At 59.5% G+C, this 115,343-nt stretch carries 106 protein-coding genes, 1 tRNA gene and 1 pseudogene (1 of these 108 only partly in view); 56 read left to right on the forward strand and 52 right to left on the reverse strand.

The genetic code is table 11. The features are described from left to right. Positions 1-59: 59 nt before the first annotated feature. The 3 genes from M5G20_RS19920 to M5G20_RS19930 are packed head-to-tail and all read left to right on the forward strand — an operon-like array spanning position 60 to position 1,673. On the forward strand, positions 60-728 hold the full coding sequence (locus M5G20_RS19920) for a class I SAM-dependent methyltransferase (protein ID WP_273920457.1): 669 nt from the start codon (positions 60-62) through the stop codon (positions 726-728). A 4-nt stretch (positions 729-732) separates the two neighbouring features. Then, positions 733-1,446 carry a lipopolysaccharide kinase InaA family protein gene (locus tag M5G20_RS19925; RefSeq protein ID WP_273920458.1) on the forward strand — a complete coding sequence of 238 codons (714 nt, stop codon included), beginning with the start codon at positions 733-735 and terminating at the stop codon, positions 1,444-1,446. Between the two features lie 2 nt (positions 1,447-1,448). After that, on the forward strand, positions 1,449-1,673 hold the full coding sequence (locus M5G20_RS19930; protein WP_273920459.1) for a hypothetical protein: 225 nt from the start codon (positions 1,449-1,451) through the stop codon (positions 1,671-1,673). 199 nt (positions 1,674-1,872) lie between these two features. Here M5G20_RS19930 and M5G20_RS19935 read toward each other — a convergent pair whose 3' ends face one another. The 10 genes from M5G20_RS19935 to M5G20_RS19980 all read right to left on the reverse strand — a co-directional run bounded on the left by M5G20_RS19935 (position 1,873) and on the right by M5G20_RS19980 (position 15,828). Further along, positions 1,873-4,914 carry a multidrug efflux RND transporter permease subunit gene (locus tag M5G20_RS19935; RefSeq protein ID WP_273920460.1) on the reverse strand — a complete coding sequence of 1,014 codons (3,042 nt, stop codon included), beginning with the start codon at positions 4,912-4,914 and terminating at the stop codon, positions 1,873-1,875. A gap of 14 nt (positions 4,915-4,928) precedes the next feature. Beyond that, positions 4,929-6,077, reverse strand: coding sequence for an efflux RND transporter periplasmic adaptor subunit (locus M5G20_RS19940; RefSeq protein ID WP_273920461.1), 1,149 nt, complete (start codon positions 6,075-6,077; stop codon positions 4,929-4,931). 119 nt (positions 6,078-6,196) lie between these two features. Continuing rightward, positions 6,197-7,294, reverse strand: coding sequence for a DUF1513 domain-containing protein (locus M5G20_RS19945; RefSeq protein ID WP_273920462.1), 1,098 nt, complete (start codon positions 7,292-7,294; stop codon positions 6,197-6,199). A gap of 14 nt (positions 7,295-7,308) precedes the next feature. After that, positions 7,309-8,373, reverse strand: a complete 1,065-nt coding sequence (locus M5G20_RS19950) for an imelysin family protein (protein ID WP_273920463.1) — start codon at positions 8,371-8,373, stop codon at positions 7,309-7,311. Positions 8,374-8,400: 27 nt separating this feature from the next. After that, positions 8,401-9,828, reverse strand: coding sequence for a di-heme oxidoreductase family protein (locus M5G20_RS19955; protein WP_273920464.1), 1,428 nt, complete (start codon positions 9,826-9,828; stop codon positions 8,401-8,403). 267 nt (positions 9,829-10,095) lie between these two features. Further along, the gene (locus M5G20_RS19960) at positions 10,096-11,451 is read right to left on the reverse strand and encodes an imelysin family protein (protein WP_273920465.1); all 1,356 of its coding nucleotides are present in this window, start codon (positions 11,449-11,451) and stop codon (positions 10,096-10,098) included. A gap of 166 nt (positions 11,452-11,617) precedes the next feature. Beyond that, positions 11,618-13,669: a putative bifunctional diguanylate cyclase/phosphodiesterase gene (locus tag M5G20_RS19965; RefSeq protein ID WP_273920466.1), complete on the reverse strand. Its 2,052-nt coding sequence runs from the start codon at positions 13,667-13,669 to the stop codon at positions 11,618-11,620. A 376-nt stretch (positions 13,670-14,045) separates the two neighbouring features. After that, positions 14,046-14,642 carry a superoxide dismutase gene (locus tag M5G20_RS19970; RefSeq protein ID WP_007918933.1) on the reverse strand — a complete coding sequence of 199 codons (597 nt, stop codon included), beginning with the start codon at positions 14,640-14,642 and terminating at the stop codon, positions 14,046-14,048. 176 nt (positions 14,643-14,818) lie between these two features. Next, complete coding sequence (locus tag M5G20_RS19975) at positions 14,819-15,421, reverse strand: LysE/ArgO family amino acid transporter (RefSeq protein ID WP_150733754.1); 603 nt, start codon at positions 15,419-15,421, stop codon at positions 14,819-14,821. Between the two features lie 5 nt (positions 15,422-15,426). After that, a complete protein-coding gene (locus M5G20_RS19980) occupies positions 15,427-15,828 on the reverse strand; it encodes an ACT domain-containing protein (RefSeq protein WP_150733753.1) in 402 nt (133 codons plus the stop codon). A gap of 95 nt (positions 15,829-15,923) precedes the next feature. On the opposite strand from M5G20_RS19980, the gene M5G20_RS19985 reads away from it, so the two are divergent. The 4 genes from M5G20_RS19985 (at position 15,924) to M5G20_RS20000 (ending at position 19,863) form a co-directional block, all read left to right on the forward strand. Continuing rightward, positions 15,924-16,823 carry a LysR family transcriptional regulator ArgP gene (locus M5G20_RS19985; protein ID WP_273920467.1) on the forward strand — a complete coding sequence of 300 codons (900 nt, stop codon included), beginning with the start codon at positions 15,924-15,926 and terminating at the stop codon, positions 16,821-16,823. Positions 16,824-16,919: 96 nt separating this feature from the next. After that, entirely contained in the window at positions 16,920-17,912 is a 993-nt protein-coding gene (locus M5G20_RS19990) for an NAD-dependent epimerase/dehydratase family protein (protein WP_212626674.1), read from the forward strand. Positions 17,913-18,018: 106 nt separating this feature from the next. After that, positions 18,019-18,891 carry an ATPase gene (locus M5G20_RS19995; RefSeq protein ID WP_273920468.1) on the forward strand — a complete coding sequence of 291 codons (873 nt, stop codon included), beginning with the start codon at positions 18,019-18,021 and terminating at the stop codon, positions 18,889-18,891. A gap of 123 nt (positions 18,892-19,014) precedes the next feature. Further along, positions 19,015-19,863 carry a cache domain-containing protein gene (locus M5G20_RS20000; RefSeq protein WP_273920469.1) on the forward strand — a complete coding sequence of 283 codons (849 nt, stop codon included), beginning with the start codon at positions 19,015-19,017 and terminating at the stop codon, positions 19,861-19,863. A gap of 135 nt (positions 19,864-19,998) precedes the next feature. Here the strand turns inward: M5G20_RS20000 and M5G20_RS20005 are convergent, their stop codons facing one another. Both M5G20_RS20005 and pobA read right to left on the reverse strand, forming a co-directional pair. Next, complete coding sequence (locus M5G20_RS20005; RefSeq protein ID WP_273920471.1) at positions 19,999-21,516, reverse strand: MDR family MFS transporter; 1,518 nt, start codon at positions 21,514-21,516, stop codon at positions 19,999-20,001. A gap of 79 nt (positions 21,517-21,595) precedes the next feature. Further along, entirely contained in the window at positions 21,596-22,780 is a 1,185-nt protein-coding gene (gene pobA, locus M5G20_RS20010) for a 4-hydroxybenzoate 3-monooxygenase (RefSeq protein ID WP_273920645.1), read from the reverse strand. 190 nt (positions 22,781-22,970) lie between these two features. Here pobA and M5G20_RS20015 point away from each other — a divergent pair, with 190 nt between their 5' ends. Continuing rightward, complete coding sequence (locus M5G20_RS20015) at positions 22,971-23,867, forward strand: helix-turn-helix domain-containing protein (protein WP_273920472.1); 897 nt, start codon at positions 22,971-22,973, stop codon at positions 23,865-23,867. Positions 23,868-23,875: 8 nt separating this feature from the next. Here the strand turns inward: M5G20_RS20015 and M5G20_RS20020 are convergent, their stop codons facing one another. Together M5G20_RS20020 and M5G20_RS20025 are read right to left on the reverse strand one after the other, a co-directional pair. Continuing rightward, entirely contained in the window at positions 23,876-24,052 is a 177-nt protein-coding gene (locus tag M5G20_RS20020) for a hypothetical protein (protein ID WP_172901564.1), read from the reverse strand. Positions 24,053-24,191: 139 nt separating this feature from the next. Continuing rightward, positions 24,192-25,097, reverse strand: a complete 906-nt coding sequence (locus M5G20_RS20025) for a LysR family transcriptional regulator (RefSeq protein WP_273920474.1) — start codon at positions 25,095-25,097, stop codon at positions 24,192-24,194. Positions 25,098-25,238: 141 nt separating this feature from the next. On the opposite strand from M5G20_RS20025, the gene M5G20_RS20030 reads away from it, so the two are divergent. Continuing rightward, positions 25,239-26,117 carry an MBL fold metallo-hydrolase gene (locus M5G20_RS20030; protein ID WP_273920475.1) on the forward strand — a complete coding sequence of 293 codons (879 nt, stop codon included), beginning with the start codon at positions 25,239-25,241 and terminating at the stop codon, positions 26,115-26,117. A 37-nt stretch (positions 26,118-26,154) separates the two neighbouring features. Here the strand turns inward: M5G20_RS20030 and M5G20_RS20035 are convergent, their stop codons facing one another. Then, positions 26,155-27,036, reverse strand: coding sequence for a LysR substrate-binding domain-containing protein (locus tag M5G20_RS20035; protein WP_273920476.1), 882 nt, complete (start codon positions 27,034-27,036; stop codon positions 26,155-26,157). Between the two features lie 161 nt (positions 27,037-27,197). Here M5G20_RS20035 and M5G20_RS20040 point away from each other — a divergent pair, with 161 nt between their 5' ends. The 6 genes from M5G20_RS20040 (at position 27,198) to M5G20_RS20065 (ending at position 34,622) form a co-directional block, all read left to right on the forward strand. Next, on the forward strand, positions 27,198-28,835 hold the full coding sequence (locus M5G20_RS20040; RefSeq protein ID WP_273920477.1) for a 5-guanidino-2-oxopentanoate decarboxylase: 1,638 nt from the start codon (positions 27,198-27,200) through the stop codon (positions 28,833-28,835). Further along, on the forward strand, positions 28,832-30,280 hold the full coding sequence (locus M5G20_RS20045; RefSeq protein ID WP_273920478.1) for an aldehyde dehydrogenase family protein: 1,449 nt from the start codon (positions 28,832-28,834) through the stop codon (positions 30,278-30,280). Before M5G20_RS20040 ends, M5G20_RS20045 begins: the two co-directional genes overlap by 4 nt. Positions 30,281-30,497: 217 nt before the next feature. After that, a complete protein-coding gene (locus tag M5G20_RS20050; protein ID WP_273920480.1) occupies positions 30,498-31,601 on the forward strand; it encodes an extracellular solute-binding protein in 1,104 nt (367 codons plus the stop codon). A 194-nt stretch (positions 31,602-31,795) separates the two neighbouring features. Next, positions 31,796-32,704, forward strand: a complete 909-nt coding sequence (locus tag M5G20_RS20055) for an ABC transporter permease (protein WP_273920481.1) — start codon at positions 31,796-31,798, stop codon at positions 32,702-32,704. After that, on the forward strand, positions 32,701-33,549 hold the full coding sequence (locus M5G20_RS20060) for an ABC transporter permease (protein ID WP_150733739.1): 849 nt from the start codon (positions 32,701-32,703) through the stop codon (positions 33,547-33,549). The genes M5G20_RS20055 and M5G20_RS20060 overlap by 4 nt, the downstream gene beginning before the upstream one ends. A 17-nt stretch (positions 33,550-33,566) precedes the next feature. Further along, a complete protein-coding gene (locus M5G20_RS20065; RefSeq protein ID WP_273920482.1) occupies positions 33,567-34,622 on the forward strand; it encodes an ABC transporter ATP-binding protein in 1,056 nt (351 codons plus the stop codon). Positions 34,623-34,774: 152 nt separating this feature from the next. Here the strand turns inward: M5G20_RS20065 and M5G20_RS20070 are convergent, their stop codons facing one another. Continuing rightward, positions 34,775-35,704, reverse strand: a complete 930-nt coding sequence (locus tag M5G20_RS20070; protein WP_273920483.1) for an AraC family transcriptional regulator — start codon at positions 35,702-35,704, stop codon at positions 34,775-34,777. A gap of 338 nt (positions 35,705-36,042) precedes the next feature. Between M5G20_RS20070 and M5G20_RS20075 the strand changes: the two genes are divergently transcribed. Both M5G20_RS20075 and M5G20_RS20080 read left to right on the forward strand, forming a co-directional pair. Continuing rightward, positions 36,043-36,396, forward strand: a complete 354-nt coding sequence (locus M5G20_RS20075; RefSeq protein WP_150703964.1) for a putative quinol monooxygenase — start codon at positions 36,043-36,045, stop codon at positions 36,394-36,396. Between the two features lie 41 nt (positions 36,397-36,437). Further along, complete coding sequence (locus M5G20_RS20080; protein WP_075945483.1) at positions 36,438-36,668, forward strand: hypothetical protein; 231 nt, start codon at positions 36,438-36,440, stop codon at positions 36,666-36,668. On the opposite strand, the gene M5G20_RS20085 is transcribed toward M5G20_RS20080, so the two are convergent. The 6 genes from M5G20_RS20085 to M5G20_RS20110 form a co-directional block, all read right to left on the reverse strand. Continuing rightward, the gene (locus tag M5G20_RS20085; RefSeq protein WP_150733736.1) at positions 36,669-37,298 is read right to left on the reverse strand and encodes a flavin reductase family protein; all 630 of its coding nucleotides are present in this window, start codon (positions 37,296-37,298) and stop codon (positions 36,669-36,671) included. 174 nt (positions 37,299-37,472) lie between these two features. Next, positions 37,473-37,805 carry a hypothetical protein gene (locus tag M5G20_RS20090; protein ID WP_273920484.1) on the reverse strand — a complete coding sequence of 111 codons (333 nt, stop codon included), beginning with the start codon at positions 37,803-37,805 and terminating at the stop codon, positions 37,473-37,475. Positions 37,806-38,126: 321 nt separating this feature from the next. Then, a complete protein-coding gene (locus tag M5G20_RS20095) occupies positions 38,127-39,446 on the reverse strand; it encodes an MFS transporter (RefSeq protein ID WP_273920485.1) in 1,320 nt (439 codons plus the stop codon). A 310-nt stretch (positions 39,447-39,756) separates the two neighbouring features. After that, complete coding sequence (locus M5G20_RS20100) at positions 39,757-41,082, reverse strand: sigma-54-dependent transcriptional regulator (RefSeq protein ID WP_273920486.1); 1,326 nt, start codon at positions 41,080-41,082, stop codon at positions 39,757-39,759. Continuing rightward, positions 41,076-42,842, reverse strand: a complete 1,767-nt coding sequence (locus tag M5G20_RS20105; protein WP_273920488.1) for a sensor histidine kinase — start codon at positions 42,840-42,842, stop codon at positions 41,076-41,078. Before M5G20_RS20105 ends, M5G20_RS20100 begins: the two co-directional genes overlap by 7 nt. 155 nt (positions 42,843-42,997) lie before the next feature. Next, a complete protein-coding gene (locus M5G20_RS20110) occupies positions 42,998-44,521 on the reverse strand; it encodes a fumarate hydratase (RefSeq protein ID WP_150733731.1) in 1,524 nt (507 codons plus the stop codon). 378 nt (positions 44,522-44,899) lie between these two features. Here M5G20_RS20110 and M5G20_RS20115 point away from each other — a divergent pair, with 378 nt between their 5' ends. The 3 genes from M5G20_RS20115 to M5G20_RS20125 are packed head-to-tail and all read left to right on the forward strand — an operon-like array spanning position 44,900 to position 47,712. Continuing rightward, on the forward strand, positions 44,900-46,006 hold the full coding sequence (locus M5G20_RS20115) for a GGDEF domain-containing protein (RefSeq protein WP_273920489.1): 1,107 nt from the start codon (positions 44,900-44,902) through the stop codon (positions 46,004-46,006). Further along, positions 45,999-46,934, forward strand: coding sequence for an iron-sulfur-binding ferredoxin reductase (locus M5G20_RS20120; RefSeq protein ID WP_273920490.1), 936 nt, complete (start codon positions 45,999-46,001; stop codon positions 46,932-46,934). Before M5G20_RS20115 ends, M5G20_RS20120 begins: the two co-directional genes overlap by 8 nt. Positions 46,935-46,962: 28 nt before the next feature. Next, on the forward strand, positions 46,963-47,712 hold the full coding sequence (locus tag M5G20_RS20125) for an enoyl-CoA hydratase-related protein (RefSeq protein ID WP_273920491.1): 750 nt from the start codon (positions 46,963-46,965) through the stop codon (positions 47,710-47,712). Positions 47,713-47,901: 189 nt separating this feature from the next. Here M5G20_RS20125 and pyk read toward each other — a convergent pair whose 3' ends face one another. Further along, a complete protein-coding gene (pyk, locus tag M5G20_RS20130; RefSeq protein WP_150733727.1) occupies positions 47,902-49,353 on the reverse strand; it encodes a pyruvate kinase in 1,452 nt (483 codons plus the stop codon). A gap of 171 nt (positions 49,354-49,524) precedes the next feature. Between pyk and M5G20_RS20135 the strand changes: the two genes are divergently transcribed. After that, a complete protein-coding gene (locus tag M5G20_RS20135) occupies positions 49,525-49,908 on the forward strand; it encodes a tetratricopeptide repeat protein (protein ID WP_273920492.1) in 384 nt (127 codons plus the stop codon). Positions 49,909-50,154: 246 nt separating this feature from the next. Next, entirely contained in the window at positions 50,155-50,514 is a 360-nt protein-coding gene (locus M5G20_RS20140; protein WP_150733725.1) for a PilZ domain-containing protein, read from the forward strand. Between the two features lie 20 nt (positions 50,515-50,534). Here M5G20_RS20140 and M5G20_RS20145 read toward each other — a convergent pair whose 3' ends face one another. Further along, the gene (locus M5G20_RS20145) at positions 50,535-51,866 is read right to left on the reverse strand and encodes a DUF58 domain-containing protein (protein ID WP_273920494.1); all 1,332 of its coding nucleotides are present in this window, start codon (positions 51,864-51,866) and stop codon (positions 50,535-50,537) included. After that, positions 51,863-52,864 (reverse strand): AAA family ATPase, encoded by a 1,002-nt coding sequence (locus M5G20_RS20150; RefSeq protein ID WP_273920495.1) that lies wholly within the window; start codon positions 52,862-52,864, stop codon positions 51,863-51,865. The genes M5G20_RS20145 and M5G20_RS20150 overlap by 4 nt, the downstream gene beginning before the upstream one ends. A 326-nt stretch (positions 52,865-53,190) precedes the next feature. On the opposite strand from M5G20_RS20150, the gene M5G20_RS20155 reads away from it, so the two are divergent. The 3 genes from M5G20_RS20155 (at position 53,191) to M5G20_RS20165 (ending at position 56,649) form a co-directional block, all read left to right on the forward strand. After that, a complete protein-coding gene (locus M5G20_RS20155) occupies positions 53,191-54,144 on the forward strand; it encodes a TAXI family TRAP transporter solute-binding subunit (protein WP_273920496.1) in 954 nt (317 codons plus the stop codon). Between the two features lie 82 nt (positions 54,145-54,226). Beyond that, positions 54,227-56,254, forward strand: coding sequence for a TRAP transporter permease (locus M5G20_RS20160; protein WP_273920497.1), 2,028 nt, complete (start codon positions 54,227-54,229; stop codon positions 56,252-56,254). Beyond that, entirely contained in the window at positions 56,251-56,649 is a 399-nt protein-coding gene (locus M5G20_RS20165) for a DUF1850 domain-containing protein (protein WP_273920498.1), read from the forward strand. Before M5G20_RS20160 ends, M5G20_RS20165 begins: the two co-directional genes overlap by 4 nt. Positions 56,650-56,716: 67 nt before the next feature. Here M5G20_RS20165 and dctM read toward each other — a convergent pair whose 3' ends face one another. The 7 genes from dctM to M5G20_RS20200 all read right to left on the reverse strand — a co-directional run bounded on the left by dctM (position 56,717) and on the right by M5G20_RS20200 (position 64,363). Continuing rightward, entirely contained in the window at positions 56,717-58,000 is a 1,284-nt protein-coding gene (dctM, locus tag M5G20_RS20170; RefSeq protein ID WP_273920499.1) for a C4-dicarboxylate TRAP transporter large permease protein DctM, read from the reverse strand. Further along, entirely contained in the window at positions 57,997-58,629 is a 633-nt protein-coding gene (locus M5G20_RS20175; protein WP_273920501.1) for a TRAP transporter small permease, read from the reverse strand. Before M5G20_RS20175 ends, dctM begins: the two co-directional genes overlap by 4 nt. 67 nt (positions 58,630-58,696) lie before the next feature. Continuing rightward, complete coding sequence (locus M5G20_RS20180; protein ID WP_273920503.1) at positions 58,697-59,692, reverse strand: TRAP transporter substrate-binding protein; 996 nt, start codon at positions 59,690-59,692, stop codon at positions 58,697-58,699. 277 nt (positions 59,693-59,969) lie between these two features. After that, entirely contained in the window at positions 59,970-61,115 is a 1,146-nt protein-coding gene (locus tag M5G20_RS20185) for a DUF4350 domain-containing protein (protein ID WP_443218315.1), read from the reverse strand. Between the two features lie 17 nt (positions 61,116-61,132). Next, positions 61,133-62,677, reverse strand: coding sequence for a DUF4129 domain-containing protein (locus M5G20_RS20190; protein WP_273920505.1), 1,545 nt, complete (start codon positions 62,675-62,677; stop codon positions 61,133-61,135). Beyond that, positions 62,664-63,641, reverse strand: a complete 978-nt coding sequence (locus M5G20_RS20195; protein ID WP_273920506.1) for a stage II sporulation protein M — start codon at positions 63,639-63,641, stop codon at positions 62,664-62,666. The genes M5G20_RS20190 and M5G20_RS20195 overlap by 14 nt, the downstream gene beginning before the upstream one ends. Further along, on the reverse strand, positions 63,638-64,363 hold the full coding sequence (locus M5G20_RS20200) for an RDD family protein (protein ID WP_150733713.1): 726 nt from the start codon (positions 64,361-64,363) through the stop codon (positions 63,638-63,640). The genes M5G20_RS20195 and M5G20_RS20200 overlap by 4 nt, the downstream gene beginning before the upstream one ends. Positions 64,364-64,548: 185 nt before the next feature. On the opposite strand from M5G20_RS20200, the gene sbcB reads away from it, so the two are divergent. Further along, positions 64,549-65,979, forward strand: coding sequence for an exodeoxyribonuclease I (gene sbcB, locus M5G20_RS20205; RefSeq protein WP_273920508.1), 1,431 nt, complete (start codon positions 64,549-64,551; stop codon positions 65,977-65,979). Between the two features lie 101 nt (positions 65,980-66,080). Here the strand turns inward: sbcB and mvaT are convergent, their stop codons facing one another. Next, positions 66,081-66,458, reverse strand: a complete 378-nt coding sequence (mvaT, locus tag M5G20_RS20210) for a histone-like nucleoid-structuring protein MvaT (protein WP_007933316.1) — start codon at positions 66,456-66,458, stop codon at positions 66,081-66,083. A gap of 338 nt (positions 66,459-66,796) precedes the next feature. Between mvaT and purU the strand changes: the two genes are divergently transcribed. Beyond that, a complete protein-coding gene (gene purU / locus M5G20_RS20215; protein ID WP_075945467.1) occupies positions 66,797-67,645 on the forward strand; it encodes a formyltetrahydrofolate deformylase in 849 nt (282 codons plus the stop codon). Positions 67,646-67,731: 86 nt separating this feature from the next. Next, positions 67,732-67,908, forward strand: a complete 177-nt coding sequence (locus M5G20_RS20220) for a hypothetical protein (protein ID WP_191635230.1) — start codon at positions 67,732-67,734, stop codon at positions 67,906-67,908. A gap of 4 nt (positions 67,909-67,912) precedes the next feature. Here M5G20_RS20220 and M5G20_RS20225 read toward each other — a convergent pair whose 3' ends face one another. The 5 genes and pseudogenes from M5G20_RS20225 to M5G20_RS30335 form a co-directional block, all read right to left on the reverse strand. Beyond that, positions 67,913-68,908: a lysylphosphatidylglycerol synthase transmembrane domain-containing protein gene (locus M5G20_RS20225; protein ID WP_273920509.1), complete on the reverse strand. Its 996-nt coding sequence runs from the start codon at positions 68,906-68,908 to the stop codon at positions 67,913-67,915. Then, positions 68,905-69,681, reverse strand: a complete 777-nt coding sequence (locus tag M5G20_RS20230) for a polysaccharide deacetylase family protein (RefSeq protein ID WP_273920510.1) — start codon at positions 69,679-69,681, stop codon at positions 68,905-68,907. The genes M5G20_RS20225 and M5G20_RS20230 overlap by 4 nt, the downstream gene beginning before the upstream one ends. Then, positions 69,674-70,795 (reverse strand): glycosyltransferase family 4 protein, encoded by a 1,122-nt coding sequence (locus tag M5G20_RS20235; protein ID WP_273920511.1) that lies wholly within the window; start codon positions 70,793-70,795, stop codon positions 69,674-69,676. Before M5G20_RS20235 ends, M5G20_RS20230 begins: the two co-directional genes overlap by 8 nt. A 203-nt stretch (positions 70,796-70,998) precedes the next feature. Further along, positions 70,999-71,763, reverse strand: coding sequence for a methyl-accepting chemotaxis protein (locus M5G20_RS30330; RefSeq protein WP_443218316.1), 765 nt, complete (start codon positions 71,761-71,763; stop codon positions 70,999-71,001). A 93-nt stretch (positions 71,764-71,856) separates the two neighbouring features. Next, a pseudogene (locus tag M5G20_RS30335) lies at positions 71,857-72,921 on the reverse strand (HAMP domain-containing protein); the annotation flags it as partial. Positions 72,922-73,062: 141 nt separating this feature from the next. Between M5G20_RS30335 and M5G20_RS20245 the strand changes: the two are divergent. Beyond that, positions 73,063-74,550: a helicase HerA-like domain-containing protein gene (locus tag M5G20_RS20245; protein ID WP_273920513.1), complete on the forward strand. Its 1,488-nt coding sequence runs from the start codon at positions 73,063-73,065 to the stop codon at positions 74,548-74,550. Between the two features lie 73 nt (positions 74,551-74,623). Here M5G20_RS20245 and M5G20_RS20250 read toward each other — a convergent pair whose 3' ends face one another. Continuing rightward, complete coding sequence (locus tag M5G20_RS20250) at positions 74,624-75,079, reverse strand: DUF721 domain-containing protein (protein ID WP_273920514.1); 456 nt, start codon at positions 75,077-75,079, stop codon at positions 74,624-74,626. A 307-nt stretch (positions 75,080-75,386) separates the two neighbouring features. On the opposite strand from M5G20_RS20250, the gene secA reads away from it, so the two are divergent. The 4 genes from secA (at position 75,387) to M5G20_RS20270 (ending at position 81,195) form a co-directional block, all read left to right on the forward strand. Beyond that, entirely contained in the window at positions 75,387-78,122 is a 2,736-nt protein-coding gene (gene secA / locus M5G20_RS20255) for a preprotein translocase subunit SecA (protein WP_273920515.1), read from the forward strand. Positions 78,123-78,242: 120 nt separating this feature from the next. Next, on the forward strand, positions 78,243-79,460 hold the full coding sequence (gene argJ, locus M5G20_RS20260) for a bifunctional glutamate N-acetyltransferase/amino-acid acetyltransferase ArgJ (RefSeq protein ID WP_273920516.1): 1,218 nt from the start codon (positions 78,243-78,245) through the stop codon (positions 79,458-79,460). Positions 79,461-79,621: 161 nt separating this feature from the next. Then, complete coding sequence (locus M5G20_RS20265; RefSeq protein WP_273920517.1) at positions 79,622-80,254, forward strand: glutathione S-transferase family protein; 633 nt, start codon at positions 79,622-79,624, stop codon at positions 80,252-80,254. Continuing rightward, positions 80,251-81,195: a Nudix family hydrolase gene (locus M5G20_RS20270; RefSeq protein WP_273920518.1), complete on the forward strand. Its 945-nt coding sequence runs from the start codon at positions 80,251-80,253 to the stop codon at positions 81,193-81,195. Before M5G20_RS20265 ends, M5G20_RS20270 begins: the two co-directional genes overlap by 4 nt. A gap of 133 nt (positions 81,196-81,328) precedes the next feature. On the opposite strand, the gene M5G20_RS20275 is transcribed toward M5G20_RS20270, so the two are convergent. From M5G20_RS20275 to M5G20_RS20285, 3 genes are read right to left on the reverse strand one after another with little or no spacing between them, the layout of a single operon-like run. Then, positions 81,329-81,910, reverse strand: a complete 582-nt coding sequence (locus M5G20_RS20275) for a cob(I)yrinic acid a,c-diamide adenosyltransferase (RefSeq protein ID WP_273920519.1) — start codon at positions 81,908-81,910, stop codon at positions 81,329-81,331. Positions 81,911-81,912: 2 nt separating this feature from the next. Continuing rightward, entirely contained in the window at positions 81,913-83,949 is a 2,037-nt protein-coding gene (locus M5G20_RS20280) for a sensor histidine kinase (RefSeq protein ID WP_273920520.1), read from the reverse strand. Positions 83,950-83,994: 45 nt separating this feature from the next. Further along, a complete protein-coding gene (locus M5G20_RS20285) occupies positions 83,995-84,912 on the reverse strand; it encodes a putative 2-dehydropantoate 2-reductase (RefSeq protein ID WP_273920521.1) in 918 nt (305 codons plus the stop codon). A 142-nt stretch (positions 84,913-85,054) separates the two neighbouring features. Between M5G20_RS20285 and M5G20_RS20290 the strand changes: the two genes are divergently transcribed. Continuing rightward, the gene (locus tag M5G20_RS20290; RefSeq protein ID WP_075945454.1) at positions 85,055-85,540 is read left to right on the forward strand and encodes a YajQ family cyclic di-GMP-binding protein; all 486 of its coding nucleotides are present in this window, start codon (positions 85,055-85,057) and stop codon (positions 85,538-85,540) included. A gap of 135 nt (positions 85,541-85,675) precedes the next feature. Next, on the forward strand, positions 85,676-86,518 hold the full coding sequence (locus tag M5G20_RS20295; RefSeq protein WP_273920523.1) for a mechanosensitive ion channel family protein: 843 nt from the start codon (positions 85,676-85,678) through the stop codon (positions 86,516-86,518). A gap of 208 nt (positions 86,519-86,726) precedes the next feature. Here M5G20_RS20295 and M5G20_RS20300 read toward each other — a convergent pair whose 3' ends face one another. Then, a complete protein-coding gene (locus tag M5G20_RS20300; RefSeq protein WP_273920524.1) occupies positions 86,727-88,028 on the reverse strand; it encodes an OprD family porin in 1,302 nt (433 codons plus the stop codon). A gap of 916 nt (positions 88,029-88,944) precedes the next feature. On the opposite strand from M5G20_RS20300, the gene M5G20_RS20305 reads away from it, so the two are divergent. After that, positions 88,945-89,370, forward strand: a complete 426-nt coding sequence (locus tag M5G20_RS20305; RefSeq protein WP_075945723.1) for an HIT domain-containing protein — start codon at positions 88,945-88,947, stop codon at positions 89,368-89,370. Positions 89,371-89,373: 3 nt separating this feature from the next. After that, the gene (locus M5G20_RS20310; RefSeq protein WP_075945450.1) at positions 89,374-89,580 is read left to right on the forward strand and encodes a SlyX family protein; all 207 of its coding nucleotides are present in this window, start codon (positions 89,374-89,376) and stop codon (positions 89,578-89,580) included. 60 nt (positions 89,581-89,640) lie between these two features. Here the strand turns inward: M5G20_RS20310 and M5G20_RS20315 are convergent, their stop codons facing one another. Further along, positions 89,641-90,243 (reverse strand): cold-shock protein, encoded by a 603-nt coding sequence (locus M5G20_RS20315; RefSeq protein ID WP_273920525.1) that lies wholly within the window; start codon positions 90,241-90,243, stop codon positions 89,641-89,643. A 308-nt stretch (positions 90,244-90,551) separates the two neighbouring features. On the opposite strand from M5G20_RS20315, the gene M5G20_RS20320 reads away from it, so the two are divergent. From M5G20_RS20320 to nadA, 19 genes are all read left to right on the forward strand, one after another. Continuing rightward, positions 90,552-91,022, forward strand: coding sequence for a Dps family protein (locus M5G20_RS20320; RefSeq protein WP_075945449.1), 471 nt, complete (start codon positions 90,552-90,554; stop codon positions 91,020-91,022). A gap of 265 nt (positions 91,023-91,287) precedes the next feature. Continuing rightward, positions 91,288-91,626 (forward strand): ribbon-helix-helix domain-containing protein, encoded by a 339-nt coding sequence (locus tag M5G20_RS20325; protein WP_273920526.1) that lies wholly within the window; start codon positions 91,288-91,290, stop codon positions 91,624-91,626. A 135-nt stretch (positions 91,627-91,761) separates the two neighbouring features. Beyond that, complete coding sequence (locus tag M5G20_RS20330) at positions 91,762-91,983, forward strand: FmdB family zinc ribbon protein (protein WP_075945722.1); 222 nt, start codon at positions 91,762-91,764, stop codon at positions 91,981-91,983. Positions 91,984-92,081: 98 nt separating this feature from the next. Further along, positions 92,082-93,857 carry an aspartate--tRNA ligase gene (gene aspS / locus M5G20_RS20335; protein WP_273920527.1) on the forward strand — a complete coding sequence of 592 codons (1,776 nt, stop codon included), beginning with the start codon at positions 92,082-92,084 and terminating at the stop codon, positions 93,855-93,857. 123 nt (positions 93,858-93,980) lie between these two features. Continuing rightward, a complete protein-coding gene (locus M5G20_RS20340; RefSeq protein WP_046042206.1) occupies positions 93,981-94,727 on the forward strand; it encodes a YebC/PmpR family DNA-binding transcriptional regulator in 747 nt (248 codons plus the stop codon). Positions 94,728-94,884: 157 nt separating this feature from the next. Continuing rightward, entirely contained in the window at positions 94,885-95,409 is a 525-nt protein-coding gene (gene ruvC, locus M5G20_RS20345; protein ID WP_075945445.1) for a crossover junction endodeoxyribonuclease RuvC, read from the forward strand. Positions 95,410-95,522: 113 nt separating this feature from the next. After that, on the forward strand, positions 95,523-96,131 hold the full coding sequence (gene ruvA / locus M5G20_RS20350) for a Holliday junction branch migration protein RuvA (RefSeq protein WP_273920528.1): 609 nt from the start codon (positions 95,523-95,525) through the stop codon (positions 96,129-96,131). Continuing rightward, positions 96,132-97,193: a Holliday junction branch migration DNA helicase RuvB gene (gene ruvB, locus M5G20_RS20355; RefSeq protein WP_056852660.1), complete on the forward strand. Its 1,062-nt coding sequence runs from the start codon at positions 96,132-96,134 to the stop codon at positions 97,191-97,193. It abuts the gene before it with no gap. 126 nt (positions 97,194-97,319) lie between these two features. Further along, entirely contained in the window at positions 97,320-97,787 is a 468-nt protein-coding gene (ybgC, locus tag M5G20_RS20360; protein ID WP_150733694.1) for a tol-pal system-associated acyl-CoA thioesterase, read from the forward strand. Beyond that, entirely contained in the window at positions 97,777-98,472 is a 696-nt protein-coding gene (gene tolQ / locus M5G20_RS20365; protein ID WP_075945442.1) for a protein TolQ, read from the forward strand. The genes ybgC and tolQ overlap by 11 nt, the downstream gene beginning before the upstream one ends. A 24-nt stretch (positions 98,473-98,496) precedes the next feature. Beyond that, positions 98,497-98,949, forward strand: a complete 453-nt coding sequence (gene tolR, locus M5G20_RS20370) for a protein TolR (RefSeq protein WP_162279067.1) — start codon at positions 98,497-98,499, stop codon at positions 98,947-98,949. Beyond that, a complete protein-coding gene (gene tolA / locus M5G20_RS20375) occupies positions 98,949-100,028 on the forward strand; it encodes a cell envelope integrity protein TolA (protein WP_273920529.1) in 1,080 nt (359 codons plus the stop codon). Before tolR ends, tolA begins: the two co-directional genes overlap by 1 nt. 17 nt (positions 100,029-100,045) lie before the next feature. Continuing rightward, positions 100,046-101,326: a Tol-Pal system beta propeller repeat protein TolB gene (gene tolB / locus M5G20_RS20380; protein ID WP_443218317.1), complete on the forward strand. Its 1,281-nt coding sequence runs from the start codon at positions 100,046-100,048 to the stop codon at positions 101,324-101,326. A 52-nt stretch (positions 101,327-101,378) separates the two neighbouring features. Beyond that, on the forward strand, positions 101,379-101,876 hold the full coding sequence (pal, locus tag M5G20_RS20385) for a peptidoglycan-associated lipoprotein Pal (RefSeq protein WP_003178634.1): 498 nt from the start codon (positions 101,379-101,381) through the stop codon (positions 101,874-101,876). A gap of 6 nt (positions 101,877-101,882) precedes the next feature. Further along, positions 101,883-102,716, forward strand: a complete 834-nt coding sequence (gene ybgF, locus M5G20_RS20390) for a tol-pal system protein YbgF (RefSeq protein ID WP_102670353.1) — start codon at positions 101,883-101,885, stop codon at positions 102,714-102,716. Between the two features lie 166 nt (positions 102,717-102,882). Beyond that, positions 102,883-103,530: a 7-carboxy-7-deazaguanine synthase QueE gene (gene queE, locus M5G20_RS20395; protein WP_056852655.1), complete on the forward strand. Its 648-nt coding sequence runs from the start codon at positions 102,883-102,885 to the stop codon at positions 103,528-103,530. A gap of 1 nt (position 103,531) precedes the next feature. After that, positions 103,532-104,224, forward strand: coding sequence for a 7-cyano-7-deazaguanine synthase QueC (gene queC, locus M5G20_RS20400; protein WP_273920532.1), 693 nt, complete (start codon positions 103,532-103,534; stop codon positions 104,222-104,224). Positions 104,225-104,287: 63 nt separating this feature from the next. Further along, positions 104,288-104,363 (forward strand) — tRNA-Lys (locus M5G20_RS20405). A 272-nt stretch (positions 104,364-104,635) separates the two neighbouring features. Next, positions 104,636-105,694 carry a quinolinate synthase NadA gene (gene nadA / locus M5G20_RS20410; RefSeq protein WP_273920533.1) on the forward strand — a complete coding sequence of 353 codons (1,059 nt, stop codon included), beginning with the start codon at positions 104,636-104,638 and terminating at the stop codon, positions 105,692-105,694. Between the two features lie 76 nt (positions 105,695-105,770). On the opposite strand, the gene M5G20_RS20415 is transcribed toward nadA, so the two are convergent. The 8 genes from M5G20_RS20415 to M5G20_RS20450 all read right to left on the reverse strand — a co-directional run. Continuing rightward, the gene (locus tag M5G20_RS20415) at positions 105,771-106,259 is read right to left on the reverse strand and encodes an RDD family protein (protein WP_273920535.1); all 489 of its coding nucleotides are present in this window, start codon (positions 106,257-106,259) and stop codon (positions 105,771-105,773) included. Positions 106,260-106,355: 96 nt separating this feature from the next. Continuing rightward, complete coding sequence (locus tag M5G20_RS20420) at positions 106,356-106,568, reverse strand: cold-shock protein (RefSeq protein WP_003175786.1); 213 nt, start codon at positions 106,566-106,568, stop codon at positions 106,356-106,358. Positions 106,569-106,971: 403 nt separating this feature from the next. Beyond that, positions 106,972-108,096, reverse strand: coding sequence for a glycine cleavage system aminomethyltransferase GcvT (gene gcvT, locus M5G20_RS20425; protein WP_273920537.1), 1,125 nt, complete (start codon positions 108,094-108,096; stop codon positions 106,972-106,974). 36 nt (positions 108,097-108,132) lie between these two features. After that, positions 108,133-109,509, reverse strand: coding sequence for an L-serine ammonia-lyase (locus M5G20_RS20430; protein ID WP_273920538.1), 1,377 nt, complete (start codon positions 109,507-109,509; stop codon positions 108,133-108,135). A gap of 196 nt (positions 109,510-109,705) precedes the next feature. Beyond that, positions 109,706-112,573 (reverse strand): aminomethyl-transferring glycine dehydrogenase, encoded by a 2,868-nt coding sequence (gcvP, locus tag M5G20_RS20435; RefSeq protein WP_273920539.1) that lies wholly within the window; start codon positions 112,571-112,573, stop codon positions 109,706-109,708. Positions 112,574-112,584: 11 nt separating this feature from the next. Next, entirely contained in the window at positions 112,585-112,968 is a 384-nt protein-coding gene (gene gcvH, locus M5G20_RS20440) for a glycine cleavage system protein GcvH (protein ID WP_273920540.1), read from the reverse strand. A 432-nt stretch (positions 112,969-113,400) separates the two neighbouring features. Further along, positions 113,401-114,909 carry a sigma-54-dependent transcriptional regulator gene (locus tag M5G20_RS20445; RefSeq protein ID WP_150733685.1) on the reverse strand — a complete coding sequence of 503 codons (1,509 nt, stop codon included), beginning with the start codon at positions 114,907-114,909 and terminating at the stop codon, positions 113,401-113,403. A gap of 163 nt (positions 114,910-115,072) precedes the next feature. After that, positions 115,073-115,343: the 3' portion of a DUF5064 family protein gene (locus M5G20_RS20450; RefSeq protein WP_150733684.1), read on the reverse strand. Its footprint extends 92 nt past the window's final position; the window shows 271 of its 363 coding nt (coding positions 93-363); its start codon lies off the right edge, out of view; its stop codon occupies positions 115,073-115,075.

Consider the following 115,343-nt stretch of genomic DNA (forward strand, 5'->3'; position numbering starts at 1 on the left):
TGACGCTGACACGGCGCTACTTAATGTAGGCGCCATCAGAAGTACAGGAAACCTCAATTATGGCCGGCCCGATCAAACTGGATTTTTCCGAAAAATACGACGACCAGCACGCGCAACAATACCTGCTTAAACATCAGGACGGCCTGAGTCGTAAATTATCCCACTGGCGGGATGAACAATTGGCGCGCAAGGCCCTGGCTGCGGTCGGTGAACCCGGCCTGGTCCTCGATTTGCCTTGTGGCGCGGGGCGTTTCTGGCCATTGCTGGCGGAGAAACCCAACCGCGTCATCATCGGCGCCGACAACTCTGAGTCAATGTTGAAGATCGCCACACAGGCACAACCGCCCGATGTGGTGAGTCGGGTACAACCCTTGCACACTTCTGCATTCGACATCGCCTTGCCTGATAACGCCGTCGACAGCATTTTCTGCATGCGTTTGCTCCATCACATCGGTGAGGCCGAGCATCGACTGGCCATTCTGCGCGAATTTGAACGCGTCACCCGTGACAGCGTCATCCTCTCATTGTGGGTGGACGGCAATTTCAAGGCCTGGAAACGCAAGCGCCTGGAGCGGACCCGTGAGCAGGAAAGTTACCAGAACCGATTTGTGTTACCGGCGGCCACGGTAGAAAAAGAATTTGAACAGGCGGGGTTCAGAATTCAGGAACGTCTGGACTTTTTACCGCTCTATGCCATGTGGCGAGTTTACGTATTACGCAAGAGGTAACAGGATGGCAGTGCAGTGTGCAGCAGGATCGGATGTTGTCTCCCAAGACCGTTTCGACTATTTCTGGAACCAGCACGGTGAATGGGTAGAAGAGCCCAATGTTCGCCGTGGTGGAGAAAGTGGTGTGCAGCGCGTCATGGGCAGTGATGATCAACTGCTCTACTTCAAACGCCAGACCGGGCATATCTACCGCAGCCTGCTGCACCCCTTTGGACGGCCGACCGTGCTGCGCGAGCGCGACGCACTCATCGGTGTTGGCCAGCTCGGCGTCCATGTTCCGCAAATCGTGTTCTGCGGCGCACAACGCGACCCCGTGCACAAATGGCGCGCCTTGCTGGTGACAAAGTCACTGGACGGGTTCGAGGAAATAGAACATTGGTACGCCGGGGGCGGTCGCGAGCGTCATGGTGAAGCCGTGCATGATCAGGTGCTGCAGGCCTTGGCAGAAAACCTCGCGCGCATGCACAAGGGGCGTTGGCAACACAGTTGCCTCTATATCAAGCACGTTTTCGTGCGAGTGACTGGCGAAGGCGAGTCGTCCAGGGTCGAGGTGGCGTTGATTGATCTGGAGAAGTGCCGACAGCGCCTCACTGCCCACCAGGCGGCCGCCCACGACATGAAGCAATTGCGCCGCCATTCGTCGTTCAGCCCTACGGACTGGGAGAAACTGGTCTATTTTTATGAGAGGGCGTTTGGCAGCGCTATCAAGGGTTTATAGCAATGAAGCTCGAAGTTGCGCGAGGTTTGTTTTTGATAGGAGCCTTGGCAGTCGCTTCGCTCGCAGTGGCTGCGTGGGAGCAGCCACGTACTCAAGTTCTCAGCTCAGCGAACGGCGAATATTGCCCCTTGCCACGAGTCGCCAAGACCTCCGTGGCCACCCAACCCGATCATGATTTGTTGCTGTTCATGTTCGGCCTTTCTCAAGGATTGAGGCCGCAAAGTTGAAAAGTCTGAAACCCGAATAAAAGGCCTCGCATAAGCGAGGCCTTTTATTCCCGCTTGTCCCGATATCGCACCTGCAAATTAGATCTTGCGTTACTTTCTGGTGTACGCGTTTCCCTTGTAGGAGCCGGCTTGCTGGCGATGGAATACGACGCGGTTCGTCGGGATAACCGCGCTGCCTGGATCGCCAGCAAGCCGGCTCCTACCCAGGGTTGGTGTTTGGTTCATCGGGTTTGGCCAACAGTGTGTAGACGCACGGCAGCACAAACAGGGTAAATAACGTCCCGATCGACATACCCGTGGCAATCACCGTCCCGATGTCGAACCGGCTCACCGCACCCGCGCCGGTGGCAATGATCAACGGCACCATGCCGAACACCATCGCGGCCGTGGTCATCAACACCGGGCGCAGACGAATGGACGCTGCTTCCTCCACGGCCTCGCGCGCTGACAGGCCCTTGTCCTTGCGCAACTGGTTGGCGAACTCGACAATCAGGATCCCGTGCTTGCTGATCAGCCCGATCAGCGTCACCAGTCCGACCTGGGTGTAGATGTTCATGCTCGACCAGCCGAGGAACAGCGGAATCAACGCACCGCAGATCGACAGGGGCACGGTCACCAGAATCACCAGCGGGTCGCGGAAGCTTTCGAATTGTGCGGCCAGCACCAGGAAAATGATCGCCAGTGCCAGGGCAAAGGTTACCCACAACGCACTGCCTTCTTGCACGTATTGCCGCGATGCACCGGCATAATCGATGGCGAACCCCGCTGGCGCTTCTTCTCGGGCGATTTGCCGTACGACCTCGATAGCCTCGCCCATGCTGACCAGCGGCACCCCGGACAGAATGGCCGAGTTGAGTTGCTGAAACTGGTTCAACTGCCGCGGTCGCGCGCGGTCGCTTACGGTGATCAGGGTCGACAGGGCCAGCAGCTCACCCTGGGTGTTTTTCACGTAATAGTTGTTCAGCCAGTCGGGGTTGTCCCGAAACGGTCGCTCAACCTGAGCGATGACTTTGTAGCTGCGTCCCTCGATGGTGAACCGGTTGATCTCCGCTTCACCGAGCAAGGTCGCCAGTGTTCCGCCCAGATCCTGCATCGACACACCCATCTGGGCCGCCTTGGCACGATCGATATCCACCACGACTTCCGGTTTGTCGAAGGCCAGGTCGACATCGACGAACGCGAACTTGCCGGATTCCATGGCGCGCTTTTTCACCCGGTCCATCACTTGCAACAGCAACTCGTAGTCGTTGGCCGTGTTAATCACGAACTGGAAGGGCAGCCCCTCGCCAGTGCCCGGCAGTGAGGGCAGGTTGAAGCCGAAAATCTGCAGTCCCGGGATGCTTTCGAGTTTTGCCTGAACATCGGGCAGGATCTGCATCTGCGTGCGGCTGCGCTCGTTCCAAGGTTTGAGCAGAAAGCCGCCGATTCCCGATTGCACGCCATTGAAACCGTTGATCTGGAATGACGAGTAGTACTCGGGGAACGCCTTGAAGATCGAAATGAATTCGTCAGTGTAGGTGTTCAGGTAATCGAGGTTGGTCGGTTGCGGGGCGTTGGCGATCATGAAAATGATGCCCTGGTCCTCGTCCGGTGCCAGTTCCGACTTGGTGAACTTGAGCAGCACCGGGATCAGGCATAACACAATGACCGCAAACGCCAGCACCACCGGCCGGGTGTTGAGCGTGCCGTGGAGCATGCGCTGGTACCGGCGCTTGAGGCTTTCGAAGATCCGGTCGAGGCGGTGGGCCAATCCGGTGGGGTTTTCATCGTGACGCAGTAAAAAGGCACACATCATCGGTGACAGGGTCAGGGCGACGACGCCGGAGATCACCACGGCGCCGGCCAGGGTCAGGGCAAATTCCTTGAACAGTGCACCCGTAAGCCCCGTCAGGAAGCCGATCGGCGCATACACTGCCGCCAGGGTGATGGTCATCGAGACCACCGGCATGGCGATTTCCCGGGCGCCCTCGATGGCGGCGTCCAGCGGTGTCTTGCCTTCCTCGATGTGGCGGTGGATGTTTTCCACCACGACGATGGCGTCATCCACCACCAGGCCGATGGCCAGCACCATGGCCAACAGGGTCAGCAGGTTGATCGAGTAACCCATCATCTGCATGAAGAACATCACGCCGATCATCGACAGCGGGATGGTGACCACCGGGATCACCACCGAACGCAAGGCACCGAGAAACAGGAACACCACGACGATCACGATCAGCACCGCTTCGAACAGCGTCTTCACCACTTCGTCGATCGAGGCCTGGATGAACAGCGTGGCGTCGTAGGCGATTTCTCCCTTGAGGTTCGGCGGCAGTTGGGCCTCAAGGTCCGGCATGATCTTGCGCACTTCCTTGATCACGTCCAGCGGGTTGGCACCGGGCGTGGCCTTGATGCCGATGTACACCGAGGGCGTACCGCCGAAGGAACTGATGGAGTCGTAATTCTCTGCACCCATTTCGACCCGGGCGACATCGCGTAGCAAAACGCGACTGTCACCATCGACCTTGAGCGGAATCGCGGCAAAGGCTTCGGCGGACTTGAGTTCGGTGCTGGCGTTGATGCTGGTGACCACGTACTCGCCCTTCACCTCGCCGGCGGCGGACAGGAAGTTGTACTGACGCACGGCGTTGGTCACATCGCTGGCACTGAGACCAAAACCGGCGAGTTTTACCGGATCGAGCCACAGGCGCATGGCGAACACCTGGTTGCCGAGAATCTCGGCTTCGGCCATGCCGGGCAGGGTCGCGAGTTTCGGCTGGATCACCCGTGACAGGTAGTCGGTGATCTGCGGGTTGCTCAATTCCTTACTGAAAAAACTGATGTACATCAGCGCCGAGGCGTCAGCGGCTTCCTTGCTCAGGACCGGGTCTTCGGCGTCCTGGGGCAATTGGTTCTTTACCTCGTTGGCCTTGGCCAGCAGTTCGGTGAACAGCCGGTCGCTGTTGGCGCCAATACGCGCATAGATCGAGATCACCGAAAAGTTCTGGCGACTGACCGAGGTCATGTAGTCGATACCCTCGGCGCTGGCCAGGCTTTGCTGCATCGGCTGCGTGATATAGCCCTGGATGGTTTCGGCGTTAGCCCCGGGGTACGCCGTGGTGACGGTGATCAGGGCGTTTTCCATTTGCGGGTACTGGCGCAGCGGCAACTTGCTCCAGGCCTGGAAGCCCAGCAGCACGATCAGCAGGCTGACCACGGTGGCGAGCACCGGGCGGCGGATGAACGGATCAGTAAAAGCCATTGGGGGTTCCTTGATCAGTCAGCGCGAGGCTGACTGTTCTTTTCGACCAGGGTCTTGTCGTCGCTGATGGCGATGTGGGCGCCATTGTCCAGTTTGATCTGGCCAGCCGTGACAACTGTTTCACCGTTCTGTACGCCTTTGGTGATGATCACCATGCCTTCGCGCCGTTCGCCGGTTTCGACAAAACGGCGCTCGGCGATCAGGACCGGCTGGCCCTTGTCGTCCTTTTCCACGCTGCCGTCTTCAGCCTTTTTCTGTGTGGCGACATAGACCGAGTTGCCATAGAGCGTGTAGGTGATCGCGCTTTCCGGCACGACGATGCGTGGCTGCGGGTTCGGCAACATGACCTGCAGATTGGCGAACATCCCCGGCAGCAGCTTGCCATCGGGATTGGCCAGGGTGGCACGGACCTGCATGTTGCGCGTGCTGTTCTCGAGTTTCGGATTGATTGCGCTGATGGTGCCGGGAAAGGTCAGGGTCGGGTAGGCGGCGACAATGATTTCAACCGGTTGACCAAGGGCGATCTTCGGCACCGATTGCTCGGGTACGAAAAAGTCGACATACAGACTGCTGAGATCCTGCAGCGTGGCAATCATGGTCCCGGTGGCCAGATAGTCGCCTATGTCCACCTGACGTATGCCGATGGTTCCGCTGAAGGGCGCCACAATGCTTTTTTTGCCCAGGGCAGCCTTGAGTTGATTGACCGTCGCCTTGCTCTTTTTCAGCACCGCCGACAGTCGGTCGAACTCGCCTTTGGAAATCGCCTGGCTGCCGACGAGTTGGCTACCACGACCGTAATCAAGCTGGGCCAACCCGAGGTCGGCGAGGGCGGTTTCGAGCAAGGCCGTTTCCACGGCGCTGTCGAGGCGCAGGAGCGGTTGGCCGGCCTTGACCTTCTGTCCTGACTCGAACTGTAAATCGATGATGGTGCCGTCGCTCTCAAGGCTCAGGTCCACGCCTTGCAGGGCCGTGAGCGTGCCAACCGTAGGCAGGCGAACTTGCCACGGCCGTTCGGTGGCCGTGGCCACGGCGACGCTGATGGGTGGTTTCGGCGCGGAGAACCCTTGAATCATCGTGTAGACGGAGAAGGCTTTGTACCCGGCCAGGACCAGCACGATCAGCAAAACAACACCCAACATGATCAGCATGCGGCGACGCAGCATATTCCAGTTCCTTGGAGAAAATCAGGTGAGACAGTGGAGCACATTACCGCGAGTGGGGGCGTGAATCCAACTCGCAACGATTACAGGCAGGCCCCGAGCCACTGTGGGAGCGAGCGTTCTCAGATCAAATGCAGGTGGTTGTCCCAGAGTCCCGCAGGCAGCTCCAACGGTTTTGCAACGAGATTTGTCTGGCGGCAATCGTAGTAGCGGCAACGCCCTTGGCCCGAGGTCACGACAAACCCGTCGGCGACCGCGCCAACGCCGGCACAATCGGGAAGTGGCGCATCCAGGCGCACTTCGCCGCTGTCCAGGTCCCAGATGAAAAAGCGATTGCCCCGTGGAGCGGTCAAGGCCACCAGGCGCAGGTCACTGTGCACGGCGACACTGGCGGTGTAATGCCCCATGGCCTGCAACTGATGTTCCGGTACCGGGAACGCCACGAATGGTTGGCCGGGACGCTTGATCGCCAGCAGTTCGGATTTTTCATGCGAAGCCCCCATGAATTGCTGGCCGGCAACGATGGTGCCGTCGCTGGCAATGCCGAGGTGGCGCACGCTGTTCATTTGCTGGGGAAGCGTTTCCTTGCTCAGCAGGGTGCCGTCGCGCTGCATCAGGACCAGGCTCGGCTCCATCGCGTCGAGGTTCATCTCGACCCGGCTTTCCGCTTCGGTGCGAATCCCGCCGTTGGCCACCACCAGGGTTTCGCCATCGGGCATCCATGACACTTGATGCGGGCCGATGCCATGGGTGGAGATCTCGCCGCTGTGCACCAGCCGCTCGCCTTCGAACTTATACACACCCAGCAGGCCGCGACCCGGCTCGGTGGTGTCGTTTTCGGTGGCGTACAGCCAGTCACCGCTTTGGTGAATCACCGCGTGACCGTAGAAATGCCGGTTCGGTTGCGAGGTCACCGTTTGCAGCAACGTACCGTCGCGCAGATCGATCAGGTAGCTCTCGGTACCCGGTCGACGGGCGACAAACAGCGCGATCGCCAACGTCGGGTGGTTGATGATGTCGTGGCAGCGCTGGCCGACCTGGGTGGCAAACACCCGGGTGCCGTCCAGCCGATAACCGACGGCGTAATGCTTGCCGTCGGTATCGTCCCGCGCCGAGAGCAGCAGCGGGCTGGCGTCCTTTTGCTTGAACAGCTTCCAGCCGCCCAGCGTCACCGCACCCAGCAGCAAACTCCCTAATGTCAGAGCCTGGCGTCGCAGCATGGCACTCGCCCTCATCAGTCACCGTCGTTGGCGTTGAAGCCCAGTTGGATGCCCAGCGCCTTGGCCAGTTCGCCTTCGTGCAGGCGATGGACGACGTTGAGGCTGTCGTAGATATCGTTGAGTTGCTGGCGACCGGCGTCGTCGTTGAGCATTTCGGTCAACGAGCGCTGGTTGCTGGCGAACAGTTTCAACGAAGCGGCATAGGCGGCGTCGATCTTGTCGGCCAATGGCTTCTGATCGCTTGGCAGCAGGTTGCGCAGGCCTTTGTTGTCGACACCTTCCCAAACCGTTTTCGCCGCCGCGAGGCTTGCCTCAAGGCCGGCCAGGGAAGACTGGCTGCGCCATGCATCGGCCTGGAACGGCTGCGCAACGCCCTTGCTCTGACGGCCCATCGGCGTGCCGAGCTTTTTCTTCAGGCTATCGAGCGCGGTGACTTGCACGCGCAGCAGATCGGCAATGGCTTCGTGGGAGTCGGCGTAACGCTGGTTCGGGAACTTGCTCATTTGCGCGAGCATGCCGTCGGTGTTGTTCCAGCTTTTCAGAATCTCTTCGGCCAGTTGTTTCTGACGCTCGCCGATGGCGATCAGCAGCGGGCAATACTTGGCCTTCTGCTCGGCGTTGGCCACGTCAGGCTTGCTGTCGAACAGGATGTATTCGTAGGCCGACAGGCCTTGCACCACGACGCTGGACTTGGCCAGTGCCGCGGCATCGATTTGCGGTTGTGCGGTGATCAGTTGCTCGACCTGGCGGCCGACCAGGTTTTTCTTGTCCGGCCAGAACTGCACCTGCCATGCGCGATTGCCTTCGGCCAGCGGCCCGATCAGCAGGGGTTGCAGCTCGGCCCAGGCCTTTTGTGCGTGCAGGAAGTCGGCACGGGCGGTTTCCAGTGTCTCCTTGCCTTCGCAGTAGGCCAGCGCGCTGACGGCCAGTTGGCGGTCGGCTTCTACCCAGCGGCTGTAGGTCGGCAGGATCACCGATTTGGCGATGGCTGCCGACGTGACCGCTTGCGGGTCTTGAGGCGAACAGGCGCCCAAGGCTAGCGCGGCAAGGCTGGTGAACAACAATTTGGGACGAAACATGTCGGGCTCCCGCGGGTGGAATGCGTATTAAAGGGAATTCAGAAACGCCAGCAACGCAGCGCGCTGCTCGGCATTGAAAGACAGCACCTGTTGCCGCGCGGCGGACGCTTCGCCGCCGTGCCAGAGCACGGCTTCGAGCAGATTGCGTGCGCGGCCGTCGTGCAGGAACTGGGTGTGGCCACTGACCGCTTGAGTCAAACCGATGCCCCACAACGGCGGCGTGCGCCAGTCGCGGCCACCGGCCTGGAATTCGCTGCGGTTGTCGGCCAGGCCGTCGCCCATGTCATGCAGCAGCAGATCGCTGTACGGGCGAATCACTTGATTGGCCAGTTCAGGTTCAGCGGCGTTGGCGGCGGTGGTGTATTTCGGTGTGTGGCAGGACTGACAACCCGCCCGGTAGAACAAATTCTTGCCGGCCAGCACTTCAGGCGCGTTGACGTCGCGCCGCGCCGGTACGGCGAGGTTGCGTGAGTAGAACAGCACCAGGCGCAGGATATTGTCGCTGACTTCCGGTTCGCCGTCGGGGCCGTTGCCATTGGGCGCCTGTTTGCAGGCGATTTGTGCGTCGGTGCAGTCATCAAACGGTCTCAGGCGGGTGGTGAGGCCCATATCGCCTGAAAACGCGTGAACATTTTGTTGATTCAGATTCGGTTGCCCGGCCTTCCAGCCAAATCGCCCGAGAACGGTTTTTTGCTGAACTTCATCCCAGACCCGGTTCGGGCGTCCGGCGATACCCTCCTTAGCTTTGGCCTGGGCTTCGGCATTGGCCAGGATCGCCTCTTCCGGAATCGCTTCGAGCAGACCCAAACCGATCATCGGCGGCGCGACCCGTGCCGAGAAACGGGTGTCGGGGTGCATCGGGCCGTAATTCAGCTGAGTGATGTTCAGGCTCGGCTTGCGCAGTTCGACTTCGGTGCCGTCCTCGAAACTCACCTTCACCGGTGTGTAATTGACCCGCACCTTGCCCTCGGGGGCGACGCCGGGTACGGCCATGTCCTGAAACTGCCCGCCGTAGACGGGTTCCGGCACGACACCCAGTTGCTCGATGACCTTGGCATAAGCCGGGGCATCGGGAATCGACAGGCGCACCAGCATCGATACGGCATTGGCGTCGTCGGGTTCGGGCGGGTGGCCGCGACCGTCCTTGATGTGGCAGCCCTGGCAGGCATTGGTGTTGAACAGGGGGCCGAGGCCATCGCGGGCCGTGGTCGTCGACGGCGCGATCACCCAGGGATTGCGGAAGAAACTGTTGCCGACGCTGAAGTCCACGCGCCGAGAAGGCGGCAGGTTGGCGGAGGGCAGGGAAAATGCATTTTGATCGGTCTTGCGCACGGTAGCGCTACCGCCGGAGCGGGCCTCACCGGGTTCGGCTTCGGTAAACCGCGGGGCGTCATCGCAGGCACTCAGGCCCAGGGCCAGAAACAGTGCGGACAAGCGAAGAGGCAGCGAGGGCATCAGACATCCTGCAAGACGAGCAAAATAAAGGCGCAAAGTCTAACAGGGCAGGGAGTTTTGAATAAGAGGAATTATCGTTTACTTTGATGCCGGGCAGGGTTTTCACTCAGACTGCGGCGCTGCCATCGCTGGCAAGGCAGCTCCCACAAGAATTACCTAACCTGTGGGAGCTGGCTGGCCAGCGATGAGGCCATGAGCATCATCGCAAACGACCGATATGAAAAAAGGCGACCCGAAGGTCGCCTCTTTTCACTCAGCCAGCGTTGATCAGAATTCGTGATCAGCGTTGTCCGGGTTCAGGTCGCTGATGCCCAGTTTGCCGGCAGCCGCTTCGATCGAACCGGTCTGCTTGACCAGCGAAGCGATGGCGTCGCGGACGATCTGGTTGCCAGTGGCGTTGCCGGCAGCGATCAACTGATCGTAGTGCTCACCTTTGTTGGCGTGGTCAACGATGACCTGCATCTTGGCTTCGGTGGCAGCCAGGTCGGCTTTCAGCGCGGTGTCGGCAGCCGGGTCAGCTTTGGCGACCAGAGACGACAGGCTGGCGCCGGTCATTTTGGTGCCATCGACGCGGGTGTATTCGCCCAGGTACACGTTGCGAATGCCTTTGGCATCGTAGAACTGCGAATTGTGGGTGTTGTCGCTGAAGCAGTCGTGTTCGTCTTCCGGAGAGTTGGCTTCCAGGGAAACCTTCATGCGCTCGCCCGCCAGTTCGCCAAGGGACAGGCTGCCCATGCCGAACAGCATTTTGCGCAGGCCGTTTTCAGCAGGTTCCGCTTCCAGGGTGGCGCGGTAGTTGTCGGCCACGTTCGGCTTCCAGTTGCCGACCATTTCTTCGAGGTCGCTGACCAGCAGTTGGGTCACGGCTTTCAGGTAAGCGCGGCGACGATCATTGTGACCGCCAGTCGCGCCGGTACCTTCCAGGTAGTCCGAAGCCGGACGGTTGCCGGCGCCAGGGCCGGTGCCGTTCAGGTCCTGGCCCCAGAGCAGGAATTCGATGGCGTGGTAGCCGGTGGCGACGTTGGCCTCGGAACCACCCAGCTCGTTCAGGCTGGCCAGTTTTTCCGCAGTGATGTCCTTCACGTCGATCTTGTCTTCGCCGACCTGAACCTGAGTGTTGGCGATGATGTTGGCCGTGGCACCCGGGTTACCCAGTGCGTGCTCGTAGGATTTGTCGACGTAGTCGATCAGGCCTTCGTCCAGTGGCCAGGCGTTCACCTGACCTTCCCAATCGTCGATGATGGTGTTGCCGAAACGGAACACTTCGCTCTGCAGGTAAGGAACACGAGCAGCGATCCAGGCAGCCTTGGCGGCTTTCAGGGTGTCGGCGTTCGGCTTGGCGAGGAAGGCGTCGATGGCGGTTTGCAGGGTCTTCGCGGTGGATTCGGCATCGCTGTAAACGGCGAAAACGATGTCGGCGTAATGTGCGACAACGGCTTTGGCGGCGGCTTCGTCGACTTTACCGGCTGCAGCAGGTGCAGCGGCTGGAGCAGCCGGGGCAGCAGCGGTGCTGGCAGCCGGCGCAGGAGCGGCAGCTTTCTCTTTGTCTTTGCCTTCACCGCAACCGGCGAGGGAAATTGCGATGGCCAACAGACTGGCGGTAGCCAGAGGCATACGAATCATGGCGAACATCCTGCTTCGAGAGGGGGTGGTATAACGCGTCCAGCGCGCAAAACTGCCACATAATGCAAATCTTTCGCATTATCTGTAAAGGGTTGTGCTTGGAAATATTTCTTATTCACTGAGGGGGGCGCTTCACCCTGCAGGAGCGAGCTTGCTCCTGCAGGGATTACAAAATGGCGGCGTTGCTGCGCTGGGCCTGCTTCAGGTAGGCACCCAATTCCCGTGCCGGCAGCGGTTTGCTGTAGTGGTAACCCTGACCTTCATGGCAGCCTTCGGAAATGATGTAAGCCTCTTGCTCGGCGGTTTCCACGCCTTCGGCAATCACCTGCATGCCCAGGCTTTTGCCCAGCTGGATGATGGCGCGAACGATGGTCGCGTCGTCATCGTCATCGAGCAGGTCCTGGACGAAGCTCTTGTCGATCTTGATCTTGTCCAGCGGCAGGCTTTTCAGATAGCTCAGCGATGAGTAGCCGGTACCGAAGTCGTCGATCGCGATCAGGGCACCGGAGCGGCGCAGGCTGAGCAAATGTTGGGCGGCGGTGCTGATGTCTTCCATCAGGCCGGTTTCGGTCACTTCCAGTTCCAGGCTGCGCGGTGGCAGGCGATACATTTGCAGCAAATTGTTCACCACCCTTGGCAACTCGGCGTGGTGCAACTGCACGGTGGACAGGTTGACGGCCATGCGCAGGTCGCTGAAGCCCTGATCGTGCCAGTCACGCAGCTGCTTGCAGGCCTGGTCCAGCACCCATTCGCCGATCGCGATGATGGTGCCGTTTTGCTCGGCCAGCGGGATGAACAGGTCAGGCGGAACCAGCCCGTGTTCCGGGTGCTGCCAGCGAATCAGCGCTTCGACGCCCACCACGCGATGATCCCGATAGCTGATTTGCGGTTGGTAGACCAGGTAGAACTGTTCGCGGGCCAAGGCATCGCGCAGGTCTTTTTCCAGCTCGCGACGGCGACGCATCTCGGTGTCGACACTGGCGATATAGAACTGATAGCGATTGCGCGAGCGGGTCTTGGCCAGGGTCATGGTCTGCTCGGCTTTTTGCAGCAGCTTCTCGGTGCTGTCGCCGTCCTCGGGGAACAGCGTGATGCCGATGGTGGCGCGCAGGCGAATCTCCTGATGATCGAGGGCAAATGCCGCTTCCAGGTCATCGAGAATGCTTTGGGCCAGCTCGGCAGCTTCGTAGGGTTGTTCGATATCGGCCTGCACCAGGGCGAACTGGTCGCCGCCAAGGCGGGCGAGGGCGCCGAGGCGTCCGCTGTGTGCCCGCAGGCGGTCGGCCAGGGCCAGCAACAACTGGTCGCCGGTCTGGTAGCTGAATTGTTCGTTGATGCCTTTGAAGTCATCCAGCCCGACACACAGCACCGCGACCCGTCGCTGCAGCTTGCCCGCGTCGACGAGGATTTTGTCCAGTTGCGTTTGCAGCTGCTGGCGGTTCGGCAGGCCGGTGAGGAAGTCGTACTGGGCCATGCGCAGCAAGCTGTTTTCCGCTTCATGACGCAGATGGGTGTTGCGCTCGATGGACTCCAGCAACTGATTGGCGGTGTTGATCCACATCCCCAGTTCGTTTTTCTCGTGGCCCTTGAGCTGCGGAATCTTGTGTTCGCTGGGGCGATCGGGATTGATTTCGGTCAGGTGCTCGATGATCCGCGACAGAGGTTTGGTCAGCAGCCAGTGATAAACCAGGTACAGCACCAGCCCCAGCGCCAGGGCGCGCAATACGCCGGAAATGAAAATGATCACCGAGCTGACGATAAAGCCCTGGCCATAAGTGGCTGTGTCGAGGGTGATGCTCAGGTCACCGTAGTACTCGCTGTAAGGACCACGACCGACCAGTTGGGTGGTGAAGGTGCGTTCCTTGCCGAGGATCAGGTCGGTCAGCCAGCGGCTGTTGGAATGCTGCAGTTCGCGGGATTTTTGCGCGAGCATGGCTTCGTTGGGATGACCGATGGACGCCTGGCGTACAGCCTCGGCTTGAAACAGGCCTTCGATCACCTGCATGCCCATTTCCCGGTCCAGGCTGTAGACGGCCTGGGTCGAAGGGTCGCGGAACATGTCGAGGATGCGTTCGGCATCACTGGCAACGGCCTGGCGGGTCTTATAGGCATCGAACACGATCTGCGCGCAGCTCAAGACCACACCGACGATCAATGCCGACAGGAGCACGACCCGGAGCAACTTCACCGACAAGCTGTTCTTGAGTTCCAGCTTCAAAGGGTTATTCCTTGTTCCGTGCGGGTAGCATCAAGTTGCCATGAGTATTGGCAATCCCGTGATGGCAGTCAAAGGGACAATCATCCGTGTGGGATTTTGCCTGCAGCTTGGCCGATATGCTGTGCCTGGATTATTTATCCGATGGGTACTGTGTCGGTAGTCGGATCCTTCAACTTGAGGGGATATGAAGATATTTTCCTATTGGTTGATGTTAGACGGATGTGGCTCTGGAGCAAGGAGGTGGGGGCGGGTTTCATCCGGGGCATTAGCTGTTGTTTCAAGTGTGCACATCCGTTTTTGGCCGACACCTCGTCCCACCACCGACTCACCCATAAAAAAACCCGGCATGAGCCGGGTTTTTTGTCTGGCATCGAGCTTAAGCGGTGAAGGTTTTGCCTTCGAACTGCTCAGCCACGAATTTCCAGTTGACCAGGTTCCAGAACGCTTCGACATACTTTGGACGAACGTTGCGGTAGTCGATGTAGTAGGCGTGTTCCCAAACGTCGCAGGTCAGCAGCGGGGTGTCGCCGCTGGTCAGCGGGTTGCCGGCGCCGATGGTGCTGGCCAGGGCCAGGGAGCCGTCAGCTTTTTTCACCAGCCAGCCCCAACCGGAACCGAAGGTGCCGATGGACGTCTTGCTGAACTCTTCCTTGAACTTGTCGAACGAACCGAACGCTGCGTTGATGGCTTCAGCCAGTGCGCCGGTTGGTTGGCCGCCAGCGTTTGGCGCCAGGCAGTTCCAGTAGAAGGTGTGGTTCCACACTTGAGCGGCGTTGTTGAAGATACCGCCCGAGGAAGTCTTGACGATTTCTTCCAGAGTCTTGCCTTCGAACTCGGTGCCTGGCACCAGGTTGTTCAGGTTCACGACGTAGGTGTTGTGGTGCTTGTCGTGGTGATATTCCAGAGTTTCCTTGGAAATGTGCGGCTGCAGGGCATCGTGTGCGTACGGCAGTGGCGGCAATTCGAAAGCCATGGTGAATCTCCTAATCAGGTCAGGTGCGGTGAGCGCAAGGCCGATCACGGGCGGCCAGACAAGCGCCGGGGAGTTTGTACTCTTTGCGGCGCAGGTGTCGGATCATAGCACCGGGGGTGCGGCATAACCACGCAACAACTGTGTGGAATAGAGGTTCCAGAGCCGTTTGGAATAAATCAGCCGGCCATGATCAGTTGCAGCGCTACCGCAAACATCATCACCGCCACCAACAGATCGAGGATTCGCCAGGTGCTCGGTCTTGCCAGCCACGGAGCGAGCCACGCGGCACCCAGTGCCAATGTGAAAAACCACAGCAAAGATGCACTCGCCGCGCCCACCACATAGGCGCCGGGCTCGGTTTGTTGCGCGCCGAGGGAGCCGATCAGCAAGACGGTGTCCAGATAAACGTGCGGGTTGAGCAACGTGACCGCCAGGGCGCTGAGCATCACCGCGCGCAGCGAGCGCACGGTCTGGTTTTCGCCTTGTTGCAGGCTCTGCTTCGAGAAAGCCCGGCGCAGTGCCTGACTGCCGTACCACAACAAAAACGCCGCGCCGCCCCAACGCGCAATCGCCAGCAGTGTCGGGTTCTGCGCCAGGACCGTCGCCAGTCCGAAAACCCCGGCCGCCACCAGTAACGCGTCGCAGGCCACACAGAGTGCAGCGACCGGCAAGTGATGTTCCCGGCGCAGACTTTGCGCCAGGACAAACGCATTCTGCGTACCGATCGCCATGATCAGCCCGAAGGCCACCAACAAACCATTCATATAGCTTTGCCACATATCGATTACTCCCCGCTGGCCGCCAGATCCCGCAGCACTTGCATGGCGCGGTCGGCGTCGGCCTGGCCGACGAACAAGTGGTCGTGGTAATAACCGGCGATGACGTTGCAACTGATGCCGGCCTTGCCCAACGCGGTGGCAAACGCGGCCGTCAGGCCGACGGCTTCGAGGGCCGAGTGCACGTTCAGGGTGATCCAGGCCGCGACATAGTCGAAGCTGAAACCGGCCTGCTCGGCGTGGGAACGTTCGAGAATGACCGTCAGACCTTCCTGTTCACGGAAGCTGCCGATGATCTCCAGTCCTGTCGGCAATTGCCCGTGGCGCAAGGTGCAGAACACGTAGTCGCCGGCGTTGAGTTGCGGGCTCATGCTGCGCAGCAGTGTTGCCAATGAAGTTTCGCCAGCCATGTGAGGTTTCCTGTTCGAGAGTTCTTGCTGGTCATTCTCGGGCTTGACGCTGTATAAGAAAAACCAATATTGCTGATCGCTCATTAGGAGAACTGATGTTCGACTACAAATTGCTTTCCGCTTTGGCAGCGGTGGTCGAGCAGGCCGGTTTTGAACGGGCTGCGCAGGTCCTGGGTTTGTCGCAATCGGCCATTTCCCAGCGCATCAAACTGCTCGAGGCTCGAGTCGGCCAACCGGTGCTGGTTCGGGCCACGCCGCCGTCTCCGACCGAGATCGGTCGGCGCTTGCTCAACCATGTGCAGCAGGTGCGTCTGCTTGAGCGGGATTTGCAAAGCCTGGTGCCGGCGCTGGACGAAGAAGGTTTGCCGGAGCGTTTGCGCATTGCTCTCAATGCCGACAGTCTGGCCACTTGGTGGGCGCAGGCAGTGGGGGATTTTTGCGCGCAACAACACGTGTTGCTGGATCTGATCGTCGAAGACCAGACGGTCGGCCTCAAGCGCATGCGTGCCGGTGAAGTGGCGGGGTGTCTGTGTGCCAGCGAGCGGCCGGTGGCCGGCGCGCGCAGTGTTTTGCTGGGGGCGATGCGTTACCGCGCCCTGGCCAGCCCGGCGTTCATTGCCCGGCATTTCCCGCAGGGGGTCCGTGCCGATCAGTTGGCTCGGACCCCGGCCCTGGTATTTGGTCCTGATGACTTCCTGCAACACCGGTATCTGGCGTCCCTCGGTGTCGATGGCGGATTCGAACACCATTTATGCCCCTCGTCTGAAGGTTTTATCCGTCTGACCGAAGCCGGGCTCGGTTGGGGGCTGGTGCCGGAACTGCAGGTCCGCGAGCAACTGGAGCGTGGCGTTTTGCTCGAGCTGTTGCCAGATAAGCCGATCGATGTGCCGCTGTACTGGCATCATTGGCGTAATGGCGGTCAGTTGTTGGGATTGCTGACTGATCAGTTGGTGCTGGCATCGAAGCGATGGTTGGTGCCCTTGGAGCAGCCGTAAGCGTCAAGCTGCAAGCCGCCAGTGAAATGCTTGCGGACCGTTTTTAACTTGCAGCTCGCAGCTTGAAGCTCGCAACTGCATTTGCTGGAGCAATACATGAAGATTCTGGTCACCGGCGCAAGCGGCTTCATTGGCGGGCGCTTTGCGCGTTTCGCCCTGGAGCAGGGCCTGGACGTGCGGGTCAACGGTCGCCGGGCCGAAGGTGTGGAGCATCTGGTGCGCCGTGGCGCCGAGTTCATCCAGGGTGATTTGAGCGACCCGGAACTGACCCGGGAGCTGTGCTCCGACGTTGAGGCCGTGGTCCATTGCGCCGGCGCTGTCGGTGTGTGGGGACGCTATCAGGACTTTCACCAAGGCAATGTCCAGGTCACCGAGAATGTGGTCGAAGCCTGCCTGAAACAACGAGTGCGGCGTCTGGTGCACTTGTCGTCACCGTCGATCTACTTTGATGGCCGTGATCACTTGGGCCTGACCGAAGAACAGGTGCCCAAGCGCTTCAAGCATCCTTATGCCGCCACTAAATACCTGGCTGAACAAAAGGTTTTCGGCGCTCAGGAATTCGGCCTCGAAACCGTGGCCCTGCGCCCGCGTTTCGTGACCGGTGCCGGGGACATGAGCATCTTCCCGCGCCTGCTGAAAATGCAACGCAAGGGACGTCTGGCGATTATTGGCAATGGCCTCAACGTGGCCGACTTCACCAGCGTGCAGAACCTCAACGAAGCGTTGCTCAGCAGTTTGCTGGCCGGGGGCTCGGCCTTGGGCAAGGTCTATAACATCAGCAATGGTGCGCCGGTACCATTGTGGGACGTGGTCAATTACGTCATGCGCAAAATGGAAGTCCCACAGGTTACGCGCTACCGTTCCTACGGCTTGGCCTACAGCGTTGCGGCGCTGAACGAAGGCGTGTGCAAGTTGTGGCCCGGCCGTCCCGAGCCGACCCTGTCGCGCCTGGGTATGCAAGTGATGAAGAAAAATTTCACCCTGGACATCAGTCGCGCACGGCATTATCTGGATTACGACCCGAAGGTCAGTCTGTGGACGGCCCTCGATGAGTTCTGCGGCTGGTGGAAGGCCCAGGACATTCGCTGAAAAGCTGCACACTGAACCCGGTCCCGGGTTGAGGGTCAATCGGTGCGGCGACGGGGGTTATACTCGCCGCATCAAGCCATCACCGCGTTTCACAAAGGTTGACTCAATGTCCATGCGTAACGATGCCAACGACGACTTCGATGATGTACCGAGCCTGCGTGCTGACGTCCTCGACGACGATTTTCCGCCAACCACTCGCACCGCCGTGCATTCGCGCACGCCGCCGGTGGTCAAGGTCAAGTCGGCGAGCACCGGCCCGTTGTGGGCACTGGTAGGCGCCTTGTTCTTTGCCTTCGCGGGCCTGGCCTGGTGGAGTTTTCAGCAGATTTCGCTGATGGAACAGCAATTGGTGGCGACCCAGGAAAGTTTCGCGCGAATCAGTGAGGAAGCGGCGGGGCGCCTGCAGGACATTTCCGGCAAGGTGGTCGCCAGCCAGACCAACGTCACCAGCGACAGCGAAGCCTTGAAGCTGCAAATCAAACAGCTGGAAAGCAAGCTGCAGGATCAGAGCAAACAGCAACAAGGCGTGGTCGGCCAGACATCTGAACTGGATAAACGTCTGGCGCAGATGACCGCGCAGACCTCGGATCTGGACAAGCGCCTGGCGCAGGTCACCACTCAAAGCACTGAACATCAAACCGTCAACACGCAGTTGCAGGCTCAGGTCAAAGTCTTGATTGGCGACGTGGCCGCGCTGAAGAGTGCTCCGCCAGACACGGAAAAATTCGACACCCAGCTGAAAAGCCTTGGCGCCGACATCGTGGCGTTGAAGAAACAAGGCAACCCCAGTGCCGCCATCGAGCGCCTGGAGCAGGACATCGTCGTGCTCAAAAGCCAGCAGGACAATCGCCCTGCGGCGGCTCAAGGCTCGATGAATACCGCAGAGTTCGATGCTTTCCGCAGTCAGGTCACCCGCAACATCAACACCCTGCAAGCGCAGATCCAGAACCTGCAACAGCAATTGCGCGCGCGGCAGTAAGCCCGGATTCATTCCCGGACCGGCCGGGAATGATTTCCTTACACACTGCGATCCGCTGAATATTCGTACATGCCCCATTGCCGTCTACGCTCTTGAAACATCAACAAGAACGAGGGACGCGCAATGGGGTTTGTGCAAAGGTTCGCTGTGCTGTGCTTCATGCTTGTGCTGGGCCTCACCCAGGCGCAAGCGGCCGGAACGGATAAGGACGACAGCGAGGCCGCCATCGCCTTGCTGGAAAAAGCCTTGGCCTATTACCACGACAATGGTGACAAAGCCTTCGCGGCCTTTAGCCGTCAGGGCGAGTTCGTTGATAAAGACCGCTATGTCTTCGTCGTCGACACCCAAGGCGTGATGCTCGCCAGCGGTGGGCCGTCCTCGGCCTTGATTGGCCGCGATGTTTCGCAAACCCTCGGGCCGCAATTGCAGAAAGCTTTCAAGGACGCGCTCAAGGTGCCGGAAGGCAATGGCATTCAACAGGCGGAATATCGCTGGCAGAACTGGTCCGACGGCAAGGTCGAGCGCAAGCACGTTTACTACCAGCGTGTCGGCGAGCGGATTCTCGCGGTGGGTTACTACTTGCCACGGGCGTCAGCGGAGCAGGCCATGGCCTTGCTGAACAAAGCGGCGACCGACCTGACCAAGGACGAGAAGGGCACGCTGACGGCGATCAATTCCCTCAAGGGCGGTTATCTGCAGGATGACCTGTATGTGTTTGTCGTCGATCTGGATACCAAGCGGTATGTCGCCCACGGCACTAACCTGCGCTTGATCAACACCGATTTCAGCAAGGTCAGCGACCCGGAAGGCAAACCGGTGGGCGAGCCGATTCTGGCGCTGATCGCTAAACAGGATTATGGCGAGTACGAGTATCGCTGGAAGAACCCGGTGACCAGCAAAATTGAGGACAAGCATGCCTATCTGAAAAAGGTTGGGCATTTTCTGGTGGCGGTGGGGTATTACAGTCCCTGAATCTTTTTTGACTGTTGAACCGCTATCGCGAGCAAGCTCGCTCCTGCACCGGATCTCCAACGAGTGAAGATTGTGTGCATACCAGAGATCATTGTGGGAGCGAGCCTGCTCGCGATTGAAGGCGGCCTGGTCTGCTTAACGAACCTTGTCTTCCCGCCCGCGCAACAACATGTTCGGCATGGCGATCGCCGCCGCCAGCCCCAGCAGCGACACCGCCGCGCTGACCATCAGCAAATGGCGGAAGGTCAGCAGCAGTTCTGCGCGCAAGGCGTCCTTCGCCTCTCCCGGTGCAGCGTTCAACCCATCCAGCAGTACGTTGCCGGAATGACCTTCGGCAATCAGCGTCGAGCCAGCCAGGTGCGCGAAGCTTGAATCCTGCAGCAACGCCAGCAGCAGTGCCGACATCAACGCCACGCCCACGGCCCCCCCCAACGAGCGAAACAGGTTGGTGGTGCTGGTCGCCACGCCGATGTCCCGTTGTTCCACCGAATTTTGCGTGCCCACCAGCGAGGTCGGGAACTGCATGCCCGAGGCAATCCCGCTCAGCAGCATGAACAGGCTGCTCAGGACAAACGCCTGGGGCGGACTGAATGCCATGCCCAGGATCGAAATCGGCATCAACATGGCGCCGGTGAGAATCATCGGTTTGTAGCGCCCGGTCACCGACGTCCGACGCCCGGCGAAATACGCACCAATCGGCAAGCCCATGGCCAGTGGCAGCAAGTGCAGCGCGGCGCTGTCAGCCCCTGCGCCGGTGACGCTCTGAAAGCGCAGTGGCATCAACACGATCAACGAGATTGCCTGGAAACTGGTGAAGAAAATCGTGCACCAGCACAGGATCGCATTGCGATTGACGAACAGGTGCATGGGCAGCAACGGCTCTCGCGTCCGTCGCTCATGGATCACAAACAACCCCAGTACTGCCACCGCGCAAGCCAGCAACGCCAAGACTTCGACGCTGCGCCACGAATACCCCTGGCCGACCTGGGTGATGCCCAGCAACAACGCTGTCAGACCGATGATCATCAACAGGGTGCCGAGGTAGTCGATGATGGGTTTGCGTTGCGGAATCTGCAGGCCGACCAGTGTGCGATTGGCCACCAGCCAGGCGCCGAGGCCCAAGGGCAGATTGATCAGGAACACCCAGCGCCAGGACAGGTATTCGGTCATGTAACCGCCGAGCACGGGGCCGGCGACGCTGGCCACCGCGTACATGCTGCTGAAGTAACCCTGATAGCGACCGCGTTCGCGCGGCGGCACGATGTCGCCGATGATCGCCTGGCTGACCGAGATCATCCCGCCGGCGCCGATGCCCTGGACAATTCGCGCCAGCACCAGTTGTTCCATGCTCTGGGCCATGCCGCAGAACAACGATGCCAGGGTGAACAGGCCCATGCCGAACAACATCAATTTGCGTCGCCCGTACAGATCTCCGAGTTTGCCGTAGATCGGCACGGCCACGGTCATCGCCACCATGTAGCCGGAAATCACCCAGGCCAGCAGGCTGACATCCTTGAATTGCGCGGAAATGGCCGGCATCGACACGGCGACGATGGTCTGGTCCAGCGCACCGAGGAAAATCGCCAGCATCAGCGCGATCAGCACGCTGCGGATGGCCGGTTTGGGCGTTTCAGGCGGGTGAAGGTTGGTCACGGGAAAACCTGCGGGCAGTGTTTGGCCCGCAGAGGCATGGCGAGCGGGTAAGTGCTCGCCAGTGTAAATCGGTAGCAGGCTATTCGATAGCCTCGTATGGAAGACCGACATAGTTTTCTGCGATGGTTTTGCGACCGGCCTCTGAATCGACAAAGTAGTCCAGCTCCGACTCGGCGATGCGCTGGCTAAAGGCATCGTGATCGTCGAAACGGTGCAGCATCGAGGTCATCCACCAGGAAAACCGTTCGGCTTTCCACACCCTGCGCAGGCAGATCTGCGAGTATTTTTCCAGCAAATCGAGGCGATCTTCGCGGTACACCTTGAGCAGGATGTTGAACAGCGTACTGACGTCGCTGGCCGCCAGGTTCAGACCCTTGGCGCCGGTGGGCGGGACGATGTGTGCGGCATCGCCGACCAGAAACATCCGGCCGTACTGCATCGGTTCGACCACAAAACTGCGCAGCGGCGCGATGCTTTTTTCGATGGACGGTCCGGTTACCAGCTTCTGCGCCAGCGCTTGTGGCAGCCGGGATTTGAGTTCATCCCAGAAGCGTTGATCGGACCAGTTTTCGACCTTTTCGTCAGCCGGCACTTGCACGTAATAGCGGGTGCGGGTTTCTGATCGCATGCTGCACAGGGCGAAACCCCGTTCATGGCGGGCATAGACCAATTCTTCGTGGACGGGTGGGGTGTCAGCCAGTATTCCCAACCAGCCAAACGGATAAACCCGTTCGAAGATTTTCAGGCACTCGGCGGGAATCGATTGGCGGGCGACGCCATGGAAACCATCGCACCCGGCGATGTAATCGCAATCGAGACGATACTGCTCGCCATCCTTTTCGAAGGTCACGAACGGTTCATCGGTTTTCATGCCGTGGGGAACGACGTGACTCGCCTCGTAGATTGTCTGCGCACCGGCGACCTGACGAGCGGCCATCAGGTCGCGGGTGACCTCGGTCTGACCGTAGATCATCACGGTTTTCCCGCCAGTAAGGCCTTGCAGGTCAATGTGGACCTGACGCCCGTCGAGGGCCAGTTCGAAGCCGCCATGGACCAACCCTTCGGCATCCATGCGCTGGCTGACGCCTGCCTGACGCAACAGCTCTACCATGCCTTGTTCGAGGACACCGGCGCGGATGCGACTGAGTACATAATCCGGGGTCTGGCGTTCGAGGATAAGGGTGTCGATCCCGGCGTTGTGCAGCAACTGGCCGAGCAGCAGGCCGGAAGGGCCAGCACCGATAATGGCAACTTGGGTTTTCAGCGTTTTCATTGTTTTTATAACTCGCAAGCTTCACTCGACCAGGGCCGGTGAATGATTTTTATGGATCGAGTGCTTGCATTTTTCCCCCGCGGGTCTGTCAATTGAAGGTGAAAACTGAGCCGATACCTGTACATTTTGCCAATCGGTGCGATTATCGCCCGTCATCTATTCCGAGGCCTGGATTGAAGTGATGAACAAGCCTGACCTGCCTTCGATTCCGGTGTTCAAGCTCTATGGTGAAAGCCTGGATTGGCCGACCCCGGACTTGCTGCACTGTGAAACCATTTCCAAACGCAGTCGCGAACATCAATGGGAAATCAAACCGCATCGCCATGCCGATTTATGCCAGTTGCTCTTCGTATTCAAAGGTCAGGCAGAGCTTGAAATCGAAGGCATACGTACGCAACTGACGCAACCGGCGATCCAGGTCCTGCCGCCGCTATCGGTGCACGGGTTTCGTTTTTCCGAGGATGTCCAAGGGTTTGTCGTGACCCTCGCCGCGCCATTGATCGCCCATTTGCAGCAGCAACTGGGGCATTCGGTGAACGCCCTGGCCCAAGCCGAAAGCTACCCGGCGGGTGAGGACGGCGAGTACCTCAACAGCCTGTTCAGTGCGTTGCAGAACGAGTACACCAGCCATCAACCGGCGCGGGAAATGCTCATGCATTCGTTGGTCAGTGTGATCATGGTGTGGGTCAGCCGGCAGGTGATCCAGCGTCACTCGGCCAACCAACGACCGCAGCGTGCCCGGGAATACCTCAACGGTTACATTCAGCTGGTGGAAGAGACCTATCGTCAGCACGTCAAGGTCGAGGATTTGGCCCATCGCCTGGGGATTTCCGTTTCCCACCTCAACGGCACGTGCCGAGAGTTGGCGGGGCAGCCGGCATTGCAGATCATGCACGAGCGGCAATTGCTGGAGGCCAAACGCTTGCTGACCTACACCAGCATGACCATCTATGAAATGTCCGATGTGTTGGGGTTCTCTGATCCGACCAACTTCACGCGCCTGTTTCGGCGCCGGGTGGGCATCTCGCCAAAAGCTTTCCGCGACCGCTTGAAGGCCGATCAGGACAACGAGGCCTGACACCTTCGCTAGCGCAGGGCGTTGAGGGTCGCGTTGTGGGGAATGCAACGCTCGAAATTGCAGCTGGCGTAATCACGGGGCAGGTTGCGCAGCTGTTCCACGCGCCAGGCTGCTGCGCCATACAACCCGAGCGTGACCGCACAGGTGATGAAAATGGCGAGGTACCTTCTTGTTTTGATGTTCATGGTGTTGACCTCTGAACGAATACCCTTCGGTATTACTTTGAGCATAGGTCAGCGCGGGTGAGTTGCCAGCAATAACGCGGTATTCAAAACACTGATAAGCCACTGTGGGAACGGGCCTGCTCCCACAGTTTCAATCGGGTTACAGGCCGGTATCCCACGCCGGTTCCTCCGGAAATCTCTCCACCAGAAAATCCAGCAGACTGCGCAATGCCGCCGGCATGTGCTTGCGCGATGCATACACCGCATACACGTTCATCTGCCGCGGTTCGGCGTGCGGTAGCAGGCGAATCAACTCACCGCTGTGAATGTGCACGCCAGCCTGATAAGTGGGCAGCATCGCCACCCCGGCACCGGCCATCGCCGCACGTAGCAGAGTGCTGGCCTCGTTGGCGCTGATGTTGCCCTGCACCGGCACCGATACCTGCTCACCCTCCTGCTCGAAATGCCACAGGTTCTTGCCGAAGTAGGAATGGGTCAGGCAGTTGTGCTGGCTCAGATCCTCGACCCGCAGCGGGGTCGGATGCTCGCGCAGGTAGGCGGGGGAGGCGCAGATCACCGAACGGCAGACCGTCAGCCGACGGGCGATCAGGTTCGGGTCCAGCTCGTTGCTGGTGCGGATCGCCAGGTCGATGCGTTCATCCACCAGGTTCACCGTGCGGTCGAGCATCTGCAGGTCGATGCTGACGCCGGGATAGCGTTTGACGTAGGCCGCCATGGCATCGGCCAGTTGTGCCTGGCCGAACGAGGTGCTGACGCTGATTCGCAGAAGGCCGCGCGGGGCATCCTCCGGGACGCTGACAGCGGCTTGCATGTCGCAAGACAAGTCGAGCATCTGCCGACAGCGCGGCAGCACTTCGCTGCCGGCAGTGGTCAGGCTCAACTTGCGCGTGGTGCGGTGCATGAGGCGCGCGCCGACCCAGTCTTCCAGCTCCGCCAGATAGCGCGAAACCACGGGTCTTGATAACTCCAGATGATCGGCGGCGGCCGACTGGCTACCGAGGTCAACCACCGTGACGAACACCCGCATTGCTTGTAAACGATCCATGATTTGCCCGATTTCAGAAACAAACTATGTTCCAGCATCGCATTTTTTGCACTGATCGAGACAACTAAGCTCTGTCGATCTTCTGTGTAGGAGCCAGCAAGCCGGCTCCTGCAAAAGCGTATTTCAACCAAGGAGCAACAGATGATCGGTTTCACCACTTTAAAACGCATTGTGCTGGCAAGCGCCGCCCTCGGTTTCGTCGCCCATGCAGCCGCCTCGCCCCTGACGCTGGATGTCTACAATCCCGGCGAAAAAGCGATTTTCCCGGTGACCTCGGTGCTGGTCAGCGGTGAGAAAGACGCGATCCTCGTAGACGCGCAATTTGGCAAGTCCCAGGCCGAACAGGTGGTGGAAAAAATTCGCACCAGCGGCAAGCGATTGACCACCATTTACATCAGTCACGGTGACCCGGATTACTACTTCGGCCTCGATACCCTGACCGCTGCATTCCCCAACGCCAAGGTGCTTGCTTCGCAGCCGACGGTCGAGCACATCAAGCAAACCGTGGACGGCAAACTGGCGTTCTGGGGGCCGAAAATGGGCGCCGACGTACCGGCCAAAACCATCGTGCCGGATGTACTCAAGGGCGACAGCCTGATGCTCGAAGGGCAGAAACTGCAGGTGGTGGGCCTGGATGGCAAACAACCGGATCGCAGCTTCGTGTGGATTCCGTCGATCAAGGCCGTGGTCGGTGGTGTGGTCGTGGCAGAGAACATCCATGTGTGGATGGCCGATACCCAGACGCCACAGTCCCATGCCGATTGGCTGGCTACGCTGCATGCCATTGAAACCCTGAAACCGAAAACCGTGATTCCGGGGCATTACCTGGGAGACAGTGCCCGGTCGTTGGCTGCCGTGCAGTTCACTGCCGATTACATCAAGGCCTTCGACGAGGAAACCGGCAAGGCCAAGGATTCGGCGGCCCTGATTGCAGCGATGAAAAAGCGCTACCCGGCACTGGGTGAAGAAAGCTCCCTGGAGTTGAGCGCCAAGGTCGCCAAGGGTGAGATGAAGTGGTAACGGATGTGGGGGAGTGATTTCCCCCAGGTTTTGGGTTTCAGCGACTCTGCGCCTGCTCCACCAACCACCCCATCAACTCGCGCAACTTCGGTGAAGCCCCGGGTTTTTCCGGGGATACCAGGTAGTACGCCAGCCCGGTTTTCACTTTCAACTCGAATGGCATGACCAGCCGCCCGGCATCCAGGTCATCGCCGATCAACGACCAGTCACCAATCGCCACCCCCGTTCCTTGCGATGCCATCGACATCGCCAGATCGAGCGTTTCGAAATGCTGACCCTTGCCGACATTGCTCAATGGCACACCCGCCGCCTTCAACCAGGCCTTCCAGTCGCGCTCATCGCGGGTGGGGTGCAGGAGTAGATGCTGTTGCAGATCGGTCGGTGTTTGCAGGGTGATCGGCCCTTCGAGCATCGGCCGGGAACAGACCGGTGTCAGCTGCTCGTCGAACAGTTTTTGTGACACCAGTGCAGCGTCCGGCGGTGCGCCATACATCACCGCCGCATCGAATTGCTCGCGATGAAAATCCACGCCGTGCTTGACCGTGGTGGTCAGTTCCACCGGCACGTCCGGGCGCTCCTTTTGCCATTGCAACAGGCGCGGCAACAGCCAGCGCATGACGCAGGTGGGCGCTTTGAGTTGAAGGGTTTCGCGCTTCTCGCCGATCTGTTCAACGGCCTCGTCGATCAAGCCGAAAATCTGCTGCACCCGTGGCAGCCATTCCCGTCCCTCGGCCGTCAGATCGAGACCCCGGGCCTGACGAATGAATAGCTCATAACCCAGATGATCTTCCAGCCCGGCGATCTGCCGGCTCACTGCGCCCTGGGTGATGTGCAGTTGCTCGGCGGCCCGGGTGAAGTTGCAGCACTGCGCGGTAATCAGAAAAGTGTGCAGCGCCGGCAGGGGAGGCAGTCGTTTCATTGGGATCCAAGGTATGACGTGAGGACATGGCTAGTATGACTTTTTATCCATTGTTGCGGCTATGTGTCGCCCGTTCCAATGAGGCCATCCCTGGACCTGCGAATCCATCATAAACACTGCGCAGGCCCGGCGTCTCAAATCGAACAAGAAGGGCAATTCACATGGCGACGTGCGGCGAAGTATTGGTCAAGTTACTCGAGAGTTATGGTGTCGAGCAGGTGTTCGGCATTCCCGGGGTTCATACCGTGGAGCTGTATCGCGGGCTGGCCCGTTCGAGCATCAACCACGTCACGCCACGTCACGAACAGGGCGCCGGTTTCATGGCCGACGGCTACGCGCGCACCAGCGGCAAACCGGGTGTGTGCTTCATCATCACCGGCCCCGGCATGACCAACATCACCACGGCGATGGGCCAGGCGTATGCCGACTCGATCCCGATGCTGGTGATCTCCAGCGTGCAATCCCGCAGCCAGTTGGGCGGCGGTCGCGGCAAGCTGCACGAACTGCCGAACCAGGGTGCGCTGTGCGCCGGCGTCGCGGCGTTCTCCCACACCCTGATGTCGGCGTCGGAGTTGCCGGGCGTTTTGGCTCGTGCGTTCTCGCTGTTCCAGGCGGGTCGTCCGCGCCCGGTGCACATTGAAATTCCGTTGGATGTACTGGTTGAAGAGGCCGACGACTTGCTCAGCAGCCTGCCGGTCAATATCGACCGCGCCGGTGCTTCGCCGAGCGCCGTGTCGCGCATGACCGACCTGCTGGCCGGCGCCCAGCGTCCGCTGATCCTGGCCGGTGGCGGTGCCATCGATGCCGCTGCCGAGCTGACTGAACTGGCCGAGTTGCTGGGTGCGCCGGTGGCCCTGACCATCAACGCCAAAGGCATGCTTGAGTCCGCTCACCCGCTGCTGATCGGTTCGACCCAGAGCCTGGTCGCCACTCGCGCGCTGGTTGCCGAGGCTGACGTGGTGTTGGCCATCGGCACTGAACTGGCCGAAACCGACTACGACGTGACCTTCGCCGGTGGGTTCGAGATTCCGGGCAAACTGCTGCGTATCGACATCGACCCGGACCAGACCGTGCGCAATTATCCGCCGCACGTGGCGTTGGTGTCTGACTCACGCAACGCTGCCCAGGCGTTGCTCAGCGCGTTGTCCCACAAGTCCCTGGCCGAGCGCCGCAACGATTGGGGGCAGGTACGCGCCGCCCGTTTGCGTGAAGAGCTGGCCGCGTCATGGGATGCACCGACCTTGGCCCAGACCCGTTTCCTCGAAACCGTTTTGCATGAATTGCCGAACGCGGTATTTGTCGGCGATTCGACCCAACCGGTGTACACCGGCAACCTGACGTTCAACCCGGAGCGTCCGCGCCGCTGGTTCAATTCGTCCACCGGCTACGGCACCCTCGGCTATGCCTTGCCGGCAGCGATTGGCGCCTGGCTCGGTGGCAGCGTTGAAAGCGGCACGCGTCCTCCGGTGGTGTGTCTGATCGGTGACGGCGGCCTGCAATTCACCCTGCCGGAACTGGCCAGTGCCGTGGAAGCGCGCACGCCGGTGATCGTCCTGCTGTGGAATAACCAGGGCTACGAAGAGATCAAGAAATACATGGTCAACCGCGCCATCGAGCCGGTTGGCGTCGACATCTATACCCCGGATTTCATCGGCGTGGCCAAGGCCTTGGGGTGCGCGGCGCAGGCCGTCAGCGGGGTTGAACAACTGCGTGCTGCGCTGCGTACCGCGACCGATCGCCAAGGCCCGACCCTGATTGAAATCGATCAGACCGAGTGGATGAAGGCGGTGTCGAAATGACTTTTCCGACGACCCTGGATGGCCTGTACATCGATGGCCAATGGTCGGCCGGTCACGAACACCTGCGGGTGATCAACCCGGCGACCGAAGCACTGCTGACCACCGTAAATGGTGGTGACGAACGTGCCGTCGATCACGCCGTCAGTGCGGCGACCCGGGCTTTCGCCGGCTGGTCGAAAACCACCGGTGCCGAGCGTGGCGCGATCCTGCGCAAAATCGCTGCGGGCGTGCAGGCCCGGCGCGAACGGCTGATGTATCTGCAGTCGAGCAACAACGGCAAGCCGCTGTTCGAAGCGGCCATCGACGTCGATGACGTGATCGCCACCTTCGAGTATTACGCCGGTCTCGCCGAAGGCCTGGAGGCGAAACAGGACAGCGCCATCGAGTTGCCGACCGACGATTTCAGCGCGCGCTTGCGCCGCGAACCCTGCGGTGTGGTCGGCCTGATCGTGCCGTGGAATTTCCCGATGGTCACCACCGCGTGGAAGCTTGCCCCGGCCTTGGCCGCTGGCTGCTGCGTGGTGCTGAAGCCTTCGGAAGTGACGCCGCTGCCGGAGCTGGAACTGGCGGCGATCATCGCTGAAGCCGGGTTGCCAGCGGGCGTGTTCAACCTGGTGTGCGGTACTGGGCTGGCGGTAGGCGCGCCACTGTCGGCAGACCCGCGCATCGCAAAAATTTCGTTCACCGGCAGCAATGCGGTGGGCGTGCAAGTCATGCAACGCGCCGCAGAAACCGTCAAGGGCGTGAGCCTGGAACTGGGCGGAAAATCTTCGCTGCTGGTACTGGCCGATGCCGATCTCGACTTGGCCGTGGAAGTGGCTTGTGGCGGTGGTTTTTTTAATGCCGGGCAGATGTGCTCCGCCACCAGCCGCGTGCTGGTCGCCGATGAACTGGCCGATGAATTCCTCACCCGGGTGAAGGCCCGTGCCGAAGCCATTCGCGTGGCCGACCCGTTCGACCCGAACGTGGAAATGGGCGCGCTGGTCAATCAGGCGCAATACCAGCGCGTACTCGGCCATATCGATCGCGGCTTGAGCGTCGGGGCGAGGCTGGTGTGCGGCGGTAATCGTCCTGCGGATCTCCCCCGCGGATATTTTTTGCAGCCGACGGTTTTCACCAACGTGCCCCTCGACAGTGCGCTGTGGTGTGAAGAGATTTTCGGCCCGGTGATTTGCGTGCGCAGTTTCGCCTGCGAAGCCGAGGCGATTGCCTTGGCCAACGACAGTCAGTTCGGTCTGGTGGCCAGTGTGGTCACGCGTGACGCCGAAGCCGCTGATCGTGTCGCCAACGCTTTACAGGCGGGCCTTGTGTGGGTCAATGCGCCGCAAGTGATCTTCCCGCAGACCGCCTGGGGCGGCTACAAGCAGAGCAGCATCGGCCGCGAACTGGGGCCGTGGGGCTTGCAGGCTTTTCAGGAAATCAAGCACGTGATTCGCGCCGTCTGAAGGCACGAAAAAGGTGAGCGCATGCCTCTCGAAGAGGCATGCGTCAGCGTCATGGCTTCGATGAGTTTTTTTCGATAGTCAGGTGTTTTGCACGACCTCAGGATGAACTCGCTGGCCCGGTAAAGCCCCCGAAAATACGAGGGACAACGCTGATCCAGCCGCGCGGATGCAACAGTTTCGACCTGCCTTATACCTACAAAAACAAAGGGAGTCCGTAATGGGCGAGCATGATCTGAACAGACGTCAATTCATCAAGACCGTGGGTGTAGCCTCGGTGGCAGCGGCGGCGATGAGCCTGCCGTTCGTCAAGGCCAATGCCAGCGATACACGCTTCACTGGCAAGACCCTGCGTCTGCTGACCTGGTCCGATGACACCGGCCTGGCTGCACTGCGCAATATCGCCGCGACCTTCGAAGACAAGTACGGCTGCAAGGTCATCGCCGACCGCACCGGCAGTACCTCGGAAATGGTCGCCAAACTCAAGGCCGGCGGTGATCGCCCGCAGTACGACATCATCACCCTGGCCGGCGTCGGCGCCGAAGGCCTGGCCGCCGCCAACCTGCTGGAAAAGCCCGACCTCAACCGCATTCCCAACATCGTCGATGTCCCGGAAAAATACCGCACTGGCGCCAACGGTCACGGCATCGGTTACCTGCTGTGGTGCAACAGCCTGGTCTATAGCACCCGCACTCAGAAAGAAGCGCCGACCAGTTACGCGTCCCTCTGGGATGCCGACGCGGCGCCGAACATTTTCCTGCCGCCGCCGAACTGGACCGAGGCCATGGACCTGATCATCATCGCCGCCAAACTGGCCGGTGGTGACGAGCACAACATCGAGCCTGGCTTCAAGAAACTCGCCGAGCTGAAGGATCGCGTGGTGACCCTGGGCGAAAACCCGAACCAGATCGCCGAACTGTTCCGCACCGGCTCGCTGGATATGGGTGGCCTGTACGCCCCGGCCTTCTTCCCGAAACAGATCCGCGATCCGAACTACGGCCTGGGCGCCACGTTCGGTATGAAGGAAGGTTTTTACACCGACTTGATGCTCTCGGTGATGCCGAAGAACCGTCCGGGCGACATCGACATGGCGTACGCCTTCATCAACCATTCTCTGGACCCGCTGGTGCAGGGCAAGATGGCCGAGGACATCTACAACGGTCCGGTCAACGCCAAGGCGATCATCTCCGCCGAAGCACGCAAGAGCCCGTACATCCTCACGCCGGAACAGATTGCCGAGAAGGCGATCATGCACGACAACGCCTTCCTGGCGACTGTGCATGACCAATGGATTCGTCGTTACACGGAAATCTTTTCTTCCTGATCGAGTGACGTACACAGGAACTTCAAACACGGAAGATCCCCTGTGGGAGCGAGCCTGCTCGCGAATGCGTCAGCACATTCAGTATTGATGTGACTGACACACCGCTTTCGCGAGCAGGCTCGCTCCCACAAGGGGGCTGACGCGTCCGCAAGTCTTGTGTTCGTCAGCTGCTTTCCATTGACGAGACCTTTGCTATGGAACACCAACCTTTGACCCATTCGGTCAGCGCCGCTGAATCGCGCCCGAATCGGGGTGTTTCGCCGACCGCGCGTGCCTGGTTTTTCCTCACGCCATCCATGCTGTTTCTCGGCGTGCTGATCGCCGCCAGCCTGTTGGTCCTGCGCATGAGCGTGGGCACCAAGGGCGCGGAATGGTCCGGGTTCAGCCTGGCCAGTTACGCCCAGTTGCTGGAACCCTATTACCTCAAATCGCTGATGCTGACCCTGCGCCTGGCGCTGATCAGTGCGGTGATCGCCGTGGTACTGGCGATACCGGTGGCGTACACCATGTCGCGACTGACTTCACCGTTCGTGCGGCGGATCTTCCTCGCGGCCGTGTTGCTGCCGCTGCTGGTCAACCTGCTGCTGCAAAGTTACGGCTGGCTGGTGATTCTCGGCCCGGGCGGCATGCTCAATCAGGCGCTGATGGGGCTGGGCCTGATCAAGCGTCCGATCATGCTGTTGTACAACCAGAACGGCGTATTGATGGGCCTGGTGCAAACCGCTTTCCCGTTGGCCGTGCTGCCGATTGCCAGTGCCATGCGCGGCGTTGCCCGCAGCTACGAAGAGGCCGCCGCCACCCTTGGCGCCAGTCGTTTCCAGGTGTTCCGCCAGGTGGTGTTGCCGATGAGCCTGCCGGGGATCATTACCGGTGCCACGTTGGTATTCGCATACAACGCCAGCAGCTTCGTCGTGCCCTTGCTGCTCGGAGGCCGTCGCGTGCCGATGCTCGCGGTGATGGTGCATGACCAGATCGCCCCGCTGATGAACTGGCCCGCCGCGTCCGCCGCCGGTGTGGTGCTGATCGTCACCACGCTGGCGATCATGACCCTGTCCGAATTCATCACCGGCCGTCGTCGGCGCATGCTGGAGGCTTCGCAATGAGTACCCTGAGCAAGAAGCGTTATGGGCTGTTACCTGGCGAGACCGGCAAGTTTGCCGGCATCCTTTCCGGTTTCATTCTGCTGCTGGCGGTGCTGCCGATCCTGACCATGATCGTCATGTCGTTCAGTGGCGCATCGAACCTTGATTTCCCGCCGAGCAGCTACAGCCTGCAATGGTACGAGGCCGCCTGGCACACCTTCGTTTCGCCGGACTCCAGCGATGTGTTGAGCCTCGGCCAGGCCATGACTACCAGCCTGATGGTGGCGTGCCTGACCATGATCTTCGCCACCCTCATCGCGGTGCCGGCCGCCTACGCGTTGACCCGTTGCGAGTTCCGCGGCAAGGCCGTGGCGCTGCAACTGATGTCGTTGCCACTGGTGTTCCCGATGGTGGTACTGGGCCTGGCGTTGCTGCTGGTGTTCGACAGCCTGCCGTTCCACATCACCACCTCGCGGCTGGTCATTGCCCACGTCATCCTGGCGTTGCCGTTCGTGGTGAAGAATTGCACGGCGGCGATGCTCTCCATCGGCAGTGAAGTCGAAGAGGCCGCGCAAATGCTCGGCGCTTCACCGCTGCGGGCGATTGTCGATGTGGTGGTGCCGTTGATGAAGTCGGGGATTCTGGCGGGGATGCTGCTGGCGTTCATCGTCTCGTTCAACGAATTCACCGTGACCTATTTCCTCTACACCATCGACGTCATGACCGTGCCGATCTGGATGTACAGCCGCACCGTGTCTTCGCTGGACCCAACCGTATTTTCGTTTGCCGTGCTGATCGTGCTGATCGACTTCGTCCTGATCTGGGCGCTGGAGAAGCTGGTCGGTGAAGGTGGCGTTTCGTTCTGATTCTTGAGGTGATGCTTATGTCTGGTCTGATTCTGGAAAACGTCGAGAAACATTACGGCTCGGCCTGTGCGGTAAAAGATGTAAACCTGCATTTGCCCGAGGGCAAACTGGTGTGTTTCCTCGGCCCGTCGGGCTGTGGCAAAACCACCTTGTTGCGAATGATCGCAGGCCTGGAAACCCTGAGCGGCGGCGAGATTCGCCTGGACGGCGAGGACATCGGCCACACCCCGGCGCATCTGCGTAATTTCGGCATGGTGTTCCAGTCGCTGGCGCTGTTCCCGCACATGACGGTGGGGGAGAACATCGCCTATCCGCTGAAACTGCGTGGCGTGAGCAAGGCTGATCAGCAGGCGCGGGTGGTGGAGTTGCTGGAACTGATCCAGCTGCAAGCGATGATCAATCGTCCGGTGGCCAAACTCTCGGGTGGCCAACGCCAGCGCGTGGCGATTGCCCGCGCAATTGCTTCGCACCCGAAAATCCTCTTGCTCGACGAGCCGCTGTCGGCGCTGGATGCCAAGTTGCGCGAGTCAATGCAGGTGGAAATCCGTCAGCTGCAGCAGCGTCTGAACATCACCACCATCATGGTCACCCACGACCAGCGCGAGGCCATGACCATGGCCGATATCGTTGTGGTGCTGGGGGAGCACAAGGTGCAGCAGGTGGGCACGCCGATCGAGATTTACCGCCATCCGGCCAACGAGTTTGTCGCAGACTTTATCGGCTCGGGCAACATCTTCCCGGCCACCGCACTGGGCAACGGCAAGGTCAGCCTGCCGGGCGGCGATGCCCTGCAAGTGCCGATCTGCAGCAGTATTGTGGTGGGGGAAAAAGTGAAAATGCTGATCCGTCCGGAAGACCTGCAACTGTCGGCGCCGCAGGCCACCGCGGGCAATCGCTTGCTGGGCAAGGTGACGTTTGTGCGGGATATCGGCGCGACGATCGAGACGACGGTGGAGTGTTCCGGGGTGTCGTTTACGGCGCTGAGCACGCCGTGTCAGGAGTTTGGTTTGAATGTTGGGCATCCGGTGTCGGTTACCCTTCCGGCCGAGGCGTGCCGGGTACTCGGGGCCTGATCCAGGATTTCTATTGCCTTAGCCGGCCTCATCGCTGGCAAGCCAGCTCCCACAGGGTTCGGCGGTGTTCATACAATGTTGTGGCCACCAATTATCTTTGTGGGAGCTGGCTTGCCAGCGATGAGGCCGGCACAACCCACACAAAATCTGGATCAAACTGACAACCGCAACCGCGCCAGATCCCGCACTGGCGGCGCCCCGAACAACCGGCTGTACTCGCGGCTGAACTGCGACGGGCTTTCATAGCCGACGCGATACCCCGCCGCCGAAGCTTCCAATCCTTCGGCCAACATCAAGCGCCGCGCCTCTTGCAGGCGCAGCTGCTTTTGATACTGCAACGGGCTCATTGCGGTCATCGCCTTGAAGCGGTGATGCAGCGTCGACACGCTCAAATTGACTTCCCTGGCCAGATCATCGATGCGCAATGGCTGTTCATAGTTGCCATTGAGCCACTTGATCGCCTGGCTGATGCGATGGCTCTGACTGTTGGCAATGGCAATTTCGTACAGCCGATGGCCCTGCTGGCTGCGCAACAGCCGATAGAGAATTTCCCGACGAATCAGCGGCGCGAGCATGGCGATGTCTTTCGGCGTGTCGAGCAACCGTGCCAGACGCAGCACGGCATCGAGCATCGCGGTGTCGAGTCGCTCGACATACAACCCGCGCCCGGTCGGGCGAGTCGGCACGCCGATCGGGCCAGCATCGGCAATCAGCGCGCTGATTTCCGCCGGGTCGATGTCCAGCCGTACGGCCAGGATCGGCTCCTCGGCCGAGACATTCACCACTCGACCGCTGAGCGGCATCGAGACCGAGACCACCAGGTAATTCAGCGGATCGTAATTGAAGTACTCGTCAGCCAGCCGCACTTCTTTGCGGCCCTGGGCCATGATGCACAGCGCCGGTTGCGCAAGCACCGGGGCGAACTCGTGGTTCTGGCTGTGGCGCGACATGAATAGCGAGTCGATAGCGGTGGCATAACTGCCATCTTCGGCAGTGTTGCGACGAATGATCGCTGCCAGTTCCGCGCGCTGCTTCTCCATGTTGGTGTCCAGCGGGACTAGAAAATGATCGAGTGACGACATGCAAGGCATCCTCGGCAGGGGCAGGAGTGATGGGCAAAGCATATGTTTGTGCAAGCTTGAGCGGTAGATACATCCTGTCGAATGCTTGCCTGATTCTGCACGGGGTTGTTTTTTCGCCCCGGTAAGTCAGAACGTAGAGCGCCAAACTTGCTTGAAACTCGTCTGGCAGAACCGTGCCAGGGATTTACACATTGTTACAGGCAGCCCATGCACTTTCGCAGGATTGTGCAACGCGACGGCAGAAATCGACTAACGACGTACGCGCCATGGCCCTTAACCTTTGATCCTGTCGCAGCCCGTCCCATGGCTGCCACTCGACTCCCCGGGAGGGTTGAACCATGTCCAAGCAAATCCCCGTCAGTCATATGGCTTTCGTTCGAGCGCGCGCCGGGCGTTCACAAGAACTTGGTTTGCGCCTGAGCGCGTTGATCGAACCGTCTCGCGCAGCGCCTGGCTGCCTGAACTTTGCCTTGCAACACTCGCAATGCGATCCAGAGCTGTGGCTGGTGTCCGGTTTCTGGAGCAATCAACAGGCGATGACCGCGTACTTCAGTACCCCGGCCATGGAGATTTTCGCCGAGCTGGTGCAGGAACTGGTGGTCAACAGTCTGGATTTTCACACTTTCAAGGATGTGTCGGAGGCGCAGGCCCTGCGTCAGTCCGGAGCAGCAGTACACAAACTGGCCGGTTGAGGGTTTAATGGCTGCATTCTCAACCAGCCAGGATGCGCGACATGGCACGCAAAGCCTTTGAAACCTTTGAAGCAGTATCGGCCGTAATCCCGCGTGAAGGCGGGTATTACGCGGCAATCGCCACCAAAGCCATTGGCGGCGCCGGTGCACCTCGTTTCAACAAACTGCTGGAAGAGCAGACCTTCAAGACCGCCAAGGAAGCGGACGAAGCCGCCGCCCTGCAACTGACCCATCTCAAGGGTGTTGGCGAAGACGGCGAGCTGATCTGGTAGTTACTTCACCGCTCCCGGGCGGTACATCTTGAACAATGCCTCTGGTCCCAGCTGAAAGTAATCCGCTGGCCCGCCGCCGCGCAGGATCGGTTCTGCCGCGGCGGTGTCGTACACCCCATCCTTCAATAGCCATTTGGCGATATGCACGGCGACCACTTCGCCGAGGATCAGCCAGCTCGGCACCACATTTCCGTCCGCGCGCTGCAACTGAATGATCTGCGTGACCTTGCATTCGAAGGACACCGGGCTTTCGGCAACCCGCGGCACCTGAATGATTTTCGACGCCACGGGAGTCAGGCCGGACAATTCGAATTCATCGACGTGCGGCTCGACCATGGCGCAGCTCTGGTTCATCTGTTCGGCCAATGGCCGGGTGGCCAGGTTCCAGGCGAACTCGCCGGTCTGTTCGATGTTGTTCAGGCTGTCTTTGCGCCCGACGCTGGAAAACCCAATGATCGGCGGAATGTAGTTGAAGGCGTTGAAAAAGCTGTACGGCGCCAGATTCAAGCGCCCGTCGGCATCCTGCGAAGAAATCCAGCCGATGGGGCGGGGGCCGACGATCGCATTGAACGGATCGTGGGGCAGGCCGTGGCCGTTGGCGGGTTCGTAATAGTGGATGTCGTCGGGCATGGGCCAGTTTTCCTGAAGGCTGCTTGTGAATATCGACAATAGTGCAAGGCCGCGCCGCTGATTGCCAGTCAGACTAAGAGCCCAGATAGGGTTGTTTGGTGTGCCTGGAGATTTGCGATGCTCCAGAAATGACTAAGCCCGGCCGAAGCCGGGCTCTGGTGCCGCTTGAATGGATCAGCTGACGGAAGCGCCGCCGGTACGATCGTAGCCATCTTCAGCGACAGTGGCGCCGCCGGTACGATCGTAGCCATCTTCAGCGACAGTGGCGCCGCCGGTACGGTCGTAGCCGTCTTCAGCGACAGTGGCGCCGCCGGTACGGTCGTAGCCGTCTTCAGCGACAGTGGCGGAACCGGTGCGGTCGTAGCCATCAGCGGCGACGGTAGCGGAACCGGTGCGGTCATAACCGTCTGCAGCCACAGCGGAGCCGGTGCGATCGAAACCGTCGGCGGCGAAGGTGTTGGCGGCCAGTACGGACAGGGCGATGGCGAGGAACAGTTTGGTTTTCATCTTCATTTCTCCAGATTCTTTGGCGTTTTGTGTCTTGGGCATGGGTTTCATGCTACGCCAATTAAACTGATTAAAAAGCGCAAAATAATGCTAGTAACAATCGATTAAATTGATATTAAGGCCGTCAAACGTTTTCACTTTCAGGGTCTGAGAGCGCGTATCGCAGTTAATCGAATCGGACAGGTACAGGATGGAAGGCGAGCATTAACTCGTGATTAATCCGCCTTCTTCGGGAGTGAAGGATTTTGCACGCAGCGCTTGAGCCCAACAAAAAAGGGGCAGACCCCGACGGTCTGCCCCTTGGTTGTTACGCGTACGGGCTTAGTCCGTAACGATCCGCGAATGCTTGCGGGTATCTTTCATGGTGATGTAGACCAGCAACGACACGGCGATGCACGCGGTGACGTACCAGTAGTAGCCGGTTTCCATGCCAATGCTCTTGAACCACAGTGCGATGTATTCAGCGGTGCCGCCGAAGATCGAAACGGTCAGTGCATACGGCAGGCCAACGCCCAGGGCGCGGATTTCAGTCGGGAACAGTTCGGCCTTCACCACTGCGTTGATCGAGGTGTAGCCGCTGACGATGATCAGCGCCGCCATGATCAGGAAGAACGCGCCCCACCAAGTGGTGACGGTGTGCAGGGTGGTGAGGATCGGCACGGTGAACAGCGTACCCAGAATGCCGAAGGCGATCAGGATTGGCCGGCGCCCGATTTTATCCGACAGCCCGCCGACGATGGGTTGCAGGCACATGAACAGGAACAGTGTGGCGGCGGAAATGGTGGTGGAGTCGGAGATGCTCATGCCGACGGTGTTCACCAGGTATTTCTGCATGTAGGTGGTGTAGGTGTAGAACGCCAGGGTGCCACCCATGGTCAGGCCGACCACGGTCATCAGTTCCTTCGGATGGCGCATCAAGGTGCGCATTGCGCTTTCCTTGGCCTTTTCCTTCTTGGTGAACGACTCGGTTTCTTCCATGCCACGACGCAGGTACAGCGCGACGACGGCACACAGCGCGCCGATGGCGAACGGAATACGCCAGCCCCAGGCATACAGCTCTTCGGTGGTCAGCAGGTTCTGCAGGACGATCAGCACGCCCAGCGCTATGAGCTGGCCGGAAATCAGGGTCACGTACTGGAAGCTGGAGAAGAAGCCACGGCGTTCCTTGGTGGCCATCTCGCTGAGGTAAGTGGCGGAGGTGCCGTATTCGCCACCGACCGACAGGCCTTGCAGCAAACGCGCGAACACCAGCAGGATCGGCGCGCCGATACCGATGACTTCGTAGCTCGGACTCAGGGCGATCAGCAGCGAGCCGAAGCACATCAGGTAAACCGAGGCCATCAGGGCTTTTTTGCGACCGACTTTGTCGGCGTACAAACCCATCAGCCAGCCGCCGATCGGACGCATCAGGAAGCCCACGGCGAAGATCGCGGCGGTGTTCAGCAGTTGTGCGGTGGTGTCGCCTTTGGGGAAAAAGGTCTTGGCGAAGTACAGGGAGAAAGCGGCATAGACGTACCAGTCATACCATTCGACCATGTTGCCGACCGAGCCACTGAAGATCGACTTGATGCGACTTCTGGTGGTTCTTTCTTTAGCCGGCATGGCAGCCGACCCAAGGGGCAGGGCGTTGGAGTTATCCATTGAAGGATCCTTCGTTTAATTGTTTTTGTGGAGCGCGATTAAACGCGGCCTGCGGGGGCTATAGCAGGAGCTGTGCCAACGTGAAGAGGGGCGGTTTAGAGGGGGTAGGGCGGATTGGTGAGCGGAAATCCGCTCATGTTTTGTTGGAGGTGAGCGGAAAATTGCTGATTGGGCTGGTGAATTCACAGTGCCTGCTCTGGCCTCATCGCTGGCAAGCCAGCTCCTACAGGGTCTGTGTTGTGCATGACTTTCTGCATGCATCTCGGACATTGTGAGGGCTGGCTTGCCAGCGATGACGCCCGTCCTGACGCTACAGGAACATCTCTCTGCTCAACCCATGCCGCTGCATCTTTTCATTGAAGGTCCGACGTGGCAGTTGCAGTTCTTCAAGCACCGCTTTCACATCGCCTTTGTGCCGGCTCAGCGCTGCACGCAGGCATTGCGCTTCAAACGCCTCCTGCTGCGCCGCCAGTGACTGGCCGGGTTCGATGCCCAGCGGTTCCGGTTCGCCAAGTCCCAGCACCTGACGCTCGGCGACGTTCGCCAGTTCGCGCACATTGCCCGGCCAGTCGTGGCTCAGCAGGTGACTTAGTTGCGCGCCGCTCAGCGGCGGAAATTTACGGCCCAGGCGTTCGGCGGCGTTCTGGGCAAAAAACTCGAACAGCAACGGAATGTCTTCACGGCGTTCGCGCAATGGCGGCAGGCGCAATTCGGCGACGTTCAATCGATAGGCCAGGTCCTCACGAAAACGCCCGGCCCGCGCTTCGTCGAGCAGGTCCGGTTTGGTCGCGGCGATGATGCGCAAATCCACGCGAATGCTTTGATTGGAACCCAGGCGCTCAAGCTTCTGCTCCTGCAACACGCGCAGCAGTTTCACCTGCTGCGCCAGCGGCATGCTTTCGATTTCATCGAGGAACAACGTGCCGCCGTGGGCGTATTCGAGCTTGCCGATGCGCTTGCCCTGGGCGCCGGTGAACGCGCCGCTTTCATGGCCGAACAGTTCGGCCTCGAACAGTTGCTCGGGGATGGCTGCGCAGTTCAACGCGACAAAGGGTTTGTCGGCGCGTGGCCCGAAGTCGTGCAGGCAGCGGGCGACCAGCTCCTTGCCACTGCCGGTTTCGCCGCGGATCAAGACGTTGACTGGCAATGCCGCCAGATCCAGCACCTGCCGCCGCAGGGTTTGCAAACCACGGGACACCCCGAGCAGGGTGGTGTCGAGTTTGGCGCGGTTGTCCGCTTGCTCATGCAGGGCGCGGTTTTCCAGGACCAGCCGGCGCTTGTCCAGCGCCCGGCGCAGGCTGCCGAGCAAGGTTTCCGGGCTGAAAGGTTTTTCGAGAAAGTCGTAGGCACCATCACGCATGGCATCGACGGCCATCGGCACATCACCGTGGCCGGTCAGCAGGATCACCGGCAAGTCGGCGTCGCGACGTTGCACTTCGGCCAGCAGTTCCAGGCCGCTCATTCCGGGCATGCGCACGTCGCTGAGAATCACCCCGGCAAAATGCTTCGGCAACTGCGCCAGGCATTCATCGGCGCGGCTGAACAGCTGCACCTCAAAACCCGAGAGGCTCAGCCATTGCTCGACGGCGCTGCGAATGCTGCTTTCGTCGTCGACCACCATCACAGAATTCAGCATGAGCCATGGGCCTCCAGGTCGATCGGCAGGGTCATCGTGAACACCGCGCCATTGCCGTGATTATCCGCGCTCAAACGCCCGCCCGATTCGTGGACGATGGCGAATGAAACTGCCAGGCCGATGCCCAGCCCGTCGCCCACCGGTTTGGTGGTGAAAAACGGGTCGAACACCTTGGGCAGGTTTTCTTCGGCGATGCCGCTGCCGTTGTCGATGACGCTCAGTCGCCACAATTGTTCATCAGCCTGCAGGCGGATTTCCAGGCGTTTGCAGGGTTTGTCCTGCATCGCATCCAGAGCGTTGCGCAGCAGGTTGATCAACACTTGTTCGAGGCGAATGGCATCCCCGCGCACCCATGCCGGACGAGTCATGTGCAGCACGGTGCTGACTTGCTCGTCGCGCAGACGGGTGTCGAGCAGTTGCAAAGACTGGTCAACCACCGCCGCCAGGTCCAGGCGTTCGCGCAGGCCGCTGGGGCTTTTGCGGGCGAAGGTTTTCAGATGCCCGGTGAGGGCCGCCATGCGCGTCAGCATGTCGTCCACCGGTTTGAGCGCCTGATACGCTTCATCGACGCGACCATGATCAAGCAGCAGGCGCAGGGTGGCCAGTTGCATGCGCTGTGCCGTCAGCGGCTGATTGATTTCATGGGCCAACGCCGCCGACATCTGACCGAGTGCGGCCAGCTTGGCGGATTGCACCAGGCCTTCCTGGGCGGTGCGCAAATCGCGGGTGCGTTCTTCCACCAGTTGTTCAAGTTCTTCGCGACTGCGTTGGCGTATCTTCGCCAGGCGCCAGCGCTGGTTGAGAAACAGCAGCAGGAACACCAGCGTCAGCCACAGCCCGGCAGCGGCGAGTGCGGCGTTGCGACTGTCTTCGAAGGCGACCTGCGGACGGCGCAGCAAGTGCAATGTCCAGCCTTCGGCGGCGAGCGGCAGCGATTCCCACAGGTAATCGGCACGGCCGTCCGGGCCATTGACCCGCGTCAGGGCACTGTTGTCGTCGAAATGGCGCAGCGGTTGATGTTCCAGCGGTGTCAGCGGCTGCTTGTCGTACTGCCGGGTCGCCTTGAGTTCGGCGTGATCGCTGGCGCTCAGCGGCTGCAAATGACGATAGCGCCAGCCCGGTTGATTGGCGATGAAGATGATCCCGCGGGCGTCGCTGACCAGCAGCGTGTCGCTGCCCTGACGCCATTCGCGTTCCAGTTCGGGAAACTCCAGTTTGACCACCATGGCCCCGAGAAACTGGCCATCGTCGTTGGTCACGGCGCTGGACAGGAAGTAGCCCGGTATGCCGCTGGTCACGCCCACGGCATAAAAACGCCCGGTGCCTTGGGTGCGGGTCTGGCTGAAGTAAGGGCGGAATCCGTAATTGTGGCCGACGTAACTGCTGGGCAATCGCCAGTTGCTGGCTGCCACGGCGAGGCCGGTGCGATCGAGCAGTTCCAGGGTCGAGGAGTCGGCAGCGCCGTTGATCTTTTCCAGTTTACGGTTCAGCAGATCCTGCTGCTCGGGGCTCACCGGGCCTTGGAGGGCATCGCGCAATTGCGGGTCCAGCGCCAGCACCGAGGGCAGGGAACGGTAACGCTCGATCAGGGTATGCAGCGATGTGGCGTACAGCGCCAGTTGCTGATTGGCCCGGGCCGCGTCTTCGACCATGGATTGGCGTACGGTGTGACGCATGGCCAGAGTGGCAACGAGCGTGGCGCCAGCAATGATGACAACGGTATAGACCGTCAGGCGCAAGGGGCGGGATAACTCGAACATGCTGGGCATTACACAAGGAAACGGTGGGGGCGCACATTAACATGGGTCGCCCCTTGCAGGCGCGAGCCGGCTCACTCTGCAAGCGGGGCATGCGCAGGCAATAAAAAAGGCGACAGAGGGTAATCCCCGTCGCCTTTTTCGGTCAGTCGAAGCGCTTACTGCACTTCTACCGCCAGGCTTTCACTGATTTTTTGCTGCCAGATGGCAGGACCGGTGATGTGTACCGACTCGCCCTTGCTGTCGACCGCAACAGTTACAGGCATGTCTTTCACGTCGAACTCGTAGATCGCTTCCATGCCCAGTTCGGCGAAAGCCACCACGCGGGATTTCTTGATCGCTTGCGCCACCAGGTAAGCCGCGCCGCCGACTGCCATCAGGTAAACGGCTTTGTGATCCTTGATCGCTTCGATCGCGGTCGGGCCGCGCTCGGATTTGCCGATCATGCCCAGCAAACCGGTCTGCTCGAGGATTTGACGGGTGAACTTGTCCATCCGCGTCGCGGTGGTCGGGCCAGCCGGGCCAACCACTTCTTCGCGCACCGGATCAACCGGGCCGACGTAATAGATGAAGCGACCTTTCAGGTCCACCGGCAGGGTTTCGCCCTTGTTCAGCATCTCGACCATGCGCTTGTGCGCGGCGTCGCGGCCGGTCAGCATTTTGCCGTTAAGCAGGACGGTTTCACCCGGCTTCCAGCTCTGCACTTCTTCCGGGGTCAGGGTGTCGAGGTTGACGCGACGGGCCGACGGACCTGCTTCCCAGACGATTTCCGGGTAGGCGTCCAGCGGTGGCGCTTCCAGCGAGGCCGGGCCGGAACCGTCGAGCACGAAGTGCGCGTGACGGGTGGCGGCGCAGTTCGGGATCATGCACACCGGCAACGAAGCGGCGTGGGTCGGGTAATCCATGATCTTCACGTCGAGCACGGTGGTCAGGCCACCGAGGCCCTGGGCGCCGATGCCCAGCTGGTTGACCTTCTCGAACAGCTCCAGACGCATTTCTTCGATGCGGTTCTGTGGGCCACGGGCTTTCAGTTCGTGGATGTCGATGGATTCCATCAACACTTCCTTGGCCATCACGGCGGCTTTCTCGGCGGTGCCGCCGATGCCGATGCCGAGCATGCCCGGTGGGCACCAGCCGGCGCCCATGGTCGGAACGGTCTTGAGCACCCAGTCGACGATCGAGTCGGACGGGTTGAGCATGGCCATTTTCGACTTGTTCTCGGAACCGCCGCCCTTGGCCGCCACATCCACTTCCACGGTGTTACCCGGAACGATGGAGTAGTGGATCACGGCCGGGGTGTTGTCTTTGGTGTTCTTGCGAGCGCCCGCCGGGTCGGCGAGGATCGAAGCACGCAGGACGTTTTCCGGCAGGTTGTAGGCGCGACGGACGCCTTCGTTGATCATGTCGTCCAGGCCCATGGTGGCGCCATCCCAGCGCACGTCCATGCCCACACGCACGAACACGGTCACGATGCCGGTGTCCTGGCAGATCGGGCGGTGGCCGGTGGCGCACATGCGCGAGTTGATCAGGATCTGAGCCATCGAATCGCGGGCCGCTGGCGATTCTTCGCGCAGGTAGGCTTCGTGCATCGCCTGGATGAAATCCACGGGGTGGTAATAAGAAATGAACTGCAGGGCGTCGGCAACGCTCTGAATCAGGTCGTCTTGCTTGATCACGGTCATGAGTCGCGCTCCTCTAAAAGACGGGAACATTCAATAAGGTGCTTGCAGCTTGGGTGCATCGGTCGGTTGCAAGCACCTTTCAAGGCACGCCGGGGCTGCTGGCGCGACGCTAAAAAGGCGCGGCAGTATACCGCGCCTCGCGGGCCGGCACACGCGCCCGTGGTCAAACCTTGGTCGCATAGAAGCTGTTACACGCTGCAAGCTTGAAGCTAAAGGTCAAAGCACGATGATTTTGGGGGCGTGTATTCGGGTCATGTATTTGACGCCAGTTATCCGGTCCGAAAATTGAATGGTCATTTATCGGCCGCACCACTAAAGTGGCACACGGCCTGTAGAGTAGGACGCTCTGTCAGTCTCCTTCATTCGGTGAGTCAACGATTGACCCATAACGCCATCCAGCGACTGTTGCTCAAACGTTTTGCCCTCGCAGCCGGCACCTATGCCTTGGCTTTGCTGTTGTTGTGGCTGGCGTTTTTTACCGGGCACTATCAGCAATCGCTGACAAGCGTCGCCATCGGCAGCGCACTGGTGGTGATCTGCCAGGCCACGTTGTTCGCGGTGTTTTACAGCGGCTGCAACCTGCGCTTCGCCGATCCCAGCCTCACTGAGGTTCAGGTGCTGCTGGGGCTGGGCTGGCAAACCTGGTTGATCGCCCACCTGGACGACGCTCGTGGAGCGTTCCTGGTTTTTTATGTCTTGATCCTGCTGTTCGGGCTGTTTCACCTGTCCCGTCGCTCATTTGTGCGCTGTGCCTTGCTGGTGTTCTTCAGTTTCAGTGCCATCACGCTGTGGGAGGGCTACCACTTCCAGCTGGCCAACCCGGCGCTGTCGGCGTTGCAGGTGTGCGTGTTGTTGATGGTGCTGGTCTGGCTGGTGTTGTATGCCGGTTTTGTCCAGGCTTCGCGACACCGTATGCGCCAGCGACGCTTCGCCTTGCAGGCGCATCAGGACACGCTGCGCGGGATGATGCGCCAGCTCGAAGACCTCGTCGCCACCGACGAACTGACCGGCCTGTTCAACCGCCGGCATTTCCTGCGCCTGGCCTCCCGTGAACTCAATACCATGGACGCCGGCGTCATGCATGGCCTGGCATTGATCGACCTGGATCACTTCAAACGGATCAATGATCTGCATGGCCATGCCGCGGGCGATCAGGTGCTGCAAGCCTTTGCCGGCGTGGCCACGGCCTGCTTGCGCGACGGCGACGTTCTGGCCCGCTATGGCGGCGAAGAGTTCGTGGTGCTGTTGCCCGATTGCGATGCCGACAGTCTGACCTCGTGCTGTGAACGGCTGCGCGTTGCGTTTACTGATGTCCAATTGCTTGGCCTGAATGTCGGCGGTCTCAGCCTGTCGGCCGGCATGACGTTGCTGGAGCTCGGCGACGACCTCGACGATGCCTTGCAGCGAGCCGATCAGGCGCTTTATCGGGCCAAGCGTGACGGTCGTAACCGTTGCGCGGCGGCGTGGGAAAACGTCGATGCCTGAGTTACGCGTCGGTGATCGCCAATGGCCGGTTGTTGCAGGCAGCAATCTGCTGGATGCACTGAATCAGAACGGCGTGGCAGTACCCTATAGCTGTCGCGCCGGCAGTTGTCATGCGTGCCTGGTGCAGTGCGTGCAAGGACTGCCGAGCGACAGCCGCCCCGATGCCTTGAGCGTGGAGCAACGCCAGCAAGGCTGGCGTCTGGCGTGCCAGTGTCAGGTGGTCGAGGACTTGCAGGTGCACACCTTCGACCCGCAACAGGATGGCCGCCCCGCCGAGGTCGCGGCGGTCGACTGGTTGAGCCCCAGTGTGTTGCGCCTGCGCCTGACTCCGCAGCGGCCGTTGCGCTACGGGGCCGGTCAGCACCTGGTGTTGTGGGCGGGGAACGTGGCGCGACCTTATTCCCTGGCCAGCCTGCCCGAAGATGACCGCTTTCTCGAGTTTCACCTCGATTGTCGCCAGCCCGGCGAGTTCAGTGACGCGGCCCGTCAGTTGAAGATCGGCGATCCGCTGCGCCTCGGCGAGTTGCGTGGTGGGGCGTTGCATTACGATCCCGACTGGCACGCTCGGCCGTTGTGGCTAATGGCCGCCGGCACTGGACTGGCGCCGTTGTTCGGTGTGTTGCGTGAGGCTTTGCGTCAGGATCACCAAGGCCAGATACGCGTCATTCACCTGGCCCATGATGCTGACGAACATTATCTGGCCAAGCCCCTGCAAGCCATGGCGGCCAGCCGTGCGAACCTGAGCATCGAGCTCTGGACCCCGGCCGAGTTACCCGCGGCTTTGGCGCAACTGCGGCTTGTTTCCCGGCAAACCCTGGCCTTACTCTGCGGAGCCCCCGACAGCGTCGACGCCTTTGCCCGGCGTCTTTACCTGGCGGGACTGCCGCGCAATCAACTGCTGGCCGATGTGTTCCTGCCCCGTGGTTGAGCGCTGATTTTCAGACGCGAGACCGACCATGACTGATGCCATCCAGATTGAACGCGAACGCGGCCTGCTGACCCTACGCCTCAATCGCCCCGCCAAGAAAAACGCCCTGACCCGCGCCATGTACAGCCACCTGGCCGAAGCGTTGAAACAGGCCGACAGCGACCCTGAAATCAATGCGGTACTGATCACCGGCTCCAGTGAGTGTTTCACTGCCGGCAACGACATCGCTGACTTCATCCAGCAACCGCCGGGCAACCTCGACAGCCCGGTGTTCCATTTCATGCTCAACCTGCTCGAATGCCGCAAACCGGTAGTGGCCGCCGTGGCCGGTGCGGCGGTGGGCATTGGCACGACGATGCTGCTGCATTGCGATTTGGTGTATGTCAGCCGCGATGCGCGGTTGCGCATGCCGTTCGTCAACCTGGGATTGTGCCCGGAGTTCGGCTCGAGCCTGATTTTGCCGCGGTTGCTTGGGCATGCGAAAGCGTCTGAGTTGCTGCTGCTCGGTGAGGGATTCAATGGTGAACAGGCGGCTGCGTGGGGCATTGCGTCCGAAGCCTTGGGCAGTGGCGAAGAGGCGTTGGCCAAGGCGCGGGAGATGGCGTTGCGTTTCGAATCGCTGCCGCCGGAAGCGGTGCGCATCAGCAAGCAGTTGATGAGGGCGCCGGACAAAGAGTTGTTGCGCAAGGTAATAGAAGAAGAGGGCGCATTGTTCACCCAGCGGCTGCGTTCGCCGGAGGCGCTGGCGGCGTTGGCAGGGTTTATCAACAGGCATTGAGATGAGCGTCGCCTGTACGGGCCTCATCGCGGGCAAGCCCGCTCTCACAGTAGTATGTGGCGTTCACAAAACCTATGGGAGCTGGCTTGCCGGCGATGGGGCCAGATCAGACGAGACACCTGTTGGATCAAAAAACAAAAAGCCCCGCCATTCACAGGGCGGGGCTTTTGTTTTTCAGCGTTCGGTCACTCAGACCATCGGGTCGCCAACGTGCAGGATCTTCATGCCGTTGGTACCGCCGGTGGTGTGGTAGCTGTCGCCCTTGGTCAGGATGACCCAGTCGCCTTTCTGCACGACGCCGCGCTTGACCAGCTCGTCGATCGCTTTCTGGCTGACTTCGTTCGGCGCCAGCGAAGCCGGGTCGAACGGGATGGTGTACACGCCACGGAACATCGCCGCACGGGCCTGGGCTTCACGGTGCGGGGTGAACGCGTAGATCGGCACCGAGGAACGGATGCGCGACATGATCAGCGGGGTGTAGCCGCTTTCGGTCAACGCGATGATCGCTTTCACGCCCGGGAAGTGGTTGGCGGTGTACATGGTCGCCAGCGCAATGCTCTCGTCGCAGCGGGTGAATTCCTTGCCGATGCGGTGGCTGGAAGTCTTGCTGGTCGGGTGCTTTTCAGCGCCGACGCAGATGCGCGCCATCGCTTGCACGGCTTCCAGCGGGTACAAACCGGCAGCACTTTCAGCCGACAACATTACGGCGTCGGTGTAGTCGAGCACGGCGTTGGCCACGTCGGACACTTCAGCGCGCGTCGGCATAGGGTTCTGGATCATCGACTCCATCATCTGGGTCGCAACGATCACCGCTTTGTTGTGGCGGCGTGCGTGCAGAATGATTTTCTTCTGGATGCCCACCAGCTCGGCGTCGCCGATTTCCACACCCAGGTCACCACGGGCCACCATCACGGCGTCGGATGCCTTGATCAGGCCGTCGAGGGTTTCGTCGTCGGCCACGGCTTCGGCGCGTTCGATCTTCGCCACCAGCCAGGCAGTACCGCCGGCTTCGTCGCGCAGTTGACGGGCGTATTCCATGTCGGCGGCGTCACGCGGGAAAGACACCGCGAGGTAGTCGACTTCCATTTCCGCAGCAAGCTTGATGTCAGCCTTGTCTTTTTCAGTCAGGGCCGGAGCGGTCAGGCCGCCACCGCGACGGTTGATGCCTTTGTGATCGGACAGCGGGCCGCCGATGGTCACGGTGCAGTTCAGCTCGGTAGCCGTGGCGGTATCGACGCGCATGACCACGCGGCCGTCGTCGAGCAGCAGCTCGTCGCCCACGCCGCAGTCCTTGACCAGGTCCGGGTAGTCGATGCCGACCACCTGCTGGTTGCCTTCGGTCAGAGGATGGCTGGTGGAGAAGGTGAATTGATCACCGATCTTCAGCTCGATCTTCTTGTTGGCGAATTTGGCGATACGGATTTTCGGGCCTTGCAGGTCACCCAGCAGGGCGACGAAGCGACCGTGCTTGGCAGCCAGGTCACGCACCAGCTTGGCGCGAGCCTTGTGCTCGTCGGGGGTGCCGTGGGAGAAGTTCAGACGGGCGACGTCCAGGCCAGCCAGAATCAGCTGTTCGAGAACTTCCGGCGAGTTACTGGCCGGGCCAAGGGTGGCGACGATTTTGGTACGACGGACGGACATGCAAAGACTCCTGAGTTCAAGCGCTGAGTGAGGCTACTATGCTCCGCAGTTGTAGTCATTGTTCGTTTGCACTACTTATCGCTTTCTTTATTGAACCGAACAACTTTGCGCCAGGCTGCCTGAAGATTTCCGCTGACGGGTCGATACAGCGTTCAAGACAGGAGATCCCCCATGCGATTCGTGCTCATTGCCGCCCTTGCCATCAGTGTCCTCAGTGTCACGGGCTGCACCCGTTTCTCGATGAACCATCATTTGAATCTCGCCTACAGTGCTTACGACCGGGGCAATTGCGAGCAAGTGATGCTCGAGTTGTCCAAGGTCGAGCGCGCCAGCCGGGCGCGGCCTTATGTGTGGCCGGAGGTATCGATGATGCGCGGCCAGTGCCTGGAACGGCAGAAGATGTTTATCGACGCGGCCCAGACCTACCAATTCATCATCGCCTCGTATCCGCACAGCGAATACGCCTACCGCGCCCGCGCCCGCCTGGAAACATTGCAGAGCCTGGGCCATTACCCGATACGCAGTGCCGCGGCAGTGCGCCCGACGCAGTTCTGATGCAGGTTGTCATCCAATAGCTGGCCGACCGGTGGTGGTGAGCTATAGTCGAATAGACCGGTTTTAGAGCATTGTTTCTAAACCGTCGTAACACCTGTGATCGGCAGGAGTAAGCGACAGCGGCTCACGGACTGTCGCACCAGGATCGGGGAGAGCGGGCCGCTTTGCCATTTGCGCAACTGCGGGCAGGTCCGTTCCGAAGCATTAGTGCGGCCCTGCTTAAGGGCCTTGTGTAGCGAACTCAGCATGTTCACTGACCGCCGGATCGAGCGGCATCAACTGCCGTATTTTCTGAAAGTGTTCAACAGCATTACAGACAAGCCCATCGGATTTCTGGGCAATGTCTCCGAAGACGGGCTGATGCTTATCAGTCAGTTGCCGATGATGATCGGTGCTGACTTCGATTTGCGCCTGAAGATTCCCGTCGGCGACCGCTGCCAACAGGTCATTGACCTGCGGGCGTGTTGCCTGTGGTGCCACGAAGACGCGACCCCTCACCATTATGACGCCGGGTTCAGCCTGCAGCGGGCGCCGCCTGAGTATGGGCAACTGGTGGAGGCGTTGAGGCAGTATTTCAGTTTTCTGCCGTTGCCGGCTTCGGCCTGAGAGGCTGGGGTCTTCTGATCTTAAACACTGCCGCCACGCTTCCAGCTTAAATACTGGGTGACCAACTGCGTGCCCAGTTCCCCTGGTCGCGCATCCAGCACCGGCACACCATGAGCACTCAACCGCTCATGGAGTTCGGCCCGTGCATTCAAATAATTCACCGTGCCGCAATAAGCCAATGCCTCGGGCAAGGTCTGCACCGTTGTTTCCCGCAGGTTATCGAGCAGGTCTTCGCGCAGGCTGGCAATCAGCACTCGGTGCTGTTGACCCAGGCGCTTGGCGGCCGTCAGCAGTTCTTCATCGTCCTCATCGCGCAGATTGGTGATCAGCACCACCAGAGCCCGGCGTTTTTGCCGTGCCAACAGTTGCGTGGCGGCGGCTTGATAGTCGGCGGCGCGCTGGCTGCTGTCGAGGTCATAAACGCTGTTGAGCAAGGTGTTGAGTTGCCCGGTGCCTTTCACCGGCGTGAGGTAGTGCGGTGTGTCGCAGGCAAACGTACTGAGACCGACCGCGTCACCCTGGCGCAAGGCGACATAACTCAGCAGCAGGCAGGCATTGAGCGCGTGATCGAAGTGCGAAAGCTCGTCATCCTGACTGCGCATGCGGCGACCGCAGTCGAGCATGAAGATGATCTGTTGGTCGCGCTCGTCCTGATACTCCCGGGCTATCGGTGTGCGTTGCCGAGCAGTGGCCTTCCAGTCGATCTGGCGCAGGCTGTCGCCCTCGCGAAATTCGCGTAACTGATGAAACTCCAGCCCCAGGCCACGGCGCTGTCGCTGGCGCACGCCGAGTTGGCTCAGCCAGTTATCCACAGCCAATAACTGACCGCCATAGAGGCGGGCGAAGTCGGGGTAGACGCGGGTGTCATCGGTCAGGCTCAGCAAGCGTTTGTCTGACCAGAGGCCCAACGGGCCGGGCAGGTTGACTTCGCAGTGTTCAAAACTGAAGTGACCGCGATTGAGCGGGCGTAGCCGATAAGCCATAAAGCTTTGCTGACCGGGTTGCAGGGTCAGCGTCAGCGGCAGGCTTTCGAAGCTCAGGCCTGGCGGCACGTGGTCGAACACCTGAATGTCCAGCGGTTGGGCGAAGTCATGTTCGACCCTCAGGCGCACGTCGCTCCAGCGACCAAGTGCCAGGCTGCCGGGCATTTGTCGTGAAATGCGTGGGGAGGGCAGTCGTTTGAGGCGGATGGCGTCGAGCAATGCGAGGGCCAATAGCGCCAGCAACAAGCCCCAGTTGATCCGCGACACATACGTCGGCAACGCAACGTCCAGCGCCTGCAACGCGCCCAGCACGATGCCGATGGCCAGCAAAACACCCAGCCAGAGCAATAGCAGGCGGGTGGGTTTCACAAGCGCGGCGCCGGCACTTGGTCGAGCAGTTGGCGCAACACCTGATCGACTTCAAGTCCCTCGATATCCAGCTCCGGGGCGATGCGCACGCGATGGCGCAGCACCGCCAGGGCACAGCCTTTTATGTCATCCGGAATGACGAACTCGCCACCGCGCAACAAGGCCCGTGCCCTGGCGCAACGCACCAGCGCAATGGAGGCCCGAGGCCCGGCGCCGAGGGTCAGGCCCGGCCAGCTGCGAGTGGTGCGGGCCAAACGGACGGCGTAGTCGAGCACCTGGTCATCCAGCGGCAAGTCGCTGGCGATGCGTTGCAAGGCCAGTACATCCTTGGCCTGGAGCACTGTGCGCAGCGGTTGCACATCGAGCATGTCGGCTCGGGTCGATCGGCTGACCTGACGCACCATGTTCAATTCCTGCTCGGCGTCGGGGTAGTCCATGCGGACCTTGAGCATGAAGCGATCCAGCTCGGCTTCCGGCAGCGGGTAAGTGCCTTCCTGTTCGATGGGGTTTTGCGTGGCGAGCACCATGAACGGCTGGGCAATCGGCAGGGCGCGACCTTCAAGGGTGACTTGCCGCTCCTGCATGGCTTCGAGCAACGCCGCCTGGGTTTTCGCCGGGGCGCGGTTGATCTCGTCGGCCAGCAGCAGGTGGGTGAACAGCGGCCCTTTGCGCAGTTTGAATTGCTCGGTCTGAAGGTCGTACACCGCGTGCCCGGTAACGTCGCTGGGCATCAGGTCCGGGGTGAACTGGATGCGCGCAAATTCACCGCCGAAACAACGCGCCAGCGCTCGCACCAGCAAGGTCTTGCCCAGCCCGGGCACACCTTCGAGCAACACGTGACCACCGGCCATCAACGCCGTGAGCACATCGTCGATCACGCTGTCCTGGCCGATGACGGCTTTTTGCAGTTCGACGCGTATTGCCTGAGCCAGCTGGCTGGCGCGTTGCCGTTGTTGCGCGGCATGGCTGGATGCATCGGGACCGATCGGTTCACTCACGACGACTCCTGCCTTGCTATCGCTTGAATCTGTTTTATTTTCCATAAAATCAGTCACTTACCTTGTTTAACTTTTTCCATGATTTTTCATGTGGCACGAGTGAGTGGCTGCCAAGTTACATCATTGCAATCCTGTGGCGTCCGTTATTTGAGCGCTCGAGAATGTGTTGCCGGTCGTTTGGAGGTATTAGCCTAGCTGATGTGAGTTTGAGACTTCAGGCGACTTCAATGTGGTTATCAGCCTGACTCAGCTTCCCACTCAAGGCGTTGGTTTCGACTACAGTAGAAAGACTCTGCATACAGCCATAACAAGACGGAGAGTTTTTCATGCAAGTAATCAAACGCTTTAGCCTCTTTGCGGCCACCGCTGCGTTGACAGTCTCGTGCGCAGCTAACGCCGCACCTGTGTTCATAAATATCCTGACAGGTGGTACCAGCGGGGTTTATTACCCTATTGGGGTTGGGCTGTCACAGATATACGGCGATGGGATTCCGGGGGCGAAGACGTCTGTTCAGGCGACCAAGGCCTCGGTGGAAAATCTCAACCTTTTACAAGCGGGTCGTGGGGAGCTCGCTCTGGCGTTGGGGGACTCTGTGGCTGATGCAAAAAATGGCGTGGAGGATGCCGGATTCAAGGCCCCGCTGACAAAGTTGCGAGCCATTGCAGGAGCCTATCCGAATTACATTCAAATTGTTGCGAACAAAGAATCCGGCATCAAAACCTTGGCGGATCTGAAGGGGAAAACTATCTCCGTCGGCGCCCCGAAGTCCGGTACAGAGCTGAATGCACGTGCGATCTTCAAAGCTGCGGGACTGACGTATGAAGATATGAGCAAAGTCCAATACCTGCCCTTTGCAGAGTCGGTCGAGCTGATCAAAAACCGTCAGTTAGATGCCACGCTTCAGTCCTCGGGGTTAGGAATGGCGGCCATCCGCGACCTTTCCTCAACCATGCCATTGAACTACGTCTCCATCCCTGCTGACGTGGTTTCGAAAATCGGCAATGCCGCGTATCAGCCTGCACAAATACCCGCCAATACCTATGACGGACAGCCCGAACCGGTGCCTACGGTGGCGATCACCAATATCTTGGTGACACGCGAGGACATTCCGGATGACGTTGCTTACCAGATGACCAAGCTGATGTTCGAAAACCTCACTCGCCTGGGTAATTCTCACTCAGCCGCCAAGGACATCAAGTTGCAAAACGCTGCCAGGAATCTGCCCATTCCACTTCACCCCGGCGCCGAGCGCTACTACAAGGAAGCTGGAGCGCTTTGATTCAAAAAAGCTTCGCGGGGGATGGTCGCTAGCGCGAGAGAGCGGCTCAAACCCTTCTATGTAGTTTTGAGGCAGGTACCCAATGAGCGAAGATCATCATGGCATCGCCGCCAACCCGCGCGACTGGCCTAAGTCGCTGTTCTACGTGGCGTTGTTGTTTTCAGTTTTCCAGATTGTCACCGCTGCGTTTGCACCGGTTTCCAGCCAGGTGCTGCGCGCGGTGCACGTTGGTTTTCTGCTGTGGGTGGTGTTTCTGAGTTACCCGGCGTATGGCAGAGCACGTCCCTGGCAGCCGTTGGCCTGGATATTGAGCCTCGCCGGGATTACCACTGCCTTGTATCAATGGTTCTTCGAGGCGGATTTGATCCAGCGTTCAGGTGACCTGACATCGGCAGACATGGTGGTTGGGCTGGTGTTGATCGTATTGGTGTTCGAGGCGGCTCGTCGGGTGATGGGTATCGCATTGCCCGTCATCTGTGGACTGTTTTTGGCATACGGTTTATTGGGTGAATACCTGCCAGGCGACCTGGCACATCGAGGCTACGGATTCGATCAAATCGTCAACCAGTTGTCATTCGGCACCGAAGGTCTCTACGGGACACCCACTTACGTTTCCGCTACCTATATTTTCCTGTTCATTTTGTTCGGTTCCTTTCTCGAACAGGCGGGCATGATCAAATTGTTCACTGACTTCGCGATGGGACTGTTTGGCCACAAACTCGGGGGGCCGGCAAAAGTATCGGTCGCGTCATCGGCTTTGATGGGGACGATTACAGGTTCCGGCATTGCCAACGTTGTCACGACAGGACAGTTCACGATTCCATTGATGAAGCGCTTCGGCTACAAGGCAGCATTTGCTGGCGGCGTAGAGGCGACTTCGAGCATGGGCAGCCAGCTGATGCCACCCGTGATGGGCGCTGTGGCCTTCATCATGGCGGAAACAATTAATGTCCCGTTCGTAGAGATCGCCAAAGCTGCGTTAATTCCAGCCATCCTGTATTTCGGTTCGGTGTTCTGGATGGTTCACCTTGAGGCAAAACGCTCCGACCTTAAAGGGCTACCCAAAGACCAATGTCCCAGCGCATGGGGGGCGGTAAAGGAAAGCTGGTATTTACTGATTCCGCTTTTTGTCCTGGTCTATCTGCTGTTTTCCGGACGTACTCCGCTGTTCTCCGGAATGGTGGGCCTGGCGCTGACAGCCATCGTTATTCTCGGTTCGGCAATCATTCTTCGGGTGTCCAGTTTCGCGTTGCGGTGTGCGTTCTGGATCGCGCTGGGTGTCCTCTGTGTCGGTTTTTTCCAGTTGGGTATCGGCGTGATCTTTGCGGTGATCGCCACGTTGGTGGTCATCTGCTGGTTCATTCAGGGAGGCCGGGAAACCCTGAGCATTTGCCTGCATGCCCTGGTCGAAGGTGCTCGTCATGCGGTGCCGGTCGGGATTGCTTGCGCGCTGGTGGGGATCATCATCGGCGTAGTGTCATTGACGGGCATAGCCTCGACCTTCGCCGGTTACATACTGGCCATAGGCAGGGATAATTTGTTGTTGTCACTGATACTGACGATGGTTACCTGCCTGGTGTTGGGTATGGGGATCCCGACGATTCCCAACTACATCATCACCAGTTCGATTGCAGCACCCGCACTGTTGGAGTTGGGTGTGCCGCTGATTGTGTCGCACATGTTCGTTTTCTATTTCGGAATTCTTGCAGACCTTACTCCACCGGTTGCCCTGGCATGCTTTGCCGCAGCGCCCATCGCCAAGGAAACAGGATTCAAGATCAGTCTGTGGGCGGTGCGTATTGCTCTGGCCGGCTTTGTCATTCCGTTCATGGCGGTCTACAACCCTGCGCTGATGATGCAAGGCGACAATTTGTGGATGAGTGCCTATATGTTGGTCAAGACGATGTTGGCCGTTGGTCTTTGGGGAATGGCGTCCACCGGTTATCTGCAACAGAAGATGCCGGTTTGGGAGCGTTTATTGTGTTTCGCGGCAGGTGCCTTGTTGGTCGTTGCGCTGCCGTTGACCGACGAAATCGGTTTTGTGCTGGGTGTGTTGCTGATACTTCAGCATGTCTGGCGGTCTCGCCGTGGCGGACTGGCCAGAGCATGATCGGCTTGTGCCTGGGTCTGGCGGGAGTCGCCTGGGCCCAACTCCCGATCTCAAGCTTTACACTGGCCTGGAATCACACCATCGAAAAAATTCGTTGGGAAGAAGACTACCGTGTCTCGCAACAGGGACTTGTGCTCACCGAGGCCAGGGTCAAGGGAAATGGCGCAGGCATGGAAATTCCCTCAGGGGCCAGGTTGGAAAAAGGCAGTTGGCACTATCAACGTCAGCTGCCGCCCTTGCAGCCTCTGAGCCTGGGACGCTCCCCGCAAGCAGGTGACTACCAGTTATGTTTCGATCAGCAATGTCATGAGATGAGCGAGTGGCTGGGGCCGCCCGTCAGCAATCCGTCCTCCGTGGAACTATGGAGTTGCTGGACGGACTCAGGGCAACAATAAGTAGCCAGTAACACAAACGTGAAAGCCCTGTCCGGATACGAACGTCCAGTACCCGGACAGGCAGGCATCAACTCATGCCCAGCCAGTTTGGCAAAGCCAGGGAGATCCAGGGCACGTAGGTAATCAGTATCAGGAACAGAAGCAGGATCATCAGCCACGGCATGGCGGCTCTGATGGTTGCCGGCAGTGTCATCCCGGTCACAGCAGAGGTCACGAACAGGTTCAGACCCACGGGCGGCGTGATCAAGCCGATCTCCAGATTCACCACCATAATGATACCCAGGTGAATCGGATCGATACCCAGCTTCATGGCGATGGGGAAGAGGATCGGTGCCAGGATCAGGATGATGGCCGAGGGTTCCATAAAGGCCCCGGCGATCAACAGCACAATGTTCACCACCAGCAGGAACATCACCGGCGTCAGCCCCGCTTCAATCACCCACGCGGTGATCTGTTGCGGTAGCTGCTCAGTGGTCAAGACGTGCGCGAAGAGCATGGCGTTGGCAATAATGAACATCAGCATGATGCTCAGCTTGGCCGAGTCCAGCAGGACTTTTGGTGTTTCGCGGAACGTCAGGTCTTTGTAGACGAACAAGGCGATGAAGGCCGAGTACACCGCCGCCACTGCCGCAGCCTCGGTGGGGGTAAACATCCCGGAGTAGATACCTCCCAGGATGATGAGCATCAGCAGTAGACCCCAGATCGCCTTGCGTGCCGTGCCAAGCCATTCACGGAACGTCGCGCGCGGCATGGCGGGCAGATTTTTCTTAACGGCGACGATGTAGATCGCCACCATCAACGCCAGCCCCAGCAGCAGGCCCGGTATCACGCCCGCCATGAACAACTTGCCGACAGAGGTTTCGGTCGCGGCCGCGTAGACCACCATGACGATCGAGGGTGGTATCAGGATGCCCAAGGTCCCCGCGTTACAGACGATCCCCGCGCCAAAGGCCTGCGGATAACCGGAGCGGACCATGCCGGCAATGGCAATTGAACCCACTGCGGCGACCGTGGCCGGGCTCGATCCGGAAAGGGCAGCGAACAACATGCACGCCAACACGGCAGCGATGGCCAGCCCCCCACGGATATGGCCGACGCAGGCATTGGCAAAGTCAATCAGCCGCCGCGCGACGCCACCGGTGGTCATGAAGGCCCCCGCGAGCAGAAAGAACGGGATGGCCAGCAGCGTGTAGTGCTCCGACGTCTCGAACAGTTTGATTGCCAGTGAGCGCACGGAGTCCGGGCTGAAAAAAACAATGGTCAGTGAGCCCGCCAGACCCAGGGAAATAGCAATGGGAACGCCGATCAACATCAGTACGAAGAGCGCTGTAAACAGGAAGGCAATGGTCATGACTTGTCATCCTCGTGTTCGGTCAGTTTCATCGCATCGGCGGCTTCATCGGCCAGGCCCAGGCCGGTCTGCCGGTTCTGCAGGATACGCACGAGAATTTCAGCGAACCGGATGAACACCAGGGCGAACCCTACGGGGACGATCAAGCCGATGTGCCATTGCATGATCCCGTACTGGCCCAGGTCTTCGGCGCCTATTTGGGCCTCCATCAGGGTCTGGATCCAGCCAAAACTGCCAATGCTGAGCAATCCGGCATAAGTCAGGCAGAAAAGACAGGCAATGATACCAATGAGCCGTTGCACCGGTTTGCTGGCCAGATTGACCAGCGCGTCAACGCCGATATGGCCGGCTGTGCGCACGCCATATGACAACCCGAAAAAAATCAGCCAGCCAAACAGGGCCTTGGTCAGTGAGGTGCTCCAGGTCATGGCCTGTGCCATTCCCATGACCCCGTCGCCGATGGCGAACAGCGATTCGCTGGCGCCTTGCCAGCTCTCGGCGAGGCTGTAGAACAGGGTGTAGAGGTTGTTGAGGACAACGTAGACGAATGTTACCAACGTCATGGCCGCCAGAAGGAAGACAATGAAGCCTTCCTCGAAGTGTTCCCAGACGCGCCGAAGAGCATTCATGGATGGCATCTCCTGTAGCAGACGTCAGGCAGGTGCTGTCAGGGCGGCAACACCTGCCGACGACCGATCATTGGGCCTGGTTGGCGGCTTCTGCGGCAGTGATCAGCTCGGCGCCGATATCGCCTTCGAATTTCTTCCACACCGGTTTCATCGCGACACGCCATTGATCGCGTTGCTCAGGCGTCAGGATAATGATCTCGGTGGTTTTGGCCGCGATGATGCTCTGCTTGGCATCCTGGTTCAGCTTCTCAGCCTCTTTGTTCACATGGGCGGTGACTTCGACGAGGATCTTGTCCAGCTCGCTGCGAAGCTCCGGCGACAAACCGTTCCAGAACTTGGTGTTGGTGATCAGCATGTAGTCCAGTACACCGTGGTTGGATTCGGTGATGAACTTCTGCACTTCATGCATTTTCTGGCTGTAGATGTTCGAGTAAGGATTCTCCGCGCCGTTGACGACACCGGTCTGCAAGCCTTGATAAACCTCGGCGAAGCTCATTTTGCGCGGATTGGCGCGTATGACCTTGAACTGTTCCTCAAGCACTGCAGAGGCCTGCACCCGGAACTTCAGGCCACGGGCATCACCGGGCACTCGTAGCGCTTTGTTCGCGGACAGTTGTTTCATCCCGTTGTGCCAATAGGCCAGTCCAGTGATGTTTTTGTCCTCCATGGACTTGAGCAACGCCTGGCCCTGCGGGCTCAGCTGGAAGCGGTCAACAGCGGTGATGTCATCAAACAGGAAAGGCAGGTCAAACAGTTGAACGGTCTTGGTGTAGTGCTCGAACTTGGCCAGCGACGGTGCAATCATCTGTACGTCCCCGAGCAGTAAGGCCTCCATCTCTTTGCCATCGCCAAACAACGAGGAGTTGGGGTAGACCTCGACTTTGACTTTGCCGGGCAAGCGTTCTTCCACCAGCTTCTTGAACAGCAGGGCACCCTGGCCTTTGGGCGTCTGCTCTGCGACGACGTGGGAGAATTTTATAATGACCGGGTCTGCAGCCGTGGCCGTGCTCATGGTGACAAGGGCAAAGGCGCAGGCGACTGCTTTCCACATAGGTTTAAACATTGGGGGATTCCTCTTGTTTTCGTTTTCCGTGCAGTTCCATGCCCTGAATAAAGCATCTGCACGGCGGACAAGAGCAAGTCTAGGCATAAAACGCCCATTGGGAGGGTTATGACCGAATGTAGCTGGAAATCTGGCAGCCAATAGGGGATTGCCACTGGCAACCCCCTCTTAAAAAACTAATGCTCAGAACGATTGCGCTCAGGGAAAGCGGCATGGGTGTTTAAGAGTCATCGTTACCGATGACAAACCCATCAGCGATTGCTGTCCAGATACCTGTTCATAACGCATTCCTCAAGGTTTGCAGGTGGGCGACCTGGCGGCTGAATTCAGCGCTGGACAGTCGCTGCTTCGTCCTTGGGCTCATGGCCTGGCTGATAGCGCGTGTGGGCTGGCCGGTAAGGCGTGAGAGCACCAGCCATTGTTCGGCAACGCCGAGTTGGTCATAGCCGGGATGGCGTCGGCGGATGCGCCGCAGAATGTCTTGTTGCAGCGCTTGCAGCAGGCTCTGCTGCCCATTGCGCCGCAACATGAAATCGGCACTGGCGCGAAGATGTTCGAGCAATTGTCGGCGCGCTTTCGGTAGCGGTTCCAGCATTGGCCCATGGCGCACACCGGCATGCCAGAGACCCAGGCCAATCAGCGCCAGCAAGGCAACCAGTGCCTGGGGGAAATATCGCAGCAACAATGTCCACAGGCTGTCGTGATCAGTGTTGAACAGCAAGGTCACGTCGGTATCGGCGGTCAGGTACCAAAGCAGCCAGGCGTTGTCGTATTGATCGATGGCCGGGGTTTTCCATAGGTCGGCGTCGGTGACCACAATGATCGAACCAAGCCCGTGGTTGAGCTGCATCATGTGTGTGGCCTTGCCGCTGTTGGCCCAGGCCTGTGCAAGATTCTTCGGGTCTTCGAGATGGAACTGGGTGTCGAAGCTGGCATAGGCCGGGGCGTCTTCGTTTTCCAGGTACAACTTGGTCAATTGCGGATAGGGATCTTTGTCGCCATCGGGCGGCGGATCCTTGAGGTCTTTGCTCAGGGACTGGTGCAGTTGCACCCGGTCGAGCAACAAATCGTTGCTTTGCCCGGTGTTCTCATCCCACAGCGATTGGGCGACGAACAACAGGCGCCCTCCGGCCCGGGTCCAGTTCATCAATTGATCAATCTGCCGTGGGCTCATGTTGTAGCGGTCGCCCAGCAACAACAGGCTGTGCTGATGCGGCTCGAGGCTCGGCAGAACATCAATGCCGTTGGCGTGGCTGACAACCAGGCCCTGTTTGCGCAGGTAGTGCTCGGCCGCGAGGTAAGGATTGGCCTGCGCCTCGGGCGAAGGGCCGTGATCGATTTCTGCCGGGTAGGGCGTGGCCTTGACATACAGGTACACGCCCAGCGCGACCAGCAACACGGCGACGAGCATGCCGAGCATCATCAGCCAGTTGTGCCGATTCAATGCGTCGCTCCAGGGCCGAACAACGCACGCCAGCCGTCACACAATTCACGCTGCAAATGCGCGGCGGGCAAGCGATGCCCGTAGGCCATGTTCTGCCAATGCCCGGTCAGTTTCTTACTGAAGGCCAGCAAGGCCGGTTGTTGCAGTTGTTCGACGCGCTCGAGCACCTGACCTTCGGTGTCGGCGGCTTTCAGGGCGATGTCGAAGTCGTGCAGGAGGTGGCTCAGCAAGGCGCGATAGAGCAAACCCAATGCTTCTCGAGGATGGTTCTGCCAAAGGTTTTCGGCGCTGGTGGCGATGTCGGCGGGCAAGGTCTCGCGACTGAGATCCAGGCCGAACGCCTGTTGCGGCAGCGATCGCATGGCTTTTTTGCCTGGGCTCGGGCGGCGGCTGACAAACGCCTGCAACAGGTCACGGTAATGCCAGATCAACAAGCCGATGGCGGCGATCACGACGCCCCACAGCAAGGCTTCGATCAGCGAGGCCAGTGCGCCAAAACGCTGGCTCTCGAACAGCCGGAACAAAGCCTTGAGCCATTGTGGCGTGTTGTCGTCATCCGGGTTTTCGGCGGTGCCCTTGTCCTCGCCAAATCGATAGCGGATCACCGTTTCCTTGTTCTTGAACGGCGGCTGGTCAACGATTGCCTTGATGCTGTCCCGGGACGCCTGGCTGGTCAGTGGTTGTTCCAGCAAGCGCGGACTGTCGGGTGTGACCAGCGCATCGGCGGCCCAGGCATCGTGTCCGCTCGGTATCAACAGGATCGCCGCCAGCAGGACCGCAACGGCGGTGCCGTTCAAGCGCTGGCGCATGCGGCGGAACACCAACTCGATGTCCCAGGCTTCCAGCACGGTTCGGCGGTTGAGGTAGAGGCTGAAACCGCACGCCACATAGATCGGTTCCCACACCACCAACACCAGGGCGTAGAAGGCATTGGTCAGATGTTCCAGCCAGATCCAGTCCTGGGTGGCCGCGGCGATCAGCGATTGCCAGCTCCAGTCGATCGCGACTTGCTGTGGCAACAGCAGATAGAACAGCGCCATCAAACCGATCCACAGCGCGGTTTCCAGGTGCACGCCAATCAACGTCAGCCACCGCGCGGCGCTGGCATCGCGCTGCAACAACACCTGCATGCGCTGTTGACGCGCCTCGCCGCTCAGGCCTTCGAGTTGCACCACCGGCAGCAGGAAACTGCGGCTCATGCTCAAGCGTCGCCAGGTCAGGCTGGCCAGCAGCTGCGGCTTGAGCAGACGTGGCCATTGGCAAAGGGCCTGTTTCAGTGTGGGAGTTTGGCCAAACATGGCTTTGGACAGAATGTACAGCGGCAGGCGTTCGAAGGCCGGTTTCAGCCACCAGAAAATGAACACGGCAAGGGATGGCGACTCCCACAGCAAAGCGCTCAACAGGGCAAAAACCGGCAAAGTGATGATTGCCCAACTGGTCATCAGCAAGCGTCGATGGCGCTGGCTCAACAGGACGCCGAGGTCCATGGCTTCCCAGGTCGGGCGTGGGCGGATCACCACGCTGGCGTCACTCAGGCGCATGGCGGACCCGTCCGGCAAACAGCAGATAACCCGCGACCAACATCCAGAGCACCGCGCCGACCAGATATTTGGTCATGGGCGTTGGTGCTGTCGTCGACGACCAGTAGGCCTCGATGAAGGCTGCAATCAACAGGAACAACATAACCCCGCAAATCAGCAGCACGCTCTTGCGAGCCGCCAGGCGCAGGGCTTCAGCGCGGGGCAGGCGCCCCGGCGCGATCAATGCCCAGCCCAGTTGCAGGCCGGCCGCTCCGGCGAGGGCAATGGCGGTCAATTCGAAGGCGCCGTGGCCAATCACGAATGACCAGAAGGTCTGGCCAAAACCGATGTGCGTCAGATGCCCGGCCACTGCACCGATCATCAGGCCGTTGAAGAACAGGAAAAATGCGCTGCCCAGGCCAAACAGCAAGCCGCTGGCAAAGGTCTGAAAGGCGATGCCGATGTTGTGCATGATGTAGTAGCCGAACATCACCCAGTCTTCACTGGCCGCGCGCTCCGCCGAGCGCCCTGGATGTTCGGCGTTTGGGTCGTACATGCTTTGCATCTCGCTGACCTGCTCGGCCGGGATCAGGTTGTAGACCAGGTCCGGGAACAGGTACACCAACAGCGCAATGCCGATCAGGCTGCCGAAAAACATCAGGCTGGCGGCCAGCACGAAGCGCCACTGTTCGCGCACCAGTCGGGGAAAACCGGCGAGGATGAAAGCCAGCACATTGGCGCCCAGCCGGCTGCGATGGCGATACAGTTGTTGATGCCCGCGCAGGACCTGTTGCTGCAACGAATCGATCAGGAAACTGCTGTAGCCGCGCTCCCGAGCCAGCGCCAGATGCTGGCAGAGACGACGATACTCAGCCGGGAAATTACCGACGCCGTCGGCCTTGCGGTCCCGCTCCAGTCGTTGCAGCGTGAGGGCAAACTGCTCCCACTCGGCCATGTGCCGATGTTCGAAAAGGCTTTGCTTCATGCCGGACCCAACAAGCCGCGGGCGATGCCATTGAGCTCGGCCACGGCGTGTGGCGCTGGAACCTGAAGCGGTTGCGCAAGGATCGAGGCGAGTTCATTGACCCTGGCCGCGGAGAGTTCGCCCTGGCGTTCGGCGAATCCGAGGATGGCGCGTTGTTCGCTCAGGCTCAGGGCAAATGCCGGGCGACGGGGTTCGGCGGGCGGCAGTTGTGGGCGGGTGAGCGGCTGTTCGCGGTAGATCACCAGCGTGCCGGCCGCCACATCGCCGAGGCGTTTGAAGCCGGGATGCTGCAGGCAGCTGATGGCCCCGAGGAAGTAGCCGAACGGCAGCAAATCGACAAACCGCAGCAGGTTTCGCAACAGCGACGCAGACCAGCCAATCGGCGTGCCGTCGTCTTGCACCACTCGCAGGCCCATCCATTGCTTACCCGGTGAGCGGCCCTGGTTAAGCACTTCGAATAGCACCATGTACCACCAGCTCACGCCGAAGATCAGCAGCGAACCCAGTCCGGCGCCGAGTTTGCCGAGCATTGCCAGGACAACGAACAGCAGGCCGAGGATCAACCCGCGCAAAGCCAGGTCGATGGAGAACGCCAGCGCACGCACCATCAGCCCGGCGGGTCGCAGAGGCAAGTCGATGCCTTCAGGCGTTTCAACTTGATACCGCGTATCCAGTGGCGGGGACAGCGTCGCTTTCCTTCGCAGTGCTGTGGTCTCGAGCATGGGCAACCTGATGATGTGGCCTGATCGGGATTGTCTCGTTCCCCGATGCTAGCAGCCTCACCGGGGAAAACGACATAACTATGTCGTGCGGTTTGAGTAACCGCAGATGTTTGAATCACAAGATTGCTGGCCGGAGCGGGACGTGAGCGCCTAGACTTCGTCGATCTTCAGTTCAGGAAACGCCTGTGACCTCCATCTTCTGGTACGACTATGAAACGACGGGCATCAACCCCCGTTGCGACCGCCCCCTGCAAATGGCGGGGCTGCGTACTGACTTCGATCTCAATGAAATAGACGAGCCGGTCAACCTCTATTGCCAGCCCAGTGACGACATCCTGCCGCATCCGGCAGCCTGCGCGATCACCGGAATTACCCCTGCGAATCTGGCCGAGCGAGGTTTGAGCGAGGCCGACTTCATGACCCGGGTCCATGCCCAACTGGCAGCGCCGGGCACGTGTGGTGCGGGGTATAACACTTTGCGTTTCGACGACGAGATGACCCGCTATAGCCTGTACCGCAATTTTTTCGACCCGTACGCGCGGGAGTGGCAGGGCGGCAACAGTCGTTGGGATCTGATCGATGTGGTCCGTGCCGCGTATGCCTTGCGTCCCGACGGTATCGTTTGGCCGACAGACGACGAAGGGCGGGTGACGCTCAAGCTTGAACGCCTGACCGCCGCCAACGGTATCGACCATGGCAATGCCCACGAAGCGCTGTCGGATGTCCGCGCGACAATCGCCCTGGCGCGTTTGATTCGGGAAAAACAGCCGAAGTTATATGAATGGCTGTTCAAGTTGCGCAGTAAACAAAAGGTGCTGGACCAGATTCGACTGTTGCAACCGATGGTGCACATTTCCGGGCGCTTCTCTGCGACGCGTCATTATGTGGGTGTGGTGCTACCGCTGGCCTGGCATCCGCGTAACAAGAACGCGCTGATTGTCTGCGATCTGCATCTCGACCCGCAGGGCTTGCTCGATCTGGATGCCGACGCCTTGCGCCAGCGCTTGTATACCCGTCGCGATGATTTGGCCGAGGGTGAGTTGCCTGTGCCGCTCAAGCTCATCCACATCAATAAATGCCCGGTGGTGGCGCCGTTGTCGGTACTTCGTCCGCAAGATCAACAGCGCCTCGGGCTGGATATGCCGCTGTATCAGCAACGTGCACTGCGGCTAAGTGACGCGCAGCAAGTCTGGCTGGATAAAGTTGCGGCCATTTATGCCCGCGAGGATTTTTCTGTCAGTCAGGACCCGGAACAACAGTTATACGATGGATTTATCGGTGACCGGGATCGACGTCTATGTGAACAAGTGCGCTCGGTGGACCCTGCGCAATTAGCACAAGAGCAATGGCCTTTCGATGATGAACGTTTGCCTGAATTATTGTTTCGATATCGCGCACGCAACTTTCCAGAAACGCTGAATTCTGAAGAGCAAGAGCGCTGGCGAGTCTTCTGTCAGAAGCGCTTGTCGAACCCTGAATGGGGGGCGCCCAATACCCTGGAAAGTTTTGTAGAGGCCGCAGCCCAATTGGCCGTTACTGCGACATCGTTTCAGCAACAGGTACTGAGTGAATGGCAACAACATGTTCAGGGGCTGCGCAAACGCTTGAATCTTTGAAATCGAAAATACCCGGGGCCTGAACTCCGGGCATAAAAAAACGCCAGCGATAAGCTGGCGTTATTTTTTGTCGCCTATTTATCTGCGACAGGTGTGGCGGCTTAGCCCAGCAGGGTAGCCCAGCCTTCAACCACGTCACCGCCCCACTTGGCTTTCCACTCTTTCAGAGTCTTGTGGTTGCCACCTTTGGTTTCGATGACTTCGCCGTTGTGCGGGTTTTTGTATTGTTTAACTTTGCGAGCACGCTTGGTGCCGGTAGTTTTTACTGCGCCGCCGCGTGGAGCTTTGGTTTTGGATTCTGGATCCAGCAAAGCAATGATGTCACGCAGGGACTTGGAGTATTCGCCCATCAGGGTGCGCAGTTTGCCTTCGAATTCCAGCTCGGTTTGCAGTTTGTCGTCTTGGGACAGGTTCTTCAAACGGGCTTGCAGCTCTTTGATAGCTTCTTCGGTGGCGCGATATTCGTTGATCAAGGACATGATTACTACCTTATGTGGGGCGCTGGATGGCAGGGTGACAGTGCCGCAATAATAGTCAGGGTGTTTCATCAAGTAAACATTAAAGCAGGTTTATTTAATTAAATTACCGGGAATCCGCTACACCTTTTCGATGCAGTTAAATAATTTGAAGCATTCGCTACAGATATTTACAAACCCGTGCTTGTAGAAAGCTAACTGCACGGTTGATGCGTACGCCTGGTGTGCGGGCAGGAACCTCGTGGCTAACCATCGGGCAGCATTGCGCATCATCAATACTGCAGTTTTGCTGCGCAATCGCTAGAATGGCCGCCTTTGCGAAGTTCTGGAGTTTCCCCCCCATGCGCACTTTTCGGCTGGTGATTTCTTGCCCCGACCGCGTCGGCATCGTTGCTAAAGTCAGTAACTTTCTGGCGTCACATAACGGCTGGATCACTGAAGCGAGCCACCACTCGGACAATCTCAGTGGCTGGTTCTTCATGCGTCACGAGATTCGTGCCGACTCGCTGCCTTTCGGTATCGAAGCCTTGCGCGAAGCGTTTGCGCCGATTGCCGAAGAGTTCTCGATGGACTGGCGCATCACCGATACCGAGCAGAAGAAGCGCGTGGTATTGATGGCCAGCCGCGAGTCCCACTGCCTCGCCGACCTGCTCCATCGCTGGCACAGCGATGAACTGGACTGCGAAATCGCCTGCGTGATCTCCAACCACGATGACCTGCGCAGCATGGTCGAGTGGCACGGGATTCCGTACTACCACGTGCCGGTCAATCCCCAGGACAAGGAACCGGCCTTCGCCGAAGTGTCCCGTCTGGTCAAACAGCACGATGCCGAAGTGGTGGTCCTTGCCCGTTACATGCAGATCCTGCCGCCGCAGTTGTGCAACGAATATGCACACAAGGTCATCAACATTCACCACAGCTTCCTGCCGTCGTTCGTGGGTGCCAAGCCCTATCATCAAGCGTCGTTGCGCGGTGTGAAACTGATCGGCGCGACCTGTCACTACGTGACCGAAGAACTGGATGCCGGCCCGATCATCGAGCAGGACGTGGTGCGTGTCAGCCACAGCGACAGCATTGAAGACATGGTGCGTTTCGGCCGTGACGTCGAGAAGATGGTGCTGGCCCGAGGCCTGCGTTATCACCTGGAAGATCGCGTGCTGGTACACGGCAACAAAACCGTCGTGTTCTGATTTCCCCACGACACGGTTGAAATTCGAAGGGCCTGGGCGTTCAATCGCTTCAGGCCCTTCGCCGTTTCTGCACTGAGGACATGACCATGGCCGATCCACTGGACAAAGCCACTTCCAAGGCACCCGCCACGTTGGGCGAGGGCTGTTTGAGTCGATATGACCCGGACGACATGAGCCCGGAGGATGGAACGGAGTTTCCCGGAGCCGCCGAATTGTGGGAGCGGATGCAGCATGAGCCGGACGATAAGATCGCGGACCTGTAGATGATCAGGCGTGCTTGAGCTTCATCAACTTCTTGAGCAGCGGCCGCCCGAGCATCAGCACAAATACCGGCCCACCGACCAGCAAGTAGAAGTAATAGGTCACCGCCCGCCAGATCAGAATCGCTGCCGCTGCCGTGGATTTACCCACCATGGGCGCCAACAGCGCCGCCGAGGTCAGTTCCGCCGCACCGGCCCCGCCCGGCAACAGGCTCAATTGCCCTGCACTGAGGGAAAGCATCTGGATCAAAAAGCTCCAGGCCCATTGCAAGTCTGCGCCGAGCCCGCGCAACGCCAGATACAGCACGCTGTAGCGCAAGATCCAATGCAGGCAGGTCAAGCCAAACACCGTAATCAGCGTCTGGAGCGGCAGTTTCAGTGTGTCCGTAAACGCCGCCAGGAAGTTCAGGAGCTTGCGCGCCCAGCGCATCCGTGTGGTGGACTGGACGTTGAGACGGACCAGCAGCCGGCCGCTCAGGCGAATCAGCAGGCGGTGATAGCGGGCCACGAGCACGCAACTGATCAAGCCGCCGAACATCGATACCGCACTGACGATCAACAGCCACTCCAGGCGTTGGCTCAGGTGCTGAAACAGCGCATAGATCAGAATCCCGCTCAGCGCACACAGGAAAAACAACAAGTCGCTCAACTGGTCCATGGCGAACACGGCGCTGCTTCTGGCTGGACGCACACCATTGCGCCCCAGCAGGGCCATGAGGGTCAGCGGCCCGCCGCTGCCGCCAGGCGTGGCGCAGTAGGCGAATTCGGCGGCCATGACCACGCCGAGGCCTTTGATCGGGCTGACCTTGTTACGCTGATCCCCCAGTAACAGGCGCAATCGCAGGGTGTTCAGGACCCAGCACAGCAGGATCATGGCAAACATGACCAGCAATCCGCTCAGCGGAAAACCACTCAATCGCGACCAGGTTTCGCTGCCGCCCAAAAGCCACGGTATCAGCACCGCCGCGAGCAGGCCGATCACCAGCAGGATCCCCCGATTCATGCGGCGTGCTCCCTGTCCTGGCTATGCAGGGCCAGCCAGTTCGCCTTGGTCATGGGTATTCGCCCGTCTTCGAGCAGGCGCTTGAGGGTGTGTAGCCAGTAGGTCCGCGAGAACTCATGGCGCATGTCCACCGGGTGCAGGCCCAGCCTGATCACCGGTGCCTGGCGCCAGCGTTGTTCGCGCTCATCACTGACGAGCCTGGATAGCCTGCGACGCCAGGCGCTGCGCGCACTCCAGACCAGCCCGGGGGCGTCGATCGCCGTTAAATCCGGTAGCCGATAAAGATGTTGTGGGTCGCTGGTGTAGCTCAATGGCAGTTGGCGCAGGGCCTGACGGGTGCCTTCACTCATCAGCCAGGCCGGCGCGACAAAACCCTGCAGCGGCCAGTTGTACCGGCCAAACATGGCGATGCCCTCGTGCAGGCGGGCGAGGGCGGCCTCCCGGGACAAGCTGTAAAACTCACCTTCGTGGGTATAGATCAGGCGCATGAACCAGTCTCGCGGATTGTTCACCGGCGATCCGTCATCACAATGGAAATAGCCGTGCAGCGCCAGTTCGTCGCCGCGCTTGATTCGTTCTTCAAGCCGTTGACGAAAGTCCGGGTGGTCGCGCAGGTCGTTGTGCTTGTGGAAGTTCGGCACCACGAGCCAGGTGATGGGTACGTTGCCCAGTGCATCCACGGCGTCGACAAAGGGTTGGTAATCGGCCCAGGTTTGCGGTGCTACATCGTGCAGGACCAATAACAGGCTGGGCGTGTTCATTGGCTCAACCATTGGCCACTCGCGGCCATTGAGTGCCGAGTACGGCGTGATAGTGACCGAGCAAGCTGTTGACCACCGAGTCCCACGCGTAGTGCTGCTCGGCATGCCGACGTGCCTGCAGGCCAAGGGGCGCACTGCCTTGAGCGAACAGTTCGCGCACGGCGTTGGCCATCGCCTGCGGATCGTTCGGTGCACACAGCAGGCCGCACTGCCCAGTGACGATCTCCTGAAAAGCACCCGCCGCCACCGCCACCACTGGAATCCCGCTGGCCATGGCTTCGAGTATCACCAGGCCGAAGGTTTCCTGATCGCCTGCATGCAGCAATGCGTCGGCGCTGGCCATCAAGCGTGCGACTTGCGCGGCGGGGCAGAACTCATCGATGACGGTGACATTGCCCGGCACCGTGGTCGGCATCGACGAACCAACCAGCAACAAGTGATACCGCCGGCCCAGGCGTTTCATGCACTGCAGCAGCACCGGCAGGTTTTTTTCCTTGGAGCCACGCCCGGCAAAAATCAACAGGCGGGTGTTTTCGTCCAGACCCAGTTCGGTCCTGATGCCTGGATCGCGTTTGTCGGGATGGAAAGTCTGCAGATCGACGCCCAAGGGTTGGACGAAAACGTTTTTCACCCCGAGATGGGTGAGTTTGTCGGCCATGACCTGGCTGGGCGCGAGCACCCGGTCGAAGTTGCCGTAAAGCTTGCTGACATAGGCTTCGACATTGGGGGTCACCCAATTGCCCATGCGGTTGCTGGCCAGCAGGGGCAGGTCCGAGTGATAGAAACCAATCACGGGCACATCCAGTTGCCGGCGTGCGTCGAGGGCTGCCCAAGCGGTGAGGTAAGGGTCGCCGACCTCGATCAGTTCGGGTTGCAGGTCTTGCAGGACATTGCGCCAAGGGGCGAGACGCAGAGGGAATCGATAACCCTTGCCGAAAGGCAGGGCGGGCGCCGGAACGGTATAGACGCCATTTTGTTCACTGAAAACCGCCCCGGGGATCAATAAACTGTGGCGAATACCGGGCCTTGTACACAGACGATGATGTTTGGCATCCAGATAAGTGCGCACGCCACCGCTGGCAGGGGCGTAAAACATGGTTATGTCAGCGATATGCACGATGAACACTCCTCCGGTCCGTTGCTCTCCATGGGTTGACCTTATTGAAGAATAGTTGTTCGGTTGGGGTTTGGAGGGGAGGGGCACAACGGAGTTTTTGCGGTGGGTTGCGCGCCGCCATCGCTGGCGAGCCAGCTCCTAGAGTCGATCTCCAGTGTCACAAAGATCCCTGTAGGAGCTGGCTTGCCAGCGATGGGGCCGGTGAAAGCGCCTTAGATCCTGAAACTACCGACCAACTGCTTCAGCCGCGCCGCCTGTTGTTCCAGGTCCGAACACGCCCGCAACGTCGATTGCAGGTTTTCCACACCTTCCTGGTTCAGGGTGTTGATTTCGGTGATGTCGACGTTGATCGACTCGACCACCGCCGTCTGCTCTTCGGTTGCGGTCGCCACCGACTGGTTCATGCCGTCGATTTCGCCGATACGCTGGGTCACGCTGCCCAAGCGCTCACCCGCCAGATTGGCGATGTCGACGCTGTTCTGACTGTGACGCTGGCTGTCGCTCATGGTGCTGACGGACTCGCGCGCACCCACTTGCAGTTCCTCGATCATGGTTTGCACCTGTTGCGCCGACTCCTGGGTGCGGTGCGCGAGGTTGCGCACTTCATCGGCCACCACCGCAAACCCGCGCCCGGCTTCACCGGCCCGCGCCGCTTCGATGGCGGCATTGAGCGCCAGCAAGTTGGTCTGCTCGGAAATGCTGGTGATCACTTCGAGAATCTGCCCGATGTTCACAGTCTTGTTGTTCAGTGACTCGATGTTGCTGCTCGAGGCGCTGAGCATGCTCGACAGCTGGTTCATCGCGGCAATGTTGCGATCCACAACCTGTTGACCCTCTTCGGCCAGGTGGCGGGCGTCACTGGCCTGGTTCGACGCTTGCGCGGCGTTGCGGGCGATCTCCTGGGTGGCGGCGCCGAGCTGGTGGATTGCGGCGGCCACGCTGCTGGTGCGCGAGGCCTGCTGGTCAGAGTTGAACATTGATGAGTTCGAGGCGGCCACCACACGCAAGGCCACTTCGTTGACCTGGCCGGTGGCCGAAGACACCTCGCGGATCGAGCCATGGATGCGCTCGACGAAACGGTTGAACGCCGTGCCGAGGGCGCCGAACTCATCGTTGTTGACGATGGTCAGGCGTTTGGTCAGGTCGCCATCGCCGTCGGCAATGTCGGCCATGGCGCGGGTCATGACGTGCAGCGGCTGGATCAGCAGACGAATCAGCATGCCCAGCAATGCGATGACTATCGCTACCGCAATAATGGTCGCAATGATTGCCGAGGTGCGGAATTGGCTGAGCTTCGAGAAGGCTTTGTCTTTATCCACCGAAAGCCCGATGTACCAGTTGACCGAAGACAGGCCTTTGATGGGGGTGAACGTGACGATGCGGGTTTTGCCATCGACCTCGGTTTCACTGAATTCGCTGCTGATGCGAGGGGTGTTGTCCGGGTAAGCCTCGGATAAGGATTTCATGACCCGCGTTTTGTCCGGGTGCACCAGGATCTTGCCGTCGGCGTTGACCAGGAAGGCATGGCCCATGCCGTCAAAGTCCAGCGCGTTCAGGCTGTCTATGATCATTTGCATACTCAGGTCGCCGCCGAGTGCGCCGATGTTTTGACCGTCTTTGAATACGCTGTGGACGATGGAAATGACTTGTTGGCCGGTGGCCATATCGATGTAGGGTTCGGTCAATACCGAGCCGCTTGCTTGCTGGGCGCTCTTGTACCAATCCCGGATGCGGGGGTCGAAACCCTCTGGCATCCTGGCGTCCGGACGGATGATAAAGACGCCATCGGCGCTGCCCATAAAGACGCCCATGAAGGCCGAGGCCAGCGCCTTCTGTTCGAGCAGTTTGGTAATGTTGCTCGTGTCCGCATTCAGAGCTACGTTTTGTGAGAGATTTTCAATCAACAGGCTGCTTCCGTTCAGCCAGGTCTGGATGTTGTTGGCAGTCACACTGCCCATTTCATGCAGGTAGTTGTCCAGGTCATTACGGATCGCATGACGTTGCTTGTAGTCGTTGTACAAGGTAAATGAAGCGAAAGCGGCAGTGACGATGAGGGCGGCGGCAAGCAGGATTTTATGGCTGAAGCGCATATTTTTATTCATGGATTGAGGCTCCGATAAGGTCTCAATGCCCATGGCGTGCTTTTATAAGTGGAACACGTCACGGGCGACGGTGGAATCAGGTTGATATTTCCGTCCTCGCCCTAGCGGATTATCAACGCAGTTCAGCCTCTGATATCGGCAGCGATCGATCAAAGTTTAACCATGGGTGACCAAATGCCTGACTCATTGCAGCTTGTTATCGGCGCCGATCTTTCGGGGCAACCTATCGCCCAGGCCATGCGCCTGGCCAACCGTCACGGTTTGATCGCCGGGGCTACCGGGACCGGAAAGACCGTGACCCTGCAACGCATGGCCGAAGCTTTCAGCGATGCCGGCGTAGCGGTATTCGCCGCCGATATCAAAGGTGATTTGTGTGGCCTGGGCGCCGCCGGCAATCCTCAGGGCAAGATCGCCGAGCGAATCGCCGGGATGCCCTGGCTGAACCACAAGCCTCAGGCTTATCCGGTGACCTTGTGGGACATTCATGGGCAAACCGGTCATCCATTGCGCACAACCTTGAGCGAAATGGGGCCGTTGCTGTTGGGCAGCCTGCTGGAGCTGACGGACAGTCAGCAGTCGGCGCTGTACGCCGCGTTCAAGGTCGCCGACCGCGAAGGCTTGTTGCTGCTGGACCTGAAAGACCTGAAGGCACTGCTCAATCACCTGAAGGACCATCCGGAACTGCTCGGTGATGATGCGGCGCTGATGACCACCGGTTCCAGCCAGGCCCTGCTGCGCCGCCTGGCGACACTCGAACAGCAGGGCGCCGAGGCGCTGTTCGGTGAGCCAGCGCTGCAACTCGAAGACATTTTGCAGCCGACGGTCGACGGGCGTGGCCGCATTCATTTGCTGGACGCCAGTCGGCTGGTGCATGAAGCGCCGAAGGTCTACGCGACATTCCTGTTGTGGCTGCTGGCCGAACTGTTTGAGCAATTGCCGGAGCGCGGCGATTCGGACAAACCGCTGCTGGCGTTGTTTTTTGACGAAGCGCACTTGTTGTTCACCGGCACCCCCAAGGCGTTGCAGGATCGCCTGGAACAAGTGGTGCGGCTGATTCGTTCGAAAGGCGTGGGGGTGTATTTCGTTACCCAGTCGCCGGGCGATCTGCCGGACGATGTCCTGGCACAGCTTGGCTTGCGTGTGCAGCACGGCTTGCGCGCGTTCACCGCCAAGGAGCAGAAATCCCTGCGGGCGGTGGCTGACGGTTTCCGGCCCAACCCGGCGTTCGATGCGCTGTCGGTGCTGACGGAGTTGGGTATCGGTGAGGCGCTGGTCGGCACGTTGCAGGAAAAGGGCACGCCAGAAATGGTCCAGCGCGTGCTGGTCGCACCGCCACAGTCGCGAATCGGGCCATTGAGCGAGACCGAGCGTACGCTGCTGATCGCCGGTTCGCCGTGCAAGGGGCGGTACGACAAGCCGATTGATCGCGAGTCGGCTTATGAAGTGCTGATGGGCCGCAAAGGGCTGGCGCCAGAGCCCGAGGCGGCACCGGGCAAACCGGCTGCGCAAGAGCCGAGCTTCACCGAGCAGGCTGGGGAATTCCTCGGCACGGCGGCGGGGAAGGCGCTGAAGTCCGCGATGCAGCAGGCGGCGAATCAGATAGGTCGCCAGTTGGTGCGCGGCTTGATGGGTTCTTTATTAGGTGGCAACAAACGCCGCTGAATGCAAAAGATCGCAGCCTGCGGCAGTTCCCCCTGTGGGCGCTGCCGCAGGCTGTGATCTTTTGATCTGGCTGTCAAACCTTGGGCCGGGCATGCGCCGCCAGTCGCTCCAGCGCCGCCCGCAGGTTCGGATCACTGATGCCATCGGCCGTCGCCTGAATGGTCGCCGCCGCGTCATTGGACAAATCCATGGTGTGTCCGGCCGCACCTTGCTGAACGGTCGGCGGCTGCACCTTGAACAGGATTCGCGTGAGACTGGCGAATTCGTCGAACATCTGCAGCTGCCGCTGCAGGCGTTTTTGCTGGTAGCGCAGACGAGTGGCCCAATGGCCGTCTATCACGATCAGCAGCAAACTGCCTTCGCGCCACGAGGCGACATGGCAATGCTCGCGAGCGGCCGGTTGCAGTTGGCTTTCCAGCAGGCGTTGCAGATGACCCAGGCGTTGAGCGTGGCCGAGAATGGCTTTGAGCGGCTTGGCTTCGCGAAGGAGAACGGCGGGTGCTCTGGCCGTAAGAGGGCGAAATGCCATGATCAGACACCTGAAGTAACAGAGCCGCCATGGTAGCAGAAAGCGCCGAATGCACTCGCCCATTGCTTTTGTGGATGCTTTACCCATTAAATCAATAACTAACTTCTGCCCTGGATGGGTTGAAGTTGAGCAAAACGCCCCTATTTTAAGTGAGCCCCGTCAAAGCGCAGTGCCAGCATCGTGGAATATCGCCACTTTCCTCACCACCGTTTCCGGGTAGAATGTTCGTTCGCATGCGGCCATGAGGGCTGCACGGGCGACTCACGGGGCCGCCCTCCATCCCTTTAGTGTGGAAGATCCTGCCGATATGTTTGCGCCTTTGTTAAAGAAACTTTTTGGAAGCAAGAACGAGCGTGAAGTCAAACGCATGCTCAAGACGGTGCAATTCGTCAATGCCTTCGAAGAGCAAATGGTGGCCCTTTCGGACGATCAATTGCGTGCCAAGACTGACGAGTTCAAGGCCCGCATCGCCAAAGGGGAAACCCTCGACAAGCTGCTGCCAGAAGCCTTTGCGGTCGCCCGCGAAGCCGGCAAGCGTGTCATGGGCATGCGCCACTTCGACGTCCAGCTGATCGGCGGCATGACCTTGCATGAAGGCAAGATCGCCGAAATGCGTACCGGTGAAGGCAAGACTCTGGTGGCAACACTGGGCGTTTACCTCAACGCGTTGTCCGGCAAGGGCGTGCACGTTGTGACGGTGAACGACTACCTGGCCCGCCGTGACGCCAACTGGATGCGTCCGCTGTATGAATTCCTCGGCCTGACGGTCGGCGTCGTCACGCCGTTCCAGCCGCCGGAAGAGAAGCGCGCTGCCTATGCCGCCGACATCACCTACGGCACCAACAACGAATTCGGTTTCGATTACCTGCGCGACAACATGGCGTTCAGCATGGAAGAAAAATTCCAGCGCGAACTCAATTTTGCCGTGATCGACGAAGTCGACTCCATTCTCATCGACGAAGCCCGTACTCCGTTGATCATCTCCGGTCAGGCCGAGGACAGCTCCAAGCTGTACATCGAGATCAACAAACTGATCCCGCAGCTGGAATTGCACGTCGAAGAAGTCGAAGGCGAAGTCACCAAGCCGGGTCACTACACCGTCGACGAGAAGACCCGTCAGGTCGAACTCAACGAAGCCGGTCACCAGTACGTTGAAGAAACGCTGACCAGCATCGGCCTGCTGGCTGAAGGCGAAAGCCTGTACTCGGCGCACAACCTGGCCCTGTTGACTCACGTTTACGCCGGCCTGCGTGCGCACAAGCTGTTCCATCGCAACGTCGAGTACATCGTGCAGGACGGTCAGGTCGTGCTGGTCGACGAACACACCGGTCGTACCATGCCGGGCCGTCGTTTGTCCGAAGGCCTGCACCAGGCCATCGAAGCCAAGGAAAACCTGAACATCCAGGCCGAAAGCCAGACCCTGGCATCGACCACGTTCCAGAACTACTTCCGTCTGTATAACAAGCTGTCCGGCATGACCGGTACGGCCGACACCGAAGCGTTCGAGTTTCATCAGATCTATGGCCTGCAGGTCATGGTCATTCCGCCGAACAAGCCGCTGGCCCGTAAGGACTACAACGACCTGGTGTTCCTGACCGCCGACGAGAAATACGCCGCGATCGTCGCCGACATCAAGGAAAGCATGGCTGCCGGCCGCCCGGTTCTGGTGGGTACCGCGACCATCGAAACGTCCGAGCACATGTCCAGCCTGCTCGTGAAGGAAGGCATCGAACACAAGGTCCTGAACGCCAAGTTCCACGAAAAAGAAGCCGAGATCATCGCCCAGGCCGGTCGCCCAGGCGCACTGACCATCGCCACCAACATGGCCGGTCGTGGTACCGACATCCTGTTGGGCGGTAACTGGGAAGTGGAAGTGGCCTCGCTGGAAAACCCGACACCTGAGCAGATTGCCCAGATCAAGGCCGACTGGCAGAAGCGTCACCAGCAAGTGCTCGAGTCGGGCGGTTTGCAGGTGATTGCGTCCGAGCGTCACGAATCGCGCCGTATCGACAACCAGTTGCGTGGTCGTGCCGGTCGTCAGGGCGACGCCGGTTCCAGCCGCTTCTACCTGTCGCTGGAAGACAGCCTGATGCGCATCTTCGCCTCTGACCGGGTGAAGAACTTCATGAAAGCCCTGGGCATGCAGCCTGGCGAAGCGATCGAGCACCGCATGGTGACCAACGCCATCGAAAAGGCTCAGCGCAAGGTTGAAGGCCGCAACTTCGACATTCGCAAGCAACTGCTCGAGTTCGACGACGTCAACAACGAACAGCGTAAAGTGATCTATCACATGCGTAACACGTTGCTGGCCGCCGACAACATCGGTGAAACCATCGCCGATTTCCGTCAGGACGTGCTCGACGCGACCGTCAGCGCCCACATTCCACCGCAATCGCTGCCTGAGCAGTGGGACGTGGCGGGTCTGGAAGCGGCGTTGCAGAGCGATTTCGGTGTGGCACTGCCGATTCAGCAGTGGCTCGACGAAGACGATCACCTGTACGAAGAAACCCTGCGCGAAAAACTGATGCAGGAACTGATCGCCGCCTACAACGAGAAAGAAGACCAGGCGGGCGCCGAAGCGCTGCGCACCTTCGAGAAACAAATCGTTCTGCGCGTACTCGACGACCTGTGGAAAGACCACCTGTCGACCATGGACCACCTGCGTCACGGCATCCACTTGCGTGGCTATGCCCAGAAGAACCCGAAGCAGGAATACAAGCGCGAGTCGTTCACGCTGTTCTCCGAGCTGCTGGATTCGATCAAGCGCGACTCGATCCGTGTGCTGTCGCACGTTCAGGTTCGTCGCGAAGATCCGGCCGAAGAAGAAGCTCGCCTGCGTCAGGAAGCCGAAGCACTGGCGGCGCGCATGCAGTTCCTGCACGAAGAAGCCCCTGGTCTGGAGCAGCCGGAAGTGTTGGGTGAAGAGGTCGATGTTGCCCTCGCCACCGCACCGGTTCGCAACGAGCAGAAGCTGGGCCGCAACGAACTGTGCTACTGCGGTTCGGGCAAGAAATTCAAGCATTGCCACGGGCAGATCCAGTAAAACCCGTTTCAATCGCTGAAATACCCGCGCCGCGACCGGCTCAAGCCGTCGCGGCGTTTTGCCATTTAAACCACCGTTCCTGCCGAGCGGTGCAGACATCATCTAGTTAGGAGCGCATTCATGGCTGTTGGTCTTGGTCCTTTGCCAACGTTGCACCCGGTTGCCGGTTTTGAACTCGGTATCGCCTCGGCCGGTATCAAGCGCCCGGGGCGCAAGGATGTCGTGGTCATGCGCTGTGTCGAAGGCTCCACGGTGGCGGGCGTGTTCACCCTGAACGCTTTTTGCGCCGCCCCGGTAATCCTCGCCAGGCAACGCGTGCAAGGTCCGGTGCGTTACCTGCTGACCAACACTGGCAACGCCAACGCCGGTACCGGCGAGCCAGGCCTGGCGGCTGCCGAGCGCACTTGCGCCAAACTGGCCGAGCTGACTGGCGTGGATGCCAGCCAGGTGCTGCCGTACTCCACCGGCGTGATCGGCGAGCCGTTGCCGGTCGAGAAAATCGAAGGCGCACTGCAAGCAGCCCTCGACGACCTGTCGATTAACAACTGGGAAGCGGCTGCCACCGGCATCATGACCACCGACACCTTGCCAAAAGGTGCCAGCCGTCAGTTCCAGCATGACGGTGTGACCATCACCGTGACCGGCATCAGCAAAGGCGCGGGCATGATCCGTCCGAACATGGCGACCATGCTCGGCTATATCGCCACCGACGCCAAAGTGTCCCGTGATGTACTGCAAAACCTGATGCTCGACGGCGCCAACAAGTCGTTCAACCGCATCACCATCGACGGTGACACCTCCACCAACGACTGCTGCATGCTGATCGCTACCGGTCAGGCTGCACTGCCGGAGATCACCCGCGCCGAAGGCGAGCTGTTCGCCAAACTGAAGCAGGCGGTTTTCGAAGTGTGCATGGACGTGGCCCAGGCCATCGTGCGTGACGGCGAAGGCGCGACCAAGTTTGTCACCGTTGAAGTCAACGGCGGCGTTAATCATCAGGAATGCCTGGACGTCGGTTACACCGTGGCTCACTCGCCGCTGATCAAGACTGCGCTGTTCGCTTCCGATCCGAACTGGGGCCGCATCCTGGCAGCCGTTGGCCGTGCCGGCGTGCCGAACCTGGACGTGAGCAAGATCGACGTGTTCCTCGGTGAAGTGTGCATCGCCAGCCGTGGCGCCCGCGCTGCGACCTACACCGAAGCCCAGGGCGCGGCGGTAATGCAGCAGGAAGAAATCACCATCCGTATCGAACTCGGTCGCGGCGATTGCAGCGAAACCATCTGGACCACCGACCTGTCCCACGAGTACGTGAAAATCAACGCCGAGTACCGTACTTAAGACCGTGTCGACCCCATCGCGGGCAAGCCCGCTCCCACAGGTTCAATGGCGTACACACATGTTGTGTTCAACGCGGTCACTGTGGGAGCGGGCTTGCCCGCGATGGCGGTTTGCCGGTCAGCCGCTAGACTGGCTTGTCCCTAAATTCAAAGGTCCCGAACATGAGCCTGCACCTGATCATCGGTGACAAACTGTATTCCTCCTGGTCCCTGCGTGGTGCTCTGGCCCTCGATCTGGCCGGCGCTTGCTACACCGAAACGCTGATCAAACTGAACCAGCCCGACACCCGCGAGCGTCTGCTCAAGCATTCGCCGACCGGCAAAGTCCCGCTGCTGAAAACCGCACACGGCACCATCGCCGATTCCCTGGCCATTGCCGAATACCTGGCCGAACAGTTCCCTGACGCGAACCTGTGGCCTACCGACACCGCCGCCCGCGCCCAGGCACGTTCGGCCTGTGCGCAGATGCACAGCGGCTTCTTCGCCATGCGCGGCAACATGCCGTTCGACCTGAGCCATGACGCACCCCTGTCGCCCGTCCCGGCGGATGTGCAGGCGGAGATCGAGCGCATGTCGGCGTTGTGGGCCGAGTGCCGTGCCGCCGCTGCTGAAGCCGGGCCGTATCTGTTCGGTCGCATCAGTCTGGCCGACGTATTTTTTGCACCCATCGCCGTACGCTTGCGCACCTATCAGGTGAAGCTGTCTGCGGTAGACCAAGCCTATGTTGAAACCCTCTACCAATGGCCAGCGTTCAAGGCCTGGCAGAAGGCCGGACTGGAGGAAATCGAGCGGTGAAACGAGTCCATGTAGCCGCTGCCGTTATCCGTGATAACAGCGGCAAGATCCTGATTGCCCGCCGTGCCGATACCCAGCATCAGGGCGGTTTGTGGGAGTTTCCCGGTGGCAAGGTCGAAGCCGACGAGTCGGTGGAAACTGCGCTGGCCCGCGAATTGAATGAGGAGTTGGGCATCGTCGTCAGCGCCGCGCGCCCTTTGATCAAGGTTCGCCACGATTACCCGGACAAGCAGGTATTGCTGGATGTCTGGGAAGTATCGGCGTTTACCGGCGAGCCACATGGCGCTGAAGGTCAGCCATTGGCCTGGGTCAGCGCCCGTGAACTGTCGGGTTACGAGTTCCCTGAAGCCAACCGGCCGATCGTCGCGGCGGCTCGGTTGCCCGAGCAGTATCTGATCACCCCGGAAGATCTGGAAACCCCGACCTTGCTGCGCGGTATCCAGAAAGCCATTGCCGGCGGCATCAAGTTGATCCAGCTGCGCGCACCCAACGGTTACGACCCGAAGTATCGCGACCTGGCCGTTGATGCGGCAGGTCTGTGTGCCGGCAAAGCGCAGCTGATGATCAAGGGGCCGTTCGAATGGTTGGGGGATTTCCCTTCCGCCGGTTGGCACATCACCTCGGTGCAGTTGCGCAAATACGCGGCGGCCGGTCGGCCATTGCCTGCTTCGCGCTGGTTGGCCGCGTCCTGCCATAGCGCCGAAGAGTTGGCGCTGGCCGAAGAAATGGGCGTGGACTTCGTGACCTTGTCGCCGGTGCAGCCGACGCTGACACATCCGGGGGCTGAACCGCTGGGCTGGGAACAGGCTTCGACCTTGATTGAGAGCTTCAGCAAGCCGGTGTTTTTGCTGGGCGGTGTTGGCCCGGCGCACGTTCAGAAGGCTTGGGCGGCAGGTGCCCAAGGTGTGGCGGGGATTCGGGCTTTTTGGCCTGAGGCCTGATTATCCAGTGATGCTGCCGGCCGCTTCGCGGGCAAGCCCGCTCCCACAGGTTTAGCGGTGTACACAGATTTTGTGTTCGACGCGATCACTGTGGGAGCGGGCTTGCCCGCGAAGAGGGCCTGACAGGCGCCGACTAAACCTCAGGCTTCGCCGCCGCCTGCCAAAGAATCTCCGCAACCCCCTGACGCTTGGCAATCAACCTTGCCATCACAAACAACAAATCCGACAACCGATTGATATACGCCAGGCCAACCCCGGCCAACGGCTCAATCGCATTCAACTGCTGGCAACGCCGCTCGGCACTGCGCGCCAGGCTACGGCAAACGTGGGCTTGGGCAATCAGCGCCGAGCCACCCGGCAGAATGAAATTCTCCAGCGGCCCCAATTCCTCATTCCACACATCGATCGCCGCTTCCAGTCGCTCGATTTCAGCCCCGTTTAACGCCTGATATGTCGGCATCGCCAGTTCACCGCCAAGGTCGAACAACCGATGTTGGCAGGGCGCCAACACCTCGATCACTTCCTGCAATCGCGGATACTCGGCACGTTCAGCCGTCAGCCCCGCCAACAACACGCCAACCTGGCTATTGAGCGAATCGACCTCGCCAATGGCTTCGATCCGTGGATGATCCTTCGGTACTCGGCGGCCATCGCCCAAGCCGGTTTCGCCTTTGTCGCCGGTGCGGGTGTAAATCTTCGACAAGCGAAAGCCCATGGTTACCTCGAAAGCTGATTGAATTCTTGAGAGACGAGCGGGGTGCCCGCCAATGGCAGGCGCAAGGTGAAACAGGTGCCTTGGCCGAGGGTCGATTGCACTTCCATCTGCCCTTTATGGTTATTGGTGATGATGAAGTAGGACACCGACAGCCCGAGCCCCGTGCCCTGGCCAATTTCCTTGGTGGTGAAAAACGGTTCGAAGGTGCGCTTGCGCACGTTCTCGCTCATGCCGATGCCATTGTCCTCGACCTGAATCTCCGCCCACGGCGGATTGAGCCGGGTACGCAAAATGATCCGCCCCGGCTCGCTGTCATCCTCACGCAGGTGAATCGCCTGGGCGGCGTTCTTCAGCAGGTTGAGCAGTACTTGCTCCAGTTCGTTGGCGGTACCGGGCACCGGGCCGAGCGCGGGATCGAACTGGCGGATGATGGCCTGGCCCTTGAAGTCGAAACCGATGGCCAGGTCGAAGTCGTTACCGGCGATTTCCACCGCCTGATCGATCAACGCCGGTAGATCGCACGGCGCCATTTGCCGGGTGCTGCGGCGGCTGAAGCTGAGCATGTGAGTGACAATCTTCGCCGCCCGGGCGCCGGCCTGCTGGATGCCGTCGAGTAGCTGCGGCACTTCCCGGGCTTGCAGGTATTGATTGACGGTCGATAGCTCGACGCCGATGTGTTCGGCCTGCTCGAGGTTCTTCGGCAGTTCGGGGGACAGGCGTCGGCGAATGTTCTGCACGTTGTGCAGGATCGCACCGAGAGGGTTGTTGATCTCATGGGCCATGCCGGCGGCGAGGCCACCTACGGAAAGCATTTTTTCCGACTGCACCATCATTTCTTCGAGGGACAGGCGCTGGGTGATGTCGTCGATCCGGATCACCACGCCACGCCCGGCACCGCCCATCAGCGGATAGAACGTCAAGGCGTAGTGCCGGGGCTCGTCATCCTTGAACCAGGTCACACGCTCGATCTTGGCTACCGTATGTTGCTCGACCGTTTGCTTGAGTTGCGGCAAAAACGGCTTGAGTGGCTCGAAGGCAAGGAAGATCGGCTGGTTCAAGGCTTCATCCAGGCGCGTGCCCGACAGGGCGCTGGCTTCCTGATTCCACTGGGTCACGTAGAGCTGTTCGTCGAGGGCGATCAGCGCCGACGGCATGGAGTCGATGATGCTGTTGAGGTAGTTCTGGAACCCGGTGAGTTTTTTCTCGATCTTGCTGCGCACCTGGACTTCAAGCTCCAGTTTGCGGTTGGTGTGGCGGGTTTCCTCGGCCAGGCCCTGCGCCTGGTCATAGGCGGCCTGGGAATCGTCCCGTGCGCGCTTGAGCTGTTGCTCCCGGGCTTCGATGCGCGACAGCATGGTATTGAACGCTTCGGCGAGGCTGCCGATTTCATCGTGGTTGCCCCGGGAGGCTCGCAGGGCGTAGTTTTCTTCGCGGGTCACCTGGCGCGACAGCTCTTCAAGCTGATGGATCGGCCGGGTAATCAGGCGTTTGATCTGCCGCGCGATGACCAGCCACAGCAGCACACTGAAGATCAGAATCCCGAGGCTGGCGGTCAGGGTCCCGGTATAGAACGCCATCGGCAGTTCGCTGCTGGCCACCAACAGCAAATGGCCCGGTGCCGCGCCGGGGCGGGGCAGGGTGATGATTTGATTGCTGCGAAACTCGGTGGCCTGCCAGGATTCGATATGCCGGTAACGCTCCGGCAATTTCAGGTGATCGCCATGCTGCAACTGTGCCAGGCGTTCGCCCCGGCCGTCATACAGCGCAGCGGCACGCAACGGTGAATAGCTGTTGAGTTCGTCGAGCAGGCGCTGTGCGCTTTGCGGTGACGTCAATGCCTCGGAAATCAGGCTCGGGTTGGACACCAGGCGGCCGATGGTCTGCAAGGCTTGGGGCGCCATGCTTTCCTGGGAGATGTAATACGCGGCGCTGATAAAGGTCAGGTTGGCGACCAGCAGAACTGTGGTCAACAGCACCAACAGGGCGGCCAGAAGTTTCTGACCGACCGGCAGGTTTTCGAGGCGCTGGCGCAATGGCATCAGGTTTATCGCTGCAAAGGAACAAGTGGCCAGCGTAGCCGCTGCTTAGTCGCTGGGCAATCCAAGGCTGAGCAGGCGGGCGATCAGGCGCTGTTGCAGTTGATTGAGGTGCGGCAGATTCAGTTGATGCCGGGCGGCGACTTTGCAGGCATGGCCCAGCAGGTAGCTGATTTCGGTGCGGCGCTGGTTGCTGACGTCCTGGTACATCGACGAATAATTGGCTGCGGTGGCGTGAATGACCCGTTCGACTTCCTGTTGCAGGTTCTCGGCCGCCGAAGGCTGACCACAGCGCTCGAGCAGTTCGCCGAGTTCGCCGCAGAGGGTGGCGACTTCGCAGTGGTGCTCCTGCAAGCCACCATTGCGGCAATCGTGCAGCACGGTCAATGGATTGATTGCGCAATTGAGCGCCAGTTTGCGCCACAGGCGGGTGAGGATCTCGGGACTCCATTCATGGGGAATGCCGGCGTTGCTCAAGTCCTCAAGCCAGATCGGCGCGACGGGGTGACTGGCATCCCCCAGCCATGTGAACCCATGCCCGGCGAACACCACGCGCCAATCACCGTCGCGGAAAGCGCCTTCGGTGCTGGAGGCATAAATGCAGCGTGCCTGGGGCACCTGCGCCGCCACGGCGTCCTGACTGCCCAGGCCGTTCTGCAACAGGATCAGCTCGGCCCCGGGGGCCAGGCGCGGCGCCAGTTGCGCCACAGCGTTTTCGGCATCATAGGCTTTGCAGGCCACCAGCAGGCGATTGATCGGCTCTTTACTGTCGGCTGTTTCGGCAGGCACCGGGTAGTGCTGTGCCGCGCCATGCTCGACCAGTGTCAATCCGCCAGCCGCTTCATAGGCTTGCAGGCGCGTGCTGTCGCGCAGGATCAGCCGCACCGGCACCCCGGCCCGTGCCAGGCGCGTGGCCCACAACGTGCCGAGGCTGCCGGCGCCAAGAACATGCCAGGTGGTGGACATCAGCTTTTTGCTCTGTTTGACGCGCGCATGGACAGCTCGCAGTGAATGATGGGAAAGACCCGTTATAATCAGCGCGGATTTTTACCGCAAGCCAGGTGTGCTCCTTCTTGATCGAGCGCCCCCTATTTATTGGAGAGATTACATGCCGTCGTTCGACGTGGTATCCGAACTGGACAAACACGAAGTCACCAACGCGGTCGAGAACGCCGTCAAGGAACTCGATCGTCGCTATGACCTGAAAGGCAAGGGCAGCTTCGAGTTCAAGGAAAAGGACCTGACCGTCAACCTGACCGCCGAAGCCGATTTCCAGCTCGAAGCGATGATTGAGATCCTCAAGCTGGCCCTGGTCAAGCGCAAAATCGACGTGCAGTGCCTTGAGGTCAAGGATGCGTTTGCTTCCGGCAAACTGATGAAACAGGACGCCATCCTCAAGGAGGGCATCGACAAAGAGCTGGCGAAGAAAATCGTCGCTCACGTCAAAGACGCCAAGTTGAAGGTGCAGGCCGCCATTCAGGGCGAGCAAGTGCGCATCACCGGCAAGAAACGTGACGATCTTCAGGAAGCCATCGCCGTGCTGCGAGCCAAGGAATTCGGCATGCCACTGCAGTTCAACAACTTCCGCGACTGATCCCCGACACGGGAACCTCTCGGCGTTTTCGGCGTCCGAGGCCCAAGCAACGGCAGAAATGATTGATCCGGATCGGGTCGGTCTTTCTGCCGCTATTTTTCGCGTGCCGGGTAGCCGCAAATCAGGAGAACGTATATGGATTTGAATGCTGAAGTCGATAATCTGGTCAAGGCATCCCAAGCCTGGATCCCGATGATCATGGAATACGGCAGCCGCGTGCTGCTGGCAGTGATCACCCTGGCCATCGGTTGGTGGCTGATCAACAAGGTGACCCAGAAGCTCGGTGGCCTGATCGCATTGCGCAATGCCGACCTGGCGCTGCTAGGCTTTATCAGCAGCCTGGCGAATATCATTCTGAAGGTGCTGCTGGTCGTCAGCGTGGCATCGATGATCGGTGTGGAAACCACTTCGTTCGTGGCGGCGATTGGTGCGGCGGGTCTGGCCATCGGTCTGGCCTTGCAGGGCAGCCTGGCGAATTTCGCTGGCGGTGTGCTGATTCTGTTGTTCCGTCCATTCCGCATCGGTGACTGGATCGAGGCCCAGGGTGTGGCGGGTACTGTCGACAGCATCCAGATTTTCCACACCGTGCTGCGCACTGGCGATAACAAAACCATCATCGTGCCAAACGGTAACCTGTCGAACGGCATCATCACCAACACCAACCGTCAGCCAACCCGCAAGGTCGTGTTTGATGTGGGTGTTGATTACGAAGCGGACCTGCAGAAGGCCCGTGAAGTGTTGCTGGAGCTGGCCAAGGATCCACGGGTCCTGACTGATCCGGAGCCTCAGGCGGTGATTTCGACCCTGGGCGACAGTTCGATCACTGTTTCCCTGCGTGTATGGGTTAAAACGGCGGATTATTGGGATGTGATGTTCATGTTTAACGAGCAGTCCCGCGATCGATTGAAAACTGCCGGGATCGACATTCCGTTTCCACAGCGCGTTGTTCGCGTGGTTCAGGAAGCATCGGCGCAGTAAGCGCGCTTTCAATAGTTACTTACATTGGGCCCAAGGGATTAATAGTCGCTTGGGCTTTTTTGTGACTTTTGATCGGGTCAGTTAAAAAAGTACTAATGTTATGAGTCGAAGTTGTATGTGGGGTGTGTGATTTTGTGGCACGCAAAAAAAAACGCCCACCTGAAGAGGTGGGCGTTTCGTCTTACAGTATTACCGTGTCACGCCCTGATTACAGGATGCTCAGCGGGTATTCAACAATCAGACGCACATCGTTGAGGTCGTTAGAGTAGTCAGCGTTGTAGGCGCTGTTCGCACGGTAGATTGCGCTACGCAGACGGAACGACAGATCTTTGGCTGGGCCTTCTTGCAAGACGTATTTGGTTTCGAAGTTGAACTCGTGTTCCTTACCTTCGCTACCAGAAGACGTTTCGATGTTGTCGCCGTATACGTAACGAGCCATGAAGCTCAGGCCAGGAACGCCGTATTCTTTCATGTTCAGGTCGTAGCGACCTTGCCAGGATTTTTCATCTACGCCGATGAAGTCGGAGATCTGGATGGAGTTGGATACGAAGATGGTGCTGTTACCGTCTACGCCATACAGGTAGTTGGTGTCACCGGACGACTGCTGGTAGGCGAGGGTAAATTTATGCGCACCCAGGCTATAGGCAGCTGCAAGGCTCCACAGTTTGTTGTCCAGTTCGCCATACAGCGCCTGGCCTTGATCCTTGGTGCGATAGGCGTTGAGGTCGAAGTTCAGCGACTGATTGTCATCGATCGGGAGGGTGTAGTTGGCGTTGATGTATTGCTTCTTGAAGTAATCATCAACGTCGGACGCAGCGATACCGGCAACGAAGTTATCGGTGAACTGATAGGTTGCGCCAGCGATGTTGGCGCTGGTCAGGCCTGGGGTGCTCTTGCCGTTGATGCTGTCCTTGCCCATGCCAGTTTGCGAGCTCAGCGCGGTGAAACGACCGGCGGTCAGTTCCAGGCCCTTGATTTCCTTGCTGGTGATCAAAGTACCTTCAGCGACTTCTGGCAGCAGACGGCTGTCATCGGTAGCGAAAACCGGGCTGGCGACGAATTGACGGCCGTATTTCAGCGTGGTGTCGGAGAGGCGGAACTTGATGGCTGCGCCGCCTTTGCCTTGGGAGTCTTCAGGCTCGCCCTCAGCGTTTTTGGCAAACATGGCGTTGCCAGTACGACCTGGACCGCTGTCCAGTTTAATCATGCCAAGGCCCATGGCATCTACACCGACGCCGATAGTGCCTTGGGTGTAACCCGATTCGAAGATCGCAGTACCGGACAGGCCGGTTTCTTCGCGATAGCCCTTGATGCGGGTTTTATTTGGCGTGGATTGATTGTTGCTGGCGCCGTTTTTGAAATCACGGTTCATGTACAGCGTACGAAATTTCAGGCCAAAGCTGCTGTCTTCAACAAAGCCTTTGGACTCGTCCTGAGAGGACGCCATTGCGAACTGCGAGGTGCCTGCTGCAACAGCCAGTGCGATCATGCTCCACTTCATCACGCGCATCGTGATTTGCTCCTTTGGTTTTTAGAAGAGTACTGCCGTCCCACCTGTTTTATTATCTGGGCGGCTCTTTCTTTTTGTGTCGGCGCAAACTTATATCACGCCGACAATGTTGGCGATACTTGCGCATCTAACCTTTCAGCTTCTTTACGACCCTGTCGCTAACAGCTTGCTAGATGTCGCAAATTTACAACCCCGATGCAACCGGAGACACAACTTAAGCGCTGTTTTGTTGGGGTTGAGCATCGGTAAAAAGAGTCCCTGGTGAAACGTTTGAATCTCCATCGGGCTACCCTGCCACTGTTTTATTGAGTCTTTAAGGGCCTCGCTTCCAGCGGTGCCTTATAGACGATGTGGGTGTGAATGCAACAAGCGTGCACAAACCGGAAATCCCTCGATATTTTTTTCTGCAAGGCTACCTGGTGCCGTAAAAGCCTCATAAAACCGGGGGTCTCGTCCTGCTCAGGGAGGGGCTTGACGCCGTCCGTCGCATGGTGTTGATCGACCTGTTACCGCTGCGTGACAACCAAAAACGTTACCGGTTCACCCCGTCATTGAGTAAATGGCGGATATGCGAAGCACTCAGCGTAGACTCGCTGTGCGGTTTTGGTGCAAAAAATTTTATTCCCTGTGCTGAATCCATACAGCCTGGCGACTCTCCGGGCATGAGCGCGCCGGGGCTTTTCGGTCATTTCAGCGCATTTTTCGGGGTTGCCGGTTCGGTAATGGTGCGTTTTGCCGGGAAGTGTTTCATCTCGGGGCGTAGGGGCGGCCATTATTAGAACCTCAACGGACTTGCATCATGGTTCGTCGTGAAGCTGGCGACGTTCGCAGGTATGCTGCCGTCCTGTCGCTTGGCGCACACTCCCTCGGGATGGGCGCTAAGCTGAAAATTGATGACCTGGCGGGAGTGCGCGCTGTGTTCGCTTTAGATCCACGACTTCAACAAGACACGCTACCGATCGGTGATTTCCCGCTGTGCCGGCTGCTGTTGTCCAACGACTCGAACTATCCCTGGTTCATCCTGGTGCCTCGTCGCGACGATATCAGCGAGATATTTCAGTTGGATGTCGCCGATCAGCTGCAACTGTGGCAGGAAACCACCGCGCTGGCCGAGCTGCTCAAGGATTCGTTCGACGCCGATAAACTCAACGTCGCGGCGCTGGGCAACGTGGTCAGTCAGTTGCACATGCATGTGATCGTGCGCAAGCGAGAGGACGCCGCCTGGCCCGCTCCGGTCTGGGGCAAACACCCGGCCAAGCCGTACAGTGCAGAGCAGGTCGCGGTGATTCGTGAGCGCCTGCGTCTGGTGCTGACCGACGATTTCACGTTCGTGGAGGGTTGAAACATGAGTCTGGAAGATCGCGTTACCGATCTGGAGAGTCAGTTGGCGTTTCAGGATGACACCATCCAGGCGTTGAATGATGTGCTGGCGGCGCAGCAGAGGGCGGTCGAGCGTCTGCAGTTGCAGATGGCTGCCTTGCTCAAGCGCCAGGAAGAAATGGCCGGTCAGTTCGAGAGTTTCGAGGAAGAGGCACCGCCGCCGCATTACTGAAAGGCAGGCAATAAAAAACCGCGTCCAGCCAGGCTGGTCGCGGTTTTTTTCCGCCTTGAATCAGCGTCGAGGCAGAGCAGCGATCACATCTTCGGCTTGCAGGCCCTTGTCACGATTCATGACAGAGAACTCCACGCGCTGGCCTTCGACCAGGACGCGATGGCCTTCACCGCGAATAGCCCGGAAGTGCACGAAAATATCGTCACCGGAGTCGCGGGAAATAAAGCCGAAGCCTTTGGAGGTGTTGAACCACTTGACGGTGCCGGTATCGCGGTTGCTCATGTCGTAGCTTGGCGAGGCGGCGGCCGGTGACGATTTGTAGAAGCTGATGGCCAGGTGCAGAAAAACAGCGACCAGAGCGGCGACCAGGCTGAACAGAACGGCAGGTTGACCGGCGATGACAGGCATCGGCGCGATCAGCGTCAGCGTTTGCAGAACGACAGCCAGTACCAGCAGGGCGCTGACCAGGTTTTGCAGTTGATGACGCGGGCCTTTGTTCCAGTAAGGGATGACGGGCGCGAGGGTGAGGTTGAGCAGGCCGAAAAAGGCCAGGTACAGTGCATCGGGTTGTTGCAGGTAAGGGACAGCTTCGGATCGCAGGCTAGGGGTGAAGGACAGCAGCAAGGCCGCTGCACCTATTAGCAGGTGGACGATTTTCAACATTTTGATTGGCTCACGTTAAGACGGCTCACAAGGAAGAGCTGACGAGGCACGGTTCGCTTCAGAACAATAGGAGGCGTTGGACACGTACGGATATCAGCCTATGCGCGGCACCCGGAAAAAATAGGCACCCACGACACGCTGTCTATTTAACAGCAAAGCCGCAAGCTACTCAAATCAGGGCGTCCAGCGGTGTGCCGGGGACGATTTGTCGCGGGCCCATGGGCGATCCAGGGCTGCGATGCGACGACAGGCTTGCTAGAGTGGTCCTGCACCTGTTGGATGAATTTCATCACCTTTAGGGGAAAAACATGGCAATTGATATCGGTATCAGTGAAGAGGATCGCAAGTCCATCGTCGACGGACTCTCCCGTCTGTTGTCGGACACTTACGTGCTTTATTTGAAAACCCATAACTTCCACTGGAACGTCACCGGGCCGATGTTCCGGACTTTGCACCTGATGTTCGAGGAGCAATACAACGAGTTGGCCCTGGCGGTCGATTCGATTGCCGAGCGGATTCGCGCGCTCGGATTTCCGGCGCCCGGTGCCTACGCGGTCTACGCGCGGCTGTCTTCTATCAAGGAGGAGGAGGGGGTGCCTGCTGCCGAAGACATGATCAAGCAGTTGGTCGAAGGCCAGGAAGCCGTAACGCGCACCGCACGCGGCATCTTTCCGCTGCTGGATAAAGTCAGTGACGAGCCCACGGCCGACTTGCTGACCCAGCGCATGCAGGTTCACGAGAAAACGGCGTGGATGTTGCGCGCACTGCTGGACCAGTAATACCCCAGGCGCGCGAATGACATATTGACTGCCGTTCGCGCGTTTATCTTTTTTCCTCGAAAAGTACCTACTTGTTGAATGAGCTTTCTCTACTGGATGTAGGAAACGCTTCGGAGTAGGACGCGCTCCGTGATCTCCCTTCAACTGTTGGCTTCTCCTACGCGGATGGTCAAAAAGTCATCTGGATATAACGTGGTCCTCGCGGTTTTATAAGCAGGCAGATTGCGCTTATGGAAACCACGGATGACAAAGGAGTGTCAGCGTTATGGTTCATGGAGAGAAGCGAAACGAGGGGCGGAGCGGTCCGGTAACAGGCATCAGGATTGATCCGTTTGTCAGTGAATTCGACATGGGGTTGGTTCAGCCATTATCCCGTTCGGTGCGTTTGAATGGGTTTGCCACCTGTTTGCGGCTTGAGCAGGTGTATTGGGATATTTTGACCGAGATGGCCAGGGTCAACTGTTGTTCGGTCAGCGCACTGCTGTCCTACCTGGACCGCGAGGTGCATTTGCGCCATGGCGGGGTGAAGAACTTCAGCGGGTTGGTGCGGGTGGTGTGTGTCGTGCACAGCCTCAAGGAAGGAAATTGCATGGTCATGGCTTAGCCGTGGCGCGGAAAAGACAGAGTGTCGATCTGTGCAGTCTTACGGCTGCACAGGCAGCATTTAATGGATATAATCCCGCTCTTTGCCGCAAAACCCAGCGTGCGCGGTAGCAATCTGATCGCCGAGACAACCTCCATGCCGATGTACGATTATCAATGTGCTTCCTGTGGTCATCAGTTGGAAGCCATTCAAAAGATCAGCGATGCACCGCTGGTCGACTGCCCTGCCTGCCAGGCGCCAGAGCTGAAAAAGATGCTGTCCATGCCGGGTTTCCGCTTGAGCGGCAATGGCTGGTACGAGACTGATTTCAAGACCGGTTCCAAGAAGAATCTGGCTGGCGGCGACAAAGCTGACTAGGTTTGGAACCTGACTTGAACGACACGCGCGAGCCCTTGCACTTGATGTACGCGAGGTCTGCAACCGAATTTCGAATTACGAGAAGTGAAACCACTACCATGATGCGCAGCCATTATTGCGGCCAACTGAACGAAAGCCTGGAAGGCCAGGAAATTACCCTTTGCGGATGGGTTCATCGTCGCCGTGACCACGGTGGGGTGATTTTCCTCGATATCCGTGATCGTGACGGTCTGGCCCAGGTGGTGTTCGATCCGGACCGCGCTGAGAGCTTCGCCGCCGCCGACCGCGTGCGCAGCGAATACGTTGTCAAGATCACCGGTAAGGTCCGCCTGCGTCCGGCCGGTGCCACCAACGCCAACATGGCGTCGGGCATGATCGAAGTCCTGGGTTATGAACTGGAAGTGCTGAACGAATCGGAAACCCCGCCGTTCCCGCTGAACGAGTTCTCCGACGTCGGCGAAGAAACCCGTCTGCGCTACCGCTTCCTCGACCTTCGTCGCCCGGAAATGGCCGAGAAGCTGCGGTTGCGTTCGCGCATGACCACCAGCATCCGTCGCTTCCTGGACGAGAACGGCTTCCTCGACGTCGAGACGCCGATCCTGACCCGTGCTACCCCGGAAGGCGCCCGTGACTACCTGGTGCCGAGCCGTACTCACGCCGGTTCGTTCTTCGCGTTGCCGCAATCGCCACAGTTGTTCAAGCAACTGCTGATGGTGGCCGGCTTCGACCGTTACTACCAGATCGCCAAGTGCTTCCGCGACGAAGACTTGCGTGCCGACCGCCAGCCGGAATTCACCCAGATCGACATCGAGACCAGTTTCCTCGATGAAAAAGAGATCATGGGCCTGACCGAACAAATGATCCGCAACCTGTTCAAGGAAGTGCTGGATCTGGAGTTCGGTGATTTCCCGCACATGACCTTCGAAGAAGCCATGCGTCGCTACGGTTCCGACAAGCCTGACCTGCGTAACCCGCTGGAACTGGTTGACGTTGCCGATCAGCTCAAAGAAGTCGATTTCAAGGTGTTCAGCGGCCCGGCCAACGACCCGAAATGCCGCATCGCCGCCCTGCGCGTGCCTGGCGGCGCGAGCATGCCGCGCAAGCAGATCGACGATTACACCAAGTTCGTCGGCATCTACGGTGCCAAGGGCCTGGCGTACATCAAGGTCAACGAGCGCGCCAAAGGCGTTGAAGGCCTGCAGTCGCCAATCGTCAAGAACATCCCCGAAGCCAACCTCAACGTGATCCTCGATCGCGTCGGCGCAGTCGACGGCGACATCGTGTTCTTCGGTGCCGACAAAGCCAAGATCGTCAGCGAAGCCCTGGGTGCCCTGCGTATCAAGCTTGGCCACGACCTGGACCTGTTGACCTGCAAGTGGGCGCCAATGTGGGTCGTCGACTTCCCGATGTTCGAAGAGAACGACGACGGCAGCTTCACCGCCTTGCACCACCCGTTCACCGCACCGAAGTGCACCCCGGCCGAGCTCGAAGCCAACCCGGCTGGCGCTCTGTCCCGTGCCTACGACATGGTGTTGAACGGTACCGAGCTGGGTGGCGGTTCGATCCGTATCCACCGTAAGGAAATGCAGCAATCGGTATTCCGTCTGCTGGGCATCAACGAAGCGGAACAGGAAGAGAAGTTCGGCTTCCTGCTCGACGCCCTGAAGTACGGCGCACCACCGCACGGTGGCCTGGCCTTCGGTCTGGACCGTCTGGTCATGCTGATGACCGGCGCCCAGTCGATCCGTGAAGTGATCGCCTTCCCGAAAACCCAGAGCGCGGCAGACGTCATGACTCAGGCACCGGGCGAGGTAGATGCCAAGGCATTGCGCGAATTGCACATTCGTCTGCGCGAAACGCCAAAAGCTGAGTAAGGCTGACCTGAAGGGGCGCATCTTCGGATGCGCCTTTTCTTTATAGGGGTCGAAATTTTTTGTTTGCCGGCCGACGCGATACTGCGTGGCGGGCAATGTTTCAAAGAGAATTCGGAGCGAGTTATGGCAGGTCATTCCAAGTGGGCGAACATCAAGCACCGCAAAGAACGTCAGGATGCCAAGAAGGGCAAGATTTTCACCAAGTGGATTCGTGAACTGACCGTTGCTGCCCGTCAGGGTGGTGGTGATCCTGGTTCCAACCCACGTTTGCGCCTGGCCCTGGACAAGGCCCTGGGTGCGAACATGAGTCGCGATATCATCGATCGCGCGGTGGCCCGTGGTGCCGGCGCAGCGGACACCGATGACATGGTCGAATTGACCTACGAAGGTTACGGCCCGGGCGGCGTAGCGGTGATGGTCGAGTGCATGACCGACAACCGCAACCGCACCGCAGCCGCTGTTCGCCATGCGTTCAGCAAGTGCGGCGGCAACCTCGGGACCGACGGTTCAGTGGCGTACCTGTTCGAGCGCAAGGGGCAGATTTCCTTCGCCGCCGGTGTCGACGAAGACGCACTGATGGAAGCCGCGATGGAGGCGGACGCCGATGACGTGGTGACCAACGAAGACGGCTCGATCGACGTGTTTACCTCGTTTGCCGGGTTCTATTCCGTGCGTAACGCGCTGGAAGCGGCGGGGTTCAAGGGGGATGATGCCGAAATCGTCATGCTGCCGACCACCAGCGCCGAACTGGATCTGGAAGGCGCCGAGAAAGTCCTCAAGCTGATCGATATGCTCGAAGACCTGGATGACGTGCAGAACGTCTACTCCAATGCGGATATCCCGGAGTCGGTCGCCGCACAGCTCGGTTAAGGGCGACCAGGATTCATTGTGGGAGCGAGCCTGCTCGCGAATGCGGATTTTCAGGCAACACCGTTGCTGAATATGACACCGCTATCGCGAGCAGGCCCGCTCCCACATTTGTTATTCGCTGTATTGAATATCGTGCTTTTACTTAACCGCAGGCGTTATGACTTTAATTCTTGGTATCGACCCCGGTTCGCGCATCACCGGTTATGGCGTGGTTCGTGATACCGGACGTGGCTGCGAGTACGTGGCCTCCGGCTGTATCCGTACCGGCGCCGGTGAACTGCATGAGCGTCTGCAGATTGTCTACCGCGGCGTGCGGGAGATTATCCAGATGTACAAACCGGTGACCATGGGCATCGAAAAGGTCTTCATGGCCCGCAATGCCGACTCCGCCCTGAAGCTGGGGCAGGCCCGGGGCGCCGCGATCGTGGCGGGCGCGGAAGAAAACCTGGAGATCGCCGAGTACTCCGCGACCCAGGTCAAACAGGCCGTTGTGGGCACTGGCGCCGCCAATAAAGAGCAAGTTCAAATGATGGTCATGCATATGCTTAAACTGACCAGCAAGCCACAAATCGATGCCTCGGATGCCCTGGCCATCGCCATTTGCCACGCTCACACCCGTTCCAGTCTCCTGCCCCATGGCTTGGGGACGGCACGCAGTCGTGGCGGGCGCCTGCGTCTCTGATAGCATCAGCAATCATTTTTCCGGAATGAGGGTTTCGCGCCTGTGTTGTCGGCCGAACCCCTTGCTCTGTCAGTCGCTGGCCTCGGGCTGGCCAACGCTCAAGGATCTGTAACGTGATTGGACGCTTGCGCGGCACTCTGGCTGAAAAACAGCCACCGCACCTGATTCTGGATGTAAACGGTCTGGGCTATGAGCTGGAAGTGCCCATGACCACGCTGTATCGCCTGCCGTCGGTCGGTGAGCCGCTGACCTTGCACACCCATTTGGTCGTACGCGAAGACGCGCAGTTACTCTATGGCTTCGTCGGCAAACGTGAGCGAGACTTTTTTCGCGAGTTGATCCGTCTCAATGGTGTAGGGCCGAAACTGGCCCTGGCATTGATGTCGAGTCTGGAAGTCGACGAACTGGTTCGTTGCGTGCAGTCACAGGACACTTCGGCGTTGACCAAGGTGCCGGGTGTGGGCAAAAAAACCGCAGAACGCCTGTTGGTCGAGCTCAAGGATCGCTTCAAGGCCTGGGAAACCGTGCCGGCGATGTTTGCCCTGGTGCCGAACCAGCCGGACGGCCCTGCACCGGTCAATACGGCGGAAAACGACGCGGTCAGCGCGCTGATCTCCCTGGGCTACAAGCCGCAGGAAGCCAGCAAGGCGATTGCCGCGATCAAGGAGAAAGACTTGAGCAGTGAAGACATGATTCGTCGTGCCCTGAAGGGAATGATCTAAGTGATTGAAGCTGATCGTCTGATCGCCGCCACGGGTGGTCCCCGTGACCGCGAAGAGGTCCAGGACCGGGCAATTCGTCCCGTCAGCCTGGCCGAATACATTGGCCAGCCAACCGTTCGCGAGCAAATGGAACTGTTCATCCAGGCCGCCCGTGGTCGTAACGAATCCCTGGATCACACACTGATCTTCGGTCCTCCGGGCCTGGGTAAAACTACCTTGGCCAACATCATCGCCCAGGAAATGGGCGTCTCGATCAAAAGTACCTCGGGGCCGGTCCTCGAGCGTCCGGGCGATCTCGCGGCGCTGCTGACCAATCTTGAACCCCACGACGTGCTGTTTATCGACGAGATCCATCGGTTGTCACCGATCGTCGAAGAAGTGCTGTATCCGGCGATGGAAGATTTCCAGCTCGACATCATGATCGGCGAAGGTCCGGCCGCGCGTTCGATCAAGCTTGATCTGCCGCCCTTCACCCTGGTTGGCGCAACGACGCGGGCGGGGATGCTGACTAATCCGTTGCGGGACCGTTTCGGGATCGTCCAGCGCCTGGAGTTCTACAACAACGCCGACCTGTCGACGATTGTCAGTCGTTCGGCGAGCATCCTCGGTTTGCCGCTGGACCCGGAGGGCGCCTTCGAAATCGCCCGGCGTGCCCGTGGCACTCCGCGAATCGCCAACCGTTTGCTGCGCCGGGTGCGCGACTTCGCCGAAGTTCGCGCCAAGGGGCACATCACCAAGCCGATTGCCGATCTTGCTCTGAACCTGCTGGATGTCGATGAGCGAGGTTTCGATCACCAGGACCGACGTCTGTTGCTGACCATGATCGAGAAGTTCGATGGCGGACCGGTCGGTGTCGACAGCCTGGCTGCCGCGATCAGCGAAGAACGCCACACCATTGAGGATGTGCTGGAGCCGTACCTGATCCAGCAGGGCTACATCATGCGCACGCCGCGCGGGCGGGTGGTGACGCGCCATGCCTACCTGCATTTCGGCTTAAACATTCCGTCACGATTGGGCGAGATGCCCGTGGTAGACGAATTCCTCGATGCCGTGGACGATTAATTAACATTTGCGGGCAGAATTTTCGGGCATTGTGCTGTCCTAGGACCGTACTTTCGCGAGAAAGCCGCAGAACAATGAAAAACAGTTGCCTGGCCGATTGGCAACCTGAGGAGTAAGCACTAGAGTATGCGCGCGCAAAACGGGCTTGGGCCTTTCGCACATCGTTGTCGCGTTTATTACGAGGACACCGATGCGGGCGGCATCGTGTATTACGTTAATTACCTCAAGTTTATGGAACGGGCTCGAACCGAGCGGCTACGAGAGCTGGGCTTTGCCCAATCGCAGCTGGCAGGTGAGGACCTGTTGTTCGTCGTGCATTCCAGCGAAGCGCGCTACCACGCGCCGGCGCGACTGGACGACGAGCTTCTGGTAAGCGCTGAAGTAATCGAATTGAACCGTGCCAGCCTGAGATTCAAACAGCAGGTCAGGCGAGCGACGGATGATGCGCTGCTCTGTGAAGGGCAGTTTTTGGTGGCCTGTGTGCGCACTGACAGTTTGAAACCCCGGGCCATTCCCGAAGCTCTACGAGCGGCCTTTGCCGACGTGAGCGGCGCGGGTAAACACTCAAAGCAGGAGATAAAGCGTGGAAGCTAACGTCGTCGACCATTCCTCCATGTGGAGCCTGGTCAGCAATGCCAGTATTGTGGTGCAACTGGTAATGCTGACCCTGGTAGCCGCATCGGTGACCTCATGGATCATGATCTTTCAGCGCAGCAATCTACTGCGCGCCGGTCGACGTGCCCTGGAGAGCTTTGAAGAGCGCTTCTGGTCGGGGATCGACCTGTCCAAACTCTACCGCCAGGCCGGCAGCAACCCGGATCCGGATTCGGGTGTCGAGCAGATCTTCCGCGCCGGTTTCAAGGAATTCTCCCGTCTGCGCCAGCAGCCAGGCGTTGATCCTGAAGCGGTCATGGAAGGCGTGGCGCGTGCCATGCGCGTTGCGATTTCCCGCGAAGAAGAAAAGCTCGAACAAAGCCTGCCATTCCTGGCCACCGTCGGTTCCGTGAGCCCGTACATCGGCCTGTTCGGTACGGTCTGGGGCATCATGAACTCCTTCCGCGGCCTGGCGACTGCCCAGCAAGCAACGCTGGCGACGGTTGCACCGGGTATTGCTGAAGCACTGATCGCCACCGCGATCGGCCTGTTCGCCGCAATCCCTGCCGTTATTGCCTACAACCGTTTTGCCGCTCGCAGCGAAACGCTGATCGGCCGCTACTACACCTTCGCCGATGAATTCCAGGCGATCCTGCACCGCAAAGTGCACACCAGCGAAGAATAAGCAGGTAATTTCCAGATGGCTTTAATCGCTCGAGCTCGCAAAAAGCGCAAGCCGGTTGCCGAGATGAACGTAGTGCCTTACATCGACGTGATGCTGGTACTGCTGGTCATCTTCATGGTGACCGCGCCGATGCTCAATCAGGGCGTGAAAGTTGATCTGCCCAAGGTTTCCAGCGAAGCCTTGCCGCAGGACAACAACACCCAGGTCCTGACCATTTCGATCAAGGCTGACAAGACCTATTACTGGAACCTTGGCAGCGAAGTCGACACCGAGAAGCAACAGGACAGGGCCATGACCCTGCCGCAAATGACCAGTGCAGTGACCAAGATCATTGCCGCCGGTAACGATAACGGCAAACGCACTCAGGTCTTCATTCGCGGCGACAAGACTGTCGACTACGGCTCCGTCATGGGCGCCATGGGCGGGTTGCAGAAGGCCGGCGTCGGTAATGTTGGCTTGATTACCGAGGCGCCCTGATGCAGCAACAGCGAGAGCCGTCCGCCTCGGAAAGCTACTTCTGGCCTAGTGTCTGGGCGATTGGCTTGCACGTGCTGGTGTTCGGCATGCTGTTTGTCAGTTTCGCCTTTACTCCAGAGTTGCCGCCGGCCAAGCCGATCGTCCAGGCGACCCTGTACCAGCTGAAATCGAAAAGTCAGGCAACCACCCAGACCAATCAGAAGATTGCGGGTGAGGCGAAGAAGTCCGCCGCGCGCCAGACTGAAGTCGAGCAGATGGAGCAGAAAAAGGTCGAGCAGGAAGCGGTGAAGGCTGCGGAACAAAAGAAAGAAGAAGCGGCTCAAAAGGCCGAGGAAGCCAAGAAGGCCGACGAGTCGAAGAAAGCGGAAGAGGCGAAAAAGGCTGATGAAGCCAAGAAAGCCGATGAAGCGAAGAAGACCGCCGAAGCCAAGAAGGCAGAAGAGAAACAATTGGCTGATATAGCCAAGAAGAAAGCGGAAGAAGAAGCCAAGAAGGCTGCTGAAGAAGAGGCCAAGAAAGCGGCCGCTGAAGCAGCGAAGAAAAAGATCGTCGAAGACGCGAAGAAGAAAGCCGCGGAAGACGCCAAGAAGAAAGCTGAAGCTGAAGAGGCGAAGAAGAAAGTCGCCGATGAAGCGAAGAAGAAAGCTGCTGCCGATGCTGCGAAGAAGAAAGCGCAGGACGCGGCACGTAAATCTGCCGAAGACAAAAAGGCTCAGGCCTTGGCAGATTTGCTTTCCGACACGCCGCAGCGTCAGCAGGCCTTGGCGGATGAGCAGGGTGACGAAGTCGCCGGCAGTTTCGATGACTTGATTCGCGCTCGTGCAGCGGAAGGCTGGGCTCGTCCACCTTCGGCCCGCAAAGGCATGACGGTCGTGTTGCAAATCGGCATGTTGCCGGACGGTACGGTGACTTCGGTCAATGTGTCCAAGTCCAGTGGCGACGGTCCGTTCGACGCATCGGCTGTGGCAGCGGTGAAGAATATTGGACGTTTGACAGAAATGCAGGGAATGAAGCCGAGTGATTTCGCTCCGTATCGTTCATTCAAGATGACATTCACACCTGAGGATCTAGCCTTGTGAGAAACCTTCTTCGAGGAATGCTGATCGCTATCTGCTGCATGGCAGGTTTGGCGATGGCAGATGAGAAAAACATTCTGGTTACCAGCGGCAGTGATCGGGCAACTCCGATCGCCGTCGTGCCGTTCGGCAACCAGGGCGGCAGCGTGCTGCCGGACGACATGGCTGAAATCATCGGTAACGACCTGCGTAACTCGGGTTACTACGCGCCGATTCCAAAGCAGAACATGATCAGCCAGCCAAGCCAGGCCAGCGAAATCATCTTCCGTGACTTCAAGGCGCTGGGCGCCCAGTACGTCATGGTCGGCAGCATTGTTCCGGCGGGCGCTCGCCTGCAGGTGCAATACGCGCTGTTCAACGTCGCTACCGAGCAACAAGTGCTGACCGGCAGCGTGTCGGGTGGTGTCGATCAACTGCGTGACATGTCCCACTACATCGCCGACCAGTCGTTCGAAAAACTCACCGGTATCAAAGGTGCTTTCTCGACGCGTCTGCTCTACGTGACAGCCGAGCGTTTCTCCGAGAAGAACACTCGCTACACGCTGCAACGTTCGGACTATGACGGTGCCCGTGCCGTGACCCTGCTGCAATCGCGCGAGCCGATCCTGTCGCCGCGTTTCGCACCGGACGGCAAGCGCATCGCTTATGTGTCGTTCGAGCAGAAGCGTCCGCGTATCTTCATGCAGAACATCGACACCGGTCGTCGTGAGCAGATCACCAACTTCGAAGGCCTGAACGGCGCGCCTGCCTGGTCGCCGGATGGCAATCGCCTGGCGTTCGTGCTGTCCAAGGACGGCAACCCGGATATCTACGTGATGAACCTCGGTTCGCGTCAGATCACCCGCGTCACCAACGGCCCGGGCATCAACACCGAACCGTTCTGGGGCAAGGATGGCTCGACCATCTACTTCACTTCTGACCGTGGCGGCAAACCGCAGATCTACAAAACCAGCGTGGGTGGTGGCGGTGCGGAGCGTGTGACGTTCGTGGGTAACTACAACGCCAACCCTAAGCTGTCGGCTGATGAAAAGACCCTGGTGATGATTCACCGCCAGGATGGTTTCACCAATTTCAAAGTGGCGGCTCAGGATTTGCAGCGCGGTAGCGTAAAAATCCTCACTGATAGCACTCTGGACGAGTCGCCTACTGTTGCGCCCAACGGCACCATGGTAATCTACGCCACCCGCCAGCAGGGCCGGGGAGTCTTGATGCTCGTGTCCATCAATGGACGCGTAAGGCTCCCGCTTCCTACCGCACAAGGCGAAGTCAGAGAACCTTCCTGGTCCCCTTACCTGAACTGACGCGGCGCTATACGTTGTACTTAACACACTGGGGTTCATTAGGAGTTTCACGATGGAAATGCTGAAGTTTGGTAAATTTGCTGCGCTGGCTCTGGCCATGGCTGTAGCTGTAGGTTGCTCGTCCAAAGGCGGCGACAATGCCGGTGAAGGCGCTGTAGATCCAAACGCTGGTTACGGCGCAAACACTGGTGCAGTTGACGGCTCCCTGAGCGAAGAAGCTGCTCTGCGCGCTATCACCACTTTCTACTTCGAATACGACAGCTCGGACCTGAAGCCAGAAGCCATGCGCGCTCTGGATGTTCACGCCAAAGACCTGAAAGCAAACGGCGCTCGCGTTGTTCTGGAAGGCAACACCGACGAACGTGGTACTCGTGAGTACAACATGGCACTGGGCGAGCGTCGTGCGAAAGCCGTTCAACGCTACCTGGTACTGCAAGGTGTTTCCCCAGCTCAGCTGGAACTGGTTTCCTACGGCGAAGAGCGTCCAGTTGCTACCGGCAACGACGAGCAGTCCTGGGCTCAAAACCGTCGCGTCGAACTGCGTAAGTAATTCGTCATGCGAACGTGCCGTCGTGCTGTAACTGTTCTGGCTCTCAGTCTCGCGCCGCTTGCGGCGTGGGCTGCGGTTCCTGTGGTCGATAATGACTCCGGCTATAACAATAGCGGGAGCAGTTATCCGCCTGCAGGTTACGGTACGAACGGCGCCTATGCCGGGGGAGGGGTTTCGGCCCCTGTCTCGGCACAGGGCGAGCTGTTCAACCAACTGCAATCAATGCAGCAACAGATCGAGCGCCAACAAGGTGCGATTGAAGTTCTGCAAAATGATGTAGCGCGCATGAAGCAGGAGAACCTGGAGCGATATCAGGATCTTGATCGGCGCATAGGAACCGGCGTTGCACCAGCCGCGACTCCTGAAAATTCTTCCACCGGTGGTGATTTGAACGCCCCCGGTGCTGCAGCAGGTGCAGGGGCAGCTGCCGCCCAGGCACCCGCCGCAGGTAGCGAACCGGCAGATCCGGCGAAGGAAAAGCTCTATTACGATGCTGCCTTCGACCTGATCAAGGCCAAGGATTTCGACAAGGCCAGTCAGGCCTTCGCCGCATTCCTGCGTAAATACCCGAACAGCCAATACGCGGGCAATGCCCAGTACTGGTTGGGTGAAGTGAACCTGGCAAAGGGTGACCTGCAGGGCGCAGGCCAGGCATTTGCCAAGGTTTCGCAGCTTTACCCAAAGCATGCAAAAGTGCCTGATTCGCTGTACAAGCTCGCTGATGTGGAGCGCCGCCTGGGTCATACCGACCGGGTAAAAGGCATTCTGCAGCAGGTTGTGTCCCAATATCCGGGCACTTCCGCCGCTCAGTTGGCTCAACGCGATCTGCAGAAAATGTAAGCCTGTTTGCACCGTTTCGAAGAAACCCGCGCTTGTCGCGGGTTTTTTCGTTAGAATTCACGCCCTTTTTATGAAACACGCTTTTTGGGATCTGCGCATTGCCGGGGTTCCTTGAAGTGCCTGACGGAGGCGGACAGCCTGTTTAGCTGTTACGCCCGTGGCGACTATGCAAGACACATTGAGAATTACCGAAGTTTTTTACTCGTTGCAGGGTGAAACGCGGACTGCTGGCCTGCCCACTGTTTTTGTGCGCCTGACCGGTTGCCCTCTGCGTTGCCAATACTGTGACAGCGCCTACGCATTCACTGGCGGCACCATCCGCACCCTCGACGATATCCTCGAGCAGGTTGCCGGTTACCGTCCGCGTTATGTCTGTGTCACGGGCGGCGAGCCCCTGGCGCAACCCAACGCCATCCCCTTGCTCAAGCGCTTGTGCGACGCCGGTTACGAAGTGTCACTGGAAACCAGTGGCTCTATCGATATCTCGGCGGTAGATTCCCGGGTCAGTCGCGTTGTCGACCTGAAAACCCCGGGTTCGAAGGAAGCACATCGCAATCGCTACGAAAACATTGAGCTGCTCACGCCCAACGACCAGGTGAAGTTTGTTATCTGTTCGCGGGAAGACTACGACTGGTCCGTGTCCAAACTGATCCAGTACGGTCTGGACCAGCGCGCCGGTGAGGTCCTGTTCTCGCCAAGTCACCATGATCTGAATGCTCGGGATCTGGCGGACTGGGTTGTGGCGGATAACCTGCCAGTGCGCTTGCAATTGCAGCTGCATAAATATCTATGGAATGACGAGCCGGGGCGCTGAAATGAATGAACAACTGAACACTACTGAAAAGCGTGCGGTCATCCTGCTCTCCGGTGGCCTGGACTCGGCAACCGTCGTGGCCATGGCTCGCGCTGAAGGTTACAGCTGTTACACCATGAGTTTCGATTACGGTCAGCGCTCTCACGCTGAGCTGTACGCTGCCGAGCGCGTCGCCCGTGATTTGGGTGTGGTCGAGCACAAGGTCATCGGGCTCAACTTCAACGGCATGGGTGGCTCGGCGCTGACTGACAGCAGTATCGATATTCCTGAGGAACTGGGAGAAGGCATTCCGGTGACTTACGTGCCGGCGCGCAACACGGTGTTCTTGTCCTTGGCGCTGGGCTGGGCTGAAGTGCTCGGCGCACGCGATATCTTCATCGGTGTCAACGCGGTGGATTACTCTGGCTACCCGGACTGCCGTCCCGAGTTCATCGAGTCTTTCGAGCGCATGGCCAATCTGGCGACCAAAGCCGGGGTAGAGGGCAACGGTTTCCGCATTCAGGCGCCACTGCAGAACCTCAGCAAGGCGCAGATCGTCCAGGCGGGCACCAGGCTTGGCGTGAACTACGGGCTGACTGTTTCCTGCTATCAGGCCGACGATGACGGCCGTGCATGCGGCAAATGCGACAGCTGCCGACTGCGTGCGGAAGGCTTTGCGGCGGCAGGAATTAGCGACCCTACACCTTATTTTTAATTTATTTCAAAATAGGTGTTGAATAGTCCTTAAAAATCAGTATTATACGCGCCACCACACAGCGGGTCGTTAGCTCAGTTGGTAGAGCAGTTGGCTTTTAACCAATTGGTCGTAGGTTCGAATCCCACACGACCCACCATTTTCAAGCAGTTTTAAAAGTCTGGAAGGCCCACGAAAGTGAGGATTTCCGGATTTTTTTTTGCCCGCGATTTGTGTTTGCCCAATCCTTGGGTAGCAGCGCATGACGCAGGTCAGAATCATCTTTTGCATCCATCGGATATTCTGTAGCCTTGCGCAGCTTCAACGTTGTCCGTGCCTGATCAATACTCACTTTCCCGGCGGTACCCTGAAGGGTCCGGAGCCGGGTGTATACTCGACTTTCGCGCGAATGCGCCTGCAGGTCTTGCGAACATGACGCAGATTTCCGAACGCCTTCTGGTTCAAGCCCACCTCGACGCCAAGCAGCCCAAGCCGCTGACCGCCGATGAGGAAGCTCATTACCGTGCTGCCATCGCTGCCGAGCTCAAGGCTCAGGACGCCGTGCTGGTGGCTCACTTCTATTGCGATCCGGTTATTCAGGCCCTGGCCGAAGAAACCGGTGGCTGTGTCTCCGACTCGCTGGAGATGGCCCGTTTCGGCAATGCTCACCCGGCCAAGACCGTGGTCGTCGCCGGTGTGAAATTCATGGGCGAGACGGCCAAAATCCTCAATCCCGAAAAACGCATCCTGATGCCGACCCTGGAAGCGACTTGTTCGCTGGACCTGGGTTGCCCGGTTGACGAGTTCTCCGCGTTCTGCGATCAACACCCAGAGCGCACGGTCGTGGTTTACGCCAATACCTCGGCGGCGGTCAAAGCCCGGGCTGACTGGGTAGTGACTTCCAGCTGTGCGCTGGAAATCGTCGAAAGCCTGATGGATAACGGTGAAACCATCATCTGGGGCCCGGACAAACACCTGGGCACTTACATCCAGCGCCAGACCGGGGCCGACATGCTGCTGTGGGACGGTGCGTGCATCGTTCACGAAGAGTTCAAGTCCAAGCAGCTTGAAGACATGAAGGCGCTGTACCCGGATGCGGCAATCCTGGTGCATCCCGAATCGCCGACCTCGGTGATCGAGCTGGCAGACGCCGTCGGGTCCACCAGTCAGTTGATCGCCGCAGCCCAGTCCCTGCCGAACAAGACGCTGATTGTCGCGACCGATCGCGGCATCTTCTACAAGATGCAGCAGCTGTGCCCGGACAAAGTCTTTATCGAAGCGCCTACGGCCGGTAACGGTGCCGCATGCCGCAGTTGCGCGCACTGCCCCTGGATGGCGATGAATACCCTTGAGCGCACGCTGAAGAGCTTGAAGGAGGGGACGAACGAGATATTTGTCGACCCGGCGCTGATTCCTCAAGCGATTCGCCCGTTGAAACGGATGCTCGATTTCACCCAGGCTGCGCGGATGAAATTGGCCGGTAACGCTTAAAGTCTCTCAGGGTAAGTCGCAAAAAAAGTGTGGGAGCGAGCAGGCTCGCTCCCACACTGGTTTTCGTATGGCGGGACTATTTGGCTTTCTTCGGAATCCGCACCAGCTGTGTATTGGAATACATGTCGTGCCAGCTGCGCTTCTGTTTGTCGAACAGCGACCAGAAGAATCCCAGCCCAACGCATAGCAGCGACGCGATTGAAACGACAAAACGCAGCAGCGCCTGCCACAGGCTGATGGATGAGCCGTCAGCATTCTGCACGCGGATGCACCAGACCTGCATGCCGAGGGTCTGGCCCGAGTAAGTCCAGAATTTGGCGAAGAAGCCGAACAGCACAAACAGCAACACCGTCGACAGCAGCGGGTCACCGTCCAGTGCGCCGGCTTCGGTCAGGGTGCGCATTTTCTCTTCGCCGATGATCGCCATCTGGATCATCTTGTAAACGCCGCTGGTGACGATCAGCAGGGCGGTGCACAGAAGAAAGTCATAGAACATCGCTGCCAGACGACGACCCAGGCCAGCGGCAGGAAATTCGCCCTGGGGGGTAAGCAGGTGTTTCGACATGGGGTGTTCTCGGCGGAAAAAAGAAGCCATTTTACGGATTTACGCGCACAAAAAAGCCCCTGATGTCAGCATCAGGGGCTTTTTCGTTACAGAAGATTAAGCTTCTGCTTGTACTTCGTCAGCCTGCATGCCTTTCTGGCCTTGCACAGCAACGAAAGTCACTTTCTGGCCTTCTTTCAGGCTCTTGAAGCCGTTGCCCTGGATGGCGCGGAAATGCACGAACAGATCCGGACCGCTTTCAGGAGTGATAAAACCAAAACCTTTCTCGTCGTTAAACCACTTGACGGTACCGCTCTGACGTTGAGACATTTCTTATTTCCTTTGACGCAAAAATTAATGACAGTCTCCTTCTCATGAAAGAGTACTGGGGCTGGTTGCAGGAGAGTAAGAAGACGTCGAACGGGATGTAGCTAACTTGTAGGCTACTGCCCAGGTCACGATTCCAAGCGACCCATGCAAACACAGTGAACAAACTCTACGCCAACTACGGGAGAAAAAACAAGCCCTGTGAAAGGCCCGGATTTGCTCGGGTTGCTGGCATAGACAGGACAACTAGTGCTGGCTTATGCGATAGCCCTGTTCAATTGTTTTCGATCGTTATAAGCAAAGTTCATAATCGAAGCTTAGAGCCAAACGATGCACTATTTTATGGCAGTTGCGTTACACATTAGTGCGTTGTAAACGCAACTGCGTTACTTATAGGAACAGTTGATCAGCCACGATAGTAGCGTTGTGGAACAAATGGCATTTTGCTTACAAGCAAAGCCACCTTTTTCCCACGTACGATCGCCCACACCGGTGTGTCGAGAGCGACATACGCGCTGTCGACGTAACCCATGGCCAGCGGTGCGCCCAAGGTTGGCCCGAAACCACCGCTGCAGACGCTGCCGATGATCTCGCCGGCTTCGTTGACGATCTCAGCGCCTTCGCGCACCGGGGTGCGTTCTTGCGGCAGCAAGCCAACACGTTTGCGGCTGACACCGCCTTGTTGCTGGGCAAATACGCTTTCAGCGCCAGGAAAACCACCGGCACGCGCGCCATCGGCGCGACGCGGCTTGGAGATGGCCCACAACAGGCTGGCTTCGATCGGGGTGGTGTCGGTATTCATGTCGTGGCCGTACAGGCACAGGCCGGCTTCCAGGCGCAGGGAGTCACGCGCGCCGAGGCCGATGGCTTCGACTTCCGGCTCCGCCAGCAGGGCGCGGGCCAGGGCTTCGGCGTTCTCAGCCGGCACGGAGATTTCGAAACCGTCTTCACCGGTGTAACCCGAGCGGCTGACAAAACAGTCCACGCCCAGCAGTTTCACGCGGGCGAACTGCATGAAAGTCATTTTGGCCACTTCTGGCGCCAGACGTGCCAGTACAGTCACTGCCACCGGCCCTTGCAGGGCGAGCAGGGCGCGTTCTTCGAACAGCGGCTCGATGCTGCACTGCTCGCCAATGTGCTTGCGCAGGTGCGCCAGGTCTTGATCCTTGCACGCGGCGTTGACCACCAGGAACAGTTCGTCGTTACCCAGGTTGGCGACCATCAGGTCGTCGAGGATGCCTCCGCTCTCATTGGTGAACATCGCGTAGCGCTGCATGCCCACAGGCAGGTCGATGATGTCCACCGGTACCAGGGTTTCCAGGGCCTTGGCGGCATTGGCGCCGGTCAGGCGAATCTGGCCCATGTGCGACACATCGAACAGGCCGGCCTGGTCGCGGGTGTGCTGGTGTTCCTTCATCACGCCCAGCGGATATTGCACAGGCATGTCGTAGCCGGCGAACGGCACCATGCGCGCGCCGAGCTCGATGTGGAGCGCATGCAATGGGGTTTTCAACAGTTGTTCGGTGGACATATTCAGCTCCTGAAGAAGGGTGCGGATGAGCGTGCATCAGCACTCGATAATGTTGACCGCCAAACCGCCACGGGCGGTTTCCTTGTATTTGCTTTTCATGTCGGCGCCGGTCTGGCGCATGGTGCGAATGACTTTGTCGAGGGAGACGAAGTGTTGTCCGTCACCCCGCATGGCCATGCGCACGGCATTGATTGCCTTGACCGAACCCATGGCATTGCGCTCGATGCAAGGCACCTGCACCAGCCCGCCAATCGGATCGCAGGTCAGGCCGAGGTTGTGTTCCATGCCGATTTCGGCGGCGTTTTCCACTTGCTGCACGGTGCCGCCGAGGACTTCGCACAAGGCCCCGGCGGCCATGGAACACGCCACGCCGACCTCGCCCTGACAGCCGACTTCGGCGCCGGAAATCGAGGCGTTTTCCTTGTACAAAATGCCGATCGCTGCGGCGGTCAGCAGGAAGCGCACGACGCCGTCGTCATTCGAGGTCGGGATGAAGCGCATGTAGTAATGGAGGACCGCGGGAATGATCCCCGCTGCACCATTAGTGGGCGCTGTCACCACGCGGCCGCCGTTGGCGTTTTCTTCGTTGACGGCCAGGGCGTAGAGGTTGACCCAGTCGAGCACGGACAGCGGATCGCGCAGGGACGATTCCGGGTTCTTGCACAATTGCCGATGCAGCGCAGCGGCCCGGCGTTTGACCTTCAAGCCACCGGGCAGGATGCCTTCGTTGCGGCAGCCAGCGGCGACGCAGTCCTGCATGACCTGCCAGATCTTCAACAGGCCGGCGCGGGTTTCCGCTTCGGGGCGCCAGGCGCTTTCGTTGGTCAGCATCACCTGGCTGATCGACAGCCCATATTTGACGCAATGACCGAGCAAATCCTTGGCGCTTTTGAACGGGAATGTCAGGGGCGTGGCGTCTTCGACAATGCGGTCAGCACCGGCGGCGTCTTCATCAACGACAAAACCACCGCCGACCGAGTAGTACTCGCGGCTGCGAATTTGCAGGCCCGCAGCGTCGAACGCACGGAAAATCATGCCGTTGGGGTGGTAAGGCAATGGTTTGCGAATCATCGCCAGGTGTTCTTTCTCGTTGAACGCAATGCTGTGTTCGCCGAGCAGGTTCAAGTGTCCGCTGCCGCGAATGGCTTGCAAGCGTGCGGCGACGGTTTCGGTATCGACCGTGTCCGGGTGCTCGCCTTCCAGGCCGAGCAGCACGGCTTTATCGCTGCCGTGGCCTTTACCGGTGGCGCCCAGCGAGCCGTACAACTCGACTTTGACGCAGGCAGTCGCGGTCAGCAGTGCTTCACGGCGCAAGCCTTCGACGAAGCGCGCGGCGGCGCGCATCGGGCCGACGGTGTGTGAGCTGGAGGGGCCGATACCAATCTTGAACAGGTCGAACACGCTTAACGACATGAGGTTCTCCGGTTTCTTGTTATTAGAGAATCGACAGCAATCCTGAATAGGCCTCGATCCTGTAGGAGCTGGCTTGCCAGCGATGGCGGTGTTTCAGGCAACATGTGTGTCGGCTGATCCTCCGCAATCGCTGGCAAGCCAGCTCCTACAGGGGGGGCGACGTTGAGGGGGCGGATGAGTCCGCCCCCTCATTCGTTTAAGCGTAGCTTTCGATCGACGGGCAGGCGCAGACCAGGTTGCGATCGCCGAACACGTTGTCGACACGACCGACCGGTGGCCAGTACTTGCCTTCGATCAGCGAGGCAACCGGGTACACCGCTTGTTCGCGGCTGTACGGGTGCGACCACTCACCGACCAGCTCCGCCGCGGTGTGCGGGGCGTTTTTCAGTGGGTTGTCGTCCTTGTCCAGGGTGCCGTTTTCCACTGCGCGGATTTCTTCGCGGATGCGGATCATGGCGTCGCAGAAGCGGTCCAGTTCTTCCTTGGATTCACTTTCGGTCGGCTCGATCATCAGCGTGCCCGCTACCGGGAACGACATGGTCGGCGCATGGAAACCGAAGTCGATCAGGCGCTTGGCGACGTCATCGACGCTGATGCCGCTGCTGTCTTTCAGCGGACGCAGGTCAAGGATGCACTCGTGCGCCACCAGGCCGTTGCTGCCGGTGTACAGCACTGGATAGTGCTCTTCGAGGCGACGGGAAATGTAGTTGGCATTGAGGATCGCCAGTTGCGAAGCGCGCTTCAAGCCTGCGCCGCCCATCATGCGAATGTACATCCAGGTGATTGGCAAAATGCTTGCGCTGCCGAACGGTGCCGCGCAGACCGCGCCTTCCTTGCGCTCCATCTGGGCGTGGCCCGGCAGGAACGGGGTCAGGTGCGATTTCACGCCGATCGGGCCAACGCCCGGGCCGCCACCGCCGTGGGGGATGCAGAAGGTTTTGTGCAGGTTCAGGTGCGAAACGTCGCCGCCGAACTTGCCCGGTGCGCAGAGGCCGACCATGGCGTTCATGTTGGCGCCGTCGATGTACACCTGGCCGCCGTTGTCGTGAATGATGCCGCAGATCTCGCGGATGCCTTCTTCGAACACGCCGTGGGTCGACGGGTAGGTGATCATCAGCGCGGCGAGGTGTTCGCGGTGCTCGATGGCCTTGGCGCGCAGGTCTTCGATGTCGACGTTGCCGCGGGCGTCGCACGCGGTGACGACAACACGCATGCCAGCCATTTGTGCGGTGGCCGGGTTGGTGCCGTGGGCCGACGACGGGATCAGGCAGATGTCGCGACGGTCTTCGCCACGGCTCTGGTGGTAGGCGCGAATCGCCAGCAGACCCGCATATTCACCTTGGGAACCGGCGTTCGGTTGCAGCGAGATCGAATCATAACCGGTGGCAGCGCAGAGCATCGCCTCCAGTTCATCGGTCAGTTGCTGGTAACCGGCGCTTTGCTCGGCCGGAGCGAACGGGTGCAGGGCGCCGAATTCAGCCCAGGTCACCGGAATCATTTCGCTGGCAGCGTTGAGCTTCATGGTGCACGAACCCAACGGGATCATGGTGCGGTCCAGGGCCAGGTCCTTGTCGGCGAGTTTGCGCAGGTAGCGCATCAGCTCGGTTTCCGAGTGGTAACGGTTGAACACCGGGTGGCTGAGGATTGGCGACTGGCGTACCAGCGCAGCCGGGATCGTGCTGACGGCCGAAGCAGCGAGGGCAGCGAAGTCCGGCAGGGTTTTGCCGTTGGACAGCAAGGCCCACAGGGTTTCAACGTCGGCCTGGGTGCTGGTCTCGTCGAGGGACAGGCCCAGACGCTCGGCATCGACCACGCGCAGGTTGATCTGTTGGGCGCGAGCCTGCTCATGCAATGTGGTGGTGTCGGTACCGGTGGCCACGGTCAAGGTGTCGAAGAAGTTTTGCTGTTCGACGTTCAGGCCCAGGGCGGTCAGGCCTTTGGCGAGGATCGCGGTCAGGTGATGCACGCGGTTGGCGATCTGGGTCAGGCCTTTAGGGCCGTGGTACACGGCGTACATGCTGGCGATGTTGGCCAGCAGCACTTGCGCGGTGCAGATGTTGGACGTGGCCTTCTCGCGGCGGATGTGTTGCTCGCGGGTCTGCATCGCCAGGCGCAGGGCCGGCTTGCCGAAACGGTCCACGGAGACACCGACCAGACGGCCCGGCATGTCACGCTTGAATGCGTCCTTGGTGGAGAAGTAAGCCGCGTGCGGGCCACCGAAGCCCAGTGGCACGCCGAAGCGTTGTGCGCTGCCGATGGCCACGTCGGCACCGAATTCGCCCGGCGGGGTCAGTACGGTCAGGGCCAGCAGGTCGGCGGCCACGGCCACCAGCGCGTTGGCGGCGTGGAAGCGTTCGGTCAGTTCGCGGTAGTCGAACACGTCACCGTTGCTCGCCGGGTATTGCAGCAGCGCGCCGAAGAACGGCGTCACGTCGCTCAGTTCGCGCTCGTCGCCGACCACAACGTCGATGCCCAGTGGCTCGGCACGGGTGCGCAGGACGTCGAGGGTTTGCGGGTGGCAATGCACGGAGGCGAAGAACTGGTGGCTGCCTTTGTTCTTGCTCAGGCGTTTGCAGAAGGTCATCGCTTCGGCAGCGGCAGTGGCTTCGTCGAGCAAGGAGGCGTTGGCGATCGGCAGGCCGGTGAGGTCGCTGATCAGGGTCTGGAAGTTCAGCAGCGCTTCGAGACGGCCTTGGGAAATTTCTGGCTGATACGGGGTGTAGGCGGTGTACCAGGCCGGGTTTTCCAGCAGGTTGCGCAGGATCGGCGACGGCGTGTGGGTGCCGTAGTAGCCCTGGCCGATGAAGGTTTTGAACAGCTGGTTTTTGCCGGCGATTGACTTGATCAGCGCCAGGGCGTCAGCTTCGCTGAGGCCGTCTTCCAGGCCCAGTACGCTGGTGCCCTTGATGCTGTCCGGAATCACGCTGGCGCTCAGGGCTTCCAGCGAGTCAAAGCCCAGGCTGTTGAGCATGGCTTGCTCGTCGCCGGCGCGCGGGCCGATGTGACGGGCGATGAATTCGTTGGCGGTACTTATGTTTACAACGGCAGGATTAATCTGGGTCATGTCAGTGCTCCTCAGGCTTCGGCTTGGGCTTTGATCAGGCGGTCGTAGGCGTCTTGATCCAGCAGTTGGCCGACGGCGGCGGCATCGGCAGGTTTGAAGCGGAAGAACCAGCCTTCGCCCAGCGGATCTTCGTTGACCAGTTCAGGGCTGCTGTCCAGCGCCGGGTTCACTTCCAGCACTTCACCGTCGAGCGGCATGTACACGCCGCTGGCGGCTTTCACCGATTCCACGGTGGCGGCTTCGACGCCTTTGTCGTAGGACTGCAGTTCAGGCAGCTGTACGAAAACCACGTCGCCCAAGGCGTTTTGTGCGAAAGCGGTGATACCGACTGTGACGCTGCCGTCAGCTTCGGTGCGCAGCCATTCGTGATCTTCAGTAAAACGCAACTCGCTCATGGAAACTCCTAAAGGGGCCAGACTCGTCTGGTGGACGCGATTGAATGCTTGGGCGGTGCCCTGATTTATGAGGGGTTACTTAGCAAAATCGCGGCCAATGTTATTTTTTCTTTATAAATCAATTGGTTATTTGTTTTTGCGGAAGGCTGAAAAGGGCTGGCTGTAGCGAAATCGCTACAGCACGGAGGGAAGAAAAAAGCTGAGGTGGATCAAAGCCTTGCACAGCGGTGATCAGGGGAGAGTGTAGCGATATCGTTCCGCTGTAGCGCTTTCAGTACAGATGAAGGTCGCTTTTAAAACGATTTTGGATTGGAAACCCGAATTGTAGGAGCCGGCTTGCTGGCGATGGCGTCTTCAAAATCGCCATCGCCAGCAAGCCGGCTCCTACAGATCGAGGGGTATCAGTAAGAAAGTGTTTGGGGCCAACAGTGGTCACGGCTTGTTGGGTATGCCGTACTTGCGCAGTCGATGGGCAATCGCCGTGTGGGAGGTTTGCAGGCGGTTGGCCAGTTGGCGGGTCGAGGGGTAACTGACGTAAAGTTTTTCCAGCAGGGTTTTCTCGAAGTCGTCCATGGCCTGCTCCAGGCTGTCGACGTCGTGATCGCCCTGACGCGCGACCGAGGTGCCGGCGATGTCGAGGTCGCCGATGTCCACGAGGCTGCTTTCGCAAATCGCTGCGGCGCGAAAGATCACGTTCTGCAGTTGCCGTACGTTGCCCGGCCAACGGTTGCCGAGCAAGGCCGGATAGGTGCCCGGCGCCAGGCGACAGACTGGGCGCTGGATCTGCGCACAGGCCTGCTGCATGAAATAGCGGGCCAGCAGCAGAATGTCCTGGCCGCGTTCGCGCAGCGGCGGCACTTCGACATTGAGCACGTTCAATCGATAGAACAGGTCTTCGCGAAACAGGCCTTCGCTGACCATTTTTTCCAGGTCGCGGTGGGTCGCGCTGAGAATCCGTACGTTGACCTTCACCTCGCGATCACCGCCCACGCGACGGAAGCTGCCATCGTTGAGAAAACGCAGCAACTTGGCTTGCAAGTACGGCGACATCTCACCGATTTCGTCGAGAAACACCGTGCCCTGGTTGGCCAGTTCCATCAGCCCCGGCTTGCCACCGCGTTGCGCACCGGTGAAGGCACCGGGGGCATAGCCGAACAGTTCGCTTTCGGCGAGGTTTTCCGGCAATGCCGCGCAGTTCAAGGCCAGAAACGGCGAGCTGTGCCGCGCGCTGATGGCGTGGCAGGCCCGGGCCACCAGCTCCTTGCCGGTGCCGGTTTCGCCCTGGATCAACAGCGGTGCATCGAGGGCCGCCACCCGTTGGGCGCGGACCTTGAGCGTGCGGATCACCGGCGATTCGCCGAGCAGCGCATCGAAACCTTCGGCGTGGTCGTGATGCAGGGCCGACAGTCGTTCGCCGATGCGATTGGGTTGATACAGCGTGAGCAAGGCGCCGGCGTCGGTGATTGGTGTGGCGTCCAGCAACAGGGTCTGGCCGTTGACCGTGATTTCCCGCAGCGGCAATCGAAAGCCGTGTTCGAGCAAGGCGTCGAGCAACGCCGGGTCGGCAAACAGCTCGGCGATGCTTTCGCCGGCCGGCTCGCGACCGTACAGGGCGATCAATGCCGGATTGGCCAGCAGCACTTTGCCGGCGCTGTCCAGTGCCAGCACCGGGTCGGTCATGGCCGCCAGCAATGCATCGAGCTGCAAGTGCCGGCGCTGACCGGGCAGGATGTCGACCACCGTCACCGCTTGCACGCCGCGCACGCTGAACAGCGCATCACGCAGCTCTTCGAGAACTTCCGGGCTCAGGGTCGGGGCGTCGATGTAGACGTTGGGCGGGACCATTTCCACCGCGTCCAGATTGAGATTGCGCCCACCGAGCAAGGCCAGGACTTCCTGGGTGATACCGACGCGGTCGATGAAGCTGACGTGGATACGCATGGGGCGCTTTCGGATTCTGGAGTGCGGAGGGTGGCAAGTATGCCTTGGAGCAGGGGGTAAGGTGAAATCCGGCGCAGGACTTCAGGCCAACGATGATCCCTGCGGGAGCGAGCAGGCTCGCTCCCGCAGTGGATTGTGGTCGAGCACAGCCTGTGTGTTCGGGTTATTCGAAATGCTCGGGGTTTACCGGGTCGCCGGATTTCATATTCAACTGCTGCCGAATGTCTTCAAACATCAAATCGTAATGCTTGTGGACGGAGCCGATCTGGCTGTGCGTTTTCGGTATTCCGTACTTCTCGGCGATTCTTGTGACATCCCTGGCGAAGTTGTAGGCCTCCTCCTTGGGCAGGAAGAAGGGTTCTGACATGTCCTTGCCCTGAATGTTGCCATGCATGGTGAACTGAATGCCTTTTTCACCTTTGTCATTCTTGCTG

This window comes from Pseudomonas sp. TNT2022 ID1044 (assembly GCF_028656895.1).
In the GTDB taxonomy this organism is placed as follows: domain Bacteria; phylum Pseudomonadota; class Gammaproteobacteria; order Pseudomonadales; family Pseudomonadaceae; genus Aquipseudomonas; species Aquipseudomonas reinekei.

Coding starts and splice junctions, on each gene's coding strand:
- M5G20_RS20280 (WP_273920520.1), bottom strand. CDS start 83,949: ATGCCATTGCGCCAGCGCCTCGAAAACCTGCCGGTCGGTCAGAAACTT.
- M5G20_RS20015 (WP_273920472.1), top strand. CDS start 22,971: ATGAACAAGCCTGACCTGCCTTCGATTCCGGTGTTCAAGCTCTATGGT.
- M5G20_RS20445 (WP_150733685.1), bottom strand. CDS start 114,909: ATGCGTATCCACGTCAGCTTCATCGACCGCGTCGGTATCACCCAGGAA.
- M5G20_RS20225 (WP_273920509.1), bottom strand. CDS start 68,908: ATGAATCGGGGGATCCTGCTGGTGATCGGCCTGCTCGCGGCGGTGCTG.
- M5G20_RS20140 (WP_150733725.1), top strand. CDS start 50,155: ATGTTCACTGACCGCCGGATCGAGCGGCATCAACTGCCGTATTTTCTG.
- ruvC (WP_075945445.1), top strand. CDS start 94,885: ATGACTTTAATTCTTGGTATCGACCCCGGTTCGCGCATCACCGGTTAT.
- M5G20_RS20155 (WP_273920496.1), top strand. CDS start 53,191: ATGCAAGTAATCAAACGCTTTAGCCTCTTTGCGGCCACCGCTGCGTTG.
- M5G20_RS19920 (WP_273920457.1), top strand. CDS start 60: ATGGCCGGCCCGATCAAACTGGATTTTTCCGAAAAATACGACGACCAG.
- M5G20_RS20320 (WP_075945449.1), top strand. CDS start 90,552: ATGGCAATTGATATCGGTATCAGTGAAGAGGATCGCAAGTCCATCGTC.
- M5G20_RS20080 (WP_075945483.1), top strand. CDS start 36,438: ATGGCACGCAAAGCCTTTGAAACCTTTGAAGCAGTATCGGCCGTAATC.
- M5G20_RS20315 (WP_273920525.1), bottom strand. CDS start 90,243: ATGTTGAAAATCGTCCACCTGCTAATAGGTGCAGCGGCCTTGCTGCTG.
- M5G20_RS20020 (WP_172901564.1), bottom strand. CDS start 24,052: ATGAACATCAAAACAAGAAGGTACCTCGCCATTTTCATCACCTGTGCG.
- M5G20_RS19925 (WP_273920458.1), top strand. CDS start 733: ATGGCAGTGCAGTGTGCAGCAGGATCGGATGTTGTCTCCCAAGACCGT.
- tolB (WP_443218317.1), top strand. CDS start 100,046: ATGCTGATCGCTATCTGCTGCATGGCAGGTTTGGCGATGGCAGATGAG.
- mvaT (WP_007933316.1), bottom strand. CDS start 66,458: ATGTCCTTGATCAACGAATATCGCGCCACCGAAGAAGCTATCAAAGAG.
- M5G20_RS20285 (WP_273920521.1), bottom strand. CDS start 84,912: ATGTCCACCACCTGGCATGTTCTTGGCGCCGGCAGCCTCGGCACGTTG.
- M5G20_RS19980 (WP_150733753.1), bottom strand. CDS start 15,828: ATGGCTGGCGAAACTTCATTGGCAACACTGCTGCGCAGCATGAGCCCG.
- queE (WP_056852655.1), top strand. CDS start 102,883: ATGCAAGACACATTGAGAATTACCGAAGTTTTTTACTCGTTGCAGGGT.
- M5G20_RS20200 (WP_150733713.1), bottom strand. CDS start 64,363: ATGCTCGAGACCACAGCACTGCGAAGGAAAGCGACGCTGTCCCCGCCA.
- queC (WP_273920532.1), top strand. CDS start 103,532: ATGAATGAACAACTGAACACTACTGAAAAGCGTGCGGTCATCCTGCTC.
- M5G20_RS19995 (WP_273920468.1), top strand. CDS start 18,019: ATGTCCATGCGTAACGATGCCAACGACGACTTCGATGATGTACCGAGC.
- M5G20_RS20245 (WP_273920513.1), top strand. CDS start 73,063: ATGCCTGACTCATTGCAGCTTGTTATCGGCGCCGATCTTTCGGGGCAA.
- M5G20_RS20195 (WP_273920506.1), bottom strand. CDS start 63,641: ATGAAGCAAAGCCTTTTCGAACATCGGCACATGGCCGAGTGGGAGCAG.
- M5G20_RS20300 (WP_273920524.1), bottom strand. CDS start 88,028: ATGCGCGTGATGAAGTGGAGCATGATCGCACTGGCTGTTGCAGCAGGC.
- M5G20_RS20060 (WP_150733739.1), top strand. CDS start 32,701: ATGAGTACCCTGAGCAAGAAGCGTTATGGGCTGTTACCTGGCGAGACC.
- M5G20_RS19955 (WP_273920464.1), bottom strand. CDS start 9,828: ATGCCCTCGCTGCCTCTTCGCTTGTCCGCACTGTTTCTGGCCCTGGGC.
- M5G20_RS20175 (WP_273920501.1), bottom strand. CDS start 58,629: ATGAATGCTCTTCGGCGCGTCTGGGAACACTTCGAGGAAGGCTTCATT.
- M5G20_RS19935 (WP_273920460.1), bottom strand. CDS start 4,914: ATGGCTTTTACTGATCCGTTCATCCGCCGCCCGGTGCTCGCCACCGTG.
- M5G20_RS19960 (WP_273920465.1), bottom strand. CDS start 11,451: ATGATTCGTATGCCTCTGGCTACCGCCAGTCTGTTGGCCATCGCAATT.
- M5G20_RS20075 (WP_150703964.1), top strand. CDS start 36,043: ATGTCCAAGCAAATCCCCGTCAGTCATATGGCTTTCGTTCGAGCGCGC.
- M5G20_RS20055 (WP_273920481.1), top strand. CDS start 31,796: ATGGAACACCAACCTTTGACCCATTCGGTCAGCGCCGCTGAATCGCGC.
- M5G20_RS20110 (WP_150733731.1), bottom strand. CDS start 44,521: ATGACCGTGATCAAGCAAGACGACCTGATTCAGAGCGTTGCCGACGCC.
- M5G20_RS20310 (WP_075945450.1), top strand. CDS start 89,374: ATGAGTCTGGAAGATCGCGTTACCGATCTGGAGAGTCAGTTGGCGTTT.
- M5G20_RS20165 (WP_273920498.1), top strand. CDS start 56,251: ATGATCGGCTTGTGCCTGGGTCTGGCGGGAGTCGCCTGGGCCCAACTC.
- M5G20_RS20100 (WP_273920486.1), bottom strand. CDS start 41,082: ATGCTGAATTCTGTGATGGTGGTCGACGACGAAAGCAGCATTCGCAGC.
- M5G20_RS20265 (WP_273920517.1), top strand. CDS start 79,622: ATGAGCCTGCACCTGATCATCGGTGACAAACTGTATTCCTCCTGGTCC.
- M5G20_RS20135 (WP_273920492.1), top strand. CDS start 49,525: ATGCGATTCGTGCTCATTGCCGCCCTTGCCATCAGTGTCCTCAGTGTC.
- M5G20_RS20430 (WP_273920538.1), bottom strand. CDS start 109,509: ATGTCGTTAAGCGTGTTCGACCTGTTCAAGATTGGTATCGGCCCCTCC.
- M5G20_RS20275 (WP_273920519.1), bottom strand. CDS start 81,910: ATGGGCTTTCGCTTGTCGAAGATTTACACCCGCACCGGCGACAAAGGC.
- M5G20_RS20095 (WP_273920485.1), bottom strand. CDS start 39,446: ATGGATAACTCCAACGCCCTGCCCCTTGGGTCGGCTGCCATGCCGGCT.
- pal (WP_003178634.1), top strand. CDS start 101,379: ATGGAAATGCTGAAGTTTGGTAAATTTGCTGCGCTGGCTCTGGCCATG.
- M5G20_RS20040 (WP_273920477.1), top strand. CDS start 27,198: ATGGCGACGTGCGGCGAAGTATTGGTCAAGTTACTCGAGAGTTATGGT.
- ybgF (WP_102670353.1), top strand. CDS start 101,883: ATGCGAACGTGCCGTCGTGCTGTAACTGTTCTGGCTCTCAGTCTCGCG.
- M5G20_RS20420 (WP_003175786.1), bottom strand. CDS start 106,568: ATGTCTCAACGTCAGAGCGGTACCGTCAAGTGGTTTAACGACGAGAAA.
- secA (WP_273920515.1), top strand. CDS start 75,387: ATGTTTGCGCCTTTGTTAAAGAAACTTTTTGGAAGCAAGAACGAGCGT.
- pyk (WP_150733727.1), bottom strand. CDS start 49,353: ATGTCCGTCCGTCGTACCAAAATCGTCGCCACCCTTGGCCCGGCCAGT.
- M5G20_RS20250 (WP_273920514.1), bottom strand. CDS start 75,079: ATGGCATTTCGCCCTCTTACGGCCAGAGCACCCGCCGTTCTCCTTCGC.
- M5G20_RS19975 (WP_150733754.1), bottom strand. CDS start 15,421: ATGTGGCAAAGCTATATGAATGGTTTGTTGGTGGCCTTCGGGCTGATC.
- M5G20_RS20230 (WP_273920510.1), bottom strand. CDS start 69,681: ATGGTTGAGCCAATGAACACGCCCAGCCTGTTATTGGTCCTGCACGAT.
- M5G20_RS19970 (WP_007918933.1), bottom strand. CDS start 14,642: ATGGCTTTCGAATTGCCGCCACTGCCGTACGCACACGATGCCCTGCAG.
- M5G20_RS20180 (WP_273920503.1), bottom strand. CDS start 59,692: ATGTTTAAACCTATGTGGAAAGCAGTCGCCTGCGCCTTTGCCCTTGTC.
- M5G20_RS20185 (WP_443218315.1), bottom strand. CDS start 61,115: ATGATGCTCGGCATGCTCGTCGCCGTGTTGCTGGTCGCGCTGGGCGTG.
- M5G20_RS20325 (WP_273920526.1), top strand. CDS start 91,288: ATGGTTCATGGAGAGAAGCGAAACGAGGGGCGGAGCGGTCCGGTAACA.
- M5G20_RS20090 (WP_273920484.1), bottom strand. CDS start 37,805: ATGAAAACCAAACTGTTCCTCGCCATCGCCCTGTCCGTACTGGCCGCC.
- M5G20_RS20045 (WP_273920478.1), top strand. CDS start 28,832: ATGACTTTTCCGACGACCCTGGATGGCCTGTACATCGATGGCCAATGG.
- M5G20_RS20065 (WP_273920482.1), top strand. CDS start 33,567: ATGTCTGGTCTGATTCTGGAAAACGTCGAGAAACATTACGGCTCGGCC.
- M5G20_RS20085 (WP_150733736.1), bottom strand. CDS start 37,298: ATGCCCGACGACATCCACTATTACGAACCCGCCAACGGCCACGGCCTG.
- tolA (WP_273920529.1), top strand. CDS start 98,949: ATGCAGCAACAGCGAGAGCCGTCCGCCTCGGAAAGCTACTTCTGGCCT.
- M5G20_RS20190 (WP_273920505.1), bottom strand. CDS start 62,677: ATGCGCCTGAGTGACGCCAGCGTGGTGATCCGCCCACGCCCGACCTGG.
- M5G20_RS19950 (WP_273920463.1), bottom strand. CDS start 8,373: ATGTTTCGTCCCAAATTGTTGTTCACCAGCCTTGCCGCGCTAGCCTTG.
- nadA (WP_273920533.1), top strand. CDS start 104,636: ATGACGCAGATTTCCGAACGCCTTCTGGTTCAAGCCCACCTCGACGCC.
- M5G20_RS19985 (WP_273920467.1), top strand. CDS start 15,924: ATGTTCGACTACAAATTGCTTTCCGCTTTGGCAGCGGTGGTCGAGCAG.
- M5G20_RS20070 (WP_273920483.1), bottom strand. CDS start 35,704: ATGTCGTCACTCGATCATTTTCTAGTCCCGCTGGACACCAACATGGAG.
- M5G20_RS20160 (WP_273920497.1), top strand. CDS start 54,227: ATGAGCGAAGATCATCATGGCATCGCCGCCAACCCGCGCGACTGGCCT.
- M5G20_RS20125 (WP_273920491.1), top strand. CDS start 46,963: ATGACTGATGCCATCCAGATTGAACGCGAACGCGGCCTGCTGACCCTA.
- M5G20_RS20030 (WP_273920475.1), top strand. CDS start 25,239: ATGATCGGTTTCACCACTTTAAAACGCATTGTGCTGGCAAGCGCCGCC.
- gcvT (WP_273920537.1), bottom strand. CDS start 108,096: ATGTCCACCGAACAACTGTTGAAAACCCCATTGCATGCGCTCCACATC.
- gcvH (WP_273920540.1), bottom strand. CDS start 112,968: ATGAGCGAGTTGCGTTTTACTGAAGATCACGAATGGCTGCGCACCGAA.
- M5G20_RS19990 (WP_212626674.1), top strand. CDS start 16,920: ATGAAGATTCTGGTCACCGGCGCAAGCGGCTTCATTGGCGGGCGCTTT.
- M5G20_RS20050 (WP_273920480.1), top strand. CDS start 30,498: ATGGGCGAGCATGATCTGAACAGACGTCAATTCATCAAGACCGTGGGT.
- M5G20_RS20290 (WP_075945454.1), top strand. CDS start 85,055: ATGCCGTCGTTCGACGTGGTATCCGAACTGGACAAACACGAAGTCACC.
- M5G20_RS20035 (WP_273920476.1), bottom strand. CDS start 27,036: ATGAAACGACTGCCTCCCCTGCCGGCGCTGCACACTTTTCTGATTACC.
- M5G20_RS20220 (WP_191635230.1), top strand. CDS start 67,732: ATGGCCGATCCACTGGACAAAGCCACTTCCAAGGCACCCGCCACGTTG.
- M5G20_RS20330 (WP_075945722.1), top strand. CDS start 91,762: ATGCCGATGTACGATTATCAATGTGCTTCCTGTGGTCATCAGTTGGAA.
- argJ (WP_273920516.1), top strand. CDS start 78,243: ATGGCTGTTGGTCTTGGTCCTTTGCCAACGTTGCACCCGGTTGCCGGT.
- M5G20_RS19945 (WP_273920462.1), bottom strand. CDS start 7,294: ATGCTGCGACGCCAGGCTCTGACATTAGGGAGTTTGCTGCTGGGTGCG.
- M5G20_RS20025 (WP_273920474.1), bottom strand. CDS start 25,097: ATGGATCGTTTACAAGCAATGCGGGTGTTCGTCACGGTGGTTGACCTC.
- M5G20_RS20105 (WP_273920488.1), bottom strand. CDS start 42,842: ATGTTCGAGTTATCCCGCCCCTTGCGCCTGACGGTCTATACCGTTGTC.
- M5G20_RS19930 (WP_273920459.1), top strand. CDS start 1,449: ATGAAGCTCGAAGTTGCGCGAGGTTTGTTTTTGATAGGAGCCTTGGCA.
- M5G20_RS20120 (WP_273920490.1), top strand. CDS start 45,999: ATGCCTGAGTTACGCGTCGGTGATCGCCAATGGCCGGTTGTTGCAGGC.
- aspS (WP_273920527.1), top strand. CDS start 92,082: ATGATGCGCAGCCATTATTGCGGCCAACTGAACGAAAGCCTGGAAGGC.
- M5G20_RS20000 (WP_273920469.1), top strand. CDS start 19,015: ATGGGGTTTGTGCAAAGGTTCGCTGTGCTGTGCTTCATGCTTGTGCTG.
- M5G20_RS20415 (WP_273920535.1), bottom strand. CDS start 106,259: ATGTCGAAACACCTGCTTACCCCCCAGGGCGAATTTCCTGCCGCTGGC.
- M5G20_RS19940 (WP_273920461.1), bottom strand. CDS start 6,077: ATGCTGCGTCGCCGCATGCTGATCATGTTGGGTGTTGTTTTGCTGATC.
- ybgC (WP_150733694.1), top strand. CDS start 97,320: ATGCGCGCGCAAAACGGGCTTGGGCCTTTCGCACATCGTTGTCGCGTT.
- M5G20_RS20295 (WP_273920523.1), top strand. CDS start 85,676: ATGGATTTGAATGCTGAAGTCGATAATCTGGTCAAGGCATCCCAAGCC.
- M5G20_RS30330 (WP_443218316.1), bottom strand. CDS start 71,763: ATGTTCAACTCTGACCAGCAGGCCTCGCGCACCAGCAGCGTGGCCGCC.
- gcvP (WP_273920539.1), bottom strand. CDS start 112,573: ATGACCCAGATTAATCCTGCCGTTGTAAACATAAGTACCGCCAACGAA.
- M5G20_RS20340 (WP_046042206.1), top strand. CDS start 93,981: ATGGCAGGTCATTCCAAGTGGGCGAACATCAAGCACCGCAAAGAACGT.
- dctM (WP_273920499.1), bottom strand. CDS start 58,000: ATGACCATTGCCTTCCTGTTTACAGCGCTCTTCGTACTGATGTTGATC.
- purU (WP_075945467.1), top strand. CDS start 66,797: ATGCGCACTTTTCGGCTGGTGATTTCTTGCCCCGACCGCGTCGGCATC.